Source organism: Bradyrhizobium betae, from assembly GCF_050632175.1.
Classification (GTDB): domain Bacteria; phylum Pseudomonadota; class Alphaproteobacteria; order Rhizobiales; family Xanthobacteraceae; genus Bradyrhizobium; species Bradyrhizobium betae_B.
This window is the reverse complement of record NZ_CP192576.1, coordinates 1059988-1175015: the sequence shown is the minus strand read 5'-3', so window position 1 is coordinate 1175015 and position 115028 is coordinate 1059988. Positions and strand designations below refer to the sequence as shown.

The window sequence follows — 115028 nt, the reverse complement described above, 5'->3', positions numbered from 1 at the left end:
GCCTCATCGTGGTCACCGTGAACTATCGCCTCGGCGTGCTCGGCTGGCTCAGCCATCCCGCGCTGGCGGAAGGCGGCTCCGGCAATTACGGCCTGATGGACCAGATCGCGGCGCTGCAATGGGTGCACGACAACATCGCGGCCTTTGGCGGCGATCCCGGCAACGTCACCCTGTTCGGTAGCGGCGCCGGCGCGACGTCGGTCGCGCTCTTGATGCTGTGTGCGCAGTCGCGCGATCTGTTCCAGAAAGCCATCCTGCAATCGATACCCGGCCGTGCGCGGCTGCGCGCGGCGCAGGAGGCGGAGGCTATGGGGCGGCAATTCATCGCCATGCTCGGGGATCCCGCCGACTTGCGCGCCGTCGAGACGTCGCGGCTCCTCGCCGCCGAACAACATATGCTCGAACAATCACCGCGCAGCGTCGCCCCGGCGATCGATGGACGTCTGGTGACCACGGACGTTGCCGCCGGCTTTGCGGCCGGACACGAAAGCCGGATTCCGGTGATCATCGGCTCGAACGACGATGAGACCGGCTTTGACGGCGAGCTCGACATCAAGGCGGCGCTGGCGTCTTCGGGCGAGAGCATCGACGAGCTGCGCAAGCTCTATCCGGGCCTTACCAGTCCTTCGGACCTCGCGGCAAGGTTCTATACCGACAAGGTGTTTTCCGAGCCGGTGCGACTGCTGGCTCGCCTGCATGCCGCAACCGGCGCAGCCGTCTTTCGCTATCGCTTCGCCTATGTGCCCGAGGCCCGGCGCGCAAATCCCGACGAAGGGCACGGGCGCGAGTTGCAGTTCATCTTTGGCGTGGAAGGCGTGCCCGGTGCGGGCTTCCTCTCGCGAGGCGATCGCGAGGTCGCAAGCCGCCTGCGCGCCTACTGGACCAATTTCGCGCGGACAGGCGATCCCAACGGCCCGAACCTGCCGCATTGGGACAGGGCCGCAGACCGCGATCGCCTGTTGCTGATCGCGAACGATGGCATCGCGAGCGACACCGACCCCTGGTCGGAGCGTCTCGACCGGCTCACGGGCGAGAGCAGAAAATGAGTTGGACTTATGCCGCGAGCTCGACGCGCGGCGCTGGGCTTAGCCGGTCTTCTTCCAGATGGTCCAAAGCGCCGTCCTTCTCGACCGCGTAGAACTGCTGGCCGTCCTTGGACCGGTAGGCGGCGCGGACGACGCCGCGGCGGCCCTTGTCACTGTTGACGACGTCCCCCAGCGCAAACTTCTTCATCTCACGTCTCGCTTGTCTTCAGGCCGATTCTTCGGCCACGGCTCGATTGTGGGCGGCAAATCGTTAACGACTTGCTAACCATGCCGGCTTGCCTATGCTCCCGCCGATCGCGCGTCCGCTACACGCGCATGTTGTGAAACCACTGAGCCGACATCCATGACCCGATTACCGACTCTCTTCCTGTCGCATGGCGGTGGCCCCTGGCCGTTTATGGAAGACCGGAGAGTGCAGTACGCGAAGACCGCCGCGGAGTTCGGCCGGCTGCCGCAGCTTCTCCCCGAGAAGCCCAAGGCGGTGCTCGTCATCACAGGCCATTGGGAGGCCGAGGCCTTCACCGTGTCGACCTCGGCGCATCCGCCGATGGTGTACGACTATTACGGTTTCCCCGAGCATACCTATCACCTCAAATATCCGGCGCCGGGCAAACCCGAACTCGCTGACGAGGTGAAGGCGCTGCTCATGGGCGCGGGCCACGATTGCCGCGAGGATCCCAATCAGGGTTTCGATCACGGCACCTTCGTGCCGCTCGGCCTGATGTATCCGAACGCCGACATGCCGATCGTGCTGCTGTCGCTGAAGTCGACTTACGACGCGGCCGAGCACGTCAAGGTCGGGCAGGCGATCGCATCGCTGCGCGACGAAGGCATCCTGATCGTCGGCAGCGGGCTCACCTATCACAACATGCGCGGCTTCGGACGGGCGGAGTCAAAACCCGTCTCGTATGATTTCGAGGCCTATCTGAACGAGGCGATCAGCAATCCGGATGCGGCACGGCGCAACGCGATGCTGGTCGACTGGGAGAACGCGCCGGGCGCGCGCCTTGCGCATCCGCGCGAGGACCATCTGCTGCCGCTGATGGTAGCCGCCGGTGCCGCCGGCCGCGATGTCGGAAAACGCGTCTTCGTCGACGAGGTCGCGAATGTGGCGATGGCGTCGTATGTGTTTGGGTGAATCACCATCGCGCCGCATTGAAGGTGGCAGATTACGCCTTTGGCGAGGGCCTGTGCTCATCAGTGCTCAGTGGTACTACTGGCAGCTCTTGGCTGAGGAGCGGACCTCCTACCCGGAGACCGCTGAAGTCAGCTCGTGACCCAAGGCCGACATTCTCTTTTGCACTATCATGCGAACCTCTTGCTTTGATGGAGGGCTACTTGTTTCCCGACGAATCTCTCAGATGGAAACCATATCCATCGATGATCGACGGCATCGATCGGCCACCAGTTGTCTTGGATCAAGGCGTTTGGCGTGGCGTACTTCATCTCGTTGTCTTGGGTGGCATCCGCGCCTATGGCATCGAAATGAGATGCGAAATCTATGCGGCCTTCGACGAAATGATCTACTCAATAGCTTATCACGGTGATAGCGCCGGAGTTTACGATGGTGGCGTTTATGTCAAGGAAGCTGAATGCTCCGCGTTGCTCAAAGCATATGAGGAGATTGATCCAATCGGCCGAAAGCCACGACACTTCTCATTTGTGGGGAGCGACCACTGCTATGAGGCGCTTGGCTTCTCCGAGCCAACCATCCGCGAGTTTCACAATGAAGAAGAAGCGTATGCTTGGGGGCCACTCCGGACTTGAATGGAGCGGACATCTTGCGGTTCACGCGGTCTCCATTTCTCCCGTCAAGTACCTCCGCTCGCGCAAGCTCAGCCGTATTTCAGCTTCATGAACAGGATCCCGCCGGCGAGCAGTATGGTGATGGCGTTGGCGGCGACCAGGGGCGCGTCGCCGCTGAGCAGGCCGTAGACGAGCCACAGCGCCAGGCCCAGCACCATGATCAGGAACATGCCGAGCGAGATGTCGCGCGCCGAGCGGGTCTTCCACACCTTGATGACCTGCGGCGCGTAGGCGATGGTGGTGCACGTGGCGGCGGCGAAGCCGATCAGCTTGATTGCGAAGGGGTCCATGCCGGTTTTATAACATGGATTCGAGGGCGGTTCCGCCTCAGCCTCGTCGTGATATGAGATCGCGATAGAGCGCGGCGTAGTCGCCGGCGCGGTTGCGCCATGACACATCGGTCGCAAGGCCGCCCAATTGCAGCCGGCGCCAGATCCCCTTGTTGTGGAACGCCGTGTTGGCCTTGCGCAGCGCGCCGGAGAGAGCATCCGCGGTGACGGGGGCGAACTTGAAGCCGGTGGCGTCGCGGTCCGACGCGTCGGCCTCGCCGATATCGATGATGGTGTCTTCGAGACCGCCGACACGGGAGACGATCGGCACGGCGGCATAGCGCAGCGCGCAGAGCTGGGTCAGGCCGCACGGCTCGAAGCGCGACGGCACGATGAGCGCGTCCGAGCCGGCCTGGATCAGATGCGCCAGGATTTCGTCATAGCCGATCACGACTCCGATCCGCCCGGGGTTGGCACGGGCGGCGGCCTGATAGCGATCCTGCAGATCTCGGTCGCCGCTGCCGAGCAGGGCGAGCTGCATGCCTTGTTCCAGGATGGTGGGAATGGTCTCGAGCAGAAGGTCCAGACCCTTCTGCCAGGACAGGCGGCTGATGACGCCGAGCAACGGCGCCTCGTCCGAGGAATCGAGATTGAACTGTTGCTGAAGCACCGCCTTGTTGGCGGCGCGAAATGTCAGGTCCTGTGCGCCGAAGCGGTAGGCGATGTGCGGATCGGTCTTCGGATTCCAAACTTCGGTGTCGATGCCGTTGAGGATGCCGCTCAGCACACCGGCGCGCTCGCGCAGCAGCCCGCCAAAGCCCATGCCGCCTTCGTCGCTCTGGATCTCCCGCGCGTAGGTCGGCGATACCGTGGTGATGCGATCGGCGAATTGCAGGCCGGCTTTCAGGAAGCTGATGCCGCCGAAATATTCGAGGCCGTGAACGTCGAGGGAGCTCCAGGGCAGGCCGATCGACCCGATCAGCTCGGAAGCGAACTTGCCCTGATAAGCCATGTTGTGAATCGTCATCACGGTGCCGGGTCGCGGGCGACCGTCGTAGTGGAGGTAGGCCGGTGCGAGCCCGGCCTGCCAATCATGGGCGTGAACGACATCGGGGACGAAGGCAGGCACGAGGCCATGGCCGATATCGGCCGCGATACGCGACAGCGCGGCGAAGCGAAGGCCATTGTCGGGCCAGTCGACGCCCTCAGCGGTGACGTAGGGATTGCCCGGCCGCGCGTAGAGATGCGGCACATCGAGCACGAACAGGTCGAGCCCGTCATGCGAGCCGGCGAGCAGGCGTCCCGGTCCGCCGAAATAGTCCGGCCAGCGCCGGATTTCGTCGGCGCCCGCGAGCCTGCGCATCACGTCGGGATAGCCCGGCATCAGCGTGCGCATCTCGACGCCGTGCGCCTTCAGCGCAAGCGGCAGCGCGCCGGCGACATCCGCGAGGCCGCCGGTCTTGACGATGGGATAGACTTCAGAGGCGACCGCGAGGACGCGAACAGGCGTCATGTATTGAGCCTGTCGATCATCGGCTGGGTGATGAGCGAGATGCCCTGCTCGGTGGTGCGGAAGCGCTTGGCATCGAGTTCGGGATCCTCGCCGACGACGAGACCTTCGGGGATCTCGACGCCGCGGTCGATCACGACGTTCTTCAGCCGCGCACCGCGGCCGACGTTCACGTAGGGCATGATCACCGCGTTCTCGACATTGCCGTAGGAGTTGATGCGCACGCCGGTGAACAGCAGCGAGCGGCGCAGCGAAGCGCCGGAGATGATGCAGCCGCCCGAGACCAGTGAACTCACGGCATAACCGCGACGGCTCTCCTCGTCATGGACGAATTTGGCGGGCGGCGTGATCTCCGAATAGGACCAGATCGGCCACGCGCGGTCGAACAGGTCGAGTTCCGGAACGACGTCGGTGAGGTCGATATTGGCGGCCCAGTACGCGTCGACCGTTCCGACATCGCGCCAATACGATCGAGGTTCGGCCCCGGTCCGCACGCAGGAGGTTGAGAACTGGTGAGCGATGGCGCGGCCGTTCTTGACGATGTAGGGAATGATGTCCTTGCCGAAATCGTGGTTCGAGTTCGGATCCTCGGCGTCGCGCTTCAGCTCGTCGAACAGGAATTTCGCGTCGAACACGTAGATGCCCATGCTTGCAAGCGAGACGTCGGGCTTGCCCGGCATCGGCGGCGGATCGGAGGGCTTCTCCAGGAACTCCTGGATCCAGCCGTTCTCGTCGACATGCATGATGCCGAAGCCGGAGGATTCCTGCCGCGGCATTTCGAGGCAGCCGACCGTGACGTCGGCGCCGCTGTCGACATGCTGTCGCAGCATCACCTCGTAGTCCATCTTGTAGATGTGGTCGCCGGCGAGCACCACGATGAAGCGGCAGGCGTGCGCCTCGATGATATCGATGTTCTGGTAGATGGCGTCGGCCGTGCCGACATACCACATGTTCTCCGACACGCGCTGGCTTGCCGGAAGGATGTCGAAGCTCTCGTTGCGTTCCGGACGGAAGAAGTTCCAGCCCATTTGGAGGTGCCGAATCAGGCTGTGCGCCTTGTATTGTGTCGCGACCGCGATACGGCGGATGCCTGAGTTCACCGCGTTTGACAGCGCGAAATCGATGATGCGGGACTTGCCGCCGAAATAGACCGCGGGCTTGGCGCGCCGATCGGTCAGTTCCAGCAACCGGCTGCCGCGCCCGCCGGCGAGGACGAAGGCCAGCGCCTGGCGGGCAAGCGGCTCATTTCCGGCGGCACTCATGTTCATCCTCCCACACTCTGGCGCAACCGGGGCCTTCGCGAGACGCCTTCCGGCCGCGCACCATTGGAACCGATAGTAACGATACGAATAGTAAATCGGGAAGGAGCTTGTTGGTTGCGAACGCGCGGGAAGCTTAATGCTTTGCCGTGGTCGGGTTGCCTTCGGCGTCGTCGCGCCCGTGTCATATCCGCGCGGCGCGAAGGCCGGGCCTGACCACAATCGAGGCATGCGTATCTCGAGGCATACGTGGCTCTCTTGTGCGCCGCACGCAATGGGCGGCTTTGACTTTCGGAGGCTTTGATTTGGCGCAAGGATGCCCGATCATGGTCTTGCGATCCTTTTCCAAGCGAGGCGTCAGATAAGGAGAAAGACGATGAGGTTCTGGAAAACGGCAACGGCCTGTGCGCTGGCGGGTGCAGTGATGGCCGGCCAAATCGAGCAGGCGGCGGCGGCCCCGTTGCCCACCAACGTCGCGACCATGAAGGCCGCCGCCGGTGACGATGTCACGCAGGTGCATTGGCGCGGTCGTGGCTGGGGATGGGGCGGAGGAGGCCTGCTCGCCGGCGCGATCATCGGCGGCGCCATCGCGAGCAGCGGCTATTATGGTGGTGGTTATTACGGCGGCGGCCCGTATTACGGTGGATATGGTTACGGGCCGGGCTATGGCTATGGTTATGCGCCGGCCTATTACGGCTATGGACCGAGCTACGGTTATGGCCCGTACTACGCGCGTCCCCGTTATTACGGCTACCGGGCCTATCGTCCTTACTACGGTCCTCGGTATGGCTACTATCGGCCGTACCGGGTCTACCACCGCCACTATCACCGCGGATATTGGTAGTCGCGCGGTCAGGGCGAGAGCCATACGACCAGGCTCATGCAGGCGAGGTGCGCGAGCACGATCGCGGCGAGATGCAACCGGCCGGCCTTCGGGCGAAGCCTGCGCATCCCGCCGCCTCCGCGCGAACTCGATCCCGCCGCCGAGGCGATGAAGTTGAGGTCGACGCGGGCTTTGCTGAGGTCGAGTGCCTTCGGCAGGATACCGTAGCGCGTCGGGCGGCGGCATGCCTGATGTTGGCACGAATGACGATGCGGCCGGCGCCTCGCATGATTTCGGATTGCATCAAACCGGCGCGGAGCGCGATCCCTCGATCCAACATGCGAGCGTACACGTCGCCGCGCGAGAGCATCGAGATCCGCACGTCGGTTTCACGAGCAGTAACAAACTGTGATGGCGCCGCCGGGCATCGCCCGGCGGTCGAGGGAACCAAGGGGAACGAGGTGGCGTTGCAGCGCGGGGCAGGGCAACCGGGAGCGGTGCCGTGCGAGCGCGGACGACCTTACTTCTTTGTGTGATGACTTCCCTTGCCTTCATCTCCATTGCGAAAGCCGAGAGCGGGCTGGCCTCCTATTACGGATATGGAAAAGCCGGAAAGGGCGGCGAGCTGACCTGTGCCCACCGCACGCGCCCGTTCGGCAGCGTGCTCACGGTGTCCTGGAGCGGCCGCACGATCCAGTGCCGCGTCAACGATCGCGGTCCCTTCATCCGCGGCCGTATCGTCGATCTCTCCGTGCCGGCCGCCCGCGCGCTCGGCATGATGAGCGCCGGTGTGGTGCGCGTCTCGGTGGAATAGGCTTGCCGACGCGCTATAGTGCCGCCCAATGCATGGGAGGCGGCGCTATGGCCAGGATTCGGGTGGGACTCGTCGGCTGCGGCTTCGTGTCGGAGCTGCACATGTACGGGTTCCGGCGCGTCTATGGCGTGGATGTCGAAGTCGTGGCGGTCGCCGCACGCGGAGATCGCGTTGTCGCGTTCGCGAGGCATCACGGGATTCCACGGGTCTGTCGCAGCTTTGGCGAGTTGATCGCGGACCGTGAACTCGATGTCATCGACATCTGCACGCCGCCCAACCTCCACGCCGAGATGATCGTCGCAGCCATGCAGGCCGGCAAGCACGTGATCTGCGAGAAACCGTTCGCGGGCTATTTCGGCCGCGAGGGCGATGCGCAGCCGATCGGCAGGAACGTGCCGAAGGCGCTGATGTACGAGCGTGTGCTGGAGGAGATGGACGCGACCCGCGCCGCGATCGAACGCACTGGGCAACTCTTCATGTATGCCGAGGACTGGATCTACGCGCCGGCGGTGACCAAGACCGCGGAGATCATCAAGGCGACGAAAGACAAGATCCTGTTCATGAAGGGCGAGGAGAGCCATTCCGGCTCGCACGCGGCGCATGCCGCGCAATGGGCGATGACCGGCGGCGGCTCGCTGATCCGCATGGGCTGCCATCCGCTCTCGGCGGTGCTCTATCTCAAGCAGGTCGAGGCGAAGGCGCGCGGCGAGAGCATCCGCGTGGCCAGCGTCACCGGGGATGTCGGTAACGTCACCGCCTGCCTGAAGCCTGACGAGCGCAGCTACATCAAGGCCAATCCGGTCGACGTCGAGGATTGGGGCACGCTGACCGCGACTTTCTCGGACGGTACCAAGGCGACCGTGTTTTCCGGCGACATGATCATGGGCGGCGTCCGCAATCTGATCGAGACCTATACGTCCGGCGGCTCGCTGTTCGCCAACATCACCCCGAACACGCATCTGATGAGCTACCAGACCAGTGAGGAGAAACTCGCCGGCGTCTACATCACCGAGAAGGTCGACCGCAAAACCGGATGGCAATATGTCTGCCTCGAGGAGGAATGGACGCGCGGCTATTTGCAGGAGATCCAGGATTTCATGGAATGCGCCGCGACCGGACGGCAGCCGCTGTCGGACCTCGCGCTGGCCTATGAGACGATCAAGGTGAACTACGCCGGCTATTGGGCGGCGGAAGAGGGACGGCGAGTGGTGCTGTAGGGGATGCCGCTGCCGCAAAGAGTTGGACTCGCAGAGAGAACCCCTCACCCGGCTTCGCTTTGCGAAGCCACCCTCTCCCGCAAGGGAGAGGGTGCACCGCCCGAGCCGCCCCTACACCCCGTAAGTCGATCCCTTCGGCAGCGGGAAGACCGGGTCCCGCGTCCTGATGTTGGTCGGCCACACCACCGAGATATGCTCGCCGGCGTTCTGCATCACCACCGGTGTCGAGCGCTCGTTCTGGCCGGACATCGGCGTGCCCGGCGGGAAGAACTTGACGCCATAGCCCTGGATGGTGCCACCGGCGGGAATGTCGACATCGAGTGCGGCCTTGCGAATGGCCTCGGGCTCGAAGCTGCCGTATTTCTCCCTGGCGACCGGCAGCACGTTGTTGAGCAGCACCCAGGTCTGGTTGAAGCCCATCGAGCAGTGAGGCGGCACGTCGGTGGCGCCGGTCTTGGCCTGGTAGCGCGAGACCATGGTCTTGGTGAGGTCGCCGATGCCCGGCGCGAGCTTAGCAGGATCGAGCAGCTGCGCCGGCACCGGATCGATGTTGCAGAAATTGTCGATGTCGGGGCCGAAGGTCGCGCGCAGCTTGTCGAGCTGGCTGTAGCCGGCCCCGGCGCCGAACAGCATCTTGAAGCGCAATCCGCTCTCGCGCGCCTGGCGCAGGAACAGGGTGATATCAGGGTTGTAGCCGGCATGCGAGATCACATCGACCTTCGCGCGCTTGAGCTTGGTCACGAGCACCGAGAGATCGGGCGCGGACGCCGAATACCCCTCGCGCATCACCACCTGGATGCCGGCCTGCTTGGCATAGGCCTCGTCGGCCGCCGCGACGCCGACGCCATAGGGGCCGTCCTCGTGGATCAGCGCGACCTTGACCTCGCCGGGCTCCATGCCGAGTTTTGTCTTTGCGTGCTCGGCGATGAAGCCGGCAAAGGCCTGACCGTACTGATCCGAATGGATCTGCGCGCGAAACACGTATTGCAGGTTCTTGTCCTTGAACACGGCGGTCGAGACTGCCGTCGTGATCCAGAGGATCTTCTTCTGCTGCTCGACCTTGGCCGCCATCGGCACCGCATGCGCACTGGAATAGACGCCGTTGATGATGTCGATCTTTTCCTGGTTGATCAGCCGCTCGGCCTCGTTGATGGCGACGTCGGCCTTGCTCTGGGAGTCCGCGGCGACAGGGACGATTTTGGTCTTGCCGCCGATGCCGCCCTTCTCGTTGACGAGGTCGATGGCGATCTGCGCGCCAACCGAGGAGGCGACCGAGCCGCCGGCGGCGAAGGGGCCGGTGAGGTCGTAGATCAGGCCGATGCGCAATGTCTCGGCTTGCGCCTGGGCCCGTGTCCAATCGAGGCTGAGTGCAGCGGCGGCAGCCGCCGAACTCTTCAGCAGCTGCCTGCGTGAAGTCGGCATCCTATCCTCCCTCAAAACCGTCTGTTGATCGTGCCGGTTATTTTTTGCGAAGTATGGGGAGCGGGCCGGCGGAAAGTCAACATCGCTAAAGTCTGGCTCCGTCCTCCCGGCGCAGAACGCAATTGCGAGATGAGCCACGAACAGCGCGCGGCTACTGATTCAAGCGGCGAGCGAGATAGCGCGCTGTCTTCCCGCCCGCTCCAGCGACTTGATGCGGCGTTCCCGATGCGACGATACGGCCGCCCTCGTCGCCGGCGCCGGGGCCGAGATCGATGATCCAGTCGCTGTGAGACACGACATCCATGTCATGCTCGACCACGACGACGCTGTTGCCGGCATCCACGATCCGGCTCGAGCTGGGCGATCAGCCGCTCGACATCCTGCGGATGAAGACCGGTGGTCGGCTCGTCCAGGACATAGAGCGTGTGGCCGCGCTGCGGTCGCATCAGCTCGGTCGCCAGCTTGATGCGCTGGGCCTCGCCGCCGGACAGTTCGGTGGCGGACTGACCGAGGCGGATATAGCCGAGGCCCACCTCGCGGACGACCGATAGCGACCGGTTCAATGCCGGGTCGCCGCGGAAGAACTCGAAGGCCTCGTCGACGCGCATCGCCAGCACGTCCGCGATCGATCGGCCGCGGATCTTCACCTCGAGTGTCTTGTCGTTGTAGCGCGCACCCTTGCAGGTCGGGCAGGGCGCATAGACGCTGGGCAGGAACAGAAGCTCGACGCTGACGAATCCCTCGCCCTCGCAGGTGCTGCAGCGGCCTTTTGCGACATTGAACGAGAAGCGTCCGGCATCGTAGCGGCGGGACTTCGCCTGCGGCGTTGCTGCGAACAGTTTTCGTACATGGTCGAACAGGCCGGTGTAGGTCGCAAGGTTGGATCGCGGGGTGCGGCCGATCGCCTTCTGATCCACCACGACGAGGCGATCGACCGCGTCGAGGCCGGCGACGATCTTGCCGCCCAATGTCTCGACCGCGGGCGCAAGGCTGTCGTCGTCGGTATCAGCGGCGAGCGCGTGGCCGAGATGGCCGGCCACGGCATCGACGAGGAATTGGCTGATCAGGCTCGACTTGCCGGAGCCCGATACACCGGTGATGCTGGCGAGGACGCCCAGCGGGATGTCGACGTCGAGTCCGCGAAGATTGTTGCGGGTCACACCCCTGACCTTCAGATGCCCCTTCGGCTCACGATGGATCGCCGGCAGCGGTTTTCTTGGATGTGCGAGATAGCGGGCGGTTCGCGATTGCTCGATCTCGCCGAGCCCCGCGGGCGGTCCGCCATAGAGAATGAGCCCGCCGCCTTCGCCGGCGTCGGGCCCGACGTCGACGAGCCAGTCGGCATGCCTGATCACCTCGATCTCGTGTTCGACCACGAAGATCGAATTGCCCGCGTGCTTCAACCGGTCCAGCGCCCGTAGCAGCGCTTCGGTATCGGCCGGATGCAGGCCGGCGGAGGGCTCGTCGAGCACGTAGACGACGCCGAACAGGTTGGAGCGGACCTGCGTTGCCAGACGCAAGCGCTGCAATTCACCCGGTGACAGCGTCGGCGTGCTGCGCTCGCAGGCGAGATAGCCAAGGCCAAGGTCGAGCAGGACGGCGAGGCGCGCGGACAGATCCTCGCAGATGCGCCGGGCAACGACGGTCTTCTCCGACCTGTCTGCCGAGGCTCTTGCGAACGGCTGGATCAGTTCCTGCAATTGCTTGAGCGGCAGGTGGGACATCTCGGCGATATTGAGCTCGGCGAACTTCACCTTGAGCGCCTCCGGCTTCAGCCGGTTGCCATGGCAGGTCGGGCAGTCCCGGGTGATCATGAATTGCGCGACGCGGCGCTTCATCATCGCGCTCTCGGACTTGGCGTAGGTCTGCATCACGTAGCGCCTGGCGCCGGTGAAGGTGCCCTGATAGCTCGGCTCCTCCTTGCGGCGCAGGGCCCGTTTGACTTCGGCCGCGTCGTAACCGGCATAGACCGGGACGGTCGGCTGCTCATCCGTGAACAGGATCCAGTCGCGATCCTTTTTGGGAAGCTCGCGCCAGGGCTTGTCGACGTCGTAGCCCAGCGTCGTCAGGATATCCCGAAGGTTCTGTCCCTGCCAGGCACTCGGCCATGCAGCGACGGCGCGCTCGCGGATTGTCTTGCTATCGTCAGGCACCATCGATTTCTCGGTGACGTCGAGCATCCTGCCGATGCCGTGGCAGGTCGGGCAGGCGCCTTCCGGAGTGTTCGGCGAGAACGACTCCGCATAAAGCAGCGGTTGCCCACGCGGATAGTCGCCGGCGCGGGAATAGAGCATCCTGAGCAGGTTCGAGACGGTTGTCACGCTGCCGACGGACGACCGCGTCGTCGGCGCGCCGCGCTGCTGCTGGAGCGCAACGGCGGGTGGCAAGCCTTCGATGTCGTCGACTTCGGGGATCTGCATCTGGTGGAAGAGGCGCCGCGCGTAGGGCGACACCGATTCCAGATACCGCCGCTGCGCCTCGGCGTAGATCGTTCCAAAGGCGAGCGAGGATTTTCCGGAGCCCGACACGCCCGTGAACACGACGAGGGCGTTACGTGGAATCTTGACATCGACGTTCCTGAGGTTGTGCTCCCGCGCGCCTCGCACCCGAACGAAGCCGTCGTCCCGTGTCAGCCCATCCGGTCGGGTTGGTCGATCGTCCATCTTGCTCCTCCAGACCCGCACGGCAAAATATCCGTGAGGCGCATGCCGTACCGCAGGCCGCGGTTCCGGCGGGAGCTTAACGGCAAGATCGCAGGATGGGTCCTCCGCATCGTCCGCACCCATCCCCTTTCTCCGCATAAGCGAAGGCCCGTCGCCAGCGCGACGGGCCTTGCGAAGACGGCTATGAGCGTCCGTCGCGGGAGCGGTCCGGCGACACGCCTCAGCCCGGCCCTGCGCCTTGCGTTGCCGTGTACACGGCGTAGAGCGACTGGCTCGCGGCCATGAACAGGCGATTGCGCTTGGCCCCGCCGAACGTGATGTTGCCGCAGACTTCCGGCAGGCGGATGCGCCCGAGCAGCTTGCCTTCCGGCGACCACACCGTCACCCCGCTATAGCCGACGGCGCGACCGGCATTGCTGGAGGCCCAGACATTGCCGTTGACGTCGCAGCGCAGGCCGTCCGGTCCGCACTTCACGCCGTCGATCACGCAGTCGCTGAACTTCTTGACGTTCGAGAGCTTGTTGTCCGTGCCGACGTCGAACACGAAGATCTCGCCCTTGCCGCCGGGCCCGGTGTCGCCGGGTCCCTTGCCGGTCGAGGCGATGTAGAGCTTTTTGTAATCTGGTGAAAAGCACAGGCCGTTCGGATCTGGCACCTGCTCCTCGGTGACGACGAGGTCGATGCGCCCACTGGGGTCGATGCGATAGCAATTGGTCGGCAGCTCGCGCTTGCCCGGTGTGAAGCCGGCCGGCTGGCCGATCTTGGGATTGAGCTTGCCGCCGGCATTGCTCGGACCACCGGCGACGTCGGGCTCACCTTCATAGAGCTGGCCGCCATAGGGCGGGTCGGTGAACCAGTAACTGCCGTCGGGATGCGCGGCGACGTCGTTGGGCGAGTTGAGCCGCTTGCCTTGGTAGGAGTCGGCGAGCACCGTGGCGGTGCCGTCGTGCTCGTAACGCGTCACGCGCCGGGTCAGATGTTCGCAGGAGAGCTGGCGGCCCTGGAAGTCGAAAGAGTTGCCATTGGAGTTGTTGGAGGGCGAGCGGAACACGCTGACGCGGCCGTCGTCCTCGCTCCAGCGCATCTGCCGGTTGTTGGGAATGTCGCTCCACAGCAGATACCGCCCTTGCGCACTCCAGGCCGGACCTTCGGCCCAGAGCACGCCGGTGTAGAGACGCTTGATCGCGGTGTTGGGCTGCGCGAGATCGTTGAAGGACGGATCGACCGCGATGATGTCGGGGTCCCAAAAATAGGTGGTCGGTGCGCCGTTCGGACCGAAATCGCGCGGCGGCGTGGTGATCGTCGTCGGCGGGGCGGCAGGTCCGGTCTGGGCCAGCGCGGGGCCGGCCATGGTGGCGGCAGCGCCGAGCGCAAGTCCCCGGACAAGTGTACGTCGTGAAAGCGCAGCATCCTGGTCACGCTGCTCGTGGTCACGAGCCTGCTGGCGTGTCATCGCATCCTCCCGGTCTTGTTGACTGGCCGGTTGATCCGGCCGAGCGATGAGAGGTTAGTCCCGTCTGTGTTCGGTTGCGAGGGGCAGGTTCGCATCCTTTGAGCGATCGCGTAGCGCTCAAGGCTGCAACGCGGCCGCATTGCGGCGGGGCGAGGGCAGGAGCGATAGTTCGTCGGCGGCGTCTGCTTGGTTGTTAGCCGCAAAGGTTTTTCGGGCGTCAAGCCTTGACCTGACGTCTGATGATGGCAGAACGTTTCCGCAGTCTCAGCCGGAGTTCATCGTGTTAGCCGTTGTTGCACTGGTTATAGCGCTCGCCATCGCGTTCGCCGCCGGCTACGTCACCCGCGACCTCGTCTCTCGCAGACGACGCGCGGAGGCGCGCCGCTGGCGTGAATACACCGAGCCCGGCTGGCTCCGCGCCAATGCGCCTGCCAACACCAACGAGGTTGCGGCCGCCCAGCAAACGGCACTGCCGCCGACAGCCAATGGCGAGCTCGGTCAGATGCTGGATCGCTGGGAGCGTCGAGCTCGCGCCCGTCAAGCCGGCTGACCATCCGCGATCGGTCAGCCCTCCTGACTATCTTTTGGCGTTGCAGTTGCGGCTATTTCTCGTCTAGAAACAGGAGATCGAGCCTCCCGGCAACCAACCGTCAACGGTTTTGACCGAGGATTTGAGGCTCAAAAGGGTCTGGCAATGCTGATTCGCGGCCAAATTGATGGGATTTCGGGGGAGGTGGCTCTGGCCGCCGCCACGATCCCGGCCGCGCTGCTGCCCACCCTCCTGATTGGCGGGCTTCTTCTTAGCTGCCCCTGAGGGCCGGCTGGGCGCGACGCGCCTGGGCGCTCAGGGGTTGGTCGAGATCACCGGACACCTCAAGCGCCCAGCAGACTGACGGCGCAAAAGCTCAAAAGGAATTTAGCAATGGCCCCCGTGAACAAGTCCGACAAGGACCGCGTCATCATTTTCGACACCACGCTGCGCGACGGCGAGCAGTGTCCCGGCGCCACCATGACCTTCGAGGAGAAGCTCGAGGTCGCGGAGATGCTGGATGATATGGGCGTCGACGTCATCGAAGCCGGCTTCCCGATCACCTCGGAAGGCGACTTCCAGGCGGTGAGCGAGATCGCCCGCCGTTCCAAGAACGCCGTCATCGCCGGCCTGTCGCGCGCGCACCCGGCCGATATCGACCGCTGCGCCGAGGCGGTCAAATTTGCCAAGCGCGGCCGCGTCCACACCGTGATCGCGACCTCGCCGCTGCACATGCGGGTGAAGCTGAACAAGACCCCGGAGCAGGTGCTCGAGACCTCGGTCGCGATGGTCGCGCGCGCCCGCAACCAGATCGACGACGTCGAATGGTCGGCCGAGGACGGCACCCGCAGCGAGATGGATTATCTGTGCCGCATCGTCGAAGCCGTCATCAAGGCCGGCGCCACCACGGTGAACATTCCGGACACCGTCGGCTACACCACGCCGGACGAATATACCCACTTCATGAAGACGCTGATCGAGCGCGTGCCGAACTCGGACAAGGCGGTGTTCTCCGTGCACTGCCATAACGACCTCGGCATGGCCGTGGCGAATTCGCTGGCCGGCATCATCGGCGGCGCCCGCCAGGTCGAGTGCACCGTCAACGGCATCGGCGAGCGCGCCGGCAACGCCGCGCTGGAAGAGATCGTGATGGCGATCAACGTTCGCAACGACAAATTCCCCTTCTGGAACAAGATCGACACCACGCAGCTCACCCGCGCCTCCAAGGTCGTGTCGGCCGCGACTTCGTTTCCCGTCCAGTACAACAAGGCGATCGTCGGCCGGAATGCGTTCGCGCATGAGAGCGGCATTCATCAGGACGGCGTGCTGAAGGACGCCTCGACCTACGAGATCATGCGGCCCGAGATGGTCGGCCTGAAGCAGTCTTCGCTGGTGCTGGGCAAGCATTCCGGCCGCCACGCCTTCGTTCACAAGCTGGAGGAGATGGGCTACAAGCTCGGCCCCAACCAGCTGGAAGATGCGTTCACGCGGATGAAGGCGCTCGCCGACCGCAAGAAGGACATCTACGACGAGGACATCGAGGCGCTGGTCGACGAGGAGATGGCGGCCTCGCACGACCGCATCAAGCTGACCTCGCTGACCGTGATCGCCGGCACCCATGGCCCGCAGCGCGCGACCATGAAGCTGGACGTCGACGGCCAGATCAAGATCGAGGAGGCCGAGGGCAATGGTCCGGTCGACGCTGTCTTCAACTGCATCAAGCGCCTGGTGCCGCACGAGGCCAAGCTCGAGCTGTACCAGGTCCACGCCGTGACCGAAGGCACCGACGCGCAGGCCGAAGTCTCGGTGCGGCTGTCGCATGACGGCCGTTCGATGACCGCACGCGCGGCGGATCCGGATACGCTGGTGGCCTCGGCGAAGGCCTATCTCGGCGCGCTGAACAAGATGGTCATGAAGCGCCAGCGCGATACGGTGACGACGGCGGCGGCGAGCTGACGCGTCCGCTCCGGATGAAACGGCGGGAACGCGGTGCCTTTGGCGCCGCGTTTTTCGTTGAACGCCTACGCAGGCGCTTCCTGCCGGATACCGCATTTTTGCAAGCGGCCCCCTGCTAAGGGGCAATGGCGCCCGCGCCTGCTTCCCGATAAAGCTGCTTGCCAAGAATTTAAGGCTTGGGGCCGGCGGTCCGCGCCCCACAAAAACGTACTGGAGGAAGCATGCGGAAACTCATTTTGGCTGCGGCGTCGGTTGCTGCTCTGGCATTGACCGGGCCGGCACAGGCCCAGTCGCCGATCATCATCAAGTTCAGCCACGTGGTGGCCACCGACACGCCCAAGGGCAAGGCATCGGAGAAATTCAAGGAACTTGCCGAGAAATACACTGGCGGCAAGGTCAAGGTCGAGATCTATCCGAACTCGACGCTCTACAAGGACAAGGAAGAGCTCGAAGCGCTCCAGCTCGGCAGCGTACAGATGCTGGCGCCGTCCAACTCGAAATTCGGTCCGCTCGGCATCCGCGAGTTCGAGGTGTTCGATCTGCCCTATATCCTTCCCGACCTGAAGACGCTGCGGAAGGTGACGGAAGGCCCGCTCGGCCTCCGGCTGCTCAAGCTGCTGGACTCCAAGGGCATCACCGGTCTTGCCTATTGGGACAACGGCTTCAAGCAGATGAGCGCCAACAAGAAGCTGGTGACCCCGGCCGACTATCAGGGCGTCAAGTTCCGCATCCAGTCCTCGCGCGTGCTCCAGGCCCAGTTCAAGGCGCTCAGCGCGCTGCCGCAGGTGATGGCGTTCTCGGAAGTCTACCAGGCGCTCCAGACCGGCGTGGTCGACGGCCAGGAGAACACCTGGTCGAACATCTACACCCAGAAGATGCACGAGGTGCAGAAGTACATCACCGAGACCAACCACGGCTACATCGGTTACGTCGTGATCGTGAACAAGAAATTCTGGGATGATTTGCCGTCCGACATCCGCGACCAGCTGTCGAAGGCGATGAAGGAGGCGACCGACTTCGGCAACGCGCAGTCGCAGAAGGAGAACGATGACGCCCTCGCCGAGATCAAGAAGAGCGGCAAGAGCGAGATCATCAAGCTCACGGCGGAGCAGAACGAGGCGATGCGCAAGGCGATGGAGCCGGTCTACAAGGATGCCGCAGGCCGCATCGGCCAGCCGCTGATCGACGAATTCCTGAAGGAAGCCAAGAGCACCACCAACTGAGAGCACCACCAGCTGAGCGCACGCGCGCCCAGCCGATCTCAAAGTGCAATGAAGGGCTTCCGTGCCGGGCGCGGAAGCCCTTTTTGTTGCGCGAGATTTCTGATTGCGGCTGGAGGTAAAATCAGAGGTTACATCTTGGTAAGGATGCTCTCCCTGTCCAAGTTGTAAGTTGCGCGTCAGCTGCGCGGCGCTCATCTTCTGGACATCCTTCCAGAGGAGAGGTCGCATGAGGAAGTTCACCATCGCCGCCATCGCCGTGCTCAGCATCGCCGGCTCGGGCGCGGTCTATGCCCAGTATCATCGCCCATGGATGCACGAGCACATGCGCCACATGCGGTTGAACCCGGAAGACCGCGCCGCCATGGTCGACGCGCGGATCGCGGCCGTTCATGCCGGTCTGAAGCTCAATGCCGATCAGGAGAAGCTGTGGCCGCCGGTTGAGGCTGCCGTGCGCGACTTCGCCAAGCTCCGCCTCGACCGCGCCAATGCGCGGATGAATGCCGGCCCGGGCGATGCCGACAGGCCGGAAGATCCGGTCGCCCGCCTGCGCCAGCGCGCCGAGGACATGGGCGCCACCTCCACGGCCTTGAAGAAGATCGCCGATGCCGCCGATCCCCTCTACAAGACGCTGGACGACGGCCAGAAGCGGCGCCTCGCCGCGCTGACCCGCCACCGCGGCCCGTTCGGCGGCGGCGAGGACGGCCCGCGCCGTCACTCCATGGAACGGGGCATGGATCGCATGATGGAGCGCGGCATGGACCGCTTCCATGGCGATCGCTTCGAGCGGGACGGCGGTCCGGACCGGGACCGCGAGGGCCGGCTCTGAGCTCTCGGGGATTTTGCGGGGATCAACCGTTGAATTGACCTTGGCGAAGCCGCTGGAATCCAGCGGCTTTTCGCTTTCTGGGGACTTTGGAAAAACCTTCGCCGCATCGCTTGCCATCCCCGGATCGCTTTGCTAAACGACCGACCTCGCAAGGCTTTGACCGCCTTTCGGGCGCATAGCTCAGTTGGTAGAGCAGCTGACTCTTAATCAGCGGGTCCCAGGTTCGAGCCCTGGTGCGCCCACCACTAAAACCAAACATCAGCAACTGCTTAGGCAGGCCTCGTTTCGTTCTTTTGAGGCCCGTGCGACACGGTGTGGGACAAATCGTTCGGATGGCGTGCGACTTTTCGAGCTGATCAGGCTTTGGGCAAAAACTACTGTCGGCTGCGACGCCCCTCACGGAGGAGACGATTGTCGGGCCCTATCTCAAGGGCTCGATGCAAACCTTGATGACAGTGCCGTCGTCCTCGTAGTTGCTGTTGGCGATTTCATAACCTTCGGCCTCGATGCCGATATCTTTGAATGCGCTGGATGCCGCCGCCGACCAAATCCGAAGCGTTGCTGCGCCTGATCCCGCTCTTGAAACCCGTGAGCGGCTGACCACTCGTCTGCACATACGATAGAACATAGTCCCAAATACCGCAGCCGGCTCTGTTGAATAGCGCCTAGTCTAGTTCTATCGGAGCATCTGAAATCGCGATCTTACAAAGAAACACAGTACGATACGGAACCGATCGTCCTTTCCACGACAAGGTGCTTGCGCGCATTCTCGTTGCCCGAACTGAAGTGGGTTACGCGGAATGGAAAGCCACATGAGCATTTTGATCGGCGCGGCCATGATCGCAATTGCAGGCGTCTTGATCTTTATTGGGCGTCCGAACAGCGCCGGCGAACATCCGAGATTTCTGCGCTTTGAAGCCGCACTGGTCCTCTTTCCTCCGGTGATCCTGTCGTTTCTGGGTCTCGGCGCGGCAGCTATCATTTCGGGCTTGCTCACCGGATAGGCCTTTCCGCGCATCAGCCGGATCGTAGCGGGCCTGGGCTGAGCTCATGATTACGAATATGAACCGCCCGAGTTTCGAAACGACCTCAGCAGGCGATTCAGGGCCGGACTCGCGGCGCGGCGGAGCTCCTCCAGATTCTTCTGCGAGAGTGCCTTCAGCTTCTGCTCGCCTTTCTTGGTGAGTTTGAGGTGCACGCGTCGGGCATCCTCAGGGTCCGCGACCCGGCTTACGAGCCGAAGCTTCGCCAGCCGATCGATCAATTCGACAGCCGAATGGTGGCGGATCAGAAGAAATCGGGCAACGTCTCCGACGTTGACCGGACCCGCGCCGACAAAGCCCTTGATGCCGAGCAGGGCCTGGTGCTGTGTCGGGGTCAATCCCTGTTGCGCTGCGGCTGCCTGGCTGAATGCAAGAAAGCTCCGTATCTGAAATCGGAACTGCGCCAGCGCCGTGTAGTCGGACTCGCGCATGGTGCTGCGAGCCGGCCGCCGAGGAGCTGGCGTCTTCTTGGCCGGCTGCGTCTTTTTCGCTTGAACCATGCTGCTGCGTTCCGGCCCCCATTCGCCCGTGCGAGAGCTTCATCCGAAAGTAGCAGATGACGGCTTGTCAGGCCATGGTCGGGGAGGGCTGCACAGCCAGTGGTGGCCTATTCGATACTGGACATGATAATCTTGACCAGCACGAGCTGGAAGGCGATCGGTATGCGGACGCTCTTGCGCCGGATCGATCGCTCGAGCGCGCCGACGATCTCGGCGCTGGTCAATGCGCCGGCGGACGCGTTGGCGATCAATTCGCCCCACATCTGCGACAGCGATCCGCCGGGCTGAATCACGGGTTCAATCGTCACCCCGTAGCCCTTTGCCCAGTCGACGATCTCCCGCAAAGTGCGAGGACCGCAGTTACGAGCAGTTGCGAGGCGTTGGGCTGTCAACACCCGCAGCAGGTCGCGTGACGGCGACCAGCTTCCATTTGGAGGTTGCTCGCCGGTGAGTTCGGGCGCTAGTTCCTTCAGCACGTTCTGGGCGCGCACGCTCAACCGCTTCGTGGGCGCTGGCGCACACTTCGCCTGAGCTGCGCAAACGGTCGTTCCGCTTTCGCGGACCGGGCGTCCATTCGGCTTGCGGGAGGTCCTGTCGGATGGAACCGGTGCATGCCGATCGCCGCTCTCTCCGGCTGACCACGACGTCTCCTGCCGCTCCGCCTGCAAGAATCGTTGCTTCCGAACGCTCTCCGCCGTCGTCTGCCGCATACTTTCCTCGTCGAATTGAGAAATCTCGTACTCACAAAGACTAATATATATCGTGATCCGATATGTTTTCATGCGATAATTTTCGTCGTTCGACCAAAGACGAAATTGACAGAATGCCGTCACCGGCAATGCTTACGTCCAAGAGCGATGCGCGGATGTGACCCGTACGGCGCTGGCAGGCCCTCGAGGCCGGTTCCCGCCGTACAAGTCGTGCTTTGGCTGCAAACAAGAACGACATTCGGAGGAAACGATCATGACTGACAACCTCATCCGCCGCGGCATCTCACGCCGCGGCTTGCTTCAAACTACGGCAGGTCTCATCGGCGGGTCGGTCCTGCCGGCGATGCCGGCCTTTGCAGAGGACAAGCCGATTGGCACCTATCCCGCGGGCGTCTCGGGTTCCACGGCCTTCATCGGGATCTCGGTGCCGCGCACTGGCACCTATGCGGTGCAGGGCGAGGATGAGTTGAAGGGATATCAACTCGCGATCGAGCACATCAACCAGGGCCATGAGCTGATCAAGAAGATCTCGCCAAAAACAAGCAGGGGCGTACTCGGAAAAGAATTGAAATTCGGCGTCGCGGATTCGGCAGCCAAGCCCAACGAGGCGGTACAGGCACAACAGCGCTTCATCAGCGAGAACAAGGCGATCATGATCACCGGCGGCACGTCGAGCGCCGTTGCAGTGGCGCTGAACAAGATCGCTCAGAGCGAACACGTGATCTTCGTGTGCGGCATTTCCGGCTCGAACGACACCACCGGCAAGGACTGCGTGCGCTACGGCTTCCGCCAGAACTTTTTCGGTCAGACCGCGGCGGCGGCGATTGGCCCGATCATGGTGAAGCAATTCGGTAAGGGGAAGAAGGCCGCTTATCTCACGCCGGATTACACCTACGGTCACACTGTCACCAAGTCGATGCAGGACTTCCTTGCGACTGCCGGCTGGACCACCGTCACCAATCAGGTTGCGCCGCTTGGCGCGCCCGACTACTCGTCATACCTGCTCAACGTCGCGAATTCCGGGGCTGACGTGCTGATCAACGTCAACTGGGGCCACGACGCGGTGCTGTCGACACAGCAGGCCAAGCAGTTCGGCGTGCTCGACAAGATGAAGCTGGTCGTGCCTTACCAAGTGCCGTTCATCGCGCGCGAGACCGGCGGCTTGATGCAGGGCGTCTACGCCGCCACCGACTATTGGTGGACGCTGGAGGATAAGTTCCCGCTGGCGAAGATGTTCAACGAAGCCTTCGAGAAGAAGTACGGCTACAAGCCGGAATGGGGGGCCGAGAACGCCTATGTCAGCTTCGCGCACTGGGCCCACATGTGCGAACAGGCTAGCACCTTCAACCCACCTGATGTGATCAAGGCCTATGAGAAGGGCGAGACGATCCCCTCGCTGGTCGGCGATGTGCATTATCGTCCCGAAGACCATCAGTGCGTCCGCCCCGTGATCATCGTCAAGGGCAAGCAGCAGAAGGACATGAAGAGCAAGGAAGACTGGTATGACGTCGTCGAAATCGTGCCGGGCGAAGGCCTGATGCAGAAGCCGGACGCGTTCGGCTGCCATCTCGGTGACTATAGCTGAGCCAGTGCCAATTCCATGTGACGCCGTAGGCCGCCCTCCGGCTCCTGCGGCGTCGCCCTGTTTTGGTGTGCACACTGGCTGCCACAAAAGTGATCATTGCATGATTAGTTGGCCCAACCTCCTTTCGCAGCTTTTCAACGGGTTGGCGCTCGGCGCGCTGCTCGCGCTGATCAGCTCCGGCTTGACCATCATCTACGGCACGCTCGGCGTGCTCAACCTCGCGCATGGCGCGATGTTCATGATCGGCGGCTATGCCGGCTTCGTCGCCTACCAGTATACTGAATCGTTCATCCTCGCCATGATTGCCGGCTCCCTGTTCGTGATGCTGCTCGGCGTGGCCATGGAACGCCTCATCATCCGCCATTTTTATCATCGCCCCCACGAGGATCAGCTGCTCGTGACGTTTGGCCTCGGTATCTGCTTCGTCGAGCTCGTTCGCCTGGTCTTCTCGAGTCAGTCGCAGCTAGTGCCGCCGCCGGCGCTGTTCCAGGGCATCACCAATCTGGGTTTCATGTTCTATCCGACCTATCGCCTCGCCCTGGTCGGCATCGTCGCGGTCGCGCTCGGCGCGTTGTTCATCATTCTCTATCGGACCCGGCTCGGCATGATCGTGCGAGCCGGCATCGAGGATTCGGTGATGGTCGATTCGCTCGGCATCAACGTCTACCGCGTTTTCATGATCGTGTTCGGCATCGGCGCCATGGCCGCTGGCTTTGCCGGCATCGTCAATGCACCCGTGGTGTCGCTGACACCAGGCATCGGCGACGATATCCTGGTCCAGACCTTCGTGGTGGTCGTGATCGGGGGCGTCGGCTCGTTCCCCGGCGCGATCCTCGGAGGCTTGATCGCCGGCGAGATCATCAGTGTCACATCCATGTTCAACCCCGGCTACGCCTATGTGATGCTGTTTGCGGTGATGACGCTCGTGCTCGTGGTGCGACCGCATGGCCTGCTCGGCGTCCAGGGCCGAGAGTAAGTGAAGCCCCGATGCTCAAGCAACGCCCGTTCCTGATCGAGACGATGACGGCCATCGGCCTGATCGTGGCTCCATTCGTGTTGCCCCATCTCGGCTTCGCGCCGAACACCGTGAACCGAATCCTGGTGTGGGGCCTGTTCGGCCTCGGCTTCGACATCCTATTCGGGTTCACCGGCCTGCTTTCGTTCGGCCAGTCCGCGTTCTACGGCACGGGGGCTTCGTCGCGGCCTATCTCCTGACGCGCGCCGGTTTCGGCAACGTGGTGGGTGCGCTGACCATCGGCATGATCGCGGCCGGCGCGACCGGCTATCTGGTCGGCCTGATCGCGTTGCGCAGGACCGGCATCTATTTCGCCATGATCACCGTGGCGATTGCACAGGTGTTCTTCTTCGTCGAATTCAATCCACTCTCGGATTTCACCGGTGGCGAGAACGGTTTGCCCGGCGTGCCGACGCCGAGCTTCAATCTCGGCTTCACCACCATCCACTTCACCAACGGCTGGTCGCTCTACCAGTTCATCGCTCTGTGCTACTTCATCGGCATTGTCATCGCGCTTCGGATCGTCCGCTCGCCGGTCGGGGCCATTTTCAGCGCGATCCGTGACAATCCGCTGCGCGCCACCGCGGTTGGCCACAACATCCACGGCTACAAGCTGACCGCCTTCGTGATCGCCGCCGCCTATGCGGGTTTCGCCGGCGGTCTGCTCGGCGTGCTTCAAGCCTTCATGCCGCCTGACGCCTTCACCTTCGAGACTTCGGGCCAGCTGGTAATGCAGACGGCCATCGGCGGGAGGGGAACGTTGTTTGGCCCGCTCGTCGGTGCGACCGTATGGCTGTTCCTTCAGGACTTCCTCCAATCCGCTCTGGGCCTCGGGGCGGCCTGGAAGCTGGTGCTCGGCGTCGTCTTCGTGCTGCTGGTCTGCTTCCTGCGCGGCGGCATCATCGGCGGAATTGCGGATCTCTATCGCCTCGTGTCCGGTAAACGGAAGCAGATGGAAACCGAGAGCGAACAAGATGCTGCGGAAGCCGAGGCGATACGGCGGGCCCCGCAGGTGCCGATGCAGGCCAAGGAGGTCGAGCACCCCGCCTATTCCGGGCCGATCCTGAAAGCCACCGGCCTAACCAAGCGGTATGGCGGCCTCGTTGCTAACAGCGACATCGATTTCAGCGTCAACCAGGGCGAGCTGCGCGGCATCATCGGTCCCAACGGCGCCGGCAAGTCGACGTTCTTCAAAATGCTCACCTGCGAGATCGCGCCGACCTCGGGCCAAATCGTGTTCGAGGGACGGGACATCACAGGACTGAAGGTCACTGACGTCTGCCAGCTCGGCCTCACCAAGAGCTACCAGGTCAACCAGCTCTTCACCGGCCTGACCGTTCGCCAGAACCTGACGATCGCCGGGCTCGCCGAGCTGCGCGGAAAATTCCGGCTTGATCTGTTTCGCAAGCTCTCGGACGTCGAGGGTCTAACGGAGCAAGTCGAGCACACGCTGGCACTGGTCAATCTGACACGCCGTGCCGACACTCCTGTATCCGAGCTCGCCTATGGCGAGAAACGCAGGCTGGAGATCGGGCTTGCGCTCGCGACTTCACCGCGCCTGCTGCTGCTCGACGAGCCGCTCGCCGGCATGAGTCCGCGCGAGCGGGTCGAGACTGTCAATCTGCTCAAGTCGATCGCCCACGGCCGCACGATGATTGTCATCGACCACGACATGGACTCGCTGTTCGAACTGGTTGAGCGCGTCACCGTGCTCCAGGAGGGCCGTGTGCTCGTCTCGGGCACGCCGGAAGAAATCAAGACCAACGCCGCAGTGCAGGAAGCCTATCTCGGCGGTGTTCACGGAGAGATCGCCGCATGAGCCTGATCGAGGTCGAGGGTCTGAACAGCTATTACGGTGACTCCCACATCTTGTTCGACGTCACGATGCATGTCGAGCGTCACGAAGTGGTGGCACTGCTGGGCCGCAACGGTGCCGGCAAAAGCACCACACTGAAAAGCCTGATGGGGGTCGTGACGCCACGCAGCGGCAGCGTCAGGTTCGATGGAAATGACGTCGCCGGGCGCCGGAGCCACAAGATCGCGCAGGCCGGGATGCAACTCGTCCACGAAGAGCGCCGCATTTTCGGCAGCTTGTCGGTGGAGGAGAACATCCTCCTGGCCGGGATAACCGCAGCGAAACGCTGGCCGCTCGGCCGCATCTACGAGATGTTTCCGCGGCTGAAGGAGCGGCGCGGCAACCGCGGCACCGAGCTCTCCGGCGGCGAGCAGCAGATGCTCGCGATCGCACGGGCGCTGGTGCGGGATCCCAAGATCGTCTTGCTCGATGAGCCATTCGAAGGGCTCGCGCCTGTTATCGTTCACGATCTGGTCAAGGCTTGCCGCGAACTCGCAGCCGCCGGCCAGACCCTTGTGTTGGTCGAGCAGAATCTGGCGGCGACGCTGGCGCTGGCGAGCCGGATCTACATCATCAACAACGGCCACATCGTGCATGAGGGGCCGGCGCGGGAGCTTAAAGCGCAACCGGAGCTGCTGCAGCGCTACCTAGGGGTATAGTTCATCCAATCGGTAACGTCGCGAGACGCGAACTATAGCTGGGCAACGACTTCACACCTTCGCGCCGGACTTCAAACAAGAGGAACACTTCAGATGAAATACATTGCTGTCAAGACGATTCCCTGGTTGCTCGCGGCCTCCATGGCTGCGACGGCAGCGGCACAGGCTGCCGAAAAAAGGTCGTGATCGGCGATATCGACGACATGTCCGGGCTCTACGCCGACGTGATCGGCCCAGGTGGTGTCGAGGCGGCGAAGATGGCGATCGACGATTTCGGCGGCAGCGTGCTCGGTAACAAGATCGAGTTCATGGTGTCCGATCACCAGAACAAGCCCGACGTCGGCGCTCAAAAATTCCGGGAATGGGCGGATCGCGACGGGGTGACAATGATTCTCGGCGGTTCGAACACGGGCGTCAGCCTGGCGATGAACAATGTCGCGATGGAGAAGAAGATTCCGTTCATTGCAATCGGGGCAGCGGGCGCTTCGCTGACCGGCAAGGACTGCACACCCTATACCGTGCACTACGTCTACGACACGACGGCACTCGGCAACGGGACCGCCAAGACCATGGTGAAGCAGGGCGGCAAGACCTGGTTCTTCCTCACGGCCGACTACGCCTTCGGCACCCAGTTGCAGGAGTCCGCCTCGAAGGTCGTTGAGGCCAATGGCGGCAAGGTGATCGGCGCCGTGCGCGTTCCGCTCTCCACATCGGATTTTTCAAGCTATCTGCTCCAGGCGCAAAGTGCCGGTGCTCAGGTGCTCGGACTGGCCAATGCCGGCAACGACTTCACCAATTCGATCAAGGCTGCCGACGAGTTCGGCATTGCCAGGACGATGAAGCCGGCTGCGTTGCTCGCCTTCATCAGCGACATTCACAGTCTGGGCCTCAAGACTGCACAGGGCCTCTACCTGACCACCGGCTGGTATTGGGATCTCAACGATAAAACGCGCACCTTCGCCAAGCGCTATTATGAAAAGACCAAGCGTGAGCCCACCATGAATCAGGCTGGGTATTATTCGGCGACCATGACCTACCTGAACGCCGTCAAGGCTGCCGGTTCCACCAACTCAGAGAAGGTGATGGCCGAACTCAAGAAGATGAAGATTGACGACATGTTCACAAGCAACGGCAAGATCCGCGCCGATGGCCTGATGGAGCACGAGATGTATGTCATGCAGGTCAAGAAACCCGAGGAGTCCAAACAACCCTGGGACTACTACAAGCTGGTCCAAACCATGTCCGGCGAAGAAGCATTTGGGAAGCTGTCCGACTCGGCGTGTCCGCTAATTGCGCACTGATAGCCGTTTTTCATCGAGGTGGACCGCATTGTGGCGGCTCGCCGAGCCTCATCTTGGAGGCGTTTTGGAGGAGCCGGGATCGGAGGCGCTGCACACTATCGAGGGCACTCGGATCGAGGCGGTGATCGTTCGCCCCCTTAAGAACCGGCCCCCACGGGAGTTCGCGCAGTATGGCGCGGGCAAGCGCGGTGTCGGTGCGACGCGACGCCTCCGAACCCGCGACCGAGGACGAAAACCAGAGGCCTTCCAGAGCGGACCTCCTCGCGGCGGCACGATGCAGTTCGCTATGTAGTCGAGGTCGCCTCAAGATCGCTGTCCTTCGGGGTTTGAAACTATCTCAAATAGCGGTTTTTCCCGGATCTGGTCCCGTCCGAGCGGCATCCCACATGTCAACGAATCGGGGCCCATTCACTGCACCGTTTAGATGTGCAGCCAACGCGCTGATCGTCAGACTGATCCTTGTCCAATCTGAAGGGCCGGTCGAACCGCGGATGCTGGCCTCCAGCCCAGCCAGCATCTTGAATCATATTCGCCCCAGCTCCGGAATCCCTTCCGATTCAATAAATCTGTGAACCGCACTAGCAAAGTGCCGGTTCAGAACTCTTAATCAGCGGGTCCCAGGTTCGAGCCCTGGTGCGCCCACCACTAAAACCAAACATCAGCGATTGCTTAGGCAGGCCTCGTTTCGTTCTTTTGAGGCCCGTGCGACACGGTGTGGGACAAATCGTTCGGATGGCGTGCGCCTTTTTTCGAGCTGATCAGGCTTTGGGCAAAACTACTGTCGGCTGCGACGCCCCTCGCGGAGGAGACGATTGTCGGGCCCCATCTCAAGGGCTCGATGCAAACCTTGATGACAGTGCCGTCGTCCTCGTAGTTCTGTTGGCGATTTCATAACCTTCGGCCTCAATGCCGATATCTTTGAATGCGCTGGATGCCGCCGCCGACCAAATCCGAAGCGTTGCTGCGCCTGATCCCGCTCTTGAAACCCGTAAGCGGCTGACCACTCGCCTGCACATACGATGGAACATAGTCCCAAATACCGTAGCCGGCTCTGTTGAATAGCGCCTAGAACTTCATCGCCCTTCATAGGCCCGCTTTTCGTCGGCCTTAGTGTACTCGATCGCGATCTTGCCTTTCGGACTGTCGGCGAGGACGGAAGCGAATACAAACTGCTGCGCCGTTGTAAATTGCCATGGGCCGTCCCTCACATGCGGTCGTTGCGGCTGATGGGTGAAGCTCGCAAACATCAATGCTGCACCGACGACCCAGCCACCAAAAGTCAGAGTTGTCGGCCAGTACGGGGCGCCTTCGGCTGTTAGAAAAATGCCTAGCATTTAGATCACGCCGGCTCTCTTTCGAACCGACGCCGGGGGCCGTCATTTGCGATCAAGCGGACGTGGGTACAGGTCTTTTGCTCCGGCATCCTTCATGATCCGTGCTGCGTAGAATGGCAAGCCGACGCTTATCGCGGCCGGCGAAGCGCGCTTGCGTATGGATCGCGAGCCAGTGGATCAACCGCACGATAGGTGCGGCCGTTCGTTCGAGGATCCGTGTTGTCGCTGCTCGAAAACACCAGCCACGTCGTGTCGCCGTCGCGCACGAATAGATACCGGCCTTGGCCCAGGTTGGAGATGTCTGCAGGCGAGCTATGGGCCGGGCCAAGCGCCACCCCATTTTCGAACACCTCCACTGACGACGCGGCGGGGTGTTTCTCGTTGTCACCATCCGCGCCAGGGATGAAAGGGAAGGCGCGATAGCTATGCTGCTGGCGCGGGAGAATGGTCCGCAGGATGGATGTGTCGGGTGGGACGTAGGAGGCCTGCAACCACGCGACACCCGGCACATAAATTGCGAAAACGACGGGTAACATGCGCCACATGTGTTCTCCCGTGAGGGTTGTATGGCATCCTTGGCGGGAAAACTAGGCAAATTGATGCTGCAAGAGCGGTCACCGTCGCACGCCTTGCATTCCCGTTGGCCTCGCCGGATGCACCGTGGGAATCGCGATCGAGCGCGTGACCCCCGCGATCCAGGGCGAGACTTCGACAACTTGGCCCACTTCGACCCCTCGGTGCATGAGCGCGTGTGGACGCGAACGCGATGCGCGGCCGAGTTGCGCAAACGTCAGATCCGAATCGTTACCGCTTTCTCGGCCTCGGGTTCAGTGATCGATTTCCGCCCGCGCAGCGTGCGGGCGGATACGCGCTCTGGTAGATGAAGTCTCGCCACCAAGTTGTATGCAGGCACCTTTTCCGGATCGAATGCGCAGGCTGTGGCTGGTGGGGTTTAACGATGCCGGCACATTCGGGCTTGGCGTGATCAATGGGCTCGCCGGCGTGCCTGCGCAACTGATCAAAAAACGAGTGTCTGTACCGTGTTACTACCGATTGCGGGGCAATCAAATGTCTAGCATCCCATCAAGCGGATCATCCCGAGATAGGTCCGCTCGACCGATCATATTGCCTTGCCAAGCCCTTCAAGCCGCGTGATCTGCGGCAGCTTGTCGGCTCTGCTAGGCGGAGCGCAGTCTTTGGCTGCTGGCGTCCTCCTTATGATGCGACCCGCTGAACGGACGTAGCGCGGTGCAAGAGGCGATGGAACGAAATAGTTCGTGGGGCCGTATCGGCTTCGTCACGCAATCCGTGATTCCGGCTGCCGCGTATGCATCGCGATCGTAAGCCGTGGTGTTTGCCGTGAGCGCGATAATTGGGATGCTTGCGATCGGGGCGGGCAAAGCCCGGATTGTTCGCGCGGCCGAAACTCCGTCCAATTCCGGCATCTGAATGTCCATTAGAAGGAGGTCAAAAGGCCTGTTCTGGACCATGGCGACGGCTTCGCGTCCGTTGACGACCATTGTCGCACGGTGTCCCTCTTGAGCAAGCAGGCTCCGGATCAGACTCGCGATGATCGGTGTATCCTCTGCGACGAGCACGCTGAGCGATTTCGTTAGAGCCAGCGGTGGCGAGGGTAACTCCGGACCGACAGCTGTGCCCTTGGTGCATGGAACCCAGAACCAGAAGCGGCTACCCGCGCCTGCCGGCCTCTGGGCGACCCCGATATCGCCCTTGAGGAGGTCGCACAGCTTTCTGCAGATCGACAGACCGAGCCCGCTCCCGCCGTAACGGCGCGACGTTGACGTATCCGCCTGCTCGAATGGTGTGAACAATCTATCCATCGCATCGTCGGCGATGCCGACCCCGCTGTCCGTCACGTCGATATGCAATTGCATCGTGTGATCGCCTCGAACGCGGTGCGTCGCAGAGACCTCGACGATGCCAGTTGCGGTGAACTTCAATGCGTTGTTGAGGAGATTACTGAGAATTTGCCGGGTGCGGTGAGGATCTCCGTTCAACCAGGGTGGCAGGTCCGGAGCCGTATGCGTCTTCAGCTGAAGACCCTTGCGTGTCGCGGCGGCCCGGAACAATTCGGTCGTGGAATGCACAAGCCGGGCAGGGTCGAAGTCGATCACCTCAGTCTGCAATTTTCCCGCTTCGAGCTGAGAAAAATCGAGTACGTCGTTGATCACGATCAGCAAATGTTCGGCGGATTCCCGCGCCAGCGCGATGTGATTGTGCCTATCCGCGGCAGAGGCTGTGTGTGCCATAAGGTCGATCATGCCGATCAGCCCGGTCAACGGCGTGCGGATTTCGTGGCTCATCATCGCCAGGAATACCGATTTCGCCTGGTTCGCTGCCTCAGCGAGATCCCTCGCGCGCGTCAAATCATCGTTGATCTTGCCGAGGCGGTCGGCCTCCTGCAAGCCCCTGCGGATGACGATCTGGTCGAATATCGAGGTAATCATCGCGGCCGCTGCGATGGCGGAAACTCCGACGGTAATGGCTATGGCAATCGCCTGATGCGGAAAGCCGTTGGCCATCTCCAGCATAATATCCGGCGTTATCGATATCGCTGCCATGCCCGTGAAATGCAACGACACGACGCCCATCGAAAAGGCGACGGCTGCGCCAAGTCGAGACGAGAGCCCCCGATCACGGGCGATCAATGTGATCGCGACAACTGAGCAGATGATGCCGGCGCATATCGAAGCGACGATCAGGGGAGTATTCCAGCCCACGCGGCCCGGAAGGATGAGGCCGGCCATACCTTCATAATGCAAGAGACCGACGCCGCCGCCAATGATGAGGCCGCTCAAAGCGATTCTCCACCAGCGGTTCGCGCCGGAGACCAAAGCAAAGCCGAACGTGTTGGTCGCGATGCCAACCGCAATCGAGACCACTGTCGGGAAAAGCTCGAATCCGATCGGAAGGCCGATGTCATAGGCCAGCATGGATAGGAAATGCGTGGCCCAAATTCCGGTCGAGCAGACGAGGCTCGCGCCCAAAAGCAGGACCCATTTGGCAAAGCCGGATTGGCTGCGCCTTCTACCGCGCGCCAGCAAATCAACGCCAATTGAAGTCGAAACGAGGCAAATCAGTCCCGCGAGGGCAACGAGCTTGAGGTCATGCTGCTGGGTAAGGCAGGAATAAACCGCAATCATCGCGTCGACTCTTTTCGCTATCCTGCCCGATGGAGAAGGGAAGCCTGCCGGGCGTTCGGCATCCCATCATGCAGAGGCGTGCAACTGGAAGCAGACGTCGCAGGCGGGACGCGGCTGCCACTGCGGGATATCGAACATGATGCGCCGCCGACTCCTGCCGGGTTAACGTCGTACCGCGTAAGACTACTGTTCGATTGCCGGAAACCGATGGCAACTCCTTCCGTAATACTACGGGAGGTTGATTTAGCGCAAACTTACACGACATCGCGTGCGACAATCACGCAAATCTGCGATAGCGTCCTTAGTCCCTGCACCAGCAAAAATCATGATGAACTCGAACGAGGTTTTCATTCTCGAAGATGACCCGGCGGTTCGCCGGGCTCTGGAGGCGATGCTTGCCAAGCAGAATTTCCTGACCCTGTTTTTCGCCGACGGCGATTCCCTTCTCGCCGTTGCAAGACAAAAATCTCCCGCCTGCATCATCCTGGATCTTCAATTGCCGGGCAAATCCGGTCTCCAGGTCCTCGCTGAATTGCATGAAGCCGGAAATTCGGCGCCCGTCTTCATGATGTCGGGTCACGGTAGCATCGAAATAGCCGTGAAGGCAGCGAAGCTGGGTGCGTTGAAATTCTTCGAAAAGCCGTTCAAACCGCGCGACCTGATCGCCAGCATCGAAAAAGTTCTGGCGTCGAAGGTCGACCATCGTCCGGAAAGCGATATATCAGCAGAAGCGCCGGTTTGCGATCCGACCCTGTTCGAGTCGTTCACGCCGCGTGAGCGCCAGATCTGGGACCAGATAGCGCGGGGGTATTCCAGCAAGGACATCGCGCGAGCTCTGGGGCTCAGCCCGAGGACGGTCGAGGACCACCGGTCAAATCTTCTTCGAAAGGCAAATGTCAGCACCACGGCGGAACTTCTGCGCGCCGCGCTGGTGGGCCTGCATCGTCCCAAGGTCTAGACGGCCCCCGCGTCGCGGGCGCCTTTGTCAGCAGTTTCGCGATCAAAACGAAGTTCGATTGCCCGTCGCCGGGACGGGCGAGCGGCAAGACCATTGCGCGGTCTCTCGGCCGCGGCTGAGTCGCGCGCACGGGCTGCGACCTGATTTCTTGACGGGCTTAATTGCCGGTGCCTCGATCTCTTGGATATTTACCACGATGTTACGGACAGAATGGGACGGGGAGACCACCATCGGTGTGTTTCGTTTTAGCCCGCCAGCATGAAGCAGGAATATCCCGTGGTGCTCCGGATCAAAGATTTAACAATCTGGTCAGGGATGCGTTGAGAAATATCAGCCCACGCGCGCATTTCACTTTCGTCGGCTGCAGGTTGGACACCGGGTTCGTTCGTGACCGCGCGCATGGGCGGATGATGTCTGGGCGCCGTCGCACGAACTGTCTCGATGTCGTCTTGGCTCGGTGGCGAGCAATCTTTGTCGATGGCTGCATCGATCGTGGGTCCATGAGCAGCACGAATGATGACAACACCAATCAAGCAGGATCGACCGCTCGTTGTGCGTCGCGAAAGGCTCAGAAAAATCCCGTGGTCGTACGGGCGCTGTTTTTTACCGAAGTGCCATGCACGAATGGAATCATGAGGCCGATAAGCAGAACCCTGCACTCGGCAAGAGGCCTGCGCCGGTCGTTTTCACTCGCCAGTCGTTAACTCGCAACTTGAAGGATGATCATCGTGGACACCGCAGCCTTGCCAGTGTCGGATAACGATACCGCTGTTGTTTCGGCTGAACCGGTGGCTGGCGGGCATCGGTTGCCAAGCCAGCTCGACCTCACCGCGGCCCGGCAGCTTCAAGACGACATCAGGTCCCGGCTGGCGTCGGGCGCCGTCGTCCTGGACGCGGGAGCCGTCGACCGCCTCTCGACCCCGTGCGTTCAGATTCTTCTCGCAGCGGGACTGGCAGCCGCATCGGCAGACGTTTCGTTCCGCATCGCAAATGCATCGGAGGTGTTCACCACCGCCGTCGTCGAGCTCGGGTTGGAGACCCAATTCAGAAATTGGATGGTTTGAAATGGCTAAGCGAATACTGGCAGTAGACGATTCGAAGACCATGCGCGACATGGTCTCGTTCACCTTGAAGAAGGCGGGCTTTGAAGTCGCTGAGGCCGAGGACGGTAAGGCTGCGCTGAACGTGCTTGGCGGCGGCAAATTCGACCTCATCATCACGGATTTGAACATGCCGAACATGGACGGCATCTCGCTGATCAAGAATGTCCGTTCGGGATCGTCTCATCGGGCCGTACCCATCCTGATCCTGACGACCGAAAGCGACGGGACGAAGAAGGCCGACGGTAAGGCCGCGGGCGCCACGGGGTGGCTCGTGAAGCCTTTCAGCCCCGATAAGCTGATCGAGCTGATTCAGCGTGTGTGTCCATGATGTCCGAAGGCGAAACGTATCCTCTCGAACAGTTCCGCAAGACCTACTTTGAGGAATGCGCCGAACTGCTCGATGTCCTCCAGGCCAACCTCGAATTGCTCGCGGCAGGCGCCGGCGGCGAAGAGACCCTGCATGCGATCTTTCGTGCCGTTCATTCCATCAAAGGGGGGCCGGGGCGTTCGGTTTTTCATCTCTCGTCGCGTTTTCGCACGTGTTCGAGAGCTTGCTCGACGCCATGCGGGAGCAGAAGGTGGATGCGACGCCGGACGTGACGCAATTGCTGCTCCGGGCCAGCGACGCGCTCGCAGACATCGTGAATGCCGCCAGGTCCGAGCGGGTGCTTCCGGTGGATTTCGCCTCCGACATCCTGACCGGCATGGAAGAAGCACTAGCGGGAGTGTCAGCGGCCACCGCCGCAGCGTCCTTCACGAGGGTCATCGAGACCGCTGCCCCACATGCTGCCGTCAAGGGCGAGCGCTCATACCGCATCGTCTTCACGCCACATACCGAGATGCTGCAGAAAGCCAACGAGCCGCTGCTCCTGGTCAAACAGCTGCGGAAGCTCGGAGGGCTCACGGTCGACGTGGACACGTCGCGTCTGCCGGCTTTCGAAGCCCTCGAGCCGGAAGCGGCTTATCTCAGCTGGATTTTTGTGCTGGGGACCGGAGCACCCCAGAGCGCAATTCACGAGGTCTTCGAGTTTGTGGAAGACGATTGCGATTTGTCGATCGAGCCGCTGCAGCAGGCCGCTGAGGTCGTTCCAGCCGTCGCGAGCGCAATTGCCGCGGAGACGGCGCCAGCGGCCGCTGTGGCTGCGGACCCCTCGGCGGCTGTCGCACCGACGCCGACTCAATCGATCCGGGTCGATGTCGACAAGGTGGATCGGCTGGTGAACCTCGTTGGCGAACTGGTCATCACCCAGGCGATGCTGACCGAGCAAGGGTCTCTGCTGCCGGTCGACCAGTATCCTGCCATGATTCAAGGAATCGAAGCGCTCGCGCAAAGCGCGCGGGAGCTGCAGGAGAGCGTGATGGCAATCCGCGCCCAGCCGGTCAAGTCGGTGTTCGCGCGGATGCCGCGCGTCGTGCGCGATTTGGCCGCGACCCTCGGCAAGGAGGTCAAGATCGTCACTTCGGGCGAAATGACCGAGATCGACAAGACGGTCATCGAGCAGTTGAACGATCCTCTGACCCACATGATCCGCAATGCCCTGGATCACGGGATCGAGAGTCCGGACGACCGCGCCGCGGCCGGGAAGCCACGCCAGGGCACGATACATCTGTCTGCCGCGCAGCGAAGTGGCAGGATCGTCATCGAAGTTTCGGACGACGGCCGAGGCCTCAACCGCGAGAAAGTGCTGGCGAAGGCGCGGGACCGCGGCCTGGTCGCTCCGGGTGTCAACCCGAGCGAGGAGGAGATCGACAATCTGATCTTCCTGCCGGCGTTCTCCACCGCGGATGTTGTCTCGAACATCTCCGGGCGAGGTGTCGGCATGGACGTCGTGAAGCGCAACGTCCAGGCCCTCGGAGGCCGCATCGGCGTGCAGTCCCGCTTCGGCGCTGGATCGCGTTTCACGATGTCGTTGCCGCTGACCCTGGCGGTCGTCGACGGAATGGTCGTCTCGGTCGGCAAGGAAACCTTCATCGTACCGCTGACCGCCATCATCGAAAGCCTGCGGCCGCAACCGGCAGACATCAATCCGGTTGTCGGACGCGGCGACGTGCTTGCGCTACGCGGAGAGTATCTGCCCCTGACCTATCTTCACCGCAGCTTCTCGATCGATTCTGCCGTCACCGACCCGTGTCAGGGCATCGTGATCATTGTTCAGACCGAAGGCGCGGGCCGAATTGGCGTGGTCGTCGACGAGCTTCTCGGTCAGCAGCAGGTCGTCGTGAAGAGCCTCGAGGCCAATTACGATGCAGTCGACGGCATCAGCGGTGCGACGATCCTCGGCAACGGGAGGGTCGCGCTCATACTCGACGTGGCGCGCCTGCGCGAGATTGGCGACAAGCCCCGCATGGGCATGATCAAGCCGCCGCAGGAAACAACAATAGAGGTTCGAGAGGATATGAACCATGCAGCCTGAAAACCAGTCGATCGGCACCCTTGGTCAAGGCAATCTCGACGGGGTCTCCGTCGGAGAGCACACCCAGCAATTCATCACGTTCACCCTGGGAAATGAGGAATACGGAATAGACATCATGGTCGTCCGCGAGATCAAGGGCTGGACCGACACCACGATGATTCCGAATGCGCCCGCGCACGTGCGCGGCGTGATCAACCTGCGCGGCGTTATTGTCCCGATTTTCGATCTTCGTGCCCGGTTCGGCGTCGGGTTGACGGTTCCGACCAGCATGCACGTCGTGATCATCGTTGCTGCGGGGGCGAGGACGGTCGGCCTTCTCGTCGACACCGTCTCCGACATCATCTCGGTCGATCCGAAGGCCATTCGCCCCGTTCCGGAAATGGGACTGCCGTCCGAAGATCAGTACCTGGAAGGTCTCGTGGCCATCGAGGAGAGGATGGTCACCTTGGTATCGTTGGCCGGACTGTTCGGAATGGCCACCGAGGCGAAGCGAAGTTTTGCATCCGACATGGCAACGAAGGCCGCTTGACCCGCGATTTGCGGGCTCCATTTCAACGTTCAACTCAATTCAGGAACAACGACGATGATGCATGAATTCGACGAACAGGTGATCCAGGACAGCGACGCGCCGAAGCCGAAGGCTCCGCGACCGAAGGCCAAGCCTCGTGCGAAGGGCGAGGCGCCGAAGCATAACGTGGCCGATGCGACCACGTTGCTCGCCACGAAGGCCATTTGCGCCAACGTGATGATCGCCGACGAAGATCTCAATATCATCTATATGAACGACGCCGTAAAAACGATGTTGCGAGAGGCCGAGGCCGACCTGAAGAAGGATCTGCCCCGCTTCAACGTGGACACGCTGATCGGCACCAACATCGACATATTCCACAAGGATCCGAGCCATCAGCGGCGGATGCTTCAAGCGCTCAGCGCCGAACACCGCGCTACCATCGAGATTGGACAATGGACGTTCGACCTCGCCGCCAGACCCTTGAGCTGGCCGGATGGACGGCGGGCTGGAACGGTCGTCGAATGGGCCGATGCCAGCATCCGGCTGAAGAATCGGGATTACGCCGGGCAGGTCGCCGCCGCAGGCCGCTCCCAGGCGATCATCGAATTCACGGTCGACGGAAAGATCCTCGATGCAAACGAGAATTTCCTGAAGGCGGTCGGATATTCCCTGAACGAGATCAAGGGGCAGCATCATTCCATGTTCGTCGAGCCCTCCGCCCGCCAGAGCAACGACTATCGTCTGTTCTGGGAAAAGCTGGGGCGCGGCGAGTTCGACGCCGGGCAATACAAGCGCATTGGCAGCGGTGGCAAGGAAATCTGGCTGCAGGCCAGCTACAATCCGATCCTCGATCAGAATGGCAAGCCGGTCAAGGTCGTCAAGTTCGCTACCGACGTTACCGAGCAGACGCTCAAGAATGCCGACCTCGGTGGTCAGATCGAGGCCATCAACAAGGCCCAGGCCGTCATCGAGTTCACGCTCGACGGTAAGATCATCACCGCCAACGACAATTTCCTCAACACGCTGGGATATGCGCTGAGCGAGATAAAGGGCCAGCATCACTCCATGTTCGTCGATCCGGTCTTCCGGCAGAGCGCCGACTATCGGCTGTTCTGGGACAAGCTCGGTCGCGGCGAGTTCGATGCCGCGCAGTACAAGCGCATTGGCAAGGGCGGCAAGGAGGTCTGGATCCAGGCCAGCTACAATCCGATTTTTGATCCGAACGGCAAGCCGTTCAAGGTCGTCAAATACGCGACCGATATCACGGAGCAGACGCTCAGGAATGCGGATCTTAGCGGCCAGATCGACGCGATCAACAAGGCCCAGGCGGTGATCGAATTCTCGCTCGACGGCAAGATCATCAACGCGAACGAGAACTTCCTGAATACGCTGGGCTACTCGCTGAACGAAATCAAAGGACAGCATCATTCGATGTTTGTCGACCCGGTCGATCGTCAGACGACCGAGTACCGCCTGTTCTGGGAAAAGCTCGGGCGCGGCGAATACGACGCTTCACAGTACAAGCGGATCGGCAAGGGCGGCCGCGAAGTCTGGATCCAGGCCAGCTACAATCCGATCTTCGACCCGAACGGCAAGCCGTTCAAGGTCGTCAAATACGCCACCGACGTCACGGCTCAGGTCAGGGCGGCTCAGGCGTTGCAGGCGGCCGTCGCAGAGACGCAGTCGGTTGTGACCTCCGCCAAGGAGAACGACCTGCGGCACCGGATTCCTCTGGATGGCAAGACCGGTGACATCGCGCAGCTCTGCGAAGGCGTCAACGGCCTGATCGACACCATGTCGTCGATGATCTCGGAGATCTCGGAGACCTCGCAGACGCTCACCACCGCCGCGCGCGAGATCGCGACCGGCAACACCGACCTGTCGCAGCGGACCGAAGAGCAGGCCGCGAGTCTCGAAGAGACCGCCGCCAGCATGGAAGAGCTCACGGCAACGGTGCGCCAGAACGCCGAGAATGCCCAGCAAGCCAACAAGCTGGCGTCCTCGGCTTCCGACGTCGCGGTCAAGGGCGGAACGGTCGTTGCGGATGTCGTGCAGACCATGGATGGCATCAGCCAGGCCAGCCGCAAGATCGCCGACATCATCGGCGTGATCGACGAGATCGCCTTCCAGACCAACATTCTCGCGCTGAATGCCGCGGTCGAGGCGGCGCGCGCCGGCGACCAGGGACGCGGCTTCGCGGTCGTGGCGGCCGAGGTGCGTAATCTTGCCCAGCGCAGCGCCAACGCGGCCAAGGAGATCAAGGGGCTGATCTCGGACTCGGTCTCCAAGGTCGAATCCGGCTCACGTCTGGTCGACACCGCCGGCAAGACCATGGAAGAGATCGTCCAGTCGGTGAAGCGCGTGACCGACATCATGGCCGAAATTTCGGCGGCGTCGCAAGAGCAGCGCGGCGGCATCGAGCAGGTGAACAACGCCGTCACCCAGATGGACAAGGTCACCCAGCAGAACGCTGCGCTGGTCGAGGAGGCTGCTGCCGCCGCCAAGTCGATGGAGGACCAGACCGGCGCAATGGCGGAGATGGTAGGGCAGTTCATGCTGTCAGCCGAGTTCGAGCGCGGTCAGGCCGCACCAGAACGGGGCGGAAGACTGACTGGCAACCCGGTGGTCGACCGCTCGTTGCGGTCGGCAAGGGAACCGCTCACGAATGTGAAGCCGCGCCATGCTGCCGAGGCTCCGAGGAAAAAGTCGGAAGCGGAGCCCGCGCCCCGACGCAAGGCGGTCGGCGCGGAAGACATGGACTGGAAGGAATTCTGACACCTGACAAACGCTGGCTCATCGAAGGATGAGCCAGCGCTCGAACGGCGATTGGGGTAAGGGACCGTGCAGCAGGAATACGCAATCGACGACCGCGATTTTCGCAAGATCGTGGAACTGGTCATGAACACGGCCGGCATCGTCCTCAGCGACAGAAAACGTCCCTTCGTCCAGAGCCGGCTCGGCCGCAGGTTGCGTGCGCTTGGTATGACCGACTTTCGCCAATACTGCCGTCTCCTCGAGGCGCCGGCCGGAGAGGCGGAGCGATCAAACCTGATCAACGCCATCACCACCAACCACACCAGCTTCTTCCGGGAGCCCCACCACTTCAGCTATCTGGCCAACGCCATCCTTCCGAAACTTGCGACCAGCGAGGCGGGCCAGAGCCGGCGCCTGAGGATCTGGTCGGCCGGGTGCTCCACCGGAGAGGAGCCCTACACCATCGCCATGACGCTGCGTGAGCATCAATCGGCGCTGAGGGACTGGGACGTGAAGATTCTGGCCACCGACCTTGATACCAACGTAGTCGCGCACGCGGCCGAGGGAATCTACGACTCGGACAGGCTGGGATCGGTGCCGCCGTCATATCGCGAGCGGTTCGTAACCGAGCTCGATGAGGACCGTTCGCGCATGAACGACGAGATTCGTTCGCTGATCTCGTTTGCGCCTCTCAACCTGCTGCAAAAATGGCCGATGCAGGGACCGTTCGACGTCATATTCTGCCGGAACGTCGTCATCTATTTCGACAAGCCGACCCAGCGCAAATTGTTCGACCGCTACGCCGATATCCTCAAACCGACCGGATCGCTGTTCATCGGGCACTCCGAAAGCCTGCTCAACGTCACGGACCGTTTCGACCTGGTCGGGCGAACGATCTATCGCAGGGTAAAATGAAGATGAAATCCGCATTGGCGAAGCGAAAGACCACGATCGAGGTGTCGACCGCGTCAGGCGCGCGGCGCTATCGCGATCCACGGTTCGACGCCGTCGCTGTCAAGGTGTTTCCCGGCGATCACTATGTCACGTCGTCGGCCGACGAGATGCTCGTGACCATCCTCGGCTCTTGCGTCACCGCTTGTATCCGCGATCCGCTCGCAGGCGTCGGCGGCATGAATCATTTCATGTTGCCGGAAGCGGCCGGTTCGGGATGGGATACGGCATCGGCGAGCATGCGCTACGGCAACGTGGCCATGGAACGCCTGGTCAACGATATCCTCAATCGTGGCGGGGCGCGCCACCGGCTCGAAGTGAAGGTCTTCGGCGGCGGAAACGTCATGAACGGCACGGCCAATATCGGACACCGCAACGCGGAGTTCGTTGAGCAATACCTCGCTGCCGAAAATCTTCCAATCGCTGCCCATCACTTGCGCGGAAGCCTGCCCCGGCGGGTCCACTATTTCCCGGCGACTGGCAAGGTCATGCTGCTCGAGTTGCAGCGCACCGAACAAGAGGAAGTGGTGCGGAGCGAAGTTTCCTACAAGTCCAAGATCCAGATCGAGCCCGTCGCGGGCTCGGCCGAACTATTCTGAGGTCGGGTCATGGATTCGATCAAGGTTTTAATAGTCGACGATTCCTCCTTCGTCCGGCAAGTTCTGACCGAGATGCTCTCGCACGACCGCGCGATCAACGTCGTGGGCGCGGCGCCGAATCCGCTCGTCGCGCGAGAGATGATCAAGGCGCTCAATCCCGATGTGCTGACGCTCGACATCGAGATGCCGCGTATGGACGGTCTGCAGTTTTTGGAAAGGATCATGTCTCTGCGGCCGATGCCGGTCGTCATGATCTCCTCGCTGACCCAGAAAGGTGCCGAAACCGCGCTTCGCGCCTTGGAAATCGGAGCGGTCGACTACGTGGCGAAGCCCGCGATCGGGCTGGCCGACGGCCTTGCCTCGCTGGCCGAGGAGATCATCGCGAAGATCAAGATTGCGGCGTCGGCGCGGGTCAGACCCCTGCAGGGCTGCAAGCCGGAGGCCCTTCGGACGTCGTCCGCCGGATCGTTCAACTCGTCGGAGAAGATCATCGCGGTCGGAGCCTCGACAGGCGGCGTCGAAGCACTCCAGCAATTTATGACGGCCTTTCCGGCCGACGCGCCCGCCATTCTCGTCACGCAGCACATGCCTGCTATGTTCACCGAGTCCTTCGCGAAAAGGCTCGACAAGTGCTGTGTCATGGGTGTCTGCCAGGCCGACGACGGCGAGCGCGTCTTGCCCGGCCACGCTTATATCGCACCAGGCGGCTATCATCTCGAACTGGCACGGAACGGCGCCAATTATATGTGCCGCCTGCATGAGCAGCCTTTGGTGTCCGGCCACCGGCCGTCGGTCGACGTCCTGTTCCGGTCGGTTGCGAAAGCAGCCGGCGCGAACGCGGTTGGGATCATCCTGACCGGCATGGGGAAGGACGGCGCCTCCGGACTCCTGGAAATGCGCCGCGCCGGCGCATCGACGATCGGACAGGACGAGGCATCTTGCGTCGTCTACGGCATGCCCAAGGCAGCGGCCGATTGTGGCGCCGTCCAGACTGAGCTTCCTCTAGCCAGGATACCCGGCCACGCTCTTGATTTGTGCCAATCCATGGGCGCGCGCGGCGTGAGAGTGTAAGAATGTTTGGAATGCGACAGCGCAAGATTGTGGATCTGCCGGTCGAAGAGCCGGTCGTCGCGATGCCGACGCCCGCAGGCAACGGGCCCGCCGAGCATACTGCGCTGCTGCAACGCTGGATGTCACTTGCGGACATGCAGCAGCGCGTGATCGAGACGTTGATGTCGGAGATCTCCCAGACGTCGGCCTTCGTCGAGACGGAGGCTGACGCCCTCAGCGGTCGCTTTCAGCGCTTGGCGTTGAGCGCCGAGCAGCAGACGGCTCGCGTCGAGAGCCTGACGCATCTTGCCGTCGGCATCGAAGTCGAGGGCGAGACTGTCCCTATCGACCGGATCGCCGGCCTCTTGGAGGGCACACTCAGCGATGTCGTCGAGAAGATACTGATGCTGTCGAAGGATTCGATGTCGATGGTGTATGCGCTGAACGAACTCAATACCAACGTCGTTCGGGTCGATAACTGCATGAAGCAGCTCAGCGGCATCAACAAGACGACCAACATGCTCGCACTCAATGCGAGGATAGAAGCCGAGCGCGCCGGCGCCGCCGGTGCCGCCTTCCGGGTCGTCGCCCAGGAGGTCCGCGAACTCTCGAAAACGACGGCCGACCTGTCCGTCTCCATGCAAAACGAGTTGGACGCGGTGACGGACGGCATCGCCAGCGGTCGTGATACGCTGCAGCGCGTCGCGACGATCGACATGTCGCAGAACATCCTTGCGAAGGACCGGCTGGAAGTTCTGTTGGCGGCACTCGTGCGTCGGAGCGAAAGCCTGAACGGCATAGTCACCGACGCCGTGCGAGAAGCAGGCGTCATATCGGCCGATGTCGGAAGCATGGTCACCGGTATTCAGTTCCAGGACCGGACCAAGCAGCGGCTCGAGCACGTCGTCGATACGCTCGATGTGATCAATCAGGCGACCAACGAGCTGAAGTCCTCCACGGCAGAGCAGGTGCCGGCACTCGCCGGCGAGATCGCGCAGAACACCGAATGGGTGAAAGCGCTGCTCGATCGATTCAAGCTGAGCGATATGAGGGCCCGGTTCGTGTCGCAATTGCTCGATGGTCAATCGCCAGACGTGTCGCCGGAGCTGCTGGCACCGTCTTCAAGTGGATCCGTGGAATTATTCTAGGAGGAAGGCATGGAGTACAGGTTCGGAGACGACGGCGCCCAGATATCGGGGGAATTCACGTTCACCGATCACGCCTCTTTCAAGGCGATGATTGATCGCTTGCTGAGCGATCGCTCATCGTCGGTCACGCTGGATCTCGGCCAATTGCAGTTCATTGACTCGGCTGGCCTTGGAATGTTGCTGCTGGCGAGGGATGCCTTTGGAAAGGCGGATCGCAAACTGGTCCTGCGGGCGCCCTGCGGTCAGGTGAAGCGGATGTTCGGACTCACGAAGTTCGACACGCTTTTCAGCGTGGAAAACTGAGGCGATGGACGCCGAAGCCGCAGAGCTGAAGGCGCGCTCCCTCGAGAGCAGGCACTTGGCCTATTGGGACGGCCGTTCGCCCAATTCGCTGTCCCTGGCGCTGTCGCCTCCGGTCATTCAATGCGTCGAATTGGGCCTCGAAGGGCGGTTGAAGGCAGGACGCGAGCGCGCCGTCGGGCAGCTCAGCCTGCTGGTGTCGACGAGATCGGCGTACCGGCATCCGGTCGGACGCCGCTTCCTCGAGGCGATCGAAAAGCGCACTGTGATCGCTGGCGATCTGCATGACCGGATCGCCACGGCTGTGCAGGAGGCGGTGATGAACAGCCTGCTGCATGGCAACTTGCACATCGACGCAGGGTCGCGAGAAAGCCTGGAGAGCCTGAGCGAACTCCACGAATCCATCGCTCATGAACTGGAACTTCCGGGCGTCGCCGGTTGCATGATCCAACTCGACGCCTTGTGGAGCACGAAGATGCTCTATGTGATCGTTCGCGACAGCGGCGCCGGTTACCAGCGAGATCGACTGCCGAGGCCGGCCGGGCCCCACGCCTGTGGTGCGCGCAGCAGCGGCCGAGGCCTTTCGATCCTCATAGAGGTGTGCGACAGGGTCGCCGTGATCGAAGGTGGCAGGACCATCAGATTGGGGTTTCGCCTGTGAACAGAACCGCGCCTGCGAATTTGTACCTGGGAGCGCAGGGGACGGCCGCCAGCCAATCCATACGCGACGCCAGGATCCTGATCGCGGATGACGAGCCGCTGACGAGGAAGCTGCTCGCCGGAATCCTGCAGGCCCGGCATTTCACCAATTTGCGATTCGCGGTGAATGGGCAGGATACGCTCGACCTGATGCAATCGTTTCAGCCCGATCTCCTGCTGCTCGACATGCAGATGCCTGATATTGGCGGGCTGGAGGTATGCAAGGCGGTGCGGCTCCGGGACGAGTGCGTCGACATTCCGATTCTCGTTCAGACCGCGACGGTGAACCGTCGGGAGATGGAAGCGCTGTTTCGTGCCGGCGTCTCGGATTTCCTTTCCAAGCCGATCAATCCGGCCGAACTGGTTGCCCGCGTCATCGTCCATCTTGAACGGCGAAACCTGCTGCGGGAGCTGCGCGAGTATCGGGAGCGCATTTCTTCCGAGCTCGAAGCGGCACGGCAGATGCAAGCCGATCTGCTGCCGTCACCGGCGGCTGAGGCAGCCGCAGCCGAGGCGGCTGGATTGCGGATCGGATCGTACAGCCGTTCATCGTCGGAAATCGGGGGGATCTCTGGGGACTGCTGCCCATCGATGACGGCCGGTTCGGGGTGTTCCTGGCCGATTTCACCGGACACGGCGTGACGGCTGCGCTCAACACGTTTCGTCTCCACGCTCTGGTCCATGAGTACAGATCCCTGCATGGCAATCCCGCAGCGTTGCTGTCGATGCTGAACGACAGACTGGTGCGGTTGTTGCCGCCGGGCCAGTTTGCCACGTTTCTGTATGTGATCGTCGATCCCGCTGCGGAGGAGGTCCGGTTCGCCACAGCCGGGGCGCCGCCACCGATCATGATGTCGGAGAGCGATGGCTCCCCCGCCTGTTCGAAGCCTCGGGCGTTCCGCTCGGGATCGCCCGAGGCATGTTGTACCAAGAGCATGTCCATCCATTCGCGGAGGACGCGCGATTGCTGCTGTTCAGCGATGGTCTGCCGGAATTCACCAACGGCAGGGACGGACGCATGGGAGAGGCGGGCCTTGCCACGGAAATGGAAGGCACCCCTCCGGCTCTGTCGCCTGGCGCGCTGATCGATTCGATCTGCCGCGCCGCCGGCATCGAGGAAAGCGTCGCGATGCCGGACGATGTCACGATCATCTGCATCGACCGTCGGGCGCATTGCAGCAGCAATTGCATCATCAAGACCGGGCCTGCTTCGGACCGAGCGATTGGCTGCCCATGGCCCGATCGGGAGGAGGTTCGATGTCAGAGCTCCTAGTTGACGTGCCGTTGTTCGACGATCTGCAGATCGCGCTGCTCCGCGAGGCTCTCGACGAGGGCGATCTCGCCGCAATGATGGCGGAACTGCCGCTGGCGTCTGGTGCCGCGATCGACGCGATCGGTGCCGCTGCGAGTTCGGGTAATCTCGCGGAAGTCCATCGTGTGGCTCACGTCTTGAAGGGGGTTGCGAGCAGCTTCGGTGCGGCGAGGCTCGCCAGCCTCGCTCGTGAGATCGAGCTGGAGCTGCGGGGGATCGACGAGGTCACCGGGAGCCTGCCACGTCTTGCGGCCATCGCCGAACAGACTTGGGCCTACCTGCCGGCGATCGTCGGCCGGCCATCCAAATGACGACCCCGCACGCGTCTGTTCTTGAGGTATCGAGTCGGCTGTTTCGGCGGCAAAAGCGGGCTATACTGGCTTATCTGCCCATGGTGACGGCAGGCGTTCTCATGCTGCTCGCGATCGCAGCGGCTGAGACGACGATATGGCATCTCCACGCCCGCGCGGATCGGGAGACGCAAGCCGGCCTTGATCGGATCGCGCTGATTCTGGCCGACCAGACCTCGCGCTCCTTTCAGGCCGCAGATCTGGTTCTGAAGGACGCTTCCGATCGAATAGATGCCCTCGCCGCGGCAGACGGAACGGCACGACCGCACTTGGGAGACAAGGTGCTCCATGATTACCTCGTCGATAAGGTCAAAGGCCTCCCTCAAGTCGCAAACCTCGTCATGATCGGTGCCGATGGCACCTACGCCAACAGTGGACGGGAATGGCCGGTGCCGCCGACCTCGTTTGGGCATCGCGAGCAGTTCCGGTACCATCGGGATAATCAGAACGGCGGTTTGTTCGTCAGCGAGCCCGTCCAAAACACCTACGACGGCGCATGGACGATCTACCTCGCTCGGCGCCTGTCCGGCGCGGACGGTCACTTCGCCGGGGTGGTCCAGGCTGCCGTACGGTTGAACTATTTCGAAAAGTTCTACGCTTCGGTCGCGTTGGGGGAGGGCGGATCAATCTCGTTGCAACGAGACGATGGGACGGTGCTGGCCCATCATCCCTGGACCGAGGGCCGCGTTGGCACCAGACCAGAGCAAGGCCATGCGCTTGCGGACGTGCCGGTCGGTGATCCTGCGCGCTACGTCGCCATCCGGCGGGTTCCAGACTTTCCTTTGGTGATTTCGATCGCGCTCACCAAGGAAGCGGTCCTCGGATCATGGCGCCGCGACGCCACCATTCTCATCGTCGGAACACTGGGGGCGGCGGTTGCGGTTGTCCTGCTGCTGTGCGTCTTGTACCGCGAGATGCGCAACCTCAGGCGCTCCGAGGTCCTGCTCGAAAGTCAGAATCTGAAGCTTGAGAATAGCGAGCGGCTTCTGCTCGACGCCCAGCGGATTGGAAAGCTGGGACATTGGTTTGCGGACCCCGCAAGCCGCAACGCGATATGGTCGCCGCAGGTGTTCGAAATTGCCGGCATCGCAGCCCTCGATTTCGTGCCGTTCGACCGGTTCATCTCGCTTCTGCATCCCGACGACGTCGGTGGATATCTCGTCGCGCGTCGGCATGCGCGCTCGAACGGAGAGCCTTTCACCCACGTCCATCGTTGGGTCCGGCCTGACGGGGGCGTTCGTTGGGTGCGGCTCGATAGCGATCCCCAATTCGGTCCCGATGGAAGCGTCACGGGCACGTTTGGAACGGTGCAGGATATTACTGATCGCAAGGAGGCGGAGCGGATCGCAGAGGAGTCGCGAAACCGGCTGTTTGACGCGATCGAGTCGGTTTCGCAAGGCTTCATCCTGTACGACAGCGAAGATCGCTTCGTTCTCGCAAATGGCCGGTATCGCGAAATGTTTCCGGAACTGACGGCGTTGCTGGTCCCGGGAATGCGCTACGTGGAGATCCTGCGGGTCGGCTGGCAGTTTGACCTGTTCGACGAGCCGAACGCCGACTTCGACGAGTGGCGGGCGCGTATGTTGGCCTGGCATGGCACGGGCGAGCCCGTCGAAAGCCGTTACCCCGACGGCCGTTGGATCCAGTTCGTTGATCACCGGACTTCCGACGGGGGAATCGCGGGTATTTGTACCGATATCACCGAATTCAAGCAGGTCCAGGCAACCCTCGAGCAAAAGCTGAAGGACCTCGAGAAGAGCCGTGTGGAGCTCGAGGCCCAGAAGCACGAACTCGTGGTCACGTCGCAGGATCTGGTGAAAGCCAGGGACGCGGCGGAACAACTAAGCAGAACGAAATCCGAATTTCTGGCGATCATGAGTCATGAAATCAGGAGCCCTCTCAGCGGCATGGTGGGGATGATCGAGCTGCTTCGGGATACACCGCTGAATGAGGAACAGGAGCGGTACGCCAAGCTGGCCAAGGAATCTTCCGACGGCCTGTTGAATGTCATCAACGACATTCTCGACTTTTCCAAACTCGAGGCGGGCCGCATCTCCACTGAGCGCGTCGATTTCGACGTTCTCGACCTCGTCAACGGCGTCGTCATGCTCGTGTTGCCCAAGGCGCAAGACAAGGGTTTGAATGTCGAGCTGATCGCTGCAACTGACCTCCCCAAGTGTTTGTCCGGTGACCCCACCCGGTTGCGCCAGGTGCTTTTGAATCTCGTCAACAATGCCGTCAAATTCACCCAGAGGGGCCGGATCCTCGTGACCGTCTCACATCGTGAGCTCGCGGCCGGCGGGGTCGAGCTGCGCTTCGATGTGGCCGACACCGGCATCGGAATCGAACCGCATCAGCAATCACAGCTCTTCATTCCTTTCGTTCAGGCTGACACCTCGATTTCGCGGAAGTACGGCGGCAGCGGCCTCGGCCTCGCGATCTGCAAAAAGCTTTGCGCGATGATGCGTGGCGCTGTTGGCGTCCAAAGTGCGCTTGGACAGGGCAGTACATTTTGGTTCACCGTCACATGCGGTATCGGAAATCCGAATGCCGCCGACGCACCGCCCCTCGTGCCTCAAATGGAGGGGGCACTGGACATACTTGTCGCAGAAGACAGTCCAATCATCGCGACGTTGATCTCGACGCTGCTGAGGAAGCGCGGCGCTCGTGCCAAAATGGTCGAAAACGGTGCTGAAGCCGTCGATGCAATTACCAACGGGCACTACGACATTGTTCTAATGGACGTGAATATGCCCGAAATGGACGGAATGTCGGCAGCACGCGTCATCCGGGGCTGCCTGGTCCTGAGAGCAATATACCGATCATCGCACTGACCGCAAACGTTCTAGCTGAACAGCAGGAAAGCTATCTGGCTGCGGGCATGAACGACTATGTGGCCAAGCCAATTCGACCGGCTGCTCTCTTTGCCGCCATTGAGCGATGGGCGGGACGTCATGGAGCATCATAGCTGCTGACCTGTCGATTTTTACTTCGCGGCAGCGACTCACACCTTGTCGCCATTCCGCCGGATCGGCCAACGGATGCTATATCGCTGTCATCACCACGCATGCATCGCATACGCGCGTGCAACCTCCGTTAGCTTCCCGCGTGCGTAGCGCAGGGTCGGTAGTTCTCCGGTGGGATCGGGTTGCGACACGCCAACGCAACCGAGGAACCACCGATGACCGACGAAATGATGAACCTGCGCATGCTCGGGGAGAAGATCCTTACGTCATTCTCCTTCAGGTTGCGTTCAGAGCACGATCCTGTTGGCGAACCGTTGGTCTCCCAATCTGCGCTAGTAGCTCAGGGCGGTCGTGAGTGCGCCGGCATCATGAGCGCTCGCGGGCATGGTTCCAATCTGTGCTCGCACATGCAGCAGTGCGCGCCGCAGCCAGGTTTTAATGGTGTTGACGGGGACGCCATATTGCTCGGCCAGCTGGTGCCGGCTTTCACCGTAGAGATAGGCCGCGATCACCAGATGACGCCGTGTCGGGTCGAGCGTTTGGAGGGCCGATAACATGCTCTGCTGAAGTCTGAGGGTGTCGCTCTCGTTCTCTCTGCTCTCCATGCTCTCCAGTGCCGTGGGCGCGTCGGCGGGAAATTCCAGCAGCACCGAATGGTCGCGATAGATCTCCCGCGACGGCCTTCGCGCGGCATCGATCGCGAGATTTCTGGCGATCGTGATCATCCACATCATAGGCGAGGCCAGCGCCGGACGATACGCGGCCGCGTTCAGCCAGATGCGAACATAGGCCTCCTGTACGATCTCCTCTGCCAGATGCCGGCGCCGGACGACCAGCAGCACGGTGGAGAACAGCTTGCGCCGCGTGGCCGCGTGCAGCCTTTCGAACGCCGGCTCGTCGCCTTCCACCATGCGCCGCAGGAGCTGCGCGAGCTCGGTCGGATCGGACCCATCAGCCCGGAGGCGGCTCGTCGTTGGCGCCATGTCGTCCCTCGGGGCTGCCGGCAATTTCCCTTGGACCAAGCTCTCCGATGTTAGCGTAAGTGTCAACTGGAGCTTACATATGAATATGACAATTTTGCGCGAATTTCTAAATAAGCGGTGTCTGTTCAATCTGATGGCGACTTCGAAGCCGGCCCTACGGGGAGTTTGGAACCAAGTCAGATCGCTCCCATTGTCATCGCAATCATACAATGGAGACGTTTCATGCAAGGCGACAACCCCATCAGCTGGCTGATGTTCTTCACCCTCGCCGCAACGACATTCATCATTGCTGGCGCGTTCATCTATTTTCTGCGATCCCGCACCAACCGCGAAATCGCGGCGACCGCGCTCGAAGGAAACGGGAGCAGCCGCGGCGTCGCGCCGAGCGGAGCCGGACCCGAACTGATCGGGTTCGCCGTCCTCGCATTCGCGGTGATGGGCCTGCTCACGGTCGGCTACAACGGCAAGTCCCGCGTCGAAACTGCTCAGGCGCCGGCGCAGGTCGGCGGCCCAACGACCGGCATGGCGCAGCCGGCGGGCACGCCCGAGCAGCCGAAGCGCTATCAGCCGGCAAATCCCGCCCCGGACCCGCGTGCGGCGCCGACATCCTCGGACACCGGCGTCGGTCCGGAGAACGGCTCGACCGGTCAGCCGAAGTAAAGACGACAGGAGACCTGATGCAGGGATTTGCGTGCTACCAGGCGTGAGTCCCTGCACCGCCCTTGAAAGGTCCGACGATCCGCGCGGTGATCCAGCCGCCGTAGAAGTCGCCGTCCTGAGGCTGCACGCGCTCGTCGTCCACCCAGCATTCGTCGACGCGCGAAGCATAAAAGGCGAGATATCCCGAGATATCCAGAAATCCTTGTGATGGCGAAGGATACCCCCAGGCCGCGCGCTCGGACGTCCGCCCGTCAGCGACGAGCGACCAGTATTTTGCGTGACCCTTGAATTCGCACCACGAGCTGCCCGCCGCGCCCAGCAGATATTGTCGCGCGATATCGTCGGGGGAATGTAATAGACCGGCGGATGACTGGTCTCCAGGACGCGATAGCCCGCTGTCGTATCGGCAATCGTGTGTGCGTTGAACATGACGCGCAGCCGCGCGCTGATTTTTTCCAGCCGCGGCGGACGAGGATAATCCCAGACGGATTCCTGTCCGGCGGAGGGTTCGATGCGCTTGGGTTTCCACATGTCTTGTCAACTCCAGCAGGAGATCGTCGGGGAAATACTCATCGCACGATCATGGGAAAGGTCACGGCGATCGCCCAGGCGAATACCGCGCCGTTGGCGAGTGCACCAGGAAGCGGGTGGCGGGTGGCCGCGTAGCTCCAGCGGCTGATCAGCCCAAAGGCCAGGAACAGCAACAGGATCGCAGGCACGATAATGACGAGAAAGAACAGCTTCATCGGATTGAGTGCCACGGCAATCGCAAGCGAGAGCAGGAAGCAGAATTTGGTGAAGGCGTATGAGCCGCTTCGAGAATCGCGGCCACTTGTCAGCCACTCGTCGGCAATGAAGTAGGGCAGCGTCCCGCAGGCGATTGCAACGATCAGCGGCAGACGCGTCGGGATTGGCAGGAACGAGAACGCATAGGCGTCGATGGGAAGGCCGAAGGCCAGGACGTTGTAGGCAGACACGGCGGCTGCTGCGATCGCAACGCGGTTCCAGGAGACCGGCGTCGTGGCAGCCGCCGGTTGTCCCTTACGCAAGCAGAAGAGGATCGCGGTCGAGAGAGCGCCATAGAGCAGAAAATGCAGTGTCAAATAATCGCCGAGCAGGATTGGCAGAAAGTCAGACGGCATCTTCCATAGCAACAGCGGGGTCACGATCGCCGGCAGAAGCGCTGCCGTCATCAGCGCCTTCCAGCCCAGGCTTGCGCCGACCGGACCCGGGCTCACCGCCGGCAATAAGGAGGACAGTGGCCATGCCAATGCGACGATACCGGCAAACACCAGCGCCAGCCAGCGCCCGCGGCTGTCCACCTCGCCCTGCGGCCGATCTCCGAACGCAGCATTCACCCAGCGCATCGTCTCGACCATGCTGTCGTGACTGTAGAGTACGCCGATGTGTTCGACGCCGCGCGCCAGCACCAGCTTGCGGGCGGTCCCGTCGGAGAATTGTCCGTACGTCTCGCCGGCACTCGCTGCCCCGCCTGCCGTGAGGTTGACGATGCGCAGGCCTTCGTCCCGGAGCATCGCAGGCTCCAGCGCGCCGACGATGACAAGCAGGTTGCGCGGGCTGGCCGGTGTCACGACAGGCGAAAACACCGAAACCGCGACGGTCGCTCCGACCTCCGGGTGGGCTTGCGCGAACCGCACCACGATGTCGGATGCCATCGAATGTCCGAGCACCGCGAGCCGGCCGTCACCGCCGGGCAGCGTACGTGTTGCCGCCGCGACATCGGTCAGCTCCTTCAGCAACGCGCTGGTAATCGTCAAGCCCTCGGCGATATCGCCGTGCATCGGGATCGGGTTGCGTCCGTGACCGAGGAAATCGAAGGTCACGGCCACATAGCCGCAGCGCGCAAGCGTTTCAGCGAACGGCTGCATCAGTTGCTGCGAACCGGCAAAGCCGTGGGCGATCACGACGACTGGCGCCGGCGCGGCGGCTTGTCGTCTGAAAATCGTCACCGGCGTCTCGCCGATGGCGGTCCGCGTGACGTTCAGGTCACGGCGGCCTTCATGCAGTTCAAACAGCCCGAGCAGGATCGCCAAGGCAGCGATCAGTCCGACGAGGAGCTTCATCGATCCTCGCCGGCCATGTGCCTCCTGCGGATACTTCGCACCGTCCACCAGATCGCAAGTCCGGCAATTGGGACGAAAGCGGCCGTCGCGACGCTGGGCTCGACATGAAGCGTGCCGCTGTCATGTGCCGCCTTGGCGATGTATCCGAACAGGCTCACCACGTAATAGGTGATCGCCGCGACCGACAGGCCCTCGACCGTCGCCTGCAGCCGCAGCTGCAGCCGCGTCCGCGCGTTCATCGACTTCAGAAGCTCCTGGTTCTGCTGCTCGAGTTCGACATCGACGCGGGTACGCAACAGGTCCGCGGCGCGTGCGAGCTTCAACGACAGGTTGGATTGCCGGGCCTCGGTTGTGACACAGGTGCGCAGCGCGGGCTTCATCCGGCGTGCCAGAAAAGACGACCACGTCGGAAGGCCGCCGACCTTGCGTTCGCCGATGGTCTGCAAGCGCTGCTCGACGATTTCCTCGTAGGCCCGGCTGGCGCCAAATCGAAACACACTTGAGGCCGCCCCGGCTTCGACATCGGCGGCCAGGGCAGTCAGCTCATCGAGCAGCTTGTGGTTGGCGGCAAGGTCGCCGGCCCGACGCATCTGATCGGTCACTTCGACGAGGCGGCGCTCGGCCGCTGCGATCGACGGCGACAGCCGTTGCGTTTCCGGCAGGCCGAGCAAGGCCAGCGTGCGGTAGGTCTCGAGCTCGATCACCCGCCGGACCAGCGCTCCGGCGCGTTCCGGCGACATATTGCGGTTGGCAACGAGGATGCGGACAAAGCCCGAAGGGCCGGGCTGGAAGTCGGTCGCGTAGAGCGCGGCGCCGTCGGAGTTCTCGGCGACGGCCAGGCTGGCATTGTCGAACAGACGTTCCGGCGCGGCTCGTTGCAGATCCTCCGTCAAAAGATGCAGGTCGACTGCCACCAGCAGCGGGCCGGGCTGCGGCACCAACCGCATCGGCAACGCCAGCGAGGCTGCATCCGGATGGAACGGCGCGGCCGCGGGATCGGCAGGCATTTCCCACGTGTAGGTGGTGAATTCGGAGTGCTGTTCCCATCGCAGCACAGTGGTTCCGAACGCGGCGCGATGATGTTTTTCGGCCGGCGACGGCGGTTGCAGCCCGCGCGATGTGCAGAACGCGATCAGGTTGACGCGGTCGGCCTGTGCGCTTGGCCCCGACGTATCGAAGGCAAAATGCACGACGCGCGACGGCACCGCAATCGGCGTGAACGGGCGGGCATGAACCTCACCGAGCACCGCTGCGCGCTGTGGATGAGGTGTCAGCCGCACCGCCTCGCCGTCACCTATCAGGACATCCGCGCTCATCGCTATCTCGATCTCCGGTGGCTTGTTGCGTCCGGGGACGACTACGGTACGAGTAACACTCCCTTGTGCCGGGCAGAAGCCGGAAGACATCCAGCGGGCTTCAGCGAAAAAATCCTGCGCGACGTGAAACGCCGAAGATTTGGCTCGTATATCTGCCGCGGCGCTCTATCCGGATCTCGGCGTGTGCGCCGCACGCTGGCGCTGGTTTGCAATCCGGCAACGGCTGGTCTTAATCTCTGCCCGTGCCGCGGAGCTTTACGCGGTCGCTGATTGGAGCCCGGTGGTGGCAGTTTCGATACGGATAGGCACGCGCAAGAGCGTCATGGCGTTGGCTCAGACCGCCGATATCGCGCAACGCTTGTCCAAGGCTACGCCCGAGGTGGACGTCGAGATCGTCAAGTTCGAGACCACTGGCGATAGCGACCAGACCAGCAAGCTCCTGGTCCATGGTGGCAAGGGCGGCGCGTTCGTTGCTGAAATCCGCTCCGCCGTGGCGTCGGGCCGGCTTGATGCCGCGATGCATTCGCTCAAGGACATGCCCGGAAACGAGGATACGCCCGGGCTCGTGATCGGTGCGACACTGACGCGAGATCCGCCAACGGATGCGCTGGTGTTGCGGCCCGGCGTCTCCATCGAAGACATCAAGCGCTCGCGCGGCAGGGGGTATCGTATCGGCACCAACGCCGTGCGGCGCGCCGCCTATGTCCGGCGGCTGTTTCCGGACATCGAGGTGATTCATTTTCGCGGCGCGGCCGACACCAGAGTTCGCAAGCTCGACAATCGGGAGATGCAACGCCTGCCCGGTGGCGGCGAGGCGGGGCCGGCGGACGCTTTGATCATGGCCCGTTCCGGGCTCGAACGGGTCGGGCTCGGCCATCGCATTGCTTGCGAGCTGTCACCTTCCGAAATGCTTCCGGCGGTGGGGCAGGGTATCGTCGCGGTCGAGTGTGCGGTCAACGATTGGCAGACGCGGAAATGTCTCGCCCTCATCGACGATCCCGCGGCGCATCTGAGTTGCGATGCGGAGCGCGAGGTGTTGTGGGTCCTCAACGGCCACTGCAATTCGCCCATCGCGGGATACTCGACCATCGAAGGTTCGCAGATGACGCTTACTGCTTCGGTGCTGGACGACGCGGGTGGAGGGCGGTTTATCGAGGTGACCCGTTCCGGGCCTGCCGGCCGTCCGCGTGAACTCGGTCGTGCTGTCGGGTTGGAACTGCTTTACAAGGGGGCGGCCGATATCATTGCGCGTACGCGGCCAGGACCATGAAGGGTTAGCATGGCAACAGCGTTTCCATTCTCCGCGATTGTCGGCCAGGACGAGATGAAGCTCGCGCTGCTGATTGCCGCGGTCGATCCCAAGGTGGGCGGCGTGCTGGCCTTTGGCGATCGCGGCTCCGGCAAATCCACGGCGGTCCGCGCGCTTGCGGCGTTGCTGCCGAAAATGAAGGTCGTTTCCGGCTGCCGCTATAATTGCGATCCGGATCGGCCTGCTGAGTTTTGCGAAGACTGCCGCGTTCGCGCGGCCAAGGGCGGGCTGAAATTCGCACAAATCCCCGTGCCGGTCGTCGATCTGCCGCTCGGGGCGACCGAGGATCGCGTTGTCGGGGCACTCGATCTGGAACGGGCGCTGGCGCGTGGAGAGAAGGTGTTCGAGCCGGGATTGCTGGCGCGCGCGCATCGCGGATTCCTGTATATCGACGAAGCCAATTTGTTGGAGGATCACCTCGTCGACCTCCTGCTCGACGTCGCCGCGTCGGGCGAAAATGTCGTCGAGCGCGAAGGCTTGAGCATACGCCATCCGGCGCGGTTCGTGCTTGTCGGGACGGGAAACCCCGAGGAAGGCGAGTTGCGCCCGCAATTGCTGGATCGGTTTGGCTTGTCGGTGGAGGTGAAGACCCCCGATAATCTGGCGGACCGGATCGAAGTGGTGCGGCGCCGCGACGCCTTTGAGAGCGATAGTGATGCCTTCGTCACCAAATGGACCAGGGACGAGGCCAAGCTTCGTAAGAAGATCATGATGGCGCGGGAAAAGCTGCCCTCGGTCTCGGTGCCTGATGTGACGCTCGAACGCGCCGCAAAACTCTGCATGGCGCTCGGTACCGACGGCTTGCGCGGCGAGTTGACTTTGATGCGTGCGGCCCGCGCCCTCGCAGCACTCGACTCCGCCAAGAGCGTAACGGACGATCATCTGCGCCGGGTCGCGCCTTCGGCCTTGCGCCATCGCTTGCGGCGCAATCCGCTTGACGATGCTGGCTCCTCGGTACGGGTCGACCGTGCGATATCGGACGTGCTGGGATGACCGTCGCTGCCGTCTGGTCCGACGCGGTAACGGCGGCGAGATTGTTCGCCGTAGACCCGTCGGGGACCGGTGGCGTGTTGTTGAGATCGCGCGCGGGCCCGGTGCGGGATCGTTGGCTCGCCTTGCTTCATGCGGCACTGCCGCCATCCGGCCATATGAAACAGGTGCCGGTGAATATTGCCGAGGGACGGCTGCTCGGTGGGCTGGATCTCAATGCGACATTGCTGGCCGGGCGTCCCGTTGCCGAGCGCGGGCTCCTGGCGGAAGCCGATGGCGGCGTGATCATGCTGGCGATGGCGGAGCGGTTGTCCGCAGCAACCACTGTCCATGTCACGGCGGCGATGGATGCCGGGGAGACCATCGTCGAGCGCGACGGCCTGTCGCTGCGAATGCCGGCGCGTTTCGGTGTCATCGCCATTGACGAAGGCCTTGAGGATGAATTCGCGCCGGCATCGTTACGCGATCGCCTCGCGCTGCACCTCGATCTCAACGCGATCGGCATCCGTGACGCTGAGGAATTCGCGCTCGATGCCTGTGAAACAATGGCGGCACGCGCGAAGCTGCCATCCCTCAAGGCAGACGCGGCCCAGATCGAGGCCCTTTGTACCGTGGCCACAGCGCTGGGGATCACCTCGTTGCGTGCGCCACTGCTGGCGCTTCGTATCGCTTGCGCCAGTGCCGCGCTCGCAAGACATTCCAGAGTCGAACAAGATGACCTCGCTTTGGCTGCGCGGTTGGTGATCGCGCCCCGCGCGCAGGTTCTTTCGGCCGCGGAGGAGGCGGGCGAGCCGGAGCAGCCGCCGCCAGCCGAAGATCAGGCTGATGAGTCCGGCGGTGAGGATCAGATCCCCGACATCGATCGCGCGCTGGACGAGGTCGTTCTGGCCGCCGTGCAAGCGGCAATCCCCCCGACGTGCTGGCGACACTTCGCGCGGGATCTGCGGGCCGGTCGCGCAATCGCTCCTCCGGCAAGGCCGGCGCATTGCAGAAATCCAGCAAGCGCGGCCGGCCGGCAGGTGTTCTGCGAGGCACGTTGCGCGCCGGCGCCAGGCTCAACGTGATCGAAACCTTGCGCGCCGCGGCGCCATGGCAACCTTTGCGGCGCCGCGAGGCGGTGGGATCGGACGAGGAAACCCGATCACGCATTTTGATCCGCAAGGATGATTTCCGCATCTCGCGTTTCAAGCAGCGCACGGAAACTGTCACGATTTTCGTCGTCGATGCGTCCGGATCCGCGGCATTGCATCGGCTTGCGGAAGCCAAGGGTGCAGTCGAGTTGCTTCTGGCGGATTGCTACATCAGGCGTGACCAGGTGGCGTTGATTGCGTTTCGCGGCAATGCCGCGGAATTGCTGCTGCCGCCGACCCGTTCGTTGGCGCGCGCCAAGCGTAGCCTTGCAGGATTGCCAGGCGGTGGCGGTACGCCGCTGGCCGCAGGGCTCGATGCGGCTTTCGTGCTGTCGGATCTCGGTCCGCCGCAGGGGACAGACGCCGACAGTGATCGTCCTGACCGACGGCCGCGCCAACATTGCGCGCGACGGCGGGCAGGGCGCCCGCGTGCCGAGGACGACGCGATCAGCGCGGCGCGGCAGTTGCGCGGCGCCGGTATTGCAGTCGTCCTCGTCGATACGTCGCCGCGTCCGGGCGTTTCAGGCGAAGCGATCGCCAAAGAGATGGGCGCACGCTATTTGCCGCTGCCGCACGCCGACGCCGCGACCTTGTCTAAGGCCGTGCTCGCCAGCGTCGGCTAAAGCGATTCCTTGTAGCTACGTACCCGCTTCACCATCTGCTCGACATGCGCGATCGGGGTTTCCGGCTGGATGCCGTGGCCGAGGTTGAAGATCAGCCGGCCGCCCGCAAAATTCGCCAGCACGTCATCGATCGACCGATCCAGTGCGTCACCGCCGGCGATCAGAGCCAGCGGATCCAGATTGCCCTGCACCGCGACGCGGGTCTGAACTTTTTCACGGATCAGCGACGGCTCTGCTGCCCAATCGATGCTGACCGCATCGACGCAGGTTGTCTCGACATATGCAGGCAGCAGCGCGCCGGCGCCGCGCGGGAAGCCGATGATCTTTGCGCCCGGCACCTTCCTGCGGACACCCTCGACGATGCGCCGGGTCGGTTCAACCGACCAGCGCTGGAATTCGCGCGGCGGGAGTACGCCGGCCCAGGTGTCGAAGATCTGCAGCACGTCGGCGCCGGCGGCGAGCTGGCCGAGCAGGTAATGAATCGAGTTCTCGACGATCGTGTCGATGATCCGGGCAAACGCTTCGGGATGGCGATAGGCCATCATCCGCGCCGGCGCCTGATCCGGCGTGCCGTGACCTGCGACCATGTAGGTCGCGACCGTCCACGGTGCGCCGCAAAATCCGATCAATGCGATCGTGGGGTCGAGCTCGCGGCGCACGCGGCGGAGCGCTTCGAACACCGGCTCGAGTTTGGTGAAATCACCGGTCGAGGCCAGTGTGCCGACCTTGTCCGGTGTGTCCAGGGGATCGAGCCGCGGTCCTTCGCCGACTTCGAACCTGACATCGCGCCCGAGCGCATGGGGAATGACGAGAATATCTGAGAAGATGATCGCGGCATCGAAACTGAAGCGACGGATTGGCTGCAGCGTTACTTCTGCGGCGAGTTCAGGCGTGAAGCAGAGATCGAGAAAGCCGCCGGCCTTGGCGCGAACCTCGCGATATTCCGGCAGGTAGCGGCCGGCCTGCCGCATCATCCAGAGCGGCGGAACCGGCTGCCGGCGGCCGGAAAGGACGTCGATGAAAGGTTTAACGGGCGAAACCTGTGTCAAGCGGCATTTCCGTTTCTGGTCGACAACTGTGATTGTCAGTCCTGATACACTGCTGTTACGGTCTTGGCCACGGCGAGATGCGGTCGAGGTCGAAACAGGAGATTTGCGATGAGCGCAGCCGCCCGAGCGCCAGGTCCAGGCGCGTTGCATGGCGCGGAGGAATTGCCCGCGCCGGTCTCGGGCCAGCGCCACGAGATCGGCAGTCCCGTTGGGAGGTTGACCTACTATTCGGCCGGTCCCGATGCGCCCGGCAAATTCCCACCGCTTTTGCTGGTTCACAGCGTCAATGCCGCCGCCTCTGCTTACGAGGTGCGGCCACTTTACGAACATTACCGCCGAAGCCGGACCGTCTACGCGCTCGAGCTTCCGGGCTTTGGTCATTCCGAGCGTGGAAAGCGCGAATACACCGTGCGCATGATGACTGACGCGATCCTGATTGCGGTTCGCGAAATCCAGAACGATTTCGGCCGCAGTCCGATCGATGCACTGGCGGTGTCGCTGTCGTCGGAATTCCTCGCGCGCGCGGTCTCCGAATCGCCGCTGGCATTCCGCTCTCTGGCGCTGGTCAGCCCGACTGGTTTCACGTCACTCGACAAGAGCACCGGCGGGCGCGAGGGCACCCGCGGCAAGCCGTGGCTGCACGGATTCTTCGAATTTCCCGTGTGGAGCGAAGGCTTCTTCCGGTTGCTGACCAGCCGTCGCATCATCCGCTATTTCCTGAACAAGACCTGGGGCTCGACCAATATCGACGAGGGCTTGCTGGAGTACGACTATCTCACCACCCACCAGCCTGGAGCGCAGCACGCACCGTATTATTTCGTTTCCGGATTCCTGTTCAGCAAGGACATTCCGAAGATCTACAATTCACTGACGTTACCGGTTTGGATGAGTCACGGCGTGCGCGGCGATTTCGTCGACTACAGCAACAAGACGCAGGTCGAGGGCCGCGCTAACTGGACCATTCGCGTGTTCCAGACCGGTGCGATGCCGCACTTCGAAGCCGAAGCCGAGTTCATTGCAGCATACGACGCGTTCCTCGCCGGCGTGCCGCCGGCATCGCCCGCATAGGGTGCTGCCGTGTCCGGTCTCGCCTGGAGCCGCGACGGTGCCGACTGGCCGAACCGGAATGCCAGTGTGTTCGTCGAAGCGGCGGGGATCCGCTGGCATGTGCAGCGAATGGGCGAGGGGCCATTGCTGCTCCTGATCCACGGCACCGGCGCCGCAACACATTCCTGGCGCGACTTGTTACCGCTTCTGGCCCAGCATTTCTCGGTTGTCGCGCCGGATTTGCCCGGCCACGGATTTACGCAATCGCCGCCGTCTCATCGCTTGTCGCTGCTGGGCATGGCGGCGGACATCGGCGCCCTGCTGCGCAAACTGGAGGTCAGGCCGGAAATCGCGGTAGGTCATTCCGCAGGAGCTGCGATAGCGGCGCGCATGTGTCTTGCAGGCCGCATGGCGCCGCGTCTGCTGATCGCCCTGAACGGCGCCTTCATGCCGTTCGGGGGCGTTGCCAACCATCTGTTCTCGCCCCTGGCAAATCTGCTGGTGATGAATCCATTGGTGCCGCGCGTGTTTGCCTGGCAGGCATCCCATGCAGGTGCGGTCGAACGGTTGATCGCCAACACAGGTTCGACGATCGATCAGGAAGGGATTGAACTCTATCGCAAGCTGGTGCGAAGCCCTGCGCACGTTGCGGCCGCGCTGCGGATGATGGCGAACTGGAAACTCGAACCGTTGCTCCACGATCTGCCTCACCTGACGGCAGCGCTGGTCTTGGTCGCTGCTGCCAATGATCGCTCGATATCGCCCGAGGTCGCACGGCAGGTTCGCGAGATTCTTCCAACCGCGGCAATAGAGCGGCTGCCCGGACTCGGGCATCTCGCACACGAAGAGCAGCCGCAACTGGTCGCGCAGCTCATCTTCAAATACGCGCACGTAAATGTGGCCGAGCAAGCGGCGTCACAATGTAAGTTGTAATGTACACTTTCTGGCTAGGCAACTGTCAATAAATAATTACAGTAGGCCCCATGCTGGATTCAACATCAGCCCGGCCAACGCCCATAGCGCCATCGCATCGCCAGCCGCATGCTGTGGTGATCGGCAGCGGCTTCGGCGGACTGGCAGCCGCAATCCGGCTCGGCGTCAAAGGCTACCGCGTCACTGTGCTCGAGAAGCTCGATGCCCCCGGCGGCCGGGCTTATGTCTACCGCCAGGACGGTTTCACCTTCGATGCGGGGCCAACCATCGTCACCGCGCCGTTTCTGTTCGAGGAATTGTGGAAGCTGTGCGGACGAAAGATGTCCGACGATGTGACCCTGGTGCCGGTCTCGCCGTTCTACCGAATTCGCTTTCAGGACGGAGCGTACTTCGACTATTCCGGCGATCCCGGCGCGATGCGCCGCGAGATCGCGCGGTTTTCGCCTGATGATGCCGACGGCTACGACGCCTACATGAAAGCCAGCGAAGAGATCTTCAAGGTTGGCTTCGAGCGGCTCGGCGACGTGCCGTTCAACAAATGGACGGATATGGCGAAGATCGCGCCTGAGATGCTGCGGCTGTCGAGCTATCGCAGTGTCTACTCGCTGGTCTCGAAGTTCTTCCGCGACCCGCGCCTGCGCGTCGTGTTCAGCTTTCATCCGCTGTTGATCGGCGGCAACCCCCTCACAGCGAGTTCGATCTATTGCCTGATCGCATTTCTGGAGCGGCGCTGGGGCGTGCATTTTGCTCTTGGCGGCACCGGGCGTCTGGTTGATGGTCTTGTCAAGCTGATCGAGGGGCAGGGCGGCAGGCTCCGTTGCAACGAGGAGGTCCGCGAGATCCTCGTGAACGACGGTGTCGCGCGCGGCGTACGGCTGGCCTCGGGCGAGACCATTGCGGCTGACGTCGTGGTGTCCAACGCGGATTCCGCATGGACGTATCGGCATCTGGTGCCGGCATCAGCGCGATCGCGCTGGACCGACCGGCGCATCGAACGTGCACGCTATTCGATGAGCCTGTTCGTCTGGTACTTCGGCACGCGTCGCAGATACGAGGGAGTGCCGCACCATACGATTCTGCTGGGGCCACGCTACAAGCGATTGCTCACGGATATCTTCGACCGCAAGATTCTGGCCGACGATTTTAGCCTGTATCTGCATCGCCCGACCGCGACCGACACTTCCCTCGCACCCGGCGGCTGCGACGCGTTCTACGTGCTCTCGCCGGTCCCGCATCTGCAGAGCGGAACCGATTGGAGCGTGACGGCCGAAGACTATCGCCAGGCTATTGCAGGCGAAATCTCCAGGACCATGCTGCCCGGTCTGGAGAATGAGATCGTCAGTTCGCGGATGTTGACACCGCAGGATTTTCAGGACCGGCTCTCTTCGTTTCGCGGCGCGGCCTTCGGGCTGGAGCCGATCCTCACGCAGAGCGCGTGGTTCCGGCCCCACAACAAGAGCGAAGATATCGGAAATCTGTATCTGGTCGGCGCCGGCACGCATCCGGGAGCCGGCCTGCCGGGCGTGCTCTCCTCGGCGCGCGTTCTGGATTCCCTGGTGCCTGATGCCTCACACCTTGCAAGCCTGGTGACCGCATGACGATACGACTCGATCCCGGCGACATGGCTGCCTGCCGCGACCTGCTCAAGGGCGGTTCGCGGACTTTCAGCGCGGCCTCGAAGGTACTTCCGCGTAGCGTCGCCGATCCCGCCATCGCGCTCTATGCGTTCTGTCGTTTGGCGGATGATGCCGTCGATCTCGGCAAAGACCGCGCTGCGGCCGTGGCGCAGTTGCGGGACCGGCTCGACCGAGCTTATCAACGCATGCCGGTGGACCGAGCTGCAGATCGCTTGTTCGCTGATGTTGTCGCAAAGTTCTGCATTCCTCGCGAACTGCCGGAAGCCCTCCTCCAGGGACTAGCTTGGGATGCCGAGGTCCGCCGCTATGAGACCTTGCAGGATCTTACCGCGTACGCGGCGCGGGTTGCGGGCGCGGTCGGCGCGATGATGACACTGATCATGGGGCAGCGCGCCCCCGAGATCGTCGCGCGGGCCTGCGATCTCGGCGTCGCCATGCAGTTTACCAACATCGCCCGCGATGTCGGCGAGGATGCCCGCGCCGGCCGGCTCTACCTGCCGCAGTCATGGCTGCGCGAGGCGGGGATCGATCCGGACATGTGGCTGGCGAACCCTTGCTTTACCCCTGAGATCGCAGCGATCGTACAGCGGCTGTTGGATGCGGCCGATAATTTCTATTCCCGTGCGACGCAGGGTATCGCCAATCTGCCGATTGGTTGCCGCCCTGGGATCTATGCCGCCCGTGCACTTTATGCGGAGATTGGCCGCGAACTGGAACGTCGTGGGCTGGATTCCGTGTCGCGGCGCGCGGTCGTCTCGACCAATCGCAAGCTCGCGGTCCTGGCGCGAACGCTGCTCTTGCCGCAAGCGGATTGGGCGCCGGCCAGCATGCCCGGCGTCACGACAGCTGAAACTGAAGAGACCCGTTTTCTGGTCGACGCCGTGGCGGCAACGCCGCTCCGCGAAAACGTACAGCCGCGGCGGCGGCCGATCGAGGACCGCGTGGTCTGGGTGATCGACCTGTTCGAGCGGCTTGAACGCCGTGATCAACTGCAGCGAACGGCCTCCTACCGGTAGAGCCAGCGAGATGCACGAAACCGAGCCCATTCGGGAAGGCGGCAACGGTCTCGCCGAACGGCGGCGTGCCGAAGCGAAAGTCTGGTTCGAATCGCTGCGTGACAGGATCTGTGCCGAGGTCGAGGTGCTGGAGCGTGAGGCACCGGTCGAGCTGTTTCCGGGAGAGCCGGCGATCTTTACCTACAAGCCATGGCAGCGCGCGACCGGCAGCGGCGGCGGTACTGGCGGCTTTCTCAGCGGCGGCAGATTGTTCGAGAAGATCGGCATCCACACGTCGTCGTCCAATGGAAAGCTTACACCGGACATGGCCAAAACGCTGCCGGGCGACGGCATTCAGCTCGACTACGTCTCCACCAGCATCAGCCTGATCATGCATCCGCGCAGCCCGCGGGTGCCGACTGTGCACATGAATACGCGGTTTCTGTCCACCGCACAGGGTTGGTTCGGCGGGGGCGCCGATCTCACGCCGATGTTGCCGGAGCAACGGAAGCACGATGCGCCTGACGCCGCGACATTTCACGCCGCGATGAAACGCGCCTGCGACGCTCACGATCCCGCCTATTACGACAAGTTCAAGCCGTGGGCCGACAGTTACTTCTTCCTTCCGCATCGCGGCCAGGCTCGCGGCGTCGGCGGCATCTTCTACGATCATCTCAACACTGGTGCCTTCGAGAAGGACTTTGCGTTCACGCGCGATGTCGGGCTTGCTCTGCTGGATGTCTACCCACGGATCGTGCGTCGGCGGATGATGGAACCATGGACCGAAGCCGAGCGGGTGCAGCAGCTGGCCTGCCGCGGCCTCTATGTCGAGTTCAATCTGCTCTACGACCGCGGCACCATGTTCGGACTTCAGACCGGCGGCAATATCGAGACCATTTTGAGCTCGATGCCGCCGCTGGTGAGTTGGGCTTGACCGACATCATGGACAGCTATCTCGGTTTCATCGAGTTCTTCGTGGTGCTTATGTTCGCGGCGGCCTGGGGTATCCTCGAATTGGTCTGCCGACGGCTCGACAGACAGAAGGAAGCCGAGCGCACGAAGCCGCAAAAACCGACCGCGTCACCTTGATCGCACCAGGTCTACCGCCGTGCCCGCGGCATGCGGAACGGCAACATGGCCTGCACGATCGGGATCTTGAAGCGGTCGAGCGAGAGGCTTTCGTGCATCAAGGTAACGGGCTCGTCGAGCAGCTTCGCCGAGATCACCGAGCGGGCATAGAACGGCGCGTCCTCGAGCCGTCTTGACGATCCGGGCGGTGCTCTCGCTGCGCACGCTGCGGGCGACGCGCCAGCCTGTGCGCCTCACCTCCACTGTGGGCGGCGGCTCGAAGGCCTGCATCCGCCCGGTGAGATCGAAGGTCATCGCGAGGTCGACCCTGCTGCCGTCCCGTCGGAGCGCTTCATACAGGATCGCCGTGCTCTCCCGCATCGCGCCGCGCGACCATTGCCAATCTGAAAAGCCCTGCTCCAGCGGTGCATCGCCCTGGTTCATGTCGAAATAGCCATCACCCTGCCAGCTCAGGCGCGGATGATCGAGCCGCACCTGGACGCGCGCGCATGGCGCGATCGGCCACCACTGATGATTGCCGCTCGGATTGAGCGAGAAGGCCTGCTGCGTGATCGCAGTTGGTACCAATCGGATGTTGCCACGCAGCCGTCCGGGAATCGGAACCGTAATTTCATTCACGTCGATTGTTAGAGAGCTGCCGTTCCAGGACAAATGGCTCGGACCTGCCGTGAACGTGTCCGTCGTGCGGCTGACGGCGTCGCGCGCTCGCTCCGTCATCGCCCAGCGATTGCCGCCGCTGCGATAGACCGCGACATTGATGGCGCAATGATTGAGCGGATCAGCCGGCCCCTTGCGTCGTGCGAATGCGTAATAGGGTGAGAACACGCTGCCGATGAAGGCGATGATGGTGATGCCGTTCTGCCCGTCGTCGCTCAGCGCATCGACATACCACCACGCATAGCCGTTTGGTGGAACGAGCCTTGAGAAGTCAGGTCCGCGAGCAGGCTGGCTGCTGCGGATCGGCCCGACAATGCCGCCATCGGCACGCCCGGACCCGGATGCGTGCTGCCTCCCGCCAGGTACAGGCGCGGAATTCTGGTTCGCGCTCCCGGACGTTGGAAAGAGGCCGTCCATCCGTGCGAGCTGCGGCCGTACAACGCGCCGCCGGTGGCCGGAAACATCCGGTTGAAATCCGCTGGCGTCGTCACTTGCATCGCATCCGCTTGCGGCCGGATTTGCAAGCCAAGTTGTTCCAGCATGCCGAATGTCCGCTGCGCGCATTGTCCCACCTCCGCTGCATCGTACACGTGCCGGTCGCCGTTCGCGGGCGCGTTGACGAGGATCAGGAATTTCTCGGAATCGCCCGGTGCGACGTCATCGTTGTCGCGATCCTGGGCGCAGACATAGACGGTCGGCCCGACAGGGAGCCTGTCATGGACGAAGATGTCGTCGAACTCGGCTGCGTAGTCGTTCGAGAAAAAGACATTGTGCCGACGCAGCGGGAAGCCATCCGGCTTTGCGACGACGCTCCATGTCATGGCTGACAGCGAGCGGGCCCGAAGCGGGATTGCGGCTGCTGCACGGCGGGCAGGGACGCCGAACATTCCATCTGCGATGGCGCCAACATCCGCATTCACAATCACGGCATCCGCCGCAATGCGCTCGCCGCTTGCGAGCCTGACGCCGCTGGCGCGGCCGCCGGAGATCAGAACTTCGCTGACTTCCTCACCGTAGCGGATCGCAGCGCCAAAGGAGCTTGCGCAATCCGCCAGCGTTTTCGCGAGCGCCTGCATGCCGCCGTCGATGCTCCAGACGCCTTCGCGCTCGACATGCGCGACCAGCATCAGCGTCGCCGGCGCCAGATATGGCGACGATCCGCAATATGTCGCGTAGCGTCCGAACAACTGCCGCAGCCTCGGATCGGCGAAATATCGCCCGAGCGCCGACCACATTGACGAGAACGGCTTGATCTGCGGCAATCGCATGAGCCCGCGAAGGCCGCTGGCACCAATCAATCCGCTCATGCTCGGCTGTGAAGCACGCAGGAACGGTGCTTCGAGTATCTCGTAGATGCGCCGGGTATCCCGGCAGAAGGCGCGATAGCCATCCGCTTCCTCCGCGCCTGCAAAATCCCCGATCGCGTCGATAGTGCGTTCCTGATCGGCAAACAGATCGAGACGTGCGTGGCCCTTCCAGGCGTGTCTTGCCAGAATATCAAGCGGGCGCAGGCGGACGTGGTCGGCGAAATTTCGGCCGGCCGCCGCGAACAATTCGTCGAAAACCCAGCGCATCGTGAAGACGGTCGGACCGCTGTCGATCAGAGAGGCGCCGATCGCGATCTGCCGCATCTTGCCGCCCGGCGCCGCGGCGCTCTCGAGAACAGTGACGTCGAGGCCGCGTGCTGCGAGCGCGAAGGCGGAAACCAGCCCCGCAACACCACAGCCGATAATGACAACACGATCTCTGGGCATGTGCGCACCGGCTCCGGTTGTCGATTGACTTGTGTCTATATTGATTTACACTCTGTTCGACAAGTAAAATTGACATTCCTTGTGTCAAACACGGGAGCCTGCCATGGACGTCACCAGCCGGATCGAACGGGCACTGAACGACGCGATTGATCAGGCCGAGCTCCCCGGTTGTCCGCCCCGGCTGGCGGCGGCCATGCGCTATGCAGTGTTTCCTCGCGGTGCGCGCGTGCGGCCAAGGCTCTGCCACAGCGTCGCTGCGGCCTGCGGCGAGGATCATCCCGCCGCCACTGAGGCTGCCGGCGCGGCGCTCGAACTTCTGCATTGTGCCTCGCTCGTGCATGACGATCTGCCGTGCTTCGACGCTGCGGAAACGCGGCGCGGCCGTCCATCGGTGCACAAGGCGTTCGGCGAGCCGCTCGCGGTTCTGACCGGAGATGCGCTGATCGTGCTCGCGTTCCAGACGCTGGCGCGTCTTCAATGCACCCCGGAGCGGCTGGCGACGCTCACCCTGACGGTGGCCCGATCCGTCGGCGTCCCCTCGGGCATCGTCGCGGGGCAGGCCTGGGAATGCGAAGACAAGATCGATCTTGCGCATTATCACCGCGCCAAGACCGGGGCGCTGTTCGCTGCGGCGACCGTTGCAGGCGCCGCGTCGGCCGGCGCCGATTGCGAGCCGTGGCGGATGGTTGGGGAGAAGCTCGGCGAGGCCTATCAGGTCGCCGACGATATTCGTGACGCCGCCTCCGAGGAAGATGAGATTGGCAAGCCCGTTGGTCGCGACCTCGCGCTCGGGCGTCCGAGCGCGGTGATTGAGCTCGGTCTCGACGGCGCGCTCTACCGTCTGCATGACCTGGTGCGCGGGGCGATCGATGCGATCCCGCCGTGTCCCAATGGCGCCGAGTTGCGTTCGCTCATGCTTTCGGAGGCCAGGCGCCTGGTGCCGGCCAAGCTCGCCCAGTTCGCCGCGTAGCTGCCATGGCCGCGATCACGCATCGTGATGGCGGCGGCGAGACATCCGAGGCGTCCCGTGTTGCGGCGGTGGCAGCTTCAGGACACGGCGTGTCGCGGCTGTCCTTGCATGATCGCCTGCTGGGCTGGCGCGATTCGATCCTCGCCAGTCCTCGTTTCCAGCGGTTTGCGGGGAGTTTCGCGCTCACGCGGCCGATCGCGCGGCGGCGGGCAGGTGCGCTGTTCGATCTCTGCGCCGGCTTCGTCTATTCGCAGGTCCTGTTCGCCTGTGTCCGCCTGAAGCTGCTCGATGAATTGGCGGATGGCCCGCTGGGTTCGGCTGAGCTGGCATCGCGTGTGCCCCTGCCGGTCGACGCGACGCTGCTGCTGCTGGATGCGGCGGTCTCGCTGCAACTTCTGCAGCGTCGCAGCGGCGGCCGTTACGGTCTCGGTTCGCTCGGCGCCGCGCTGAGGGGAAATCCCGGCGTCGTCGCCATGATCGAGCATCACGCGATGCTGTACGACGATCTGAGGGATCCGATCGCGCTGCTGCGCGGTGACGTCGGGGCGGGGCAACTCGCCGCCTACTGGCCCTATGCCGCCAACCGCAAGGCCGCCAATCTGTCGCGCGACGCGATCGCGCCTTACACCGCATTGATGGCGGCGTCGCAACCGATGATTTCGCAGCAGGTGCTTTCGGCATACTCCTTTCGTGGACATCGATGCCTGCTCGATATCGGCGGCGGCGACGGCTCGTTCATTGCCGCTGTCGCGGCGCAGGCGCCGAAACTACGCTGTGTCCTGTTCGATTTGCCCGCTGTGGCCGATCAGGCCAGCGAGCGGTTTCGTGCTGAGGGGCTGTCTTCACGCGCGGTCGCGATCGGAGGGAGCTTTCTTGCAAATCGTCTTCCTGAGGGCGCCGATATCGTCTCGCTGGTGCGCGTGATTCACGATCACGACGACGCCGACATCATGATCCTGCTGCGTGCTGTTCATTTGGCTCTCCCGTCCGACGGCACGCTTCTGATCGCCGAGCCGATCTCCGGCGTTCGCGGCGCCGAGCCGATCGGGGACGCCTATTTCGCCTTCTATCTGCTCGCGATGGGCAGCGGCCGCCCCCGGACCTTCGCGCGGCTGCGCGACATGCTCACCGAGGCCGGCTTTGTCGATATTGCGCTGCGGCCGGTTGCGATGCCGATGCTGGCCAGCGTGATCACCGCGCGAAAGAGCAAGAATGACGTTAATCAAACTTGACAGTCTAAAATGTAAGTTTAGCATGACACTCGCGGAGTCCCTTCCGCATCCGCCGAAGATCGGAGTGGGCGATGGAGACCATCGCGGTAGTTCTCAAGCAGCCGGAGCAGATCGAGCTCAGCCGGCTTGCTTTGACTCCTCCGACCGCCGCCGACGTCGTCGTCGATGTCGATTGGAGCGGCGTCAGCACCGGCACCGAGCGGTTGCTGTGGTCGGGACGGATGCCCCCGTTTCCGGGCATGGGATATCCGCTCGTGCCCGGCTACGAGTCGGTCGGCCGAGTGGTCGAAGCGGGATCTGCGACCGACCTGCATCAAGGGCAGCGTGTTTTCGTTCCCGGTGCAAAGTGCTTTGGCGAAGTGCGCGGGCTGTTCGGTGCTTCCGCTTCGCGCCTGGTGGTGGCGGCAAAGCGCGTGGTGCCGCTCGATCAGAATCTCGGCGAACGCGGAATTCTGCTGGCGCTGGCGGCGACGGCCTATCACGCCATTGCGGCGCGGGGGGCATCGGCGCCGGACTGCATTGTCGGTCATGGCGTGCTGGGGCGGTTGCTGGCCCGCATCTCGATCGCAGTACGCAACGAGCCGCCGACGGTGTGGGAGAAGAATCCGGCGCGCCTGGGCGGCGCCGTTGACTACGGTGTGATCGATCCCGAGCACGATACGCGGCGCGACTACAAGAGCATCTACGATGTCAGCGGCGATGCGGGCCTGCTCGATTCTCTGATTGGTCGCATCGCGCCGGGCGGTGAAATCGTGCTGGCCGGGTTCTATAGCGAGCGACTGTCCTTTGCGTTCCCGCCCGCGTTCATGCGCGAGGCGCGGCTTCGCATTGCCGCGGAGTGGCAGCCGTCCGATCTCGTCGCGATCAAGACCCTGATCGAATCCGGGCGACTTTCGCTCGAAGGCCTGATCACCCACCACCACGACGCCCATGACGCCTCGAATGCCTATCGCATCGCGTTCGAAGATCCGGCGTGCCTGAAAATGGTCCTGAACTGGAGTTCGCTCTCATGAATGTCGTGCCAACCATCAACATGAAGGACGCCCTGCGGGCGGAGGCGTTGATCGAACCGGACGCGCCGGTGACGACGCCGGCGACCAAGGAAACCCAGATCATCGCGATCTACGGCAAGGGTGGAATCGGCAAGAGTTTTACGCTGGCCAATTTGTCCTACATGATGGCTCAGCAGGGCAAGAAAGTTTTGCTGATCGGCTGCGACCCGAAGAGCGACACCACGTCGCTGCTGTTCGGTGGCCGGGCCTGTCCGACCATCATCGAGACGTCGTCGAGGAAGAAACTCGCCGGTGAGGAAGTCAAGATCGGCGACGTCTGCTTCAAGCGCGACGGCGTGTTCGCGATGGAACTCGGCGGCCCCGAGGTCGGCCGGGGCTGTGGTGGCCGCGGCATCATCCACGGCTTCGAGTTGCTCGAAAAGCTCGGCTTCCACGAGTGGGGGTTCGACTACGTGCTGCTCGACTTCCTCGGTGACGTGGTTTGCGGCGGCTTCGGCCTGCCGATCGCGCGCGATATGTGCCAGAAGGTTATCGTCGTCGGCTCGAATGACCTTCAGTCGCTCTACGTCGCCAACAACGTCTGCTCGGCGGTCGAATATTTCCGCAAGCTCGGCGGCAATGTCGGTGTTGCCGGCATGGTCATCAACAAGGACGACGGCACTGGCGAGGCCGCTGCGTTCGCCAGGACGGTCGGCATTCCTGTCCTTGCGGCAATCCCGGCCGACGACGACATCCGCAAGAAGAGCGCGAATTACGAGATCATCGGCTTGCCGGGCGGGCAGTGGAGTTCTCTGTTCGAGCAACTCGCCACCAATGTCGGTCTGGCGCCGCCGGTTCGTCCCGCGCCGCTGACGCAGGACGGTCTGCTCGGCCTGTTCAAGGGCGAAGTGGTTGGTCGTGGTGTCGTGCTCGAGCCTGCGACCATGGAAGACATGTGCGGCAAGTCGGTCGTCGACAAGCCGTCCCTCGAAGTCGTCTACGACGCGGCATGAGCGGCAGGATGATGCGGAGCGCAACATGAACGTCATCCTGCCGCGATACGCCGGCGCCATAGCCGAGTCTGTCGTGAACGAGCCCGTCGAGCTCGACGTGGCGGCGACGGACGCTGTCGTTGCGCCGCCCGTCATCAACGCCGCAGCGACGAAGAGCGATGGCCTGGGCTGTCATGCCGGTGCTGCCGAACTCAAGGCCGCCGCCAGCGCTGCGGGAAAGAGCGACATTCTCGATCGCTATGCGGCCGACTATCCCAAGGGCCCGCACGACCAGCCGCAGAGCATGTGCCCTGCGTTCGGTTCGCTCCGGGTTGGCCTGCGGATGCGGCGCACCGCGACAATCCTGTCCGGTTCGGCCTGTTGCGTCTACGGGCTGACGTTCACCTCGCATTTCTATGGTGCGCGGCGCACGGTCGGCTACGTGCCCTTCAATTCCGAGACCCTGGTTACCGGCAAACTGTTCGAGGACATTCGCGAAGCCGTCTTCAAGCTCGCGGACCCCGCGCTGTATGACACCATCATCATCACCAATCTCTGCGTGCCGACGGCGTCCGGCGTTCCGCTCGATCTGCTGCCGGACGAAATCAACGGCGTGCGCATCATCGGCATCGACGTGCCGGGCTTTGGTGTGCCGACCCATGCCGAGGCCAAGGATGTGCTGGCGGCGGCGATGCTCGAATATGCCCGCAAGGAGGTGGAGCAGGGGCCGGTGCAGGCGCCGCGCGGCGGCAAGAGCGAACGGCCGACAGTTACCCTGGTCGGCGAAATGTTTCCCGCCGATCCCGTCGGCATCGGCATGATGCTCGAGCCGCTCGGCCTGGCGGCCGGTCCGGTTGTGCCGACGCGGGAGTGGCGCGAGCTCTATGCCGCGCTCGACGGTTCCGTCATTGCCGCGATCCATCCATTCTACACCGCAAGCTTCCGTCAATTCGAACTGGCCGGCCGCAAGATCGTGGGTTCAGCGCCGGTCGGGCATGACGGCACCGAAGCCTGGCTCGAATCCGTCGGCGCGGCCTGCAATGTCGCCCGGGACAAGATCGACGCCGCCAAGAATCGCTTTCTGCCCATGATCAAGGCGGCTCTGGCTGCGAAGCCGGTCGACGCTCGGATCACGGTCTCCGGCTACGAAGGCTCCGAACTTCTCGTTGCGCGCCTCCTCATCGAGAGCGGTGCACGGGTGCCGTACGTCGGAACGGCCTGCCCAAGGACGCAATGGTCCGATGCCGACCGCGTGTGGCTGGAATCCAGGGGCACACAAGTCCAGTATCGCGCATCGCTGGAAATGGATCTGGCCGCCGTCGGTGAGTTCAAACCCGATCTGGCCATCGGAACCACCCCCATCGTCCAGAAGGCCAAACAGCTCGCGATCCCAGCTCTGTATTTCACCAATCTGATTTCGGCTCGTCCGCTGTTCGGCGTCGCCGGTGCCGGATCGCTGGCGCAGGTGGTGAACGCCGCGCTCGGCAATCAGGCCCGCTTCGACGAGATGAAGGAATTCTTCGGCGATGTCGGCGAAGGCCACGCCGCGGGCATCTGGGAAGATACACCGAACGAAAACGTGGCTTTCCGGGAGAAGTACAAGAAGCAGATCGAAGCCCAGGTCAAGAAGCGCAAAGCCGAGGAGATGATCTGATGCTCGTCCTCGATCACGATCGCGCTGGCGGCTATTGGGGTGCGGTCTACGCTTTCACCGCGGTGAAGGGCATGCAGGTCATCATCGATGGTCCGGTCGGTTGCGAAAATCTGCCGGTCACATCGGTGCTGCATTATACCGACGCGCTGCCGCCGCACGAGCTGCCGATCGTGGTGACGGGCCTCGGCGAGGAAGAGCTCGGACAGACCGGCACCGAAGGCGCGATGAAGCGCGCGCACCGCGTGCTCGATCCCTATCTGCCGGCCGTCGTGGTCACCGGTTCGATCGCCGAGATGATCGGCGGCGGCGTGACGCCTGAGGGCACCAACATCAAACGCTTCCTGCCTCGCACCATCGACGAGGATCAGTGGCAGAGCGCCGATCGCGCCATCGTCTGGCTCTGGAAGGAATATGGGATCAAGAAGATCCCCGAGCGCAAGCCCCGCACCGAGGGCGTCAAGCCGCGCGTCAACATCATAGGTCCGATCTACGGCACTTTCAACATGCCCTCCGATCTCGCCGAAATCCGTCGGCTGATCGAGGGCATCGGTGCTGAAATCAACATGGTGTTTCCGCTTGGCAGTCATCTCGCCGACATTCCCAAGCTGGTGAATGCCGACGTCAATGTCTGCATGTACCGTGAGTTCGGCCGCATGCTGTGCGAGGCGCTGGAGCGGCCGTATTTGCAGGCGCCGATCGGGCTCCACTCCACCACCAGATTCCTGCGCAAGCTCGGCGAATTGCTGGGGCTCGATCCCGAGCCGTTCATCGCGCGCGAGAAGCACACCACCATAAAGCCGCTGTGGGACCTCTGGCGGTCGGTGACCCAGGATTTCTTCGGTACGGCCAGCTTCGCCATCGTTGCCAACGAGACTTACGCACGCGGCGTGAGAAACTTCCTGGAAAGGGAAATGGGCCTGCCTTGCACCTTCTCCTTCTCGCGCAAGGCGGGGGTCAAGCCGGACAACGATGCCGTACGATCCGCGGTGCGCGAGAAGCCGCCGCTGATCCTGTTCGGCAGCTACAACGAGCGCATGTACCTGGCCGAAGCCGGTGGCCGGGCGATTTATGTGCCGGCGTCCTTCCCGGGCGCGGTGATCCGCCGTCACACCGGCACGCCGTTCATGGGCTACTCGGGCGCCACCTATCTCGTACAGGAAGTCTGCAACGCGCTGTTCGACGCGCTGTTCAATATCCTGCCGCTCGCGGCCGATCTCGATCGCGTCGACCCGACGCCGGCCCGGCTGCACGAGGAGATTCTCTGGAGCGACGAAGCCAAGGCGATGCTCGACGAGGTGCTCGAGGCCCATCCGGTGCTGGTGCGTATCTCGGCCGCCAAGCGCCTGCGCGATGCCGCCGAGAGCGGCGCGCGTCAAGCAGGCGAGGCGCGCGTGACCACGGATTTCGTGACCAGAGCGCGCGCGGCACTGATGAATGGAGCACCAGCATGAGAATGGTCGAAGCCGGCGTGTTGCCGGTGATTACTCATCCGCACGTGCAAGGCCGCAACCGGGAGGTGACGTCGATGTCCGACTATGCTTATGGCGATCGACAGAAGATACAGGGCGGGGACAAGTCCGTCGAAACGCGGGTGATGTTCGGCGCCTGCTATATGGCCTTTCTGTTCCGGGCCGTGGTCGCACGGCTGACGCCCTGGCGCAAACGGGCGGGATTCGATCAATCGAGGAATGGCGAGTCGATCTTCACGGAGGCCCGCACTGCTGCGGGCACGATTGTGACGTCGTCTTTCATGGGTTTGTGACCGGGAGATTCCGCCCGGCGGTCGCCGGGTGGATAAGCGCCGTATCGAAAGGTCCGGCATTCGCTGTCGCCCACGCTCGGGCGGCGAACGGCCGCAAGGCCATCACTAGGAGGATAACAAATGAAGGACGGTTCCTTATCGGGGCTATCCGAAGCTGAAGCCAAGGAATTCCATTCGATATTCATGACGAGCTTCCTGCTCTTCACGGCTGTCGCGGTGGTTGCCCATATCCTCGCCTGGATGTGGCGTCCCTGGTTGCCAGGCCCGGGCGGCTACAAGACGACGGCGCTGGACAGCGTCCAGCACGTCGCCAGCGTCGCCCTTTCGTATCTGACATAGAGGGAGGCAATCATGTGGCGAATTTGGCTTCTGTTCGATCCGCGCCGTGCCTTGGTCGCGCTCTTCACGTTCCTGTTCGGACTGGCGATCGTGATCCACTTCATCCTGCTCTCGACCGACCGGTTCAACTGGTTGGACGGGCCGCGCAAGGCGAAGACGTCAGAGATCACTCTGCCGTACACACCACCAAGCATGCCGTCCTGATGGCATGACGAAATGCGTACCGGAACGGACGAGACAGGATCGAGCGGCCCGTCTCGTCCGCTTCCGGTAGCGACCCGCAGATGGATGGCTACGCTGGTTTTCGCAGGCGGAGGAACGAACGATGGCAATGCTCAGCTTTGAAAGAAAATATCGCGTTCGCGGCGGAACGCTCATCGGCGGCGACCTGTTCGACTTCTGGGTCGGCCCGTTCTACGTCGGGTTCTTCGGAGTGACGACGGTGTTCTTCTCCTTCGTCGGCATCGCGATGATTCTCTGGAACACCGCGCTCGGTCCGACCTGGAATCTCTGGCAGATCAGCGTCAATCCGCCTGACGTCAAGTACGGCTTGTCCTTTGCGCCGCTCCAGGAAGGCGGCATCTGGCAGATCGTTACCATCTGCGCGCTCGGCGCCTTCGTGTCATGGGCGCTTCGCGAGGTCGAGATCTGCCGGAAACTCGGGATCGGCTACCATGTGCCGTTCGCCTTCGGCTTCGCCATCTTCGCCTATTTCACCCTGGTGGTGATCAGGCCAGTATTGATGGGGTCTTGGAGCTACGGCTTCCCCTACGGCATCATCACCCATCTCGATTGGGTGTCGAACACCGGCTACCAATACGGCAACTTCCACTACAACCCCGCGCACATGATCGCCATCACGTTCTTCTTCACGACGTGCCTGGCGCTGGCCTTGCACGGCGGCCTGATCCTGTCGTCGACCAACCCAGACAAGGGTGAACCGGTCAAAACGCCCGAGCACGAGAACACGATGTTCCGGGATCTGATCGGCTATTCGGTCGGCACCATCGGAATCCATCGCCTCGGACTGTTCATCGCGCTATCCGCGGTGTTCTTCAGCGCGGTCTGCATCGTGATCAGCGGGCCGCTATGGGCCGAGGGAGACGCCTGGTCGGAGTGGTGGAACTGGTGGCGCAATCTTCCGATCTGGTCCGCCAATTAATTCCGGTCGTCAGAGAGAGTCCTGAGCCATGGCCCAATATCAGAATTTCTTCACGCAGGTGCAGGTACGCAGCACCATCTACCCCGGAATTCCGATCCAGCCCGGAATATGGGTTCGATCCAGCGAGGGCCGGTTCAACTACTGGCTCGGAAAGATCGGCGACGCCCAGGTCGGCCCGGTTTATCTCGGGTTTCTCGGATTGGCCTCCATCGCCTGCGGCATCGTTGCAATTGAGATCATCGGCCTCAACATGATGGCCTCGGTGAACTGGAGCCCGATCGAATTCGTCAGGCAGCTGCCATGGCTTTCGCTGGAACCACCGAAGCCCGAATACGGCATCAGCTTTCCGCCATTGCAGGAGGGCGGGTGGTGGCTGATGGCCGGGTTCTTCCTGACCACCTCGATCCTGTTGTGGTGGGGACGAACATACCGGCGAGCGCGGGCGCTCGGCATGGGCACGCACGTGTCCTGGGCTTTCGCGTCCGCGATCTGGCTTTATCTGGTGCTCGGCTTCATCCGTCCGCTGCTGATGGGGCATTTCAGCGAGGCCGTTCCCTTCGGAATATTTCCGCATCTCGACTGGACCAACAATTTCTCGATCACGCACGGCAACCTCTTCTACAATCCGTTTCATATGCTCTCGATCGCATTCCTGTATGGCTCGGCCCTGCTGTTCGCCATGCACGGCGCGACGATTTTGGCGGTCAGCCGCTATGGCGGTGAGCGCGAGATCGAGCAGATCGTCGACCGCGGCACGGCGCTGGAGCGGGCGGCCCTGATCTGGCGCTGGACCATGGGCTTCAACGCGACGGCGGAATCGATCCATCGCTGGGCCTGGTGGTTTGCCGTGCTCTGCCCGCTGACCGGCGGCATCGGGATCCTGCTTTCCGGCACCGTCGTCGACAACTGGTTCGACTGGGGCGTCAAGCACGGCCTGGCGTTGCCACGATAAATCATTTGAAGATCCAGGCGCGCGCCGGATTGCAACATGCCGCTGCGGCGCGCGTACGCCTTCATTGTCTTCCCGGCTCGGCTGTCCGAGACGACGCGGCGGCGTACGGCCCAGTACGGGCTTCGTGCGTCAATCGTCCGCCAACAAAAAACGGGTTCGAGGAACGCTAGGTGAGAGATCACGGGTTGTTGGAGGATATTTGCCCTGGTTCAGGTGTTCAAATCTCCGAAGGAGTCGCTGGGGAATCTCGGCGCATTGCCGGCCGCGAACCTGATCGCAGCGGCCAGCGACGTCGCCGTCATCGTCGACGGCGAGGGTGTCGTTCGAGATGTCGCCTTCAACAAGGAGGATCTCTCGCTCGAGCTCGACGCCCATGGCCGCTGGCTCGGTTCGAGGCTCGCCGAAATCGTCACCTCCGAGACCAGCGCGAAAGCCGGAGAATTGCTCCAGGACGCGATGAGCCGGAAATTATCGGTCTGGCGCCAGGTCAACCATCCCTCGCCCGGAGGAGCGGACATTCCAGTGCTGTATTCGGCCGTCAACATCGGACGCGACGACCGTTTTGTCGTGGTCGGCCGCGATCTACGTCCGCTTGCAGCAATGCAACAGCGGCTCGTCAACGCCCAGCAATCGATGGAGCGCGACTACATCCGGCTGCGCCACGCCGAAACGCGCTACCGCCTGCTGTTCCAGGTATCGTCGGAAGCGGTCATGATCGTTGATGCTTCCAGCAATGCGATCCTCGAGATCAATGCGGCCGCGCTGGCGCTGCTCGACGAGAGCGCCCCGCAGGTTCTGAAATCTAATCTCTCCTCGCATTTCGAGACAGCAGACCTCGAGCTCGATTCAAACCCTGCTGTCCAATGTTCGAGCCACCGGTCGTGACGGCAACGTCCGTGGCCGGCTTGCGAAGGGGGGCAGGGATTGCTTTGTCGCCGTATCCCAGTTCCGGCAAGAGAACGCGACCCTGTTTCTGGTCCGCCTGTCGTCGCAGCAGGCACCGCCGCAGGCCGGTGCGCTGAAGGCGACCTCGAGCCTGCTGGGGTATTTCGACGCCGCGCCCGACGCATTGGTCATCACAGAGCATGACGGCCGTATCGTCAGGGTCAACCCGGCATTCGTGGAGATGGCGCAACTTGGCAGCGCTGAGCAGTCGCGCGGCGAAGCGCTGGACCGCTGGCTCGGCCGTGCCGGTGTCGACTTCGCGGTGGCGTTCGCCAGTCTCCGCCAGACCGGTTCGATCAAGCTGTTCGCGACCTCGCTGCGAGGCGAACATGGCGCGACGACGGATGTCGAGGTCTCGGCGGCATCTCTGGTCGACGACGATCGCAAGCAGAGTTTCGGCTTCGCAATTCGCAACGTCGAGAAGCGTCTTTCGGCATCGCCGTCGTCGGCCCGCGAGCTCCCGCGCTCGGTCGCCCAGCTCACCGAGCAAATCGGTCGGGTTCCGCTGCGCGATCTCGTGCGCGAGGCGACAGACGTCATCGAAAAGCTCTCGATTGAGGCTGCACTTGAATTGACCGGCGACAACCGCGCATCCGCTGCGGAAATGCTCGGCCTCAGCCGTCAGAGCCTGTACGTCAAGCTCCGGCGCTTTGGGCTTGCCGAGCACACTGGAGAAGGGGAAGCCGAAGATGACTAGTGCCGTTGCCGGTCATCCCACGCCCTCGGTCGTTCTCGAACTGCTGAAGCCGATCACATGGTTTCCGCCGATGTGGGCTCTGGGGTGTGGGATCGTGTCATCGGGCGTTTCGCCGGGCCAGCGTTGGCCGATGATAGTCGCGGGTGTGCTGTTGGCCGGACCGATGGTCTGCGGTACCAGCCAAGCCGTGAACGACTGGTACGACCGGCATGTCGATGCCATCAACGAGCCCGACCGGCCGATTCCGTCGGGGCGCATTCCCGGTCGTTGGGGCCTCTATATTGCGATCGTGTGGACGATGTTGTCATTGCTGCTTGCGACCACCCTCGGCACTTGGGGCTTTGTCGCCGCGATCGTCGGTCTCGTGCTGGCCTGGGCTTACAGTGCACCGCCTGTCCGCCTCAAGCAGAACGGCTGGTGGGGTAACGCTGCATGCGGGCTTTGCTATGAGGGGCTGCCCTGGTTCACCGGGGCCGCTGTGATGAGCGCATCCGCTCCAGACTGGCGCATCGTCTTGATCGCGCTGCTCTACAGTGTCGGTGCCCACGGCATCATGACGCTCAATGATTTCAAGTCGGTCGAGGGCGACAAGCGGATGGGGATCGACTCGCTGCCCGTGGTGCTCGGCGTCGGCAACGCCGCGCGCCTTGCCTGTGTGGTGATGGCAGTGCCGCAGGTTGCGGTCGTGGCGCTGTTGCTGGCATGGCAGCGACCAATCTACGCGGCGGCAGTCGCTGCGTTAGTTCTCGCGCAGTTGTTCCTGATGGCCTATTTCCTGAAGAGTCCGCGCGAACGCGCGCCCTGGTATAACGGCACCGGGATCAGTTGCTATGTCGTCGGCATGCTCATCAGCGCCTTTGCGCTGGCGGCACTGAAAGCGAGCTGATCATGAACAACCCTGTGCTTTCATGGTTGGGCATCATCAGGCTGGGTCTGGTTCAGACCGGCCTCGGTGCGATCGTGGTCTTGACGACCTCCACGCTGAACCGGGTCATGGTCGTCGAACTGGCGATGCCCGCGATGCTGCCGGGCGCGCTTGTCGCCATTCACTATGCTCTTCAAGTGTTCCGGCCGGCTTGGGGCCATGGCTCGGATATCGGGGCCCGCCGAACGCCGTGGATCGTCGGCGGCATGGCGGTGCTCGCTACCGGCGGACTGATGGCCGCTGTGGCGACGGCCTGGATGACGACGCATCCGCTGTTCGGCATCGCGCTTGCGGTGGTCGCCTTCTGCCTGATCGGCGTCGGGGTCGGTGCCGCCGGCACGTCGCTCCTGGTGCTGCTCGCCAAGCGTACCGATGACAATCGCCGCGCGGCGGCGGCGACAATCGTCTGGGTGATGATGATTGCAGGCTTTATCATAACCACCGGTGTAGCCGGCCATTTACTCGATCCGTTTTCGTCTACGCGGTTGATCATCGTGTCGGGAGCGGTATCAGCAGCGGCCATGGTTCTGACCTTCATTGGCGTGTGGGGCGTCGAAAGAGAGCCGGTTGCCAGCCCCGAATCGGTCTCGAAGCAGCCTGCGCGCCAAACATCGTTCCGCGAGGCCTTCCTGGAAGTCTGGACCGAACCAAGATCACGGCGATTCTGCGATCTTCGTCTTTGTCTCGATGCTCGCTTATAGCGCGCAGGATCTGATCCTCGAGCCGTTCGCCGGCGCAGTGTTCGGCTTTACGCCCGGCGAGACGACCAGGCTTTCAGGCGTCCAGCATGCGGGCACGCTGATTGGGATGGCAATGGTGCCGTTGATCGGCGCCACTTATCCGCGATCTCGCGGCAACCTTCAGATATGGACCATCGGTGGGTGCCTCGCTTCGGCGATCGCGCTGTTGTGTTTGGCGGCAGCGGCGGTCGTCGGGCCATCCTGGCCTTTGCGTGAGACCGTATTCATGCTCGGTGTCACGAACGGTGCCTACGCGGTGGCGGCGATCGGCTCGATGATGGCACTCGTTGGGGCGGGCGGCGAGCAACGCGAAGGCGTGCGCATGGGGCTGTGGGGCGCAGCGCAAGCGTTCGCGTTCGGAATCGGTGGGTTCGTGGGAACCCTGGCCAGCGACATCGCGCGCTATGTCCTGACGTCGGCGCCATTGTCTTATTCCGTGGTGTTTGCATCCGAGGCAGGATTGTTCGTCGTTGCCGCCGTGATGGCCGTTTGGGTTCATCGTGCTCCGGCAAAGGACGCGGTGCAGCAGCGCGTTTTCGATGCGCCGGGTGCCTCTATCGCAGAAGGAGCGCGGTCATGACCAGTTCTGAGATTTTCGATGTCGTGGTTGTCGGCGGAGGGCCGTCCGGAGCGACCGCAGCACACGATCTCGCCAGGCTCGGGCGCAGCGTGTTGCTGCTTGACCGTGCCGGCCGCATCAAGCCTTGCGGCGGTGCGATTCCGCCGCGGTTGATCCGCGATTTCGACATTCCAGATCACCTGCTGGTGGCGCACGTCAACTCCGCCCGGATGGTGTCGCCGTCGGACCAGCAGGTCGACATGCCCATCGACGGCGGTTTCGTCGGCATGGTCGACCGCGACGTGTTCGACGAGTGGCTGCGGACACGTGCTGCGGAGGCGGGCGCGGAGCGGCGGACCGGCCTGTTCAAACGCTTCGAACGCGACGAATCCGGCGCGACGGTCGTCCATTATGAGGAACGCGCCGCCGACGGGGCCGTGATGGAAAGCACGGTTCTGGCCCGCGCGCTGATCGGCGCCGACGGCGCTTTGTCGGCCGTGGCACGGCAGTGTCTGCCCGGTGCGGATCGGCTGCCTTATGTGTTTGCATATCATGAGATCGTTCGCGCGCCGCCGGCTGCGTCCAGCTTCGACGGTACACGTTGTGACGTCTATTATCGCGGCAGCGTATCTCCCGACTTCTACGGCTGGGTCTTCCCGCATGGCGACACCGTCAGCGTCGGCACAGGTTCCGCCCGCAAGGGATTTTCGTTAAGGGAGTCCGTGGTCGGGCTGCGCGACGCTGCGGGGCTTGGTACGTCTGAGACGATCTCGCCGCGAAGGCGCGCCGATCTCCGCTGCGCCCGCTGCCGCGGTGGGACGATGGGCACAGCGTGTTGCTCGCCGGCGATGCAGCGGGCGTCGTTGCTCCCGCGTCGGGCGAGGGCATTTATTACGCGATGATTGGCGGACGCCTGTCGGCGGAAGCTGTCGATGAATTTCTGGAGACCGGGAGCGCCAAGGCCCTGCGCAATGCGCGAAAGCGCTTCCATGCGGCTGCATGGCGTCGTGTTCTGGATACTCGGCGTGATGCAGTGGTACTGGTATTCCAATGATCGTCGCCGCGAACGCTTCGTCAGCATCTGTCGCGACCGCGACGTCCAGAAGCTGACGTGGGATGCTTACATGAACAAGGAACTGGTTCGCGCCAAGCCGGTCGCCCATGTGCGCATTTTCTTCAAGAACCTTGCCCACATGGCAGGGCTGGCATCGGCGTAATGGCCACGCGCGGCAGTTTCTGGAAGCCCGTGCTGGTCGCGGCTTCGGTTGCGATCTTCATTGGCGTGCTCGGCGGTACGTTGACCGATACCGGGGTCTGGTATCAGAGCCCTCGTCAAGCCGTCCTGGCAGCCGCCAGACTGGCTGTTCGGTCCGGCCTGGACTTTGATCTTTGCGCTGGCGACGGCCTCGGCGGTTCATGCTTGGCGCAACGCCGCGAGCCGTGCGCAGCGGGGAATGGGTGATCGCGCTGTTTGCCCTGAACGGATTTCTCAACGTGCTGTGGAGCACGTTGTTCTTCGCGCTGAAACGTCCGGATTGGGCACTGATCGAGGTGGTGGTCCTGTGGCTCTCGATCCTGTTGCCGATCATCGTGTTCTGGCGCTTCGCAAGGCCCGCGAGCCTCTACTTGGTGCCTTATCTTCTGTGGGTGTCGTTCGCCGCATTTCTCAATCTGACCGTTGTTCGACTCAATGCACCGTTTACGTGACAAACGGTTGCCAGGATCGGATGTCCATGTGATCTTCCGGCATGGCTGACCTGTTTGCGAGTGGACACCTCGTCGATTTCATTCTCGTCGTGGCCGTGCTCGAGGCTCTGGTCTTGTTGATCTATTGGTCGCGTGCTCGGCGAGGCATCGCGCCACGCGATCTGTTGCCCAACCTGTTTGCCGGTCTATTTCTCTTGCTCGCGCTACGCGCAACCCTCGCCGGCAGCGGTTGGATGTTGGCAAGCTTCTTCCTCGCTGCGGCCGGACTCGCGCATCTGGCCGACGTCACCCAGCGGTGGCGCAACTAGCCACCGCGCGGGTCCTGTGTCGGTCCGCTATTTCTTCTCGGAGAATTTGTTGATGTAGGCGATGACGTCCTTGCGTTGTTGCTCGTCGGTGAGCTTGAACGCCATCTTGGTGGAGCCGGTCGCCAGATCCGCCTTGCCCTTGTCGGTCAGGAATTTCTTCAGGAATGCGTTCGGGTCGGGCAGGTACTGAAAGATCAGATCGTCGGACCAGACCAGTCCGTTCTCGCCGGCGGCCTTGTTGAGCGCCGAATACGCGAAGCCCGGCGCCGTTCCCGATTGCCGGCCGATGACGCCGGTCAAGACTGGTCCGACCAGGTTCTTGGCATCCGGCCCAATGCGGTGGCAGGTCATGCACTGCTTGAAAATCTGCTCACCCTTGGCCGCGTCCTGCGCCCGGGCAGCGTTGCTCGAAAAGACAATGGCTGCTGCAACACAAGCAAAAACTGCAGATTTTACCGGCACGTGGCTCTCCCTGACGTCGTTTAGCTTCTGAATCTGAGTGTTAGGATATATTGACAGATATAAATATCAACTAATGTTGTCGGTTCCTGACGGCCTTTTGAGCGGCGTCAAACGAGTTCCCGGGCAATTGTGCCAGCTTAACGCTTGGCAGCGTGCTTTCTCGCCGGGGCGGCCACGGCCGGTGTCATGTAAATGTGACAACTAAAACCTTCAAAACAAAGGTGTTTCTTGACTTCGCGTCGGAATTTGCGCATTCGTATCGGGCGGGGCTGAGTTTCGGGTGCCAAGTGTCAGGCAGCGTTGGCACATCTCATGCACCGGTCCGACTGCCGTTGTTTCGACAGCTTCACGCGTCCTCAGAGAATGATCGGCAGATAACAGAATGGCCGCATTACCGACCGTACAGCCCGACATCACCCTCTTGCTGGACATGGAGGGGTGATCCGCGAGGCGACGTTGTCTCCATCAATGAGCGGCGAGAGTGTCGACGGATGGCTCGGCCGCCCGTGGGTCGAAGTCGCCGGCGACATGGGCGGCGAGAAGGTCAAGCGCATGGTCGATGACGCGCGCGTCACCGGCATTTCGGCATTCCGCCAGATCAACCAGCGCTTTCCGAGCGGTCTCGAAATTCCGATGGAATACACCACGGTGCTGCTGGGCGGCCGTGCCGGGATGCTCGCGATCGGCAAGAACTTGCAAGCGGTCGCCGAATTGCAGTCGCGCCTGATCGCGGCCCAGCAGACGATGGAGCGCGACTACTGGAAGCTGCGCGAAATCGAGACCCGCTACCGTCTGGTCTTCGACGCGTCCAACGAAGCCGTCTTGATCGTGTCGGCCGCCAATCTGCGGATCCTGGAAGCCAACCGTACCGCGATCGAGGCGCTGAATTCGCCGCGTCGCCGCAACGAGGACATCGCGGGACGAGAGTTGCTGCATGACATCGCCGCTGAAGACCGCGACGCGGTTCGCGAAGTGCTGGCGCGCATTCGCGAGCGCGGCAAGGCGCTGAGCATCCTCGTGCATCTCGGCCCTGAAGCGAAGCCCTGGATGCTGCGGGGTTCGCTGATGGCGGCGGAGCCCGGCCATGTTTTTCTGCTGCAATTCACCGCAGCGACCGACCTGTCGGCCCCGAAGGGAAAGGCCGAGCATTCGTCCATCGAGGAGTTGGTCGAGCAGTTGCCAGACGGGTTCGTGGCGCTCGATGAAGCCGGCATCATTCTCCATGCCAATCAGGCCTTCCTCGATCTGGTGCAGCTCGGCTCGAAGGCGTCCACAATCGGGGAATCGCTTGGCCGGTGGCTCTGGCAGCCGGGCGCGGATCTGAACGCTCTCCTTTCGAACATCCAGCGGCACAAGACCGTGCGGCTGTTTACGACGTCGGTTCGCGGTGAGCTCGGTACCGAGACTGAGGTCGAGATATCGGCCGGGACCGGGGAGGGCGGGCCGGGTCATATCGGCGTGCTGCTTCGCAATGTGGCCCGTCGCCTGCCGTCGGGCAGCGAGAGTGATTTTCTGCGCACCGCGCTCGGCTCGATGAGCGAGCAGATCGGGAAATCCTCGCTGCGCCAGCTCGTCAAGAATACGGTTGGCGTCGTCGAACAGCACTATGTGAAGCAGGCGCTCGAGCTTGCGGGTGGGAACCGGACGGCTACGGCTGAACTTCTGGGATTGAGCCGGCAGAGCCTTTATGCAAAGCTCAATCGTTACGGCCTCGACGACAAGGGGCCGGACGCAGAGGAAACCCCAGAGGACTGAGTTGGCGCTGCATTCGCTCGCTACACCAGCATTCGGAAAAGCCGATCTTTCGAACTGCGAACGGGAAGAGATTCATCTCGCGGGCTCGATCCAGCCCCACGGCGCCCTGTTGGTCGTCAGCGAGCCCGATCACCGTGTCGTTCAGGCCAGCGCCAATGCCGCGGAATTTCTCAACCTGAAGCAAGTCGATGGCATGGCCCTCGCCGATCTCGATGGCGATCTGCTGGTCCGAATTCTCCCGCACCTCGATCCGACCGCTCAGGGAATGCCGATCGCGGTGCGCTGCAGGATCGGAAGCCCTGGCGCCGAATATGACGGGCTGCTGCATCGTCCGCCGGAAGGGGGCTGGTCATCGAGCTGGAGCGGGCCGGACCATCGGTCGATTTGACCAGGTACATCGCCAAGGCGGCTCGAGAGGATCTCGCACCGCGTCCTCGATTCGCGCTTTGTGCGAAGAAGCCGCAACTTTGTTTCAGGACCGTACCGGCTACGACCGGGTGATGGTCTACCGTTTTGATGACGAGGGCCACGGCGAAGTGTTTTCGGAGCGCCGCAAGCCGGAGCTCGAGGCGTATCTGGGCAATCGCTACCCTGCGACCGATATTCCGCAGATGGCGCGGCGACTCTATGAGCGCACACGAGTCCGCGTGCTGGTGGATGTGAACTATCAGCCAGTCCCGCTGCAGCCCCGGCTGTCGCCGATCACCGGACGGGATCTGGACATGTCGCTCTGCTTCCTGCGCAGCATGTCCCCGATTCACCTTCAGTACCTGAAGAACATGGGTGTGGGCGCGACTCTGGTGATCTCGCTGGTGGTCGGCGGAAAGCTGTGGGGCCTCGTTGCCTGTCATCATTACGAGCCGCGCTTCATCCATTTCGAATTGCGGGCGGTTTGCGAACTGCTTGCCGAGGCGATCGCGACGCGTATCGCGGCGGCTCGAGAGCTTTGCGCAGAGCCAATCCGAGATATTCGTGCAACGAGCTCGAGCAGCGAATGATCGAGGCCATGTCGCGAGAAGGTGACTGGCGAGGCGCGATCTTCGACAGCTCGCAATCGATCCTGCAACCGCTCGGGGCGAGTGGAAGCGCTCTGATCTATGAAGGTCAGATCATTTCGACCGGTGAGGTTCCGGGAACACAAGAGATCAGGGAGATCGGTGCGTGGCTGGACACGCATCGCGATCGTTCTGTGGTGGCGACGGCATCGCTCGGGCTGGATCTTCCGCAGTTCGCTGGGATTACAAAGGTTGCGAGCGGCATCGCGGTGACGCCGATCTCCAGCAATCCCGGCGAGTACCTGATCTGGTTCCGGCCGGAGCGCATTCGCACGGTGACCTGGGGCGGCGATCCGTTGAAGCCTTTCGTGATCGGCAACAGCCCCACGGATTTGTCGCCGCGGCGGTCGTTCGCGCAGTGGCATCAGCAGGTCGAGGGAACGTCCGACCCTTGGACGCCGGCCGATCTCGCCGCCGCCCGCCTGATCGGCCAGTCGGTGGCAGATATCGTGCTGCAATTCCGCGCGGTGCGAACGCTCATCGCCCAAGATCAACTCGAGCAGTTCAGCCGCCATGTGCGCGTGTCCGAGCAGCCGGTGATCATAGCCGACATTGACGGCAAGATCCTGCTGATGAACGAGGCCTTCAAGACATTGCTGCCGAAGGATCACACTGCGTTTGATCGGCTGGATGAGCTGGCCGGGGCATTTCAACAGTCGGACCGTTTCCTTCGCGATGTTGCCGACCTTATCCGTCATCATCGGGCGTGGCGCGGCGAGCTGCTGTTGCGCAGCGAGAGTAACCGGGAAAAGCCGTTGATGATCAGGGCCGATCCTGTGCATCCGTCGCGGGACCGCGTGCTCGGCTTCGTGTTGATCTTCTCCGATATCACCGACCGTAAGGCCGCCGAGATCGCGCGCAGCCGTTTCCAGGAAGGCATCGTTCAGAGCAATCGGATCAGCAGCGTCCGTCTCGATTCCCGGACCGACCTCGTCTACCAGAACCTGCTGTCGTCGGTGATCGAGAACGCCCAGCTCGCGGCGCTTGAAATCACCTATGGCGTGGAAACCGGCCGGATCGCCGAGATGCTCGAGAGCGTCCGCAATTCGACGCTGCGCACTGCCGAAGTGCTGGAGCATCTGATCTGGCATGCGTCCCGGACGTCGGGGGCGGCAAGCCGAACGCTTGAAACAGCAGCCGTGGCCGACCACCTACTCCACGGCCGCGATCGTGCCCGACCCATGCGGCACCGCGGCTTCGACGGCGCAGGAGAGGTCGATATTCATGGAAAACGCGATTGCGCCTTCCTCCACCACGGCCTGCAGATCGGGCGCAAGTGCACCGGCCTCGTCGAGCGCCCTGCGGTAGTCGGCCTTCAGCACATCCAGATCGGAAAATTGCGGAAAATCATAGAAGCTCAGCTCCGAAGGGCGAAGCTCCAGCGAGCGCGCCAGCAATCGCTGGAGGATCTGGCCGCCGCTGAGGTCCCCGAGATAGCGGGTATAGGCATGTGCGATCAGTCGCATGCTGTCGCCATCGGCCACATGCGCAACCCGCTTGGCGTAGATCTCTCCGGCGGCAAGCAGCGGAATGTCCTCGACCCATCGCTCGCCGCATAGAGCAGCAAGGTCGGATTCGATGGCGAGCGTGCGTGCAAGCCGGTAGTGGGAGAGCAATGCGATGCCGGGTGAACAGCTGTGACGTTCGAGGCCATGCTCCATCGCCCGGTAGGCGGGAAGCAGATTGCGCAACAACAGGATATAGCCTGCCCGGCTCGCTTCACCCCGCAGCAGACTGCGAATGATGCCGGTCCGTTCGGCTTCTGCATGCAGCGCCTTGGTGCGGAAATAAAGCGCAGTCACGACGCCGGGCGGGGAGGGATCGGCCGCCCTGGCAGCAGTTGTACTCGATGGGTAGCTTCTTGGCGTCAATCTGCGCCGTCCCCGTGCGCCGAGGGCGGTCATGTCCGCCCCTTCATCTGCTCGATCAGGCCATGCGCCTGTTGCGGCGCAGTGATCGCATCTGCCGACATCATATCGGCTCCCATCGATGCCACAAGGTCGGGCTGCGCGATTATCATCGGCCCGCCAAGCATGATGCCGACCTGCCGGTTGCGCGAGTCACGCCTGATGTCGTGGATGTCCCTCTTCAGCTCGTCGAGCCGCCGATCGCTGCTGACGGAGAAGCCGACGATGTCGAACCAGTGATTATGCACCAGGGATGTCAGCTCCTGATGCGACGAAAACGGACCGGTGCAGAGATTCCAACCTGCGCGGCGGAAGAATTCGGCCACCATGGATAGTCCGAAACTGTGCTGATCACCGGGAATGATCGTCAGGAGTGCCGATTCTCCGCCGTGGCGGTCGGTGGCTTCCTGCACGAAGCTGTCGCCGAGGCGGTGCATGATGAACTGCAATCGCCCGACGCCGAGCGTCACGCTGGCAAAATCCGTCGTGTCCGATTCCCATTGCTTGCCGAGCTGTCGCGCTGCGGGCGCCAGCAGATCGAGAAAGATCGATTCGACCGAGGCGCCTTTGGCCCGGAGATCCACGACATAGGCGAACGCCGCGCCGTCATCGGCGCCAAGCGCCAGCGCGGCAAACACCTCCACCTCGGTCGGCGTGGTTGGCTCTGCGGTCTCCGCGGGCCTTGTGATCGGTGTGCTGCGTAACGCCAGCACGATCTTGGGAATGATCTGCGTCTTGATGGTTCGGACTACGGCGACCGGTTGCAGCGTCGGCCGAAAGCGCCAGATCGGTGTCGGAATTCGCTGCCGTAACGATTTGGGACGAGGCGCCGACGCGGTGTCGGTGGCGCTACCGGCTGAGAAGGATTGCTCGTTCACATCGGTCATATCTCACTCCCCCCAACATTAAGTCCCCGAGTCCAAAAACCGTCAAGTTGAATTTACGTATGGTTTAGTTGACAGTTCCTGAAGCGAGGTTTAGCCTTCTTTCCATCAAGCCCGCACATAGGGAGTGGCGCGGTGCACTTTCGAGTAGCGAAAAGCGGCCAGTTTCCCGAATGCGGCGACCCTTCGCCGGCACTCACTCGATTTCCCCGGCCGATATCGCATCACCGTGCAGATGGGCTGTCAAACAATCTTTACAGTCTGGCGGACAAATCCGTCGCTGCGCCTGCGAACAGAATTTCGCAGATGGGCAATGTGGGGTCGCAAGCAAGCTCGCCGGCGCAACCACTTAAAGCGCTGTACACGCCGGAGCAGCGCCTTCGCCGCGATGCAACAAGGTGGACGCTGGTACAGGGCATCCTCGCGCCAATTCAGTTTGCCGTTTTCCTGATCAGCCTGGCGCTGGTGGTTCGTTATCTCTTCGTTGGCGAAGGCTTTGCCGTCGCGACGGCGTCGATCGTCGTCAAGACTCTCGTGCTCTACGCGATCATGATCACCGGTTCGATCTGGGAACGTGAAGTCTTCGGCTGCTATCTGTTTGCGTCGGCCTTCTTCTGGGAAGACGTCTTCAGCTTCGTCGCGCTGGCTCTGCACACCGGCTATCTCGTCGCGTTGTTTGCCGGAATCGGCGGCCCGCGCGAGCAGATGCTGCTCGCGCTGGCGGCGTACGCGTCATACTTCGTCAATGCCACGCAGTTCGTATTGAAGCTACGTGCGGCGCGTCGCGACGAGCGCGCTGCATCATCTGCAGCTCCCTTCGTTTCGGAGGGCCGGGCATGAATGTGCATGCGCACGGATGTCAGGTCACAGCCGAAGGCGCGCCCAGGCCGGTCCGCCGCGAGAATGGACAGCGCGAGGTGTTCTGTGGGCTGACCGGTATCGTCTGGCTGCATCGGAAGATCCAGGATGCGTTCTTCCTGGTAGTGGGCTCGCGCACCTGCGCGCATCTGATTCAATCCGCGGCCGGCGTGATGATATTCGCGGAGCCCCGATTTGCGACAGCGATCATGGAAGAGAGGGATCTTGCAGGGCTCACCGATGCCAATGACGAATTGGACCGGATCGTGACTCAGCTGATCGCACGGCGGCCGGACATCCGGCTGTTGTTTCTGGTCGGCTCCTGTCCGTCCGAGGTGATCAAGCTCGATCTGTCGCGCGCCGCATTGCGACTGTCGCAGAAATTTTCGCCTGCGGTCCGCATTCTCAACTACTCAGGCAGTGGAATCGAGACAACATTCACGCAAGGCGAGGATGCCTGTCTCGCCTCGCTCGTCCCCGCGGCCCCCCCAACCAGGACGAGCGAGGAGCAATTGCTGATCGTGGGCTCGCTGGCCGACGTCGTCGAGGACCAGTTCATCCGCTTGTTCGACGCGCTGGGCATCGGCGCAGTGCAGTTTCTGCCGCCGCGAAACTCCGCGGCACTTTCCGATATTGGACCGAACACCAAATTTCTCCTGGCTCAACCCTTCCTTGCTGACACGGCGCGCGCGCTGGAAGATCGCGGCGCTGTCCGGTTGGCCGCGCCGTTCCCGCTGGGGGTGGAGGGTACGACGGCTTGGCTGCGTGCGGCGGCCGATGCCTTCGGTGTCGCGCCCGCGCTGTTCGAGACCGTAACGCAACCTCATCGCACCAGGGCGGAGCGGGCGCTGGTTCGTTATCGCGATCAGCTCGGCGGTCGCCGCATCTTCCTGTTCCCGGATTCCCAACTCGAAATTCCCCTGGCGCGGTTCCTGTCGCGCGAATTGTCGATGCATCTGATTGAGGTCGGGACACCCTATTTGCACCGCGAGCATCTTGCGGAAGAACTCAGGTTGCTGCCCAACGATGTCGTGCTGTCGGAAGGGCAGGACGTCGATTTGCAACTGGATCGCTGCCGCATGGCGCGACCCGATCTCGTGGTCTGCGGGCTTGGGCTTGCCAATCCGCTGGAAGCGGAAGGCATGACCACGAAATGGTCGATCGAGCTCGTGTTCACGCCCATCCAGGGCTACGAGCAAGCGGCCGATCTGGCCGAACTGTTTGCGCGCCCCCTGGTGCGCCGCGCAAAGCTGGTGGCCTGATCATGCAGCTCACCGTATGGACATATGAAGGACCTCCCCACGTCGGCGCGATGCGCGTCGCGACGGGAATGGAAGGCCTGCATTACGTCCTGCATGCCCCGCAGGGTGACACCTACGCGGATCTGCTGTTCACGATGATCGAGCGCCGCGACCGGCGTCCGCCCGTGACCTACACCACGTTTTCCGCCCGCGATCTCGGCGGTGACACCGCCCAGCTGTTCAAGACCGCGGCCCAAAACGCCTATGATCGTTTCCAGCCGCAGGCGATGCTCGTCGGCGCGTCCTGCACCGGCTCGTTGATCCAGGACGACCCCGGTGGTCTCGCGCGTGCGCTCGATCTCCCGATCCCCGTGGTGGCCGTCGATCTGCCGGCCTATCAGCGCAAGGAGAACTGGGGCGCGGCTGAAACGCTCTATCAGCTGGTCCGTGCACTCGCAGGGCCGTCGGCGCCGGCGCCGGGAACAGCACGTGCCGGTCGTGCGGCCGGCGTCCGCGCCAGTTGCAATCTGCTCGGTCCGACCGCACTCGGCTTCCGCCATCGCGACGATATCGTCGAGATCACATCGCTGCTGGCAAAGCTCGGCATCGACGTGAACGTCACGGCGCCGATGGGGGCGACACCGGCCGATATCGCAAGACTTGGCGAGGCCGACTTCAACGTCGTGCTCTACCCCGAAATCGCGGGGCAGGCGGCGTCCTGGCTGCAACGGACGTTGGGACAACCCTTCACCAAAACCATTCCAATCGGCGTCTCGGCCACCCGCGAATTCGCCGAAGAGGTCGCAAAGCTTGCTGGCGTCGATGCGTCGTCGACGCTGGCCTCGGCCTCCACCCGGCTGCCGTGGTATTCGCGTTCGGTCGATTCGACCTATCTCACCGGCAAGCGTGTCTTCATCTTTGGCGACGCCACCCACGCCGTTGCCGCCGCGCGCATTGCATCCGACGAGCTCGGCTTCAAGGTCGTTGGCCTCGGTACCTACAGCCGTGAGTTCGGCCGCGAGATCCGCGACGCCGCGAAGCGCTATGACGTCGAGCCGCTGATCACCGACGACTATCTGGAAGTCGAGGCAAAGGTTGCGGAACTGCAGCCCGAGCTGGTGCTGGGGACGCAGATGGAGCGGCACATCGCAAAGCGACTTGGCGTTCCCTGCGCCGTGATCTCGGCGCCGGTGCATGTGCAGGACTTTCCGGCACGCTATGCGCCGCAGATGGGGTTTGAGGGTGCCAACGTGATCTTCGATACCTGGGTGCATCCGCTGATGATGGGCCTCGAAGAGCATTTGCTGGCGATGTTCAAGGACGATTTCGAGTTCACGGACGGGGCTGTGCCTTCGCATCTGGGCGCAGGCCATCAGGCGACCGATGCGGCAAAGCCGGTTCAGCCCGTCGAGCTGTCCCCGGGAGCGACGTTGGCCGGCGTGACCTGGGCGGCCGATGCCGAGAAGGAACTGCACAAAATTCCGTTCTTCGTTCGCGGCAAGGCGCGCCGGAACACTGAACGTTTCGCCAATGAAAACGGTGTTGCCACCATAACCATTGAGACGCTCTACGATGCCAAAGCGCATTACGCCCGCTGACGCGACGCCTCTGAAGGTCGTCGTCGTGACCATGGACAGTCACCTGTCCGGCGCGGCTGCTCGGGCCGAGAGGTTGTTGAAGGGACATTTCCCCGGGCTGACGCTCGCGGTCCATTCCGCGGACGAATGGGGCACCGACGATGCGGCGCTCGATCTTTGCAGGGCCGACATCGCCCGCGGTGACATCGTGATCGCTACGATGCTGTTTCTCGACGACCATGTTCGCCTCGTGATGCCGGCACTCGTTGCCCGACGCAATGATTGCGACGCGATGATCTGCTGCATGTCGGCGGCGGATATCGTCAAGCTCACGCGCGTCGGTAAGTTCGACATGAGCGGTGAGGCCCTCGGCGCCATCGCATGGCTCAAGAAGCTGCGTGGTAATCGCAAAGGTAGCCCCGGCGGGAAGGGCGAGATGAAGATGCTGCGGCAGCTGCCGAAGCTGCTGCGCTTCATCCCGGGCACCGCCCAGGACATGCGCGCCTATTTCCTGACGCTGCAATATTGGCTGGCCGGCTCCGAGCAGAACATCGCCAATATGATACGCCTGTTGGTCGATCGCTATGCGGACGGTCCGCGCCGCGGCCTGCGCGGCATCGTCAAGGCCGAGGCGCCGGTCGACTATGCCGATATCGGCGTCTACCACCCGCGCCTCAAGGGTCGCATCGCCGATACCGCAGATCGACTGCCTGTCCCGGCCGGCGAGCGCGGCACCGTCGGCCTCCTGTTGTTGCGCTCCTATCTGCTCGCCGGAAATGCCGGTCACTACGATGGCGTGATCGCCGCATTCGAGGCGAGGGGGCTGCGTGTGATCCCCGCCTTCGCCAGCGGGCTCGACCAGCGGCCGGCGATCGAGCGCTTCTTCATGAAGGAAGGCCGCAGCGCGGTCGATGCGGTCGTCTCGCTCACCGGATTTTCGCTGGTCGGTGGTCCCGCCTACAATGACTCCCGGGCGGCCGAGGACATTCTCGCTCAACTCGACGTGCCCTATCTGTCGGCGCATCCCGTCGAATTCCAGACATTGGAACAATGGGGGGCTTCGGATCGTGGCCTGATGCCGGTGGAGAGCACCATTATGGTGGCGATCCCCGAGCTCGACGGTGCTGCGGGACCGATGGTCTATGGCGGTCGCTCCGACGGGGCAGGTGCTCCCTGCACCGGCTGCGAGCGCGCTTGCATTTTCGCACCGGCCGCGACCGGCGGCGAAATGCACGTGTGCAGCGAACGCGCTGACATGCTGGCGGCGCGCACGGCAAGACTGGTCGCGACGCGACGCTCGGAACGGCGGGATCGCAAGGTCGCGATCGTCTTGTTCAATTTCCCGCCGAATGCCGGCAACACCGGCACCGCGGCGTTCCTGTCGGTGTTCGAATCGCTTCATCGCACGCTCTCGGCAATGAAGCGCGAAGGCTATCAGGTCGAGGTTCCCGAAAACGCCGACGCTTTGCGTGAACGTATCGTGGTCGGCAATGCCGCCCGTTTCGGCGCGGATGCCAACGTCCACGCCAGAGTTTCCGCTGGTGATCACGTTCGGACCGAAAAATGGCTGCGTCAAATCGAGGCGCAGTGGGGACCCGCGCCCGGCAAGCAGCAGAGCGACGGCGGCTCGATCTTCGTGCTCGGTGAGCGCTTCGGCAATGTCTTCGTCGGGATACAGCCTGCATTCGGCTACGAGGGCGATCCGATGCGGCTGTTGTTCGAGAAGGGCTTTGCGCCGACGCATGCCTTCTCGGCCTTCTACCGCTGGCTGCGCGAAGATTTCGGCGCCTGCGCGGTGCTGCATTTCGGCACCCATGGGGCGCTCGAATTCATGCCAGGCAAGCAGGCCGGTCTGTCCGGCGCATGCTGGCCGGACCGCATGATCGGCGACCTGCCGAACCTCTATCTCTATGCCTCGAACAATCCGTCCGAGGGCACGATCGCCAAGCGCCGTTCGGCGGCGACACTGATCAGCTATCTGACGCCGCCGGTCGCCCATGCCGGGCTCTACAAGGGTCTGCTTGAGCTTAAGGCTTCGATCGAGCGCTGGCGGGGCCTTGCTCCGGATCAGGATGCCGAGCGCGGCGATCTCGCAACATTGATTCAGGCGCAGGCCGGTGCGCTGGAACTGACCGAGGCCGAGCCCGCGTGGATGAATCCGGCCAAGGCCGTCGGCAAATTGTCGCAAGCCGTGCTCGAGCTCGAATACACCCTGATCCCGCATGGCCTGCACGTCGTTGGTGAAACGCCATCGGTCGAACAGCGCGTCGAGATGCTGCAAGCGGTCGCCGACGCCTCGCACGGCGCGCGCCCGCATAAATCGGTTATCGAGCAGTTGGTCACGGGCGAGGCGCCCGAAGCGCTGGCCGCCAGGGACGCCGCTACGCTGTCGCTGTACACCGAGTTGGCCGGCATCGACCGCATCCTTCAGCAGGATCATGAACTGCCGGCGATCCTGCATGCGCTGGACGGCAAATTCATCCGTCCCGCGCCTGGCGGCGATCTCCTGCGGACTCCAGCGATCCTCCCCACGGGGCGCAATCTGCATGGCTTCGATCCGTTCCGGATTCCGAGCGCCTTTGCGGTGCAGGACGGAGCACACCAGGCGCAGCGGCTGATCGACAAGCATGCCGGCGAAGGACACGGGATTCCGGAATCGGTCGCGATCGTGCTGTGGGGCACAGACAACCTCAAGAACGAGGGCGCGCCGATCGGGCAGGCGCTGGCCTTGCTCGGGGCAAGACCGCGCTTTGACGGCTATGGCCGCCTGACCGGCGCTGAATTGATCCCGCTCGATCAGCTGAGCCGTCCGCGTATCGACGTGATCATCACCATGTCAGGCATCTTCCGCGACCTGCTGCCGCTGCAGATCAAGCTGCTGGCCGAGGCCTGCTTCCTGGCCGCGTCCGCCGATGAACCGGTCGAACGGAATTTCGTTCGCAAGCACGCGCTTGCGTTTCAACTCGCCAACAATTGCGACCTGGAAACGGCGTCCTTGCGCGTCTTCGGCAATGCCGACGGCGCCTATGGCTCGAACGTCAACCATCTCGTCGAGAACGGCCGGTGGGACAACGAGGACGAACTGGCCGAGACCTATACCCGCCGCAAGAGTTTTGCCTACGGCCTCAAAGGGCAGCCGGTGCAGCAGACCGCGCTGTTGAAGAACGCGCTCGCCACCGTCGATCTCGCCTATCAAAATCTCGACTCGGTCGAGCTCGGCGTGACCACCGTGGATCATTATTTCGATACGCTGGGCGGCATCAGCCGCGCCGTGCGGATGGCCAAGGGCGGCCTGTCGGCGCCGGTCTATATCGGCGACCAGACCCGTGGCGCGGGCACGGTTCGGACGCTGTCGGAGCAGGTCGCACTGGAAACGCGGACGCGGATGCTCAATCCGAAATGGTACGAGGGCATGCTCAAGCACGGCTATGAGGGCGTCCGCCAGATCGAGGAGCACGTGACCAACACCATGGGCTGGTCGGCCACGACCGGCGAGGTCGCGCCCTGGGTCTACCGGCAGCTCACCGAAACTTTCATGCTCGACCCCGAAATGCGCGAGCGCCTGGCCTCGCTCAATCCAGTCGCGTCCGCAAAGGTCGCGAACCGCCTGATCGAAGCGCACGAACGCAAATACTGGTCGCCCGATCCGGAGATGCTCGATGTCCTGCGCAGGGCAGGCGAAGAGCTCGAAGACCGCCTCGAAGGCGTGGGAGTTGCCGCATGAATATCCAGACCAAACCATCGTCGCTCAAGAGCCCGTCCTGCTGCGGCGACGGCGAGGGCAGCGTGCAGGTCCAGCTCGATCCCAAGCTCAAGATCGGTGCCGCGAAAGTGTTCTCGGTGTACGGCAAGGGCGGCATTGGCAAAAGCACGACATCGTCGAACCTGTCGGTCGCATTTTCCAAGCTCGGCAAGCGTGTGCTCCAGATCGGCTGCGATCCCAAGCACGACTCGACCTTCACGCTGACCAAGCGGCTGGTCCCGACCGTAATCGACGTACTTGAATCCGTGAACTTTCACGCCGAGGAACTTCGCCCCGAGGACTTCGTGTTCGAAGGCTATAACGGCGTGATGTGCTTGGAGGCCGGCGGGCCTCCGGCAGGTACCGGCTGCGGCGGTTACGTCGTGGGCCAGACCGTGAAGCTCCTGAAGGAGCACCATCTGCTCGAAGACACCGACGTGGTGATCTTCGACGTGCTCGGCGACGTCGTCTGCGGCGGCTTTGCCGCACCCTTGCAACACTCCGACCGCGCGCTGATCGTCGCCGCTAATGATTTCGACTCGATCTTCGCGATGAACCGCATCGTCGCCGCCATCGAGGCCAAATCGAAGAACTACGGCGTCCGGCTCGGAGGCGTAATCGCCAATCGCAGCAAGGATACCGACCAGATCGATCGCTACAGCGAGCAGGCCGGGTTGAGACGGGTCGCGCATTTCCCGGACCTCGACGTCATCCGCAAAAGCCGCCTGAAGAAATCGACGCTGTTCGAAATGGACGAGACGCCGGAACTGAAGGCCGTCACCGACGAATACATGCGGCTGGCCGCCGGGCTCTGGGCTGGAACGATCGAGCCGTCGCCGGGGAAGTCGCTGAAAGACCGTGAAATCTTCGATCTGCTGGGGTTCGACTGATGTCGATTGCAACCTATCTGGAACGGCGTGGCGAGCTCAAGACCTATTTCGACCGAACTGCGGTCGATGCCTGGGCCAAACTGACGTCCGATGCCCCGGTCGGCCGCATCAGGGCGACCGTCCGCGCGGGCCGCGACGAGATGCGCAACACATTGCTGTCCTGGCTGCCTCAGAACATGAGCGGCGCGCGGCTGCTCGACGCCGGATGCGGCACCGGTGCTTTGTCGATCGAAGCCGCGCGGCGCGGCGCGCGCGTGGTCGCGATCGATCTGTCGCCCACACTGGTGTCGGTGGCGCAGGATCGGCTGCCGTCGGACCTCAATTCTTCCGCTATCGAATTCCGGTCCGGCGACATGCTCGATCCCAAACTTGGCAAGTTCGACTTCGTCGTCGCGATGGACTCGCTGATCCATTATCGCCCGGCCGACACCTGTCGGATCATGGCGGGACTGGCGAACCGGACCGCCGAGGCGCTGTTGGTGACGTTCGCGCCGAAAACGCCCGCGCTGGCCGTGATGCACGCGGTCGGCCGTCTTTTCCCGCGTGGCGATCGCGCACCAGCGATCGAACCCGTTGGGGAACAGAAATTGCGGCGGTTGCTGTCATCGGAGGAAGGCCTCGAGCGCTGGCAACTCGGTCGCAGCCATCGCGTCGCCAGCGGATTCTACAAGTCCCAGGCTTTGGAGATGATGCCTCGATGACGCGGATTTCGTCGACCCTGGCAAAAGGCTGGATGCGGATCGGGACCCGCTTCCTTCCGTTTGCCGACGCGGCAACGACGGAGCTTCCGCTCGGACGGCTGCTGCGTCTGTCGCTGTTCCAGGTGTCGACCGGTATTTCAATCGTGCTGCTGAACGGCACGCTCAACCGCGTCATGATTGTCGAGCTCGGCGTTTCCACGCTCTTGGTCTCGCTGATGGTGTCGATCCCGCTGGTGTTCGCGCCGTTCCGCGTTCTGATCGGCTTCAAGTCCGACAATCACCGCTCGGTGCTGGGATGGCGCAGGGTGCCCTATATCTGGATGGGGACGCTGATCCAATTCGGCGGCTTCGCGATCCTGCCGTTTGCGCTGCTCGTGCTGTCCGGCACCGGCGAGTATCCCGCGGTCTACGGACAATTCGGTGCCGCGCTCGCCTTTCTGCTGGTCGGCGCCGGCATGCACACGGCCCAGACGGCGGGTCTCGCGCTCGCGACCGACCTGGCGCCGGCCGGTGCGCGGCCGCGCGTGGTGGCGTTCCTCTATGTGATGCTGCTATTCGGAATGGCCGGCAGTGCGTTGATCTTCAGCGAGCTGCTGCGCAATTTCAACGAGATCCGCCTGATCCAGGTTATTCAAGGCGTTGCCGTCACGCAATTGCTGCTCAACATCGCTGCCCTGTGGAAGCAGGAAGCGCGCAATCCCGCGCTGACGTCGGCTGCGCGCGAGCGGCCCGAATTCCAGCACTCGTGGGCTAGGTTTCGCAACGCGGGTGGATCGATCCGCGTCCTCGTCGCTGTGGCGCTCGGCACCTCGGCATTCTCGATGCAGGACATTCTGCTTGAGCCTTACGGCGCCGAGATCCTCAAGCTGACCGTAGGCCAGACCACGGCCCTCACGGCGTTCTTCGCGCTGGGCACGCTGGCCGGATTTGGCCTTGCCGCCAGGACCCTGGGACGCAACGCCGATCCCTATCGCATCGCCGGCTTCGGCGCGGTAGCAGGCGTGTTCGCGTTCGCCGCGGTGATCTTCGCCGCGCCCCTGGGCTCGGTTCTGTTGTTTCGGATCGGCACCGCGCTGATCGGTTTCGGCGGCGGACTGTTTGCCGCGGGAACGCTGACTGCCGCGATGGCGCTGGCACGCGACGGTGAAAGCGGGTTGGCGCTGGGCACCTGGGGCGCCGTGCAGGCGACCGCGGCTGGCGGCGGGATTGCTCTCGGCGGCGGCATTCGCGATGCCGTGACCTCGCTGGCGTCGAGCGGCGCGCTCGGCCGTGCGCTGACGGGTCCGTCGATCGGATACAGCGTCGTCTACCACATCGAAATTGCGTTGTTGTTCGCCACTCTGGTTGCGATCGGTCCGCTCGTGCGTTCGGCACGGGCTAGCTTTCCGCAGCCATCCACGAAGTTCGGCCTGGCGGAATTTCCAGGCTAGTCGACGACAGGGAGGTCGCCCATGCAGCCCGACGCGTATATGGACCTGGCACAGGTCACGCTCTACGTCTTCTGGATATTCTTCGCCGGTTTGATCTTCTATCTTCGCCGCGAGGACAAGCGCGAGGGTTATCCGCTCGAATCGACCGGGATCAACGGCGGGGTCGCGCACGGCTTTCCGCGCATGCCCGATCCCAAGACTTATCTCTTGCGGGACGGGCACACCGCGACGCTGCCGAACCACAAGAACGATCGCCCCGACGTCGCGTTGGCGCCGATCGCGGTGTGGCCGGGCGCTCCGGCGGAGCCGACCGGAAATCCGATGCTCGATGGTGTCGGGCCGGGGTCCTACGCCAATCGCGAAGACGTTCCCGAACTGACGATGGAAAACATCCCCTGCATCGTTCCGCTGCGCGTTGCCGAAGGCACCTATCTGGAGCCGCGCGACCCCGATCCGCGCGGTATGCGCGTGAATGGTGCGGACAGCGAACCCGGCGGCATCGTCACCGACGTCTGGGTCGATCGTGCCGAGGCCCTTATCCGCTATCTTGAAGTGGAGGTCCCGATCATCGGCGGAGTCAAGCGCGTGCTGCTGCCGGTGCCGTTCGCCAAGATCGACCGTTACCGCAACCGGGTCTGGGTCGACGCCATCCTCGGCAGCCAGTTCGCCAACGTCCCGGAGACGAAGAGTCCGGATCAGGTGACCAAGCTCGAGGAAGATCGCATCGTCGGATATTACGGCGCGGGTACACTCTACGCCACGCCGGCGCGCCAGGAGCCGCTGCTGTGAAACAGGATCACCAACAGTTCAATTCGCAGTTCAAGGAGCTGCCCGCACAGCTCCCGGTCGGCGAGCGCGTGATCTGGCAGGGTAAACCCAGCTTCAAAGGGCTGGCGCTACGCTCGTTTCACATCCGCGAGGTCGCGATCTATTTCGGCGTCCTGCTGGCGTGGCGGCTGTGGTCGAACTGGTCGCAGAGTGTACCGGCCCGAGATGCAATCATTTCGGCGCTGTGGTTGATCGCTCCCGCGATCAGCGCGATCGCCGTGCTTGCCGGCCTCGCGTGGCTGTTCCGCCGCGCCACCTGCTACACGCTCACCAGCAAGCGCGTCCTGTTCCAGTTCGGCGTCGCGCTGCCGATGACGATGAACATTCCGCTGAACAGGATCACCAACGCCGCCCTGAAGATCCATCGTGACGGTACGGGCGATATTCCGCTGGGTGTGTCGGACGGCAAACGCGTGTCGTACCTGCTGCTGTGGCCGCACATCCGTCCGTGGCGCCTGCGCGCGCCGGAGCCGATGCTGTGCGCATTGCCGGACGCCGCGATCGTTGCGGCCCGTCTGTCCGAGGCGTTGGGCGGGCAGCCCACTCCGAAGGCGGACGCGCTCTCGACATCCGCCAACCGCAACCTGGTCTCGGGTGTGACGGCCAATTCGCCGTCGACCGCAGCCGCCTGAACGGAGAGCGATCATGAGCCAGGCCATCCAGGAGCCCGTCGTTCCCAGAGGAGGGATCATCGCGGCCGCGGCCCTCGTCCTGTTTTCGCTCGCGACGGTGACGACGGCGCGATTGACGGGCACGGGCGGCGTCCACATGACGCTGCCGGCGGTTGCCGAGAGCCGCGAATTCCAGTTCGAGGACGGCAACAACGGCGCGGTGCTGGTGTACGACGCCGGCAGCCGGCAATTGGTGGATACGCTGGCGCCGGGCAGCAACGGCTTCATTCGTGTCGTGCTGCGCGGTCTCGCGCGGGAGCGCAAGCTCGGCGACATCGGCAAGCAACCGCCATTTCGCGTCACCCGTTTCGTCAACGGCCAGATCACATTGACGGACACATCGACCGGCAAGCAGATCGACCTCGACGCCTTCGGATCGGCCAATACAGCGGCCTTTGCCCGGCTGATGACCCTGAAGGGGAGCACGTCATGACAATGCTCTGGAGCGGTACCCGAAAAGCGTTCGACGTGGCCTGCACGGTCGAGATCGAGCAGACCTCGGAGACGCTGCATGCCCATGTCGTGCTCGATGGCGACATCGCGATCGAGCCCGGCGACGAGGTGAGGGTCCATGATGCGCCGACCGGGGTCGCCTTCGGCGAACGCCTCGTCGTGCGCAGGACCGCGACCGTGGTTCGTGCCGGTCCGCTCGACCGCCTGCGGGCGCGGATCGAAGGATATCTCGAATTGACCGAGCTTTACGAAGTCAGTTTCTCTGACGGGAGGGCAACATGATCCCCATGGAAGGCGGAACCCACGGCAGCCTGCAAACGCGCCCCGGCATCAAGGGCAGCAGCGAAAGTCTCGACAAGGCGCGCGAGGACACCATCCTCAGCCCGCGCTTCTACACCACCGACTACGAGGCGATGGATCGCCTCGATGTCAGCCTGGTGCGGTCCGAATGGAACGCGGTCATCAAGGAACTGCGCGCCGATCACAACAAGGCGCATTTCGTCAAGACCGACGAATTCAAGAACGACCTTGAATCGCTACCGCCGGAGCTGCGCAAGGAGTTCAAGGATTTCCTGGTCTCGTCGCTGACTGCCGAGTTCTCGGGCTGCGTGCTTTACGCGGAGATCAAGAAGCGGATCAAGAACAAGGATATCCAGGAGCTGTTCAGCTTCATGAGCCGGGACGAGGCCCGCCACGCCGGATTCATCAACGAAATCCTGAAGGATCACGGCATCGGGGTGGATCTGAGCTTCCTCACCAAGGTGAAGAAGTACACCTATTTCCGTCCCAAGTTCATCTTCTACGCGACCTATTTGTCCGAGAAGATCGGCTATGCCCGCTACATCACGATCTACCGGCAGATGGAGCGGCATCCCGAGCGCCAGTTCCATCCGATCTTCCGCTGGTTCGAATTGTGGTGCAACGACGAGTTCCGCCACGGCGAGGCCTTTGCGCTGCTGATGCGCGCCGATCCGTCGCTACTGCGCGGCCTCAACAAGCTCTGGATCCGGTTCTTCCTGCTCGCCGTGTTCGCCACAATGTACGTGCGCGATCACATGCGCCCCGCGTTCCATGAGGCGCTCGGCATGCACCCGACGGAGTATGACATGCGGGTGTTCCGCATTACCTCCGAGATTTCCAAGCAGGTGTTTCCGGTCACGATCGATATCGAGAACCCGCGCTTCCTCGCCGGTCTCGGAGCGCTTGCGGCTTATCTCGGAAGCGATGGCGGATGCGCGCGAGCAGGGCGGCTTGCTCTCGAGGGTGAAGCGCGCAGGCCTTGCGGCCCAGGCGGCGATGACATTCGCAAGGCTGTTCCTGCTGCCAGTGAAGCCGAACGCGCTGCCACGTGAAATCTGCCTGCAACCAGCTTGGTGAGGAGAGTGCGTTGATCGCCGCATACACGGTCCCCCCATTTATGCTGCCTTCGTGTGGTGGTTCAGCACCGGGGCCGTGCTTTTGCTGGTGGGACGTTCGGGACGGTTCGAACTGTCGCGAGCGTTCCTGGCAGTCGGGCTGCTCTCAGGCTCGCTCGGCGGCCTCGCGCTGACCGCCGGCGATACCACCGTCGGGAGCGCCTATGCGGCCTTCACCTGCACGATCCTGCTCTGGGGCGCGCAGGAGATCGCCTTTCTCGCGGGATGGCTGACCGGGCCGCGGCCGGAGCCTTGCCCGGTCAACGCGACCGGCCGGTCGCGCCTCGGCTTTGCGTTGCAGGCCATCCTCTATCACGAGTTCGCGCTGCTCGCGTGCGGCGCGGCCGTCGCCGCGCTGACCTGGAACGGTGCCAACCAGGTCGGTCTTTGGACCTTTGCGGCGCTCTGGGTGCTCAGGCAAAGCGCCAAGATCAACCTCTTCCTCGGCGTTCCTGTCACCAACGACGAACTGATGCCGGACGCGGTGCGATTCCTGAAGACCTTCTTCACGCGCGGGCCGGTCAGCGCCTTCTTTCCGCTCTCCGTCACACTTGCGACCGCGATCCTCGTCATCATGATCCAGCGCATTGTCGAGGTCGCTGTGACGCCCTTCGAGATCGTCGGCCTGACACTGGTATCGACGTTGTTTGCGCTCGGCGTTGTCGAGCATTGGTTCATGCTGCTTCCGCTGCCGGCAATCACGCTGTGGGGCTGGGGCATGCGCTCGGGTTTTCCGCCGGAGGACACCACCATGGAACAGGAACGAAACACCAAGACCGCCGCTGCGCCGCCGAATCTCGTCCTGCTCGCGGATGTGCGCCAGGATGCGGCGCCTCCCAGGCCGTCACAGGCAGCCTGCGCGCGGCAGCGGCTCGAAGACCAGTTTCGTCAGAGTTTCCGCGAACAACAGGCAAAGGATGGCCTGACCACGGCTCTCAACATCCGTACCGAGCCGGCGGCAACGATCAATGGGAGGACGTCATGAACTACGAAGCCTATTTTCGCCGGCAGCTCGAAGGTCTTCATCGCGAAGGCCGCTATCGCGTGTTTGCCGATCTCGAACGCAAGGCAGGCGCCTTTCCCCGCGCAAAGCATCATCAACCGGATGGCGCCGGCGAAGTCACCGTCTGGTGCTCGAACGATTACCTCGGCATGGGCCAGCACCCGGCCGTGCTGAAGGCGATGCATGAGGCGCTCGACAGTTGCGGCGCAGGGGCCGGCGGCACGCGCAACATCGCCGGGACCAACCACTATCACGTGCTGCTGGAGCAGGAACTGGCCGACCTGCACGGCAAGGAATCCGCGCTGCTGTTCACGTCGGGCTATGTCTCCAACATGGCGTCGCTGAGCACGCTGGCGTCGCGCATGCCAGGCTGCACCATCCTGTCGGACGAGCTCAATCACGCCTCGATGATCGAGGGCATCCGGCACAGTCGCAGCGAGACGCGCATCTTTGCCCACAACGACCCCCGCGATCTCGAGCGTAAGCTGAGCGATCTCGACCCGCATGCGCCGAAGCTGGTGGCCTTCGAGTCGGTCTACTCGATGGATGGCGATATCGCGCCGATTGCCGAACTCTGCGACGTCGCCGAAGCCCACAATGCCATGACCTATCTCGACGAGGTCCACGGTGTCGGCCTGTACGGACCGAAGGGTGGCGGCATTGCCGACCGTGAGGGCGTGAGCCATCGCCTGACCGTGATCGAAGGCACGCTGGCAAAGGCGTTCGGCGTCATCGGCGGCTATGTCGCGGCATCGGCCACGATTTGCGATTTCATCCGCAGCTTTGCCTCCGGCTTCATCTTCACCACGTCGCTGCCACCGGCGGTCGCTGCCGGCGCGCTCACCAGCATCCGTCATCTGAAGTCGAGCGCGGCGGAACGCGAGCGGCATCAGAATCGCGTCGCGCGGCTGCGCAAGAGGCTCGACGAGGCGGGGGTTGCGCATCTGGACAATCCCAGTCACATCGTGCCGGTCATGGTCTGCGACCCTGTCCTGTGCAAGCAGATCAGCGACGTGCTGATCGACCGCTACGGCATCTATGTGCAGCCGATCAACTACCCGACCGTGCCGCGTGGCACCGAGCGCCTGCGCATCACGCCATCGCCGCATCACACCGATGCGGATATCGAGCATTTGGTGCAGGCTTTGGCATTGATCTGGGCGGAGGTCGGGCTCGCCAAGGCAGCCTGATCGGCTGTCCTTGGTCGACCGATTTTGGCGTTGGGGTTGGGGTTGGGGTTGGTCGATGGCACGATAGGCAAGGTCTTTGCGAAGCCGGTCAATCATGCGGAAGTTGATGAAATTTCTTCACACGCTGGGAGCGATCGGCGTTGTCGGCGCGGTCGCGTGCCTTCTCGTCATGGCCGGATACGCCCCCGGGCCGGACGCGATCGCGCAATACGCGCCGCTCAGCATCGCGACAGGGGCAGTGGGCACCTGGATCTTCATGCCGTCACTCGGGCTCACTCTGGTGGCCGGGCTGTTGGCCATGGCCGTGAACAGGACCTTTCACAGCGCGGGCTGGGCATGGGCAAAACTGGCGACGGGTGTCCTCGTCTTCGAATGGGGATTTGTCTCCGTGGTTGGGCCACTCCAGCAGGAAGCGGAACAAAGCGCGCGAGCGTTGGCCGGCGAAATCGATCCCACCACGCTGGCCGGCGAACTGGGGACGCGCCGCGCGACGCTTTGGGTGTTTCTGGCCATTGCTATGGCCAATATCGTTCTCGGAGTGTGGCGGCCGCGGCTGTCTCGGTCGCCTGACTAGGCAGCAATGGAAAATTATGACCGTACGTCGCTCACCCTTAGTCAGGAGGTCCCAGGTTCGGGCCCTGGTGCGCCCACCATATAAATCAGGCCCAATGGTCCTGGCTAACGGCGAAATCTGTCGCGCGCGTTCGCATGGCCGCTTCGGCAAGCTGAATGTCACGGCCGGGACAGTGCGCATCGAGAATAGCCTCGACGTCCTTCAACGAGTGATCTGACTGCTTTCCGCAGGATGCTGGTGCCGGCATTGGCTATTCCGTCATCAGAAACGGCAGCCCTGACGTTCGACGCATCGATGCGTGCGTCTTTGCCAGGGTTCGTACGATGACGCCACAACGGACATCAAAAGACCTCGACGCCCGAATCCTTGATGACCTTGCCCCAGCGGCGGTAGTCGGCCGTGATGGTGTCCGTGAAGGCCTCGGGCGTCGACGTGGTGACGCGCAGTCCCTGAGCCTCCAGGCGAGCACGAACATCGGGCTCGGCTCCGATGCGGACGATCTCGGCATTCAATCGCTGGACGATTTCAGCCGGAGTACCTACGGGCGCGACCAGGCCGAACCAGGAATCGACGACGAAGTCCGACACGCCGGCTTCGGCCGCGGTGGGGACGTCGGGAAGCTGCGGCGACCGCTCGCGGCTGGTGACGAGGAGGCCTTTCACCTTGCCGTCGCGGATCTGCGGCGCGAGCACGGTGAGCGTGTCGAACGACAGATTGACGACGTTGCCCAAAAGGGCATTCACCGCCGGCGCGCTGCCCTTGAACGGCACGTGCAGCAGCTTCGCTCCGGTTTGGTTCTGGAACAGTTCGCCGCTCAGATGGCACAGCGTCCCGGGACCGCAGGACGAATAGGTCAGCCTGCCGGGATCCTTGTTCGCCGCGGCGACGAGTTCTGTGGCTGTCGAGGCCGGCGTGTCCGGGCTGGCTGCCAGCACGTAGGGGACCGTCGCCAGGTTCGATATCGGCGCGAAGCTCTTGAAGGGATCGTACCTGATCTCCTTGTTGATGTGCGGCAGGATGGTGAGCTGGCCGGCGGGAGCCAGCGACAACGTATAGCCATCGGGATAGGCGCCGGCGACGGCTTCGGCGGCAATTGCAGTGCCGGCGCCCGCCTTGTTCTCGATCACGACGGGCTGCTTGAGCGCTTCGCTCAGCTTGTCGGCGTAAACGCGCGCGACGGTATCCGCGGCGCCGCCGGGAGGAAACGGCACGATCAGTTTGATCGTCCGGTTCGGCCAGGCCGCTGCGGCACTTGCGCCGCTCGCGCTCATCAGCATCGAAGCGGTCACAATGGAAGCGGCGAGGAAGCGTAGAGATCTGACGAAGCGCAAGGCAGGAATCCTTAATTGATGTTCGGCGGGTCGGCCGCGCGTGCCTTTCGCAGGAACGTCGCTGGCAAAAATCGTCACGAAGAGCACTCCATAAATGCGAGTTGTTCGAACCCGGGGCAATGGAACCGCGTTGCAAATGCGCGTCGGTCGATAGATGATTGTTTCTGTTCGATCGCCGCTCGCGAGAAGAAACGACCAACGGCTGCGGAGAGCTCGCGGCGTCGCTGCCTTCGTGTAACTAAGCGTACCGACCCTACGGAGAAAACCGATTCCCCAACTCATATTCGGCCTGATCTATCTGCTGATCCTGACCCGCTTCCTATGGCCGATGGATTTGCCGCTCTGGGCCAAGATCGTGGCCGCCGCGCTCGCACTCGTTGCATTGCAGTTTCACCGGTGGAGCAAGCTCTCGTCGGGCTCGGTGTTTTCCCCCGAGTTTCCACGACCAGTGGTCGCCCTCTTCAATTGGGCGTTCGGCGCAATCGTTCTGCTGGCGTTGCTGCAACTGGCGCTCGATGCGGGACTTCTGCTCGCCATCCCCTTCAATGGTGGCGTCGTGAGCGCGCCCGACGATGTCCGCTACGGACTGGCTGCGCTGGCCACCGTCGCGGCCGCGATCGGCGTTCATCAGGCCATGCGGATTCCGCCGCTGAAAGACATCGAAATCGGGATCGCCGGACTACCGCGGCAATTCGACGGTTACACCATTTTGCAGCTGACCGATCTTCACATCAGCCGGTTGTTTCCCGCTTCGTGGGCACGCACCGTCGTCGAGCGATCGAACAAGCTCGGCGTTGACCTGATCGCGATCACGGGAGATCTGATCGACGGGACGCCCGACGCGCGACGCACCGACATCGAGCCGTTGCGGGATTTGCAGGCGCCTGATGGCGTCTTCGTGATCTCGGGAAATCACGAATACATCTTTGGCTACGAGGGGTGGATGGCGCACTACGCAGCGCTCGGTCTGCTGTCGCTCGAAAACAGGCATATCGTCATCGAGCGCGAGGGTGGCAAGCTGTTCCTCGCGGGCATCACCGACCGGGCGTCGCGCCGGGGAGGGCATCCCGTGCGCGACCTTGACGCGGTCCTCCGGGGCATCCCCGAGGGCGCCCCCGTCATCCTGCTTGACCACCAGCCGAGCGACGCGCGGCATGCCGCCGAACGCGGCGTAGCCCTGCAACTGTCGGGGCATACGCACGGAGGGCTGATCTGGGGGATCGATCGATTGGCCGCACCCGCAAACGCCGGCTTCGTCTCGGGTCGTTACGATGTCGGCGGGATGACGCTCTACGTCAACAATGGCACCGCGCTGTGGCCGGGCTTTGCGCTGCGGCTCGGGCGTCCTTCCGAGTTGACGCGGATCACGCTGCGACACATAGCTGGCAGCTGACCGTCGAGAGCGATCAGAGGATGTGACCAGACGTGATTGAACAGGAATACGACACGATCATCATCGGTGGAGGTTCCGCCGGAGCGACGCTGGCGGCGCGCCTCAGCGAAGACCCCGCTCACCGTGTGCTATTGCTGGAGGCGGGGCAGGATCTGCGAACCGCGACCACGCCGGAGCACATTCGGATTCCGAACCCAATGCGCGCCATCGGCGATGACGACTTCCGCTGGCCGAAGCTGCTGGCGCGACGCACCGAGCGGCAGCAGCCGCTGCTGCTCTGGCGTGGCCGCGCCATGGGCGGCAGTTCGACGATCAATGGCCAGATCGCGATCCGCGCCGTCCCTGAAGACATCGACCGCTGGGCGGCCGCGGGCTGCACCGGCTGGTCATGGGACGAGATGCTGCCCTATTTCTGCAAGCTCGAAACCGACAAGAATTTCGCCGACGCACCCTATCACGGCGATAGCGGTCCGATCCCGGTGTATCGGGCTCCGATTCCGGATTGGGGCAATGTCGACAGGGCGCTGCGCTCGTCGGCACTCAGCCTCGGCTATGGCTGGTGCGAAGATCACAACGCGCCCGATGGCACCGGCGTCTCGCCTTATGCCATCAACAGCGATGGCGGGCTGCGGATCTCCACCAATGACGGTTACCTGGAGCCGGCGCGCGGTCGGGCCAACCTCGACATCGTCGGTCATGCCCTGGTCGACACCATCACCTTCGAAGGCAACCGGCTGCACGCCAGCGGCGTCCTGGTCCGCGTGAACGGCCAATCCTATACGCCCCGCGCGACGCGTGAGGTTATCCTCTGCGCCGGCGCCATCCATTCGCCGGCCATCCTGCAACGCTCCGGCATCGGGCCTGCCGCGCTGCTGGAGATGCTCGGCATCCCGATCCGCGCGGATTTGCCGGTGGGCGAGAACCTGCTCGACCACCCCATCGTCAACGCATTGCTGCATTTGCGCGACGGCAGCCAGGTCAACACGCTGATGCACCGGCACACCAATTGCTGCCTGCGCTACTCGTCCGGCCTCGCAGACGCCGGCGACAACGACATGATCATGATCGCCGGCAATCTTGCCCGCTCGCAGCAATCGATGGCGGAGGTAACGCTCGGGCGCATCGCCGTCTCCGTCTATCAGGCCTTCAGCCAAGGCCACGTCCGCATCGTCACGACCGACCCCACGATCGATCCGATCGTCGAAGAGCGCATGCTGTCCGACTCTCGCGATCTGGTGCGCCTGCGCGACGGCGTCCGCCGCCTGCGTGATATCTGCCTGCAGCCCGCGGTGACCGATATCGCTCACCGCGTCGACTATGGCGCCAGCGGACGCTCGATGGACGAGGCGCTTGGCGACGCAGAGCTGGATGACTGGCTGTTCGCCGAGTGCAGCGACGCCCAACACGCCAGCGGCACCTGCCGCATGGGTGCGCCGGACGATGCGCGTTCGGTCGTCGATCCCGAATGCCGGGTGATCGGATGCACGGGACTGCGCGTGATCGATGCCTCGATCATGCCGGAGGTCCCGCGCGCCAACACTCATTTGACGACGGTCGCCATCGCCGAGCGCATGGCGGATCGGCTGAAGAGCACGAGGTGAGGGCGCCGCAACGCCAGCCGCTCAATGCTGTTCGGCTTTCCAGTCGCGCTTGATCTTCTTGGCCAGCGACCATTTGTGGACTTCCGTCGGGCCGTCATAGATACGGAAGGCGCGGATTTCGCGGAAAGCCTGCTCGACGATCGTCTCGGTCGAAACGCCGGTGCCTCCCATCACCTGGACGCAGCGATCGGCGACGCGCATCAAGGCTTCCGACACGGCAACCTTGGCCATGGAACTCTCGGTCGTCCCGAGCGAGCCGGTGTCGAGCACGCCGGCGCACCAGTCGATCATCAGCTCCGACTGCTTGAGATCGATCAGGTTCTCCGCCAGCATGAAGCCGACGCCTTCGTGGTCGACCAGCGGTTTTCCGAACGCGTGACGGCGGCAGGCGTAGTCGGTGGCGATCTCGTTGGCGCGGATGGCCAGGCCCAGCCAGCGCATGCAATGCGACAAACGCGCAGGACTGAGGCGGATCTGCGCATATTTGAAACCTTCGCCGGCTGCGCCGAGCATCTGGTCGGCGGATACGCGAAGATTCTCTATTTCGATCTCGGCATGCCCGCCGGGCATCGAACTGTCGATCGTATCCAGCACGCGCAGCGTGCGGATCGCGGCATCAGGCAGATCGACCAGGAACATGCAGGCGCCATCGGCCGACTTCGCCATGACGATGCCGACCTGGGCGCCTTCGGCTCCGGTGATGAACTTCTTCCGCCCGTTGATGACCCAGTGATTGCCGTCGAGCCTGCACGTGGTCTGCATCATCGACGGGTCAGATCCCGCGCCGCCCTCATCCGCCGGCTCGGTCATGAAGAACGCGGAACGCGCCTTGCCCGACACCAGGGGCTCCAGGAATCGCGCCTTCTGCTCGGCGCTTCCGACCTTGCCGAGCAGGTACATGTTGCCCTCGTCGGGCGCCATGGTGTTGCACGCCAGCGGTCCGAGCGGTGACAGGCCGGATTTGATCAAGGCCGTCGCGGTCTCGCGTTGCGTCAGATGCGATCCATCCGGCAGAATGTGCGGCGTCAGCACACCGGCCTTGCGTGCCTTGGCGCGCAATTCCTGCACGAGTTCGTCGCTCGGACCGTGCGGCCCCGTCCGGGGATCTTTTTCGTAGGGGATCACCTCGGCGCGGATGAAGGCCTCGATCTTCGCGGCAATGGTCTTGGCTCGGTCGGTCATCGATGTAGATACTCCGGTCGACCTCCGCCTGGGCGGAATGTGGGTGGCTGGCCTCCAGTCGCGTTCGATCACAGCGCGCCAAAAAGGCTGCCGCTTCCGAACACGGTGACGGGACCAAACATATAGACGGGGGATTGGATATGAGCAACAGCCGCCGTCCGGTCCTCCTTGCTCACTGCACAGCCGTCCACGAAGCCGGCGGGCATTGCGCCGGCTTCAGTTCGTCCGCGTCCACACGCGGTGCGGCGCCGTCGTGCTCGCCTCCGGCGTTAGTCATTCGCACGAGAACGCGCCCAGCGAGCGTCCGTTCATGACCACGTTTCACGTCGGCGACATGCTGGTCGGTTTTGACAAGCTACGCGCTGCAGCGCCGGACGAAAATCATATCGGGCCCGTCCACGACCCGCTGGTGATGAAGCTGCATCCGCCGCCGCCTCCGGAACTGGCCGGTGTCGCAGTTCGCCTCGACGTGGCGCCGTCCGGGGTCCGTCATTCGCAGGACGATGAGAAGCAAGGACGCAGCAAAACCTGGAGTGGAAAAATCGATTTTCGATTTTCTATTGACCGCTGCGCCCTCCCTTGTAATCATCCGGTCATGGGTCCGCTTCAGTTCCAGTTGTCCGGAGGCCCCGGGGATGGTCCGCGCAGCCTGACGTCGGCGCTGCACGAGCGCCTGCGCGCCGATATTCTGGCGACGCGGCTGCTGCCGGGTCAGAAGCTGCATATCGCCGGCCTCGCCAAGCAGTTCTCGGTGAGTCTTGCCGCCGTGCGCGAAGCGCTGTCGCGGCTGGTTGCCGATGGCCTCGTGCAGGCGTCCGATCAACGTGGCTTTCGCGTAAGCCCGGTGTCGCTCGCCGATCTTGCCGACGTGACGCAGACCCGGATCGACATCGAGGGCCTTGCGCTGCGGCGCTCGATCGAGCGGGGCGACGAGGCCTGGCTGGCGTCGGTGAAATCCGCATGGGCGGACCTGAAGGCCGTCCCGTATCGCTATCCCGACGATCCCACCGTGCATTACGAGGAATGGGTGGTCCGCCATCGCATCTTCCATCGTGCACTGGTCAACGCCTGCGGCTCGCCATGGATGCTCGGCTTCCGCGACGTGCTGCATGAGCAGAGCGAGCGATATCGCAGGCTCTCGATCCGCCGCGAGGCCGGCGGCAAGCCGCGCGATGTCGAAGCCGAACACAAGGCCATCGTCGCCGCCGTAATCAAGCGCGATGCGGATGCGGCAGTTCGCGCCTTGTCAAAGCACTTCGGTATCACCAAAGAGTTCGTCGAGCTCGCCGCCGCTCGCATCGCGGAGGTGAGCCGCGCGACCTGACGATCCAAAGAAATTCGACACAAAAAAGATAGACCGGGAGGAAACCATGAAGATCAATCGCCGTCACGCGTTCATGACGCTCGTTGCCGTCGCCATTCTTGCGGGGCCTGCGAGCGCCGCCGACACCATTCGCGTCGGGCTGCCCACGAAAACCTACTGGCCGACGACGATCGCCGAGACGGCGGTGCGGCAGAAATTGTTCGAGAAGGAAGGCATCCAGGCCGAGCTGACCATCTACCGCAGCGGAGCCGAGACGTTCGAAGGCATGGCGGCGGGCGCAGCCGACATCATCCTTGATCCGCCCTCGCTGGTCTCCGCCGGACGCAAGAAGGGTGTGATGTCGCGGATCGTGGCCAATGCCGCGATGGGCAATTTCGGCTGGAAACTGATGGTCCCGACCAAGTCGACGCTCGACGTCAAGGATCTCAACGGCAAGAAGGTCGCGATTACCGCAGCCGGCTCGGGCTCTGATCTGCTGGCGCTGTGGACCATCCAGGACAAGAAGATCGATTTTACGCGCGTGCCTGTCGGCGGCGGTGGCCTGGTGCCCAACCTCCTGGCCGGCAATGTCGAGGCGGCCGTCGTCTATTCGCCGCTGAGTTTCCAGATCTCGAAATCCGGCGAGGCCAAGACGATTCTCGATTACGCGACCGCAGTTCCGCCGAACCTCACCGCGGGCTGGATCGTGCTCGACAAGTTCGCAGATGCCAAACCCCAGATGGTACAGAAGGCGGTGAACGCCCTCTATGGTGCGGTCGCGTTCATGCGCGCCAATCGCGACGTCACCGTCAAGCTCATCGCCGAACTCTACGAAATGCCGCCGGAAATCGCGAGTCTCGAATACGACAACACCATCATGAACCTCGAGACCAGCGGCGACATGGGTGCGCCCAACGTGAACGCCGCGGTGCAGCTTTCGCTCGACCTCGCCAAGCTCGGCGGACTCAAGGACATCGTGCCGGTCGAGGATGTGATCTCGGCGAAGTTCAAGCCGGTCCCAACCAAGTAGTCACGATGCAGAGCTCGCTCCTCATCGACCTTGCGCGGATCGCGATCATCATCGCGGTCCTGGCACTGTGGGAAGTGTTGTCGCGTACCGGCATCGTCAATCCGCGCCTGCTGCCGTCGGCGTCCGATACGTTTGCGACGCTCGGCGACCTCTTGCAGCGCGCGGCCGTGCGGAAGGACCTGATGGTGACGGCAACCGAGGTGCTGGCCGCGTTCGCGCTGGCGGTGCCCTTTGGGGCGGTGATCGGATTCCTGGTCGCGGAGAACCGCTACTTCGCCGATGTCGCCAAGCCGCTGCTGTTCTTCGCCTTCAGCATCCCGAAGTCGATCTTCCTGCCGATGTTCATCCTAGTGTTCGGTGTCGGCTTCGCCCAGAAGGTCGGCTTCGGCTTCTTCTCGACGATCTTCATCGTGATCATGTCGACCACCACGGCGGTGGAGTCGGTCAAGGTCGAGCATCTGACGGTGGCGCGCTCCTATGGCGCAACGCCATGGCAGACCGCGTTCCGGGTCTATCTGCCGAGCATGCTGCCGGTGCTGCTCGAGGCCTTGCGGATCTCCATGATCTTCAATCTCACCGGCGTGATCCTCGCCGAGATGTACGCCTCGCGCGATGGCATCGGCCACCAGATCGCGACCTGGGGCGAGAATTTCCAGATGAAGCAGCTTCTCGCCGGCGTCGTGATGGTCGCCGTGATCGCCATGACTTTCAACGAACTTGTCAGATGGGTGGAAACGCGATGCAGCCATTGGCGAACGTGACCCCGCTAAAGCCTCCCGCGCGCGCGGGCGCGATCGAGGTCAAGAATGTCGGCCAGGTCTTCAAGACCAGGTCGCAGGACGTCGTCGCACTGGAGGACGTCTCGCTGGAGGTCAAGCCCGGCCGCTTCGTCGTGCTGGTCGGCCCGAGCGGCTGCGGCAAGTCGACCCTTCTGATGATGATGGCGGGGCTGCGCCAGCAGACCTCGGGCACGATCACCATCAGCGGCGCGCCGATCCTGCAGCCCGATCCTGACAGGGTCGGCGTCGTGTTCCAGGAAGCCAGCTTGTTTCCGTGGCTGACGGCCGAGGACAATGTCGAATTCCCGCTGGCGCTGCGCGGTGTGCCGAAGGCGGAGCGCCGGGCCAAGGCGCAGGATGCGCTGAAGCTGGTCGGCCTTGACGGCTTCGGCAGGCGCCATCCGCATGAGCTGTCAGGCGGCATGAAGCAGCGCGTCTCCATCGCACGCGGACTGGTGCAGGATCCGCCAGTGCTGCTGATGGA

General features: G+C 62.9%; 102 protein-coding genes, 1 tRNA gene and 11 pseudogenes (2 of these 114 only partly in view). 89 read left to right on the top strand and 25 right to left on the bottom strand.

What is annotated here, in order from left to right:
* On the top strand, window positions 1-1046 hold the 3' portion of the coding sequence (locus ACQ86E_RS05915; protein ID WP_431204613.1) for a carboxylesterase/lipase family protein. It extends 427 nt beyond the left edge of the window; 1046 of the gene's 1473 nt are visible here — the last part of the coding sequence; its start codon lies beyond the left edge, outside the window; the stop codon is at window positions 1044-1046.
* 7 nt (window positions 1047-1053) lie between these two features.
* On the opposite strand, the gene ACQ86E_RS05910 is transcribed toward ACQ86E_RS05915, so the two are convergent.
* Window positions 1054-1233, bottom strand: coding sequence for a hypothetical protein (locus ACQ86E_RS05910; RefSeq protein WP_431204612.1), 180 nt, complete (start codon window positions 1231-1233; stop codon window positions 1054-1056).
* A 156-nt stretch (window positions 1234-1389) separates the two neighbouring features.
* Between ACQ86E_RS05910 and ACQ86E_RS05905 the strand changes: the two genes are divergently transcribed.
* Together ACQ86E_RS05905 and ACQ86E_RS05900 are read left to right on the top strand one after the other, a co-directional pair.
* A complete protein-coding gene (locus ACQ86E_RS05905) occupies window positions 1390-2184 on the top strand; it encodes a DODA-type extradiol aromatic ring-opening family dioxygenase (protein ID WP_431204611.1) in 795 nt (264 codons plus the stop codon).
* Window positions 2185-2426: 242 nt separating this feature from the next.
* Window positions 2427-2813 (top strand): hypothetical protein, encoded by a 387-nt coding sequence (locus tag ACQ86E_RS05900; protein WP_431204610.1) that lies wholly within the window; start codon window positions 2427-2429, stop codon window positions 2811-2813.
* A gap of 68 nt (window positions 2814-2881) precedes the next feature.
* Here the strand turns inward: ACQ86E_RS05900 and ACQ86E_RS05895 are convergent, their stop codons facing one another.
* The 3 genes from ACQ86E_RS05895 to glgC are packed head-to-tail and all read right to left on the bottom strand — an operon-like array spanning window position 2882 to window position 5893.
* Complete coding sequence (locus tag ACQ86E_RS05895) at window positions 2882-3142, bottom strand: SemiSWEET transporter (protein ID WP_431204609.1); 261 nt, start codon at window positions 3140-3142, stop codon at window positions 2882-2884.
* 37 nt (window positions 3143-3179) lie between these two features.
* Window positions 3180-4634, bottom strand: coding sequence for a glycogen synthase GlgA (glgA, locus tag ACQ86E_RS05890; protein ID WP_431204608.1), 1455 nt, complete (start codon window positions 4632-4634; stop codon window positions 3180-3182).
* Window positions 4631-5893: a glucose-1-phosphate adenylyltransferase gene (gene glgC, locus ACQ86E_RS05885; protein ID WP_431204607.1), complete on the bottom strand. Its 1263-nt coding sequence runs from the start codon at window positions 5891-5893 to the stop codon at window positions 4631-4633. The genes glgA and glgC overlap by 4 nt, the downstream gene beginning before the upstream one ends.
* Window positions 5894-6266: 373 nt before the next feature.
* On the opposite strand from glgC, the gene ACQ86E_RS05880 reads away from it, so the two are divergent.
* From ACQ86E_RS05880 to ACQ86E_RS05870, 3 genes are all read left to right on the top strand, one after another.
* Window positions 6267-6734, top strand: coding sequence for a hypothetical protein (locus ACQ86E_RS05880; RefSeq protein WP_431204606.1), 468 nt, complete (start codon window positions 6267-6269; stop codon window positions 6732-6734).
* Window positions 6735-7215: 481 nt separating this feature from the next.
* On the top strand, window positions 7216-7527 hold the full coding sequence (locus ACQ86E_RS05875; protein WP_431204605.1) for a septal ring lytic transglycosylase RlpA family protein: 312 nt from the start codon (window positions 7216-7218) through the stop codon (window positions 7525-7527).
* 47 nt (window positions 7528-7574) lie between these two features.
* A complete protein-coding gene (locus tag ACQ86E_RS05870; protein WP_431204604.1) occupies window positions 7575-8744 on the top strand; it encodes a Gfo/Idh/MocA family protein in 1170 nt (389 codons plus the stop codon).
* Window positions 8745-8855: 111 nt separating this feature from the next.
* Here the strand turns inward: ACQ86E_RS05870 and ACQ86E_RS05865 are convergent, their stop codons facing one another.
* The 3 genes and pseudogenes from ACQ86E_RS05865 to ACQ86E_RS05855 all read right to left on the bottom strand — a co-directional run bounded on the left by ACQ86E_RS05865 (window position 8856) and on the right by ACQ86E_RS05855 (window position 14282).
* Window positions 8856-10166 carry an ABC transporter substrate-binding protein gene (locus tag ACQ86E_RS05865; protein WP_431204603.1) on the bottom strand — a complete coding sequence of 437 codons (1311 nt, stop codon included), beginning with the start codon at window positions 10164-10166 and terminating at the stop codon, window positions 8856-8858.
* 151 nt (window positions 10167-10317) lie between these two features.
* A pseudogene (uvrA, locus tag ACQ86E_RS05860) lies at window positions 10318-12829 on the bottom strand (excinuclease ABC subunit UvrA).
* 220 nt (window positions 12830-13049) lie between these two features.
* Window positions 13050-14282 (bottom strand): SMP-30/gluconolactonase/LRE family protein, encoded by a 1233-nt coding sequence (locus ACQ86E_RS05855; protein ID WP_431204602.1) that lies wholly within the window; start codon window positions 14280-14282, stop codon window positions 13050-13052.
* A gap of 280 nt (window positions 14283-14562) precedes the next feature.
* Here ACQ86E_RS05855 and ACQ86E_RS05850 point away from each other — a divergent pair, with 280 nt between their 5' ends.
* From ACQ86E_RS05850 to ACQ86E_RS05825, 6 genes are all read left to right on the top strand, one after another.
* Entirely contained in the window at window positions 14563-14832 is a 270-nt protein-coding gene (locus ACQ86E_RS05850; protein WP_431204601.1) for a hypothetical protein, read from the top strand.
* Window positions 14833-15204: 372 nt separating this feature from the next.
* Window positions 15205-16767 (top strand): 2-isopropylmalate synthase, encoded by a 1563-nt coding sequence (locus ACQ86E_RS05845; protein WP_431204600.1) that lies wholly within the window; start codon window positions 15205-15207, stop codon window positions 16765-16767.
* Between the two features lie 221 nt (window positions 16768-16988).
* Window positions 16989-17990, top strand: a complete 1002-nt coding sequence (locus tag ACQ86E_RS05840) for a TRAP transporter substrate-binding protein (protein ID WP_431204599.1) — start codon at window positions 16989-16991, stop codon at window positions 17988-17990.
* Between the two features lie 226 nt (window positions 17991-18216).
* Window positions 18217-18816, top strand: a complete 600-nt coding sequence (locus ACQ86E_RS05835; RefSeq protein WP_431204598.1) for a Spy/CpxP family protein refolding chaperone — start codon at window positions 18217-18219, stop codon at window positions 18814-18816.
* A 169-nt stretch (window positions 18817-18985) separates the two neighbouring features.
* Window positions 18986-19061 (top strand) — tRNA-Lys (locus ACQ86E_RS05830).
* 567 nt (window positions 19062-19628) lie between these two features.
* Window positions 19629-19820 (top strand): hypothetical protein, encoded by a 192-nt coding sequence (locus ACQ86E_RS05825; RefSeq protein ID WP_431204597.1) that lies wholly within the window; start codon window positions 19629-19631, stop codon window positions 19818-19820.
* 50 nt (window positions 19821-19870) lie between these two features.
* Here ACQ86E_RS05825 and ACQ86E_RS05820 read toward each other — a convergent pair whose 3' ends face one another.
* Both ACQ86E_RS05820 and ACQ86E_RS05815 read right to left on the bottom strand, forming a co-directional pair.
* A complete protein-coding gene (locus tag ACQ86E_RS05820; RefSeq protein ID WP_431204596.1) occupies window positions 19871-20359 on the bottom strand; it encodes a MarR family winged helix-turn-helix transcriptional regulator in 489 nt (162 codons plus the stop codon).
* A 107-nt stretch (window positions 20360-20466) separates the two neighbouring features.
* On the bottom strand, window positions 20467-20850 hold the full coding sequence (locus tag ACQ86E_RS05815) for a hypothetical protein (RefSeq protein ID WP_431204595.1): 384 nt from the start codon (window positions 20848-20850) through the stop codon (window positions 20467-20469).
* A 472-nt stretch (window positions 20851-21322) separates the two neighbouring features.
* Between ACQ86E_RS05815 and ACQ86E_RS05810 the strand changes: the two genes are divergently transcribed.
* The 6 genes and pseudogenes from ACQ86E_RS05810 (at window position 21323) to ACQ86E_RS05785 (ending at window position 27484) form a co-directional block, all read left to right on the top strand.
* Entirely contained in the window at window positions 21323-22654 is a 1332-nt protein-coding gene (locus tag ACQ86E_RS05810) for a substrate-binding protein (RefSeq protein WP_431204594.1), read from the top strand.
* Between the two features lie 100 nt (window positions 22655-22754).
* The gene (locus ACQ86E_RS05805) at window positions 22755-23630 is read left to right on the top strand and encodes a branched-chain amino acid ABC transporter permease (RefSeq protein WP_431204593.1); all 876 of its coding nucleotides are present in this window, start codon (window positions 22755-22757) and stop codon (window positions 23628-23630) included.
* A gap of 11 nt (window positions 23631-23641) precedes the next feature.
* Window positions 23642-23869: a hypothetical protein gene (locus ACQ86E_RS05800; protein ID WP_431204592.1), complete on the top strand. Its 228-nt coding sequence runs from the start codon at window positions 23642-23644 to the stop codon at window positions 23867-23869.
* A gap of 23 nt (window positions 23870-23892) precedes the next feature.
* Window positions 23893-25488: an ATP-binding cassette domain-containing protein gene (locus ACQ86E_RS05795; RefSeq protein WP_431204591.1), complete on the top strand. Its 1596-nt coding sequence runs from the start codon at window positions 23893-23895 to the stop codon at window positions 25486-25488.
* Complete coding sequence (locus ACQ86E_RS05790; protein WP_431204590.1) at window positions 25485-26183, top strand: ABC transporter ATP-binding protein; 699 nt, start codon at window positions 25485-25487, stop codon at window positions 26181-26183. The genes ACQ86E_RS05795 and ACQ86E_RS05790 overlap by 4 nt, the downstream gene beginning before the upstream one ends.
* A 93-nt stretch (window positions 26184-26276) precedes the next feature.
* A pseudogene (locus tag ACQ86E_RS05785) lies at window positions 26277-27484 on the top strand (ABC transporter substrate-binding protein).
* A gap of 1073 nt (window positions 27485-28557) precedes the next feature.
* Here ACQ86E_RS05785 and ACQ86E_RS05780 read toward each other — a convergent pair.
* The 3 genes from ACQ86E_RS05780 to ACQ86E_RS05770 all read right to left on the bottom strand — a co-directional run bounded on the left by ACQ86E_RS05780 (window position 28558) and on the right by ACQ86E_RS05770 (window position 31982).
* Complete coding sequence (locus tag ACQ86E_RS05780; RefSeq protein ID WP_431204589.1) at window positions 28558-28818, bottom strand: hypothetical protein; 261 nt, start codon at window positions 28816-28818, stop codon at window positions 28558-28560.
* 128 nt (window positions 28819-28946) lie between these two features.
* Window positions 28947-29363 carry a hypothetical protein gene (locus tag ACQ86E_RS05775; protein WP_431204588.1) on the bottom strand — a complete coding sequence of 139 codons (417 nt, stop codon included), beginning with the start codon at window positions 29361-29363 and terminating at the stop codon, window positions 28947-28949.
* Between the two features lie 633 nt (window positions 29364-29996).
* Window positions 29997-31982 (bottom strand): MHYT domain-containing protein, encoded by a 1986-nt coding sequence (locus tag ACQ86E_RS05770; protein ID WP_431204587.1) that lies wholly within the window; start codon window positions 31980-31982, stop codon window positions 29997-29999.
* 325 nt (window positions 31983-32307) lie between these two features.
* Between ACQ86E_RS05770 and ACQ86E_RS05765 the strand changes: the two genes are divergently transcribed.
* A complete protein-coding gene (locus tag ACQ86E_RS05765; protein WP_431204586.1) occupies window positions 32308-32940 on the top strand; it encodes a response regulator transcription factor in 633 nt (210 codons plus the stop codon).
* 245 nt (window positions 32941-33185) lie between these two features.
* Here the strand turns inward: ACQ86E_RS05765 and ACQ86E_RS05760 are convergent, their stop codons facing one another.
* Window positions 33186-33599: a hypothetical protein gene (locus tag ACQ86E_RS05760; protein WP_431204585.1), complete on the bottom strand. Its 414-nt coding sequence runs from the start codon at window positions 33597-33599 to the stop codon at window positions 33186-33188.
* 60 nt (window positions 33600-33659) lie between these two features.
* On the opposite strand from ACQ86E_RS05760, the gene ACQ86E_RS05755 reads away from it, so the two are divergent.
* The 17 genes and pseudogenes from ACQ86E_RS05755 (at window position 33660) to ACQ86E_RS05675 (ending at window position 48965) form a co-directional block, all read left to right on the top strand.
* Window positions 33660-34004, top strand: a complete 345-nt coding sequence (locus ACQ86E_RS05755) for an STAS domain-containing protein (protein WP_431204584.1) — start codon at window positions 33660-33662, stop codon at window positions 34002-34004.
* 1 nt (window position 34005) lies between these two features.
* The gene (locus ACQ86E_RS05750) at window positions 34006-34371 is read left to right on the top strand and encodes a response regulator (RefSeq protein WP_212282021.1); all 366 of its coding nucleotides are present in this window, start codon (window positions 34006-34008) and stop codon (window positions 34369-34371) included.
* On the top strand, window positions 34368-34643 hold the full coding sequence (locus tag ACQ86E_RS05745; RefSeq protein ID WP_431204583.1) for an Hpt domain-containing protein: 276 nt from the start codon (window positions 34368-34370) through the stop codon (window positions 34641-34643). Before ACQ86E_RS05750 ends, ACQ86E_RS05745 begins: the two co-directional genes overlap by 4 nt.
* A complete protein-coding gene (locus ACQ86E_RS05740) occupies window positions 34595-36457 on the top strand; it encodes a chemotaxis protein CheA (RefSeq protein WP_431204582.1) in 1863 nt (620 codons plus the stop codon). Before ACQ86E_RS05745 ends, ACQ86E_RS05740 begins: the two co-directional genes overlap by 49 nt.
* Complete coding sequence (locus tag ACQ86E_RS05735) at window positions 36447-36986, top strand: chemotaxis protein CheW (protein ID WP_431204581.1); 540 nt, start codon at window positions 36447-36449, stop codon at window positions 36984-36986. Before ACQ86E_RS05740 ends, ACQ86E_RS05735 begins: the two co-directional genes overlap by 11 nt.
* 54 nt (window positions 36987-37040) lie before the next feature.
* The gene (locus tag ACQ86E_RS05730; protein ID WP_431204580.1) at window positions 37041-39743 is read left to right on the top strand and encodes a methyl-accepting chemotaxis protein; all 2703 of its coding nucleotides are present in this window, start codon (window positions 37041-37043) and stop codon (window positions 39741-39743) included.
* Between the two features lie 66 nt (window positions 39744-39809).
* Window positions 39810-40637: a CheR family methyltransferase gene (locus tag ACQ86E_RS05725; protein ID WP_431204579.1), complete on the top strand. Its 828-nt coding sequence runs from the start codon at window positions 39810-39812 to the stop codon at window positions 40635-40637.
* 2 nt (window positions 40638-40639) lie between these two features.
* A complete protein-coding gene (cheD, locus tag ACQ86E_RS05720) occupies window positions 40640-41272 on the top strand; it encodes a chemoreceptor glutamine deamidase CheD (protein ID WP_431206410.1) in 633 nt (210 codons plus the stop codon).
* A gap of 9 nt (window positions 41273-41281) precedes the next feature.
* Window positions 41282-42343: a protein-glutamate methylesterase/protein-glutamine glutaminase gene (locus tag ACQ86E_RS05715; RefSeq protein ID WP_431204578.1), complete on the top strand. Its 1062-nt coding sequence runs from the start codon at window positions 41282-41284 to the stop codon at window positions 42341-42343.
* Window positions 42344-42354: 11 nt separating this feature from the next.
* Window positions 42355-43470 carry a methyl-accepting chemotaxis protein gene (locus tag ACQ86E_RS05710; RefSeq protein WP_431204577.1) on the top strand — a complete coding sequence of 372 codons (1116 nt, stop codon included), beginning with the start codon at window positions 42355-42357 and terminating at the stop codon, window positions 43468-43470.
* Window positions 43471-43479: 9 nt separating this feature from the next.
* Window positions 43480-43773 carry an STAS domain-containing protein gene (locus tag ACQ86E_RS05705; protein ID WP_431204576.1) on the top strand — a complete coding sequence of 98 codons (294 nt, stop codon included), beginning with the start codon at window positions 43480-43482 and terminating at the stop codon, window positions 43771-43773.
* Window positions 43774-43777: 4 nt separating this feature from the next.
* Window positions 43778-44431 carry an ATP-binding protein gene (locus ACQ86E_RS05700; protein WP_431204575.1) on the top strand — a complete coding sequence of 218 codons (654 nt, stop codon included), beginning with the start codon at window positions 43778-43780 and terminating at the stop codon, window positions 44429-44431.
* On the top strand, window positions 44428-45111 hold the full coding sequence (locus tag ACQ86E_RS05695) for a response regulator (RefSeq protein WP_431204574.1): 684 nt from the start codon (window positions 44428-44430) through the stop codon (window positions 45109-45111). Before ACQ86E_RS05700 ends, ACQ86E_RS05695 begins: the two co-directional genes overlap by 4 nt.
* Window positions 45078-45281, top strand: a pseudogene (locus ACQ86E_RS05690) (SpoIIE family protein phosphatase); the annotation flags it as partial. The gene ACQ86E_RS05695 and the pseudogene ACQ86E_RS05690, both read left to right, overlap by 34 nt.
* A gap of 107 nt (window positions 45282-45388) precedes the next feature.
* The gene (locus ACQ86E_RS05685; protein WP_431204573.1) at window positions 45389-45742 is read left to right on the top strand and encodes a SpoIIE family protein phosphatase; all 354 of its coding nucleotides are present in this window, start codon (window positions 45389-45391) and stop codon (window positions 45740-45742) included.
* On the top strand, window positions 45727-46092 hold the full coding sequence (locus ACQ86E_RS05680; protein WP_431204572.1) for an Hpt domain-containing protein: 366 nt from the start codon (window positions 45727-45729) through the stop codon (window positions 46090-46092). Before ACQ86E_RS05685 ends, ACQ86E_RS05680 begins: the two co-directional genes overlap by 16 nt.
* Window positions 46093-46193: 101 nt before the next feature.
* Complete coding sequence (locus ACQ86E_RS05675; protein WP_431204571.1) at window positions 46194-48965, top strand: ATP-binding protein; 2772 nt, start codon at window positions 46194-46196, stop codon at window positions 48963-48965.
* A gap of 464 nt (window positions 48966-49429) precedes the next feature.
* Here ACQ86E_RS05675 and ACQ86E_RS05670 read toward each other — a convergent pair whose 3' ends face one another.
* The gene (locus ACQ86E_RS05670; protein WP_431204570.1) at window positions 49430-50008 is read right to left on the bottom strand and encodes an RNA polymerase sigma factor; all 579 of its coding nucleotides are present in this window, start codon (window positions 50006-50008) and stop codon (window positions 49430-49432) included.
* A gap of 294 nt (window positions 50009-50302) precedes the next feature.
* Here ACQ86E_RS05670 and ACQ86E_RS05665 point away from each other — a divergent pair, with 294 nt between their 5' ends.
* Window positions 50303-50740, top strand: a complete 438-nt coding sequence (locus ACQ86E_RS05665; protein ID WP_431204569.1) for a hypothetical protein — start codon at window positions 50303-50305, stop codon at window positions 50738-50740.
* Window positions 50741-50774: 34 nt separating this feature from the next.
* Here ACQ86E_RS05665 and ACQ86E_RS05660 read toward each other — a convergent pair.
* The 3 genes and pseudogenes from ACQ86E_RS05660 to ACQ86E_RS05650 all read right to left on the bottom strand — a co-directional run bounded on the left by ACQ86E_RS05660 (window position 50775) and on the right by ACQ86E_RS05650 (window position 54140).
* Window positions 50775-51271: pseudogene (locus tag ACQ86E_RS05660) on the bottom strand (DUF427 domain-containing protein).
* Window positions 51272-51309: 38 nt separating this feature from the next.
* Window positions 51310-52824, bottom strand: coding sequence for an alpha/beta hydrolase (locus ACQ86E_RS05655; RefSeq protein WP_431204568.1), 1515 nt, complete (start codon window positions 52822-52824; stop codon window positions 51310-51312).
* Window positions 52821-54140 carry a DUF3422 family protein gene (locus tag ACQ86E_RS05650; RefSeq protein WP_431204567.1) on the bottom strand — a complete coding sequence of 440 codons (1320 nt, stop codon included), beginning with the start codon at window positions 54138-54140 and terminating at the stop codon, window positions 52821-52823. The genes ACQ86E_RS05655 and ACQ86E_RS05650 overlap by 4 nt, the downstream gene beginning before the upstream one ends.
* Before the next feature lie 280 nt (window positions 54141-54420).
* Here ACQ86E_RS05650 and hemC point away from each other — a divergent pair, with 280 nt between their 5' ends.
* The 3 genes and pseudogenes from hemC to ACQ86E_RS05635 all read left to right on the top strand — a co-directional run bounded on the left by hemC (window position 54421) and on the right by ACQ86E_RS05635 (window position 58192).
* Entirely contained in the window at window positions 54421-55410 is a 990-nt protein-coding gene (gene hemC / locus ACQ86E_RS05645) for a hydroxymethylbilane synthase (RefSeq protein WP_431206409.1), read from the top strand.
* A 9-nt stretch (window positions 55411-55419) separates the two neighbouring features.
* Window positions 55420-56442, top strand: coding sequence for a magnesium chelatase ATPase subunit I (bchI, locus tag ACQ86E_RS05640; RefSeq protein WP_431204566.1), 1023 nt, complete (start codon window positions 55420-55422; stop codon window positions 56440-56442).
* Window positions 56439-58192 (top strand): annotated as a pseudogene (locus tag ACQ86E_RS05635) (magnesium chelatase subunit D). Before bchI ends, ACQ86E_RS05635 begins: the two are co-directional and overlap by 4 nt.
* On the opposite strand, the gene hemE reads toward ACQ86E_RS05635, so the two are convergent.
* Entirely contained in the window at window positions 58189-59241 is a 1053-nt protein-coding gene (gene hemE / locus ACQ86E_RS05630) for a uroporphyrinogen decarboxylase (protein ID WP_431204565.1), read from the bottom strand. The pseudogene ACQ86E_RS05635 and the gene hemE overlap by 4 nt on opposite strands.
* Window positions 59242-59349: 108 nt before the next feature.
* On the opposite strand from hemE, the gene ACQ86E_RS05625 reads away from it, so the two are divergent.
* Genes ACQ86E_RS05625 through ACQ86E_RS05600 form a run of 6 tightly spaced genes read left to right on the top strand, consistent with a single transcriptional unit; the run spans window position 59350 to window position 64942 of the window.
* Window positions 59350-60309, top strand: coding sequence for an alpha/beta fold hydrolase (locus ACQ86E_RS05625; RefSeq protein WP_431204564.1), 960 nt, complete (start codon window positions 59350-59352; stop codon window positions 60307-60309).
* Window positions 60310-60318: 9 nt separating this feature from the next.
* Window positions 60319-61221, top strand: a complete 903-nt coding sequence (gene bchO / locus ACQ86E_RS05620) for an alpha/beta fold hydrolase BchO (protein WP_431204563.1) — start codon at window positions 60319-60321, stop codon at window positions 61219-61221.
* A gap of 50 nt (window positions 61222-61271) precedes the next feature.
* Entirely contained in the window at window positions 61272-62819 is a 1548-nt protein-coding gene (locus ACQ86E_RS05615; RefSeq protein ID WP_431204562.1) for a phytoene desaturase, read from the top strand.
* Window positions 62816-63874: a phytoene/squalene synthase family protein gene (locus ACQ86E_RS05610; protein ID WP_431204561.1), complete on the top strand. Its 1059-nt coding sequence runs from the start codon at window positions 62816-62818 to the stop codon at window positions 63872-63874. Before ACQ86E_RS05615 ends, ACQ86E_RS05610 begins: the two co-directional genes overlap by 4 nt.
* Before the next feature lie 10 nt (window positions 63875-63884).
* Window positions 63885-64787: an oxygen-dependent coproporphyrinogen oxidase gene (gene hemF / locus ACQ86E_RS05605; RefSeq protein WP_431204560.1), complete on the top strand. Its 903-nt coding sequence runs from the start codon at window positions 63885-63887 to the stop codon at window positions 64785-64787.
* Window positions 64784-64942, top strand: coding sequence for a hypothetical protein (locus ACQ86E_RS05600; protein ID WP_431204559.1), 159 nt, complete (start codon window positions 64784-64786; stop codon window positions 64940-64942). The genes hemF and ACQ86E_RS05600 overlap by 4 nt, the downstream gene beginning before the upstream one ends.
* Here the strand turns inward: ACQ86E_RS05600 and ACQ86E_RS05595 are convergent.
* Both ACQ86E_RS05595 and crtD read right to left on the bottom strand, forming a co-directional pair.
* Window positions 64934-65767 carry a hydratase gene (locus tag ACQ86E_RS05595; RefSeq protein ID WP_431204558.1) on the bottom strand — a complete coding sequence of 278 codons (834 nt, stop codon included), beginning with the start codon at window positions 65765-65767 and terminating at the stop codon, window positions 64934-64936. The two genes, ACQ86E_RS05600 and ACQ86E_RS05595, sit on opposite strands and share 9 nt — an antisense overlap.
* Before the next feature lie 47 nt (window positions 65768-65814).
* Window positions 65815-67353 carry a 1-hydroxycarotenoid 3,4-desaturase CrtD gene (gene crtD / locus ACQ86E_RS05590; protein WP_431204557.1) on the bottom strand — a complete coding sequence of 513 codons (1539 nt, stop codon included), beginning with the start codon at window positions 67351-67353 and terminating at the stop codon, window positions 65815-65817.
* Between the two features lie 103 nt (window positions 67354-67456).
* Here crtD and ACQ86E_RS05585 point away from each other — a divergent pair, with 103 nt between their 5' ends.
* The 18 genes and pseudogenes from ACQ86E_RS05585 to ACQ86E_RS05500 all read left to right on the top strand — a co-directional run bounded on the left by ACQ86E_RS05585 (window position 67457) and on the right by ACQ86E_RS05500 (window position 83289).
* Window positions 67457-68323 carry a polyprenyl synthetase family protein gene (locus tag ACQ86E_RS05585; RefSeq protein WP_431204556.1) on the top strand — a complete coding sequence of 289 codons (867 nt, stop codon included), beginning with the start codon at window positions 67457-67459 and terminating at the stop codon, window positions 68321-68323.
* 89 nt (window positions 68324-68412) lie between these two features.
* A complete protein-coding gene (locus ACQ86E_RS05580) occupies window positions 68413-69555 on the top strand; it encodes a methyltransferase (RefSeq protein ID WP_431206408.1) in 1143 nt (380 codons plus the stop codon).
* A 71-nt stretch (window positions 69556-69626) separates the two neighbouring features.
* The gene (gene bchC, locus ACQ86E_RS05575) at window positions 69627-70568 is read left to right on the top strand and encodes a chlorophyll synthesis pathway protein BchC (RefSeq protein WP_431204555.1); all 942 of its coding nucleotides are present in this window, start codon (window positions 69627-69629) and stop codon (window positions 70566-70568) included.
* Window positions 70565-71560: a chlorophyllide a reductase iron protein subunit X gene (locus ACQ86E_RS05570; RefSeq protein WP_431204554.1), complete on the top strand. Its 996-nt coding sequence runs from the start codon at window positions 70565-70567 to the stop codon at window positions 71558-71560. The genes bchC and ACQ86E_RS05570 overlap by 4 nt, the downstream gene beginning before the upstream one ends.
* A gap of 25 nt (window positions 71561-71585) precedes the next feature.
* On the top strand, window positions 71586-73193 hold the full coding sequence (bchY, locus tag ACQ86E_RS05565; protein ID WP_431204553.1) for a chlorophyllide a reductase subunit Y: 1608 nt from the start codon (window positions 71586-71588) through the stop codon (window positions 73191-73193).
* On the top strand, window positions 73193-74644 hold the full coding sequence (gene bchZ / locus ACQ86E_RS05560; RefSeq protein ID WP_431204552.1) for a chlorophyllide a reductase subunit Z: 1452 nt from the start codon (window positions 73193-73195) through the stop codon (window positions 74642-74644). Before bchY ends, bchZ begins: the two co-directional genes overlap by 1 nt.
* Window positions 74641-74955 (top strand): hypothetical protein, encoded by a 315-nt coding sequence (locus ACQ86E_RS05555; protein ID WP_431204551.1) that lies wholly within the window; start codon window positions 74641-74643, stop codon window positions 74953-74955. Before bchZ ends, ACQ86E_RS05555 begins: the two co-directional genes overlap by 4 nt.
* Window positions 74956-75075: 120 nt before the next feature.
* Window positions 75076-75294 carry a light-harvesting antenna LH1, beta subunit gene (gene pufB / locus ACQ86E_RS05550; protein ID WP_431204550.1) on the top strand — a complete coding sequence of 73 codons (219 nt, stop codon included), beginning with the start codon at window positions 75076-75078 and terminating at the stop codon, window positions 75292-75294.
* A gap of 12 nt (window positions 75295-75306) precedes the next feature.
* Complete coding sequence (gene pufA / locus ACQ86E_RS05545; protein ID WP_015684467.1) at window positions 75307-75498, top strand: light-harvesting antenna LH1, alpha subunit; 192 nt, start codon at window positions 75307-75309, stop codon at window positions 75496-75498.
* Between the two features lie 121 nt (window positions 75499-75619).
* The gene (gene pufL, locus ACQ86E_RS05540; protein WP_431204549.1) at window positions 75620-76456 is read left to right on the top strand and encodes a photosynthetic reaction center subunit L; all 837 of its coding nucleotides are present in this window, start codon (window positions 75620-75622) and stop codon (window positions 76454-76456) included.
* A 28-nt stretch (window positions 76457-76484) separates the two neighbouring features.
* Entirely contained in the window at window positions 76485-77408 is a 924-nt protein-coding gene (gene pufM, locus ACQ86E_RS05535; protein ID WP_431204548.1) for a photosynthetic reaction center subunit M, read from the top strand.
* 255 nt (window positions 77409-77663) lie between these two features.
* On the top strand, window positions 77664-78293 hold the full coding sequence (locus tag ACQ86E_RS05530; protein ID WP_431204547.1) for a PAS domain-containing protein: 630 nt from the start codon (window positions 77664-77666) through the stop codon (window positions 78291-78293).
* On the top strand, window positions 78214-79050 hold the full coding sequence (ppsR, locus tag ACQ86E_RS05525; protein ID WP_431206407.1) for a transcriptional regulator PpsR: 837 nt from the start codon (window positions 78214-78216) through the stop codon (window positions 79048-79050). The genes ACQ86E_RS05530 and ppsR (ACQ86E_RS05525) overlap by 80 nt, the downstream gene beginning before the upstream one ends.
* Window positions 79043-79936: a chlorophyll synthase ChlG gene (gene chlG, locus ACQ86E_RS05520; RefSeq protein WP_431204546.1), complete on the top strand. Its 894-nt coding sequence runs from the start codon at window positions 79043-79045 to the stop codon at window positions 79934-79936. Before ppsR (ACQ86E_RS05525) ends, chlG begins: the two co-directional genes overlap by 8 nt.
* Window positions 79937-79938: 2 nt before the next feature.
* Window positions 79939-81295: pseudogene (locus ACQ86E_RS05515) on the top strand (BCD family MFS transporter).
* Window positions 81292-82491, top strand: a pseudogene (locus ACQ86E_RS05510) (geranylgeranyl diphosphate reductase). Before ACQ86E_RS05515 ends, ACQ86E_RS05510 begins: the two co-directional pseudogenes overlap by 4 nt.
* Window positions 82491-82981 (top strand): annotated as a pseudogene (locus ACQ86E_RS05505) (TspO/MBR family protein). The pseudogenes ACQ86E_RS05510 and ACQ86E_RS05505 overlap by 1 nt, the downstream one beginning before the upstream one ends.
* Before the next feature lie 41 nt (window positions 82982-83022).
* Window positions 83023-83289 carry a hypothetical protein gene (locus tag ACQ86E_RS05500; protein ID WP_431204545.1) on the top strand — a complete coding sequence of 89 codons (267 nt, stop codon included), beginning with the start codon at window positions 83023-83025 and terminating at the stop codon, window positions 83287-83289.
* Window positions 83290-83316: 27 nt separating this feature from the next.
* Here ACQ86E_RS05500 and ACQ86E_RS05495 read toward each other — a convergent pair whose 3' ends face one another.
* Complete coding sequence (locus tag ACQ86E_RS05495) at window positions 83317-83751, bottom strand: c-type cytochrome (protein WP_431204544.1); 435 nt, start codon at window positions 83749-83751, stop codon at window positions 83317-83319.
* 382 nt (window positions 83752-84133) lie between these two features.
* On the opposite strand from ACQ86E_RS05495, the pseudogene ppsR (ACQ86E_RS05490) reads away from it, so the two are divergent.
* From ppsR (ACQ86E_RS05490) to ACQ86E_RS05475, 4 genes and pseudogenes are all read left to right on the top strand, one after another.
* Window positions 84134-85506: pseudogene (ppsR, locus tag ACQ86E_RS05490) on the top strand (transcriptional regulator PpsR).
* A 1-nt stretch (window position 85507) separates the two neighbouring features.
* The gene (locus ACQ86E_RS05485) at window positions 85508-85894 is read left to right on the top strand and encodes a hypothetical protein (protein ID WP_431204543.1); all 387 of its coding nucleotides are present in this window, start codon (window positions 85508-85510) and stop codon (window positions 85892-85894) included.
* 58 nt (window positions 85895-85952) lie between these two features.
* Entirely contained in the window at window positions 85953-86504 is a 552-nt protein-coding gene (locus ACQ86E_RS05480) for a GAF domain-containing protein (RefSeq protein WP_431204542.1), read from the top strand.
* Window positions 86501-87343, top strand: a pseudogene (locus ACQ86E_RS05475) (histidine kinase); the annotation flags it as partial. The gene ACQ86E_RS05480 and the pseudogene ACQ86E_RS05475, both read left to right, overlap by 4 nt.
* Before the next feature lie 369 nt (window positions 87344-87712).
* Here ACQ86E_RS05475 and ACQ86E_RS05470 read toward each other — a convergent pair.
* Window positions 87713-88465 (bottom strand): heme oxygenase (biliverdin-producing), encoded by a 753-nt coding sequence (locus ACQ86E_RS05470; RefSeq protein ID WP_431204541.1) that lies wholly within the window; start codon window positions 88463-88465, stop codon window positions 87713-87715.
* Window positions 88462-89355, bottom strand: coding sequence for a cobalamin B12-binding domain-containing protein (locus ACQ86E_RS05465; RefSeq protein ID WP_431204540.1), 894 nt, complete (start codon window positions 89353-89355; stop codon window positions 88462-88464). The genes ACQ86E_RS05470 and ACQ86E_RS05465 overlap by 4 nt, the downstream gene beginning before the upstream one ends.
* A gap of 303 nt (window positions 89356-89658) precedes the next feature.
* On the opposite strand from ACQ86E_RS05465, the gene bchF reads away from it, so the two are divergent.
* The 15 genes and pseudogenes from bchF to ACQ86E_RS05390 all read left to right on the top strand — a co-directional run bounded on the left by bchF (window position 89659) and on the right by ACQ86E_RS05390 (window position 105925).
* On the top strand, window positions 89659-90192 hold the full coding sequence (gene bchF / locus ACQ86E_RS05460; protein ID WP_431204539.1) for a 2-vinyl bacteriochlorophyllide hydratase: 534 nt from the start codon (window positions 89659-89661) through the stop codon (window positions 90190-90192).
* Complete coding sequence (locus ACQ86E_RS05455) at window positions 90189-91472, top strand: ferredoxin:protochlorophyllide reductase (ATP-dependent) subunit N (RefSeq protein WP_431204538.1); 1284 nt, start codon at window positions 90189-90191, stop codon at window positions 91470-91472. The genes bchF and ACQ86E_RS05455 overlap by 4 nt, the downstream gene beginning before the upstream one ends.
* A 2-nt stretch (window positions 91473-91474) precedes the next feature.
* The gene (bchB, locus tag ACQ86E_RS05450; RefSeq protein WP_431204537.1) at window positions 91475-93049 is read left to right on the top strand and encodes a ferredoxin:protochlorophyllide reductase (ATP-dependent) subunit B; all 1575 of its coding nucleotides are present in this window, start codon (window positions 91475-91477) and stop codon (window positions 93047-93049) included.
* Complete coding sequence (locus ACQ86E_RS05445) at window positions 93024-96752, top strand: magnesium chelatase subunit H (RefSeq protein ID WP_431204536.1); 3729 nt, start codon at window positions 93024-93026, stop codon at window positions 96750-96752. The genes bchB and ACQ86E_RS05445 overlap by 26 nt, the downstream gene beginning before the upstream one ends.
* Window positions 96749-97660 (top strand): ferredoxin:protochlorophyllide reductase (ATP-dependent) iron-sulfur ATP-binding protein, encoded by a 912-nt coding sequence (bchL, locus tag ACQ86E_RS05440; RefSeq protein ID WP_431204535.1) that lies wholly within the window; start codon window positions 96749-96751, stop codon window positions 97658-97660. The genes ACQ86E_RS05445 and bchL overlap by 4 nt, the downstream gene beginning before the upstream one ends.
* Window positions 97660-98361, top strand: coding sequence for a magnesium protoporphyrin IX methyltransferase (bchM, locus tag ACQ86E_RS05435; protein ID WP_431204534.1), 702 nt, complete (start codon window positions 97660-97662; stop codon window positions 98359-98361). Before bchL ends, bchM begins: the two co-directional genes overlap by 1 nt.
* Entirely contained in the window at window positions 98358-99791 is a 1434-nt protein-coding gene (locus tag ACQ86E_RS05430; RefSeq protein ID WP_431204533.1) for an MFS transporter, read from the top strand. Before bchM ends, ACQ86E_RS05430 begins: the two co-directional genes overlap by 4 nt.
* Window positions 99792-99812: 21 nt before the next feature.
* Window positions 99813-100580: a photosynthetic reaction center subunit H gene (gene puhA, locus ACQ86E_RS05425; protein WP_431204532.1), complete on the top strand. Its 768-nt coding sequence runs from the start codon at window positions 99813-99815 to the stop codon at window positions 100578-100580.
* Window positions 100577-101251 carry a photosynthetic complex putative assembly protein PuhB gene (gene puhB / locus ACQ86E_RS05420; RefSeq protein ID WP_431204531.1) on the top strand — a complete coding sequence of 225 codons (675 nt, stop codon included), beginning with the start codon at window positions 100577-100579 and terminating at the stop codon, window positions 101249-101251. The genes puhA and puhB overlap by 4 nt, the downstream gene beginning before the upstream one ends.
* A 13-nt stretch (window positions 101252-101264) precedes the next feature.
* Entirely contained in the window at window positions 101265-101723 is a 459-nt protein-coding gene (gene puhC / locus ACQ86E_RS05415; RefSeq protein WP_431204530.1) for a photosynthetic complex assembly protein PuhC, read from the top strand.
* Window positions 101720-102025, top strand: coding sequence for a hypothetical protein (locus tag ACQ86E_RS05410; protein ID WP_431204529.1), 306 nt, complete (start codon window positions 101720-101722; stop codon window positions 102023-102025). Before puhC ends, ACQ86E_RS05410 begins: the two co-directional genes overlap by 4 nt.
* Window positions 102022-103120: pseudogene (acsF, locus tag ACQ86E_RS05405) on the top strand (magnesium-protoporphyrin IX monomethyl ester (oxidative) cyclase). The gene ACQ86E_RS05410 and the pseudogene acsF overlap by 4 nt, the downstream one beginning before the upstream one ends.
* A gap of 51 nt (window positions 103121-103171) precedes the next feature.
* Complete coding sequence (gene puhE / locus ACQ86E_RS05400; protein ID WP_431204528.1) at window positions 103172-104143, top strand: putative photosynthetic complex assembly protein PuhE; 972 nt, start codon at window positions 103172-103174, stop codon at window positions 104141-104143.
* Window positions 104140-105351, top strand: a complete 1212-nt coding sequence (hemA, locus tag ACQ86E_RS05395) for a 5-aminolevulinate synthase (RefSeq protein ID WP_431204527.1) — start codon at window positions 104140-104142, stop codon at window positions 105349-105351. The genes puhE and hemA overlap by 4 nt, the downstream gene beginning before the upstream one ends.
* Window positions 105352-105445: 94 nt before the next feature.
* On the top strand, window positions 105446-105925 hold the full coding sequence (locus tag ACQ86E_RS05390; protein ID WP_431204526.1) for a hypothetical protein: 480 nt from the start codon (window positions 105446-105448) through the stop codon (window positions 105923-105925).
* Window positions 105926-106266: 341 nt separating this feature from the next.
* On the opposite strand, the gene ACQ86E_RS05385 is transcribed toward ACQ86E_RS05390, so the two are convergent.
* Window positions 106267-107256 (bottom strand): Bug family tripartite tricarboxylate transporter substrate binding protein, encoded by a 990-nt coding sequence (locus ACQ86E_RS05385; protein ID WP_431204525.1) that lies wholly within the window; start codon window positions 107254-107256, stop codon window positions 106267-106269.
* A gap of 268 nt (window positions 107257-107524) precedes the next feature.
* On the opposite strand from ACQ86E_RS05385, the gene ACQ86E_RS05380 reads away from it, so the two are divergent.
* On the top strand, window positions 107525-108649 hold the full coding sequence (locus ACQ86E_RS05380) for a metallophosphoesterase (RefSeq protein ID WP_431206406.1): 1125 nt from the start codon (window positions 107525-107527) through the stop codon (window positions 108647-108649).
* 32 nt (window positions 108650-108681) lie between these two features.
* Window positions 108682-110250, top strand: coding sequence for a GMC family oxidoreductase (locus tag ACQ86E_RS05375; protein ID WP_431204524.1), 1569 nt, complete (start codon window positions 108682-108684; stop codon window positions 110248-110250).
* Between the two features lie 21 nt (window positions 110251-110271).
* Here ACQ86E_RS05375 and ACQ86E_RS05370 read toward each other — a convergent pair whose 3' ends face one another.
* Window positions 110272-111432, bottom strand: a complete 1161-nt coding sequence (locus tag ACQ86E_RS05370) for an acyl-CoA dehydrogenase family protein (protein ID WP_431204523.1) — start codon at window positions 111430-111432, stop codon at window positions 110272-110274.
* Between the two features lie 310 nt (window positions 111433-111742).
* Between ACQ86E_RS05370 and ACQ86E_RS05365 the strand changes: the two genes are divergently transcribed.
* The 4 genes in view from ACQ86E_RS05365 to ACQ86E_RS05350 are tightly spaced (at most 46 nt apart) and all read left to right on the top strand, a layout consistent with a single transcriptional unit that may run on beyond the window.
* Window positions 111743-112756 carry a GntR family transcriptional regulator gene (locus tag ACQ86E_RS05365; protein ID WP_431204522.1) on the top strand — a complete coding sequence of 338 codons (1014 nt, stop codon included), beginning with the start codon at window positions 111743-111745 and terminating at the stop codon, window positions 112754-112756.
* Window positions 112757-112802: 46 nt separating this feature from the next.
* Window positions 112803-113765 (top strand): ABC transporter substrate-binding protein, encoded by a 963-nt coding sequence (locus ACQ86E_RS05360; protein ID WP_431204521.1) that lies wholly within the window; start codon window positions 112803-112805, stop codon window positions 113763-113765.
* 5 nt (window positions 113766-113770) lie between these two features.
* Window positions 113771-114526 carry an ABC transporter permease gene (locus tag ACQ86E_RS05355; protein WP_431204520.1) on the top strand — a complete coding sequence of 252 codons (756 nt, stop codon included), beginning with the start codon at window positions 113771-113773 and terminating at the stop codon, window positions 114524-114526.
* Window positions 114505-115028 carry the 5' portion of an ABC transporter ATP-binding protein gene (locus tag ACQ86E_RS05350; RefSeq protein WP_431204519.1) on the top strand. 283 nt of this gene lie beyond the right edge of the window, so the window shows 524 of its 807 coding nt (coding positions 1-524); its start codon is at window positions 114505-114507; its stop codon lies beyond the right edge, outside the window. The genes ACQ86E_RS05355 and ACQ86E_RS05350 overlap by 22 nt, the downstream gene beginning before the upstream one ends.

Coding starts and splice junctions, on each gene's coding strand:
- ACQ86E_RS05910 (WP_431204612.1), bottom strand. CDS start 1,233: ATGAAGAAGTTTGCGCTGGGGGACGTCGTCAACAGTGACAAGGGCCGC.
- ACQ86E_RS05905 (WP_431204611.1), top strand. CDS start 1,390: ATGACCCGATTACCGACTCTCTTCCTGTCGCATGGCGGTGGCCCCTGG.
- ACQ86E_RS05900 (WP_431204610.1), top strand. CDS start 2,427: ATGATCGACGGCATCGATCGGCCACCAGTTGTCTTGGATCAAGGCGTT.
- ACQ86E_RS05895 (WP_431204609.1), bottom strand. CDS start 3,142: ATGGACCCCTTCGCAATCAAGCTGATCGGCTTCGCCGCCGCCACGTGC.
- glgA (WP_431204608.1), bottom strand. CDS start 4,634: ATGACGCCTGTTCGCGTCCTCGCGGTCGCCTCTGAAGTCTATCCCATC.
- glgC (WP_431204607.1), bottom strand. CDS start 5,893: ATGAGTGCCGCCGGAAATGAGCCGCTTGCCCGCCAGGCGCTGGCCTTC.
- ACQ86E_RS05880 (WP_431204606.1), top strand. CDS start 6,267: ATGAGGTTCTGGAAAACGGCAACGGCCTGTGCGCTGGCGGGTGCAGTG.
- ACQ86E_RS05870 (WP_431204604.1), top strand. CDS start 7,575: ATGGCCAGGATTCGGGTGGGACTCGTCGGCTGCGGCTTCGTGTCGGAG.
- ACQ86E_RS05865 (WP_431204603.1), bottom strand. CDS start 10,166: ATGCCGACTTCACGCAGGCAGCTGCTGAAGAGTTCGGCGGCTGCCGCC.
- ACQ86E_RS05855 (WP_431204602.1), bottom strand. CDS start 14,282: ATGACACGCCAGCAGGCTCGTGACCACGAGCAGCGTGACCAGGATGCT.
- ACQ86E_RS05845 (WP_431204600.1), top strand. CDS start 15,205: ATGGCCCCCGTGAACAAGTCCGACAAGGACCGCGTCATCATTTTCGAC.
- ACQ86E_RS05840 (WP_431204599.1), top strand. CDS start 16,989: ATGCGGAAACTCATTTTGGCTGCGGCGTCGGTTGCTGCTCTGGCATTG.
- ACQ86E_RS05835 (WP_431204598.1), top strand. CDS start 18,217: ATGAGGAAGTTCACCATCGCCGCCATCGCCGTGCTCAGCATCGCCGGC.
- ACQ86E_RS05825 (WP_431204597.1), top strand. CDS start 19,629: ATGAGCATTTTGATCGGCGCGGCCATGATCGCAATTGCAGGCGTCTTG.
- ACQ86E_RS05820 (WP_431204596.1), bottom strand. CDS start 20,359: ATGGTTCAAGCGAAAAAGACGCAGCCGGCCAAGAAGACGCCAGCTCCT.
- ACQ86E_RS05810 (WP_431204594.1), top strand. CDS start 21,323: ATGACTGACAACCTCATCCGCCGCGGCATCTCACGCCGCGGCTTGCTT.
- ACQ86E_RS05805 (WP_431204593.1), top strand. CDS start 22,755: ATGATTAGTTGGCCCAACCTCCTTTCGCAGCTTTTCAACGGGTTGGCG.
- ACQ86E_RS05800 (WP_431204592.1), top strand. CDS start 23,642: ATGCTCAAGCAACGCCCGTTCCTGATCGAGACGATGACGGCCATCGGC.
- ACQ86E_RS05790 (WP_431204590.1), top strand. CDS start 25,485: ATGAGCCTGATCGAGGTCGAGGGTCTGAACAGCTATTACGGTGACTCC.
- ACQ86E_RS05780 (WP_431204589.1), bottom strand. CDS start 28,818: ATGCTAGGCATTTTTCTAACAGCCGAAGGCGCCCCGTACTGGCCGACA.
- ACQ86E_RS05775 (WP_431204588.1), bottom strand. CDS start 29,363: ATGTGGCGCATGTTACCCGTCGTTTTCGCAATTTATGTGCCGGGTGTC.
- ACQ86E_RS05770 (WP_431204587.1), bottom strand. CDS start 31,982: ATGATTGCGGTTTATTCCTGCCTTACCCAGCAGCATGACCTCAAGCTC.
- ACQ86E_RS05765 (WP_431204586.1), top strand. CDS start 32,308: ATGATGAACTCGAACGAGGTTTTCATTCTCGAAGATGACCCGGCGGTT.
- ACQ86E_RS05755 (WP_431204584.1), top strand. CDS start 33,660: ATGATCATCGTGGACACCGCAGCCTTGCCAGTGTCGGATAACGATACC.
- ACQ86E_RS05750 (WP_212282021.1), top strand. CDS start 34,006: ATGGCTAAGCGAATACTGGCAGTAGACGATTCGAAGACCATGCGCGAC.
- ACQ86E_RS05745 (WP_431204583.1), top strand. CDS start 34,368: ATGATGTCCGAAGGCGAAACGTATCCTCTCGAACAGTTCCGCAAGACC.
- ACQ86E_RS05735 (WP_431204581.1), top strand. CDS start 36,447: ATGCAGCCTGAAAACCAGTCGATCGGCACCCTTGGTCAAGGCAATCTC.
- ACQ86E_RS05730 (WP_431204580.1), top strand. CDS start 37,041: ATGATGCATGAATTCGACGAACAGGTGATCCAGGACAGCGACGCGCCG.
- cheD (WP_431206410.1), top strand. CDS start 40,640: ATGAAATCCGCATTGGCGAAGCGAAAGACCACGATCGAGGTGTCGACC.
- ACQ86E_RS05715 (WP_431204578.1), top strand. CDS start 41,282: ATGGATTCGATCAAGGTTTTAATAGTCGACGATTCCTCCTTCGTCCGG.
- ACQ86E_RS05710 (WP_431204577.1), top strand. CDS start 42,355: ATGCGACAGCGCAAGATTGTGGATCTGCCGGTCGAAGAGCCGGTCGTC.
- ACQ86E_RS05705 (WP_431204576.1), top strand. CDS start 43,480: ATGGAGTACAGGTTCGGAGACGACGGCGCCCAGATATCGGGGGAATTC.
- ACQ86E_RS05700 (WP_431204575.1), top strand. CDS start 43,778: ATGGACGCCGAAGCCGCAGAGCTGAAGGCGCGCTCCCTCGAGAGCAGG.
- ACQ86E_RS05685 (WP_431204573.1), top strand. CDS start 45,389: ATGTTGTACCAAGAGCATGTCCATCCATTCGCGGAGGACGCGCGATTG.
- ACQ86E_RS05680 (WP_431204572.1), top strand. CDS start 45,727: ATGTCAGAGCTCCTAGTTGACGTGCCGTTGTTCGACGATCTGCAGATC.
- ACQ86E_RS05675 (WP_431204571.1), top strand. CDS start 46,194: ATGCTGCTCGCGATCGCAGCGGCTGAGACGACGATATGGCATCTCCAC.
- ACQ86E_RS05670 (WP_431204570.1), bottom strand. CDS start 50,008: ATGGTGGAAGGCGACGAGCCGGCGTTCGAAAGGCTGCACGCGGCCACG.
- ACQ86E_RS05665 (WP_431204569.1), top strand. CDS start 50,303: ATGCAAGGCGACAACCCCATCAGCTGGCTGATGTTCTTCACCCTCGCC.
- ACQ86E_RS05655 (WP_431204568.1), bottom strand. CDS start 52,824: ATGAAGCTCCTCGTCGGACTGATCGCTGCCTTGGCGATCCTGCTCGGG.
- ACQ86E_RS05650 (WP_431204567.1), bottom strand. CDS start 54,140: ATGAGCGCGGATGTCCTGATAGGTGACGGCGAGGCGGTGCGGCTGACA.
- bchI (WP_431204566.1), top strand. CDS start 55,420: ATGGCAACAGCGTTTCCATTCTCCGCGATTGTCGGCCAGGACGAGATG.
- ACQ86E_RS05625 (WP_431204564.1), top strand. CDS start 59,350: ATGAGCGCAGCCGCCCGAGCGCCAGGTCCAGGCGCGTTGCATGGCGCG.
- ACQ86E_RS05615 (WP_431204562.1), top strand. CDS start 61,272: ATGCTGGATTCAACATCAGCCCGGCCAACGCCCATAGCGCCATCGCAT.
- ACQ86E_RS05610 (WP_431204561.1), top strand. CDS start 62,816: ATGACGATACGACTCGATCCCGGCGACATGGCTGCCTGCCGCGACCTG.
- hemF (WP_431204560.1), top strand. CDS start 63,885: ATGCACGAAACCGAGCCCATTCGGGAAGGCGGCAACGGTCTCGCCGAA.
- crtD (WP_431204557.1), bottom strand. CDS start 67,353: ATGCCCAGAGATCGTGTTGTCATTATCGGCTGTGGTGTTGCGGGGCTG.
- ACQ86E_RS05585 (WP_431204556.1), top strand. CDS start 67,457: ATGGACGTCACCAGCCGGATCGAACGGGCACTGAACGACGCGATTGAT.
- bchC (WP_431204555.1), top strand. CDS start 69,627: ATGGAGACCATCGCGGTAGTTCTCAAGCAGCCGGAGCAGATCGAGCTC.
- ACQ86E_RS05570 (WP_431204554.1), top strand. CDS start 70,565: ATGAATGTCGTGCCAACCATCAACATGAAGGACGCCCTGCGGGCGGAG.
- bchY (WP_431204553.1), top strand. CDS start 71,586: ATGAACGTCATCCTGCCGCGATACGCCGGCGCCATAGCCGAGTCTGTC.
- bchZ (WP_431204552.1), top strand. CDS start 73,193: ATGCTCGTCCTCGATCACGATCGCGCTGGCGGCTATTGGGGTGCGGTC.
- ACQ86E_RS05555 (WP_431204551.1), top strand. CDS start 74,641: ATGAGAATGGTCGAAGCCGGCGTGTTGCCGGTGATTACTCATCCGCAC.
- pufB (WP_431204550.1), top strand. CDS start 75,076: ATGAAGGACGGTTCCTTATCGGGGCTATCCGAAGCTGAAGCCAAGGAA.
- pufA (WP_015684467.1), top strand. CDS start 75,307: ATGTGGCGAATTTGGCTTCTGTTCGATCCGCGCCGTGCCTTGGTCGCG.
- pufL (WP_431204549.1), top strand. CDS start 75,620: ATGGCAATGCTCAGCTTTGAAAGAAAATATCGCGTTCGCGGCGGAACG.
- pufM (WP_431204548.1), top strand. CDS start 76,485: ATGGCCCAATATCAGAATTTCTTCACGCAGGTGCAGGTACGCAGCACC.
- chlG (WP_431204546.1), top strand. CDS start 79,043: ATGACTAGTGCCGTTGCCGGTCATCCCACGCCCTCGGTCGTTCTCGAA.
- ACQ86E_RS05500 (WP_431204545.1), top strand. CDS start 83,023: ATGGCTGACCTGTTTGCGAGTGGACACCTCGTCGATTTCATTCTCGTC.
- ACQ86E_RS05470 (WP_431204541.1), bottom strand. CDS start 88,465: ATGACCGCCCTCGGCGCACGGGGACGGCGCAGATTGACGCCAAGAAGC.
- ACQ86E_RS05465 (WP_431204540.1), bottom strand. CDS start 89,355: ATGACCGATGTGAACGAGCAATCCTTCTCAGCCGGTAGCGCCACCGAC.
- bchF (WP_431204539.1), top strand. CDS start 89,659: ATGGGCAATGTGGGGTCGCAAGCAAGCTCGCCGGCGCAACCACTTAAA.
- ACQ86E_RS05455 (WP_431204538.1), top strand. CDS start 90,189: ATGAATGTGCATGCGCACGGATGTCAGGTCACAGCCGAAGGCGCGCCC.
- bchB (WP_431204537.1), top strand. CDS start 91,475: ATGCAGCTCACCGTATGGACATATGAAGGACCTCCCCACGTCGGCGCG.
- ACQ86E_RS05445 (WP_431204536.1), top strand. CDS start 93,024: ATGCCAAAGCGCATTACGCCCGCTGACGCGACGCCTCTGAAGGTCGTC.
- bchL (WP_431204535.1), top strand. CDS start 96,749: ATGAATATCCAGACCAAACCATCGTCGCTCAAGAGCCCGTCCTGCTGC.
- bchM (WP_431204534.1), top strand. CDS start 97,660: ATGTCGATTGCAACCTATCTGGAACGGCGTGGCGAGCTCAAGACCTAT.
- ACQ86E_RS05430 (WP_431204533.1), top strand. CDS start 98,358: ATGACGCGGATTTCGTCGACCCTGGCAAAAGGCTGGATGCGGATCGGG.
- puhA (WP_431204532.1), top strand. CDS start 99,813: ATGCAGCCCGACGCGTATATGGACCTGGCACAGGTCACGCTCTACGTC.
- puhC (WP_431204530.1), top strand. CDS start 101,265: ATGAGCCAGGCCATCCAGGAGCCCGTCGTTCCCAGAGGAGGGATCATC.
- ACQ86E_RS05410 (WP_431204529.1), top strand. CDS start 101,720: ATGACAATGCTCTGGAGCGGTACCCGAAAAGCGTTCGACGTGGCCTGC.
- hemA (WP_431204527.1), top strand. CDS start 104,140: ATGAACTACGAAGCCTATTTTCGCCGGCAGCTCGAAGGTCTTCATCGC.
- ACQ86E_RS05390 (WP_431204526.1), top strand. CDS start 105,446: ATGCGGAAGTTGATGAAATTTCTTCACACGCTGGGAGCGATCGGCGTT.
- ACQ86E_RS05370 (WP_431204523.1), bottom strand. CDS start 111,432: ATGACCGACCGAGCCAAGACCATTGCCGCGAAGATCGAGGCCTTCATC.
- ACQ86E_RS05365 (WP_431204522.1), top strand. CDS start 111,743: ATGACCACGTTTCACGTCGGCGACATGCTGGTCGGTTTTGACAAGCTA.
- ACQ86E_RS05360 (WP_431204521.1), top strand. CDS start 112,803: ATGAAGATCAATCGCCGTCACGCGTTCATGACGCTCGTTGCCGTCGCC.
- ACQ86E_RS05355 (WP_431204520.1), top strand. CDS start 113,771: ATGCAGAGCTCGCTCCTCATCGACCTTGCGCGGATCGCGATCATCATC.